Below are 115,343 nucleotides of genomic sequence, written 5' to 3' on the forward strand. Positions count from 1 at the left end.
TCGTAACAAGCTCAACTTTCATGGGCTCACCCTAAATCAGACTAATAGTGACACTATAGTATCACTTTTCAGGTGGGGCAATCACAGCTAACGCCGCGCTCACTGGCAAATTGAAGCGCAGCGTAAATTTGTCCAAGTGCAGCGCATTGTTATGCCTCGACTTCGATGCCATACGCGAGGCTGATTTTCTGCTTCATCCCCTCACTCAAAGTAAATCCTTGAGAGGTGACATGATTCAAAGCGATATAGGGCTTGCTACTACCTCCTTTTGGAAGCCCAAGCTCCTCCTCTATATCGTTAACCAAGACAAGAGATTTTCCTACGGCGGGATCGATGACATCTTCTATCTTTTGGGTAGATGTATTAGCCGAGGCAATAGCATCTGCGCCTTTTCCTTGCTGATGATCACGATCATATACAGCCACATAGGGTATCTTGAATTTGTTGAGCAATTTGACATAGAGCGGAATGTTGTCTTTAGAACCACAATCAATAAGCGTGTAATCATATCTAAACACCCCAATTTTTTTTGCCAGCAAAGGAAAAACAGTCTTTTCTGTAGCCCCTTCCAACAACACAACCTTGCTAGCAAAAAATAACTCGCCTCTGTCTGGATTTATCCAATAGGATAAATTGAAGTCCTTTTTTGCGTCACCTTCAAATAGATCATCCACACATTGCTTTACTGTAGTCTCATCCGAACCGGTTTCTTTGGTGGCAATGTAGATTGACTTGTATCGTTCAACATCAATTAAGCCGCTAGAGTGAGTGCACAGAATGACCTGACTTCCAGACTCCGAAAGATTAACGAACGAATCAAATAAGGATCGCTGTGCTTGAGGATGCAGATAAAGCTCAGGTTCCTCAAAAATAAAGTACCTGGAGTTTGATACTTTTCTTGCGCCTTCGCCCTCATCGCCATTATTCGCAGCGGCTGCAATAGCTCTTTTGGCGACAACTTGGATCAGTGCAACTGTTAATGCTCTCTGTAATCCATGACCTTTACGCTTTATATCGGTTCTTACCCCGTCATCAACCCACACTTGCGTGTTTGCTTTGAATACACTTTCAATATCTGGGGAGCTTATCTCAATATCAACTCTTGCCCCCCATGTAACCAATTCTGTCGCGAGTTCTTCTTCAAAATCCGAAAGCTGCTTAGGCCGCCCTTCATTTACATTGCCATCTTTGTCTTTCTTATTCAGTGTTTCGAAAAGCTTCCCTAAATTTTCTTTAGTTGTCTTCCATTCATCGTTGCTTTCTGACATTAATGCTACAACGTCGGAATACATTTTTCCGAAGACGCTAGAATCTTTTGAAGTAAAGTCGTCAGACGCTTCCTTGACTGCAGGAATGAAGTATACCTCCCCGAATATTCCACTAGCGACAGACTTTAGACCTAGAAAATTTGTAGCCTCAAGCTCATAGCTAAACTTTATTGCATCTCGATTTTGTTGAATGTAGGCAGCCTGAGCATTAACAATATCTTGCTTTGAAATTCTTCCTGTAGCAGGGATAAATGGATGAAATTGAAGACTGCTGGCCAACTCTCTTTTTGTGTATGCGCTAGCATTTGCCTCTTGGAGCCATTCTTCTGTAGGGTTTTCGATATAACCACGATACTCAAAGCTACCGCCTAAGTACGCTGTTTTTCTAACTACAATTTTGCCTTCGGAGGTTAAATATTTTTTGAAGGTTGTATTGTCAGATTCATCTAGGCATCCAAACTGCAATTCAACAAATAATTCCGTGGAGCCTTTATGAAAATCCAAATCATGATGCTTAATTTCACCGAAGAAAAACAATATTGAAGACAATAAGTTTGATTTTCCGTGATTGTTTTGACCAATTATCACCATCAAGTCCTGTGCATAGATGACTTGATCCTTTATTGATCTCCAATTTTTTATTGTTATTTTCTCGATCTTCACGATTCTTCCTTAAAAGGCATAACAGCGTATTAGTAAGCATGCTCATTTTGCAGCTTTTGTTTACTTACTAAAAACTAATATATAACCCTGAATGCTAAAGATTTTACCAGAAAAAACAAGCTAACCTTTAGTTACAATTCAAGCACGCCGCCTATCCCGCTCACTGCATGCACACTATCCTACTCTATAATTCTGTAAGCATCTGTTTCTTAAAGCTTTAAATAAATATCTAGCAGAAGATTGAGCAGGGTCAAGGTTTAAAACAGGCACATTTCAAAATATCAACCAAAATAGACTGTATAAATAAACAGCTATATTAAAAGGTGGTATTTATGTTGAAAAGCCCATTTTTAAACTCGATACGTATGGATTTGCGTCAAAAAGGTTATGCGCTTAAAACTGAAAAAACTTACTTGTATTGGATTAAATACTTTATTTTATTTCATAAAAAACAGCATCCTCAGAATTTAGGTAATTTAGAAATGCTTAAGCTTTTAACCCTAAAAACTCACCTTCACTGCTGCGGCACTTCTACTGGCTTTTTCTTTTGCTGCTTCTAGTGTATCAGCCAGTGCTAAAGCCACGCCCATTCTGCGGCTGCCGTTGATATCGGGTTTGCCGAATAAACGTAGTTGGGTGTCTGGTTCTGCTAGGGCTTGTTGCAGGTTGCCAAAAGTGGTGGTGTTAGATTTACCTTCAGGAAGTATCACTGCTGATGCGGCTGGGCCGTATTGGCGAATATTTGGAATGGGCAGATCTAAAATTGCGCGGGCATGTAACGCAAATTCAGATAAATTCTGTGAAATAAGCGTCACCAAACCAGTATCGTGCGGTCTGGGTGACACTTCACTAAACAACACTTCATCACCACGAATAAACAGTTCGACCCCAAATACGCCCTGCCCACCTAAAGCCGTGGTTACTTTTTCTGCTATTTGCTGTGAAGTTTTTAAGGCGGTTTCACTCATGGGTTGTGGCTGCCAAGAAGTACGGTAATCGCCGTCTTCCTGCAAATGGCCGATAGGTTCACAAAAGCTGACGCCACCCACATGGCGCACTGTCAGCAGGGTAATTTCATAATCAAAGCCTACAAAGCCTTCAACTATTACCTTGCCACCACCGGCACGGCCACCTTCTTGGGCATAATGCCAAGCCGCCTCTATTTGGTCTGCATTTTTTAGTGTGCTTTGGCCTTTGCCTGAAGAACTCATAATCGGCTTTACCACACAGGGCATACCAATTTGGGCAACTGCGGTTTTAAAATCGGCCAAGTTGTCGGCAAAACGGTAGGGCGAAGTTGCAATGTTTAATTCTTCTGCAACTAAGCGGCGTATGCCTTCACGGTTCATGGTCAGTTGCGTAGCACGAGCGCTAGGAATGACCTTAAAACCTTCTTGTTCTAATTCTGCCAAGGTGTCAGTGGCTAGGGCCTCAATTTCTGGAACTATCAGGTGTGGTTTTTCTAATTCAATAACCTTTCTTAATGCAGCACCATCTAGCATTGAAATTACGTGCGAACGGTGGGCTACCTGCATGGCGGGTGCGTTGGCGTAGCGGTCAACCACTATCACTTCAACACCTAGGCGTTGTAATTCAATGACTACTTCTTTGCCTAGTTCGCCACCACCACAAAGTAGAACGCGGGTAGCACTGCTAGAAAGTGGAGTTCCTAAGGTTGGCATGGGGTTATCCTTTATAGGTTTTGAACTTGTGTAGGGCTTTTTTGCGTTTTTCTTCGGCACGGCGGGTAAAAAACCACAACAGGAAGGTAATGACTGAAATAAACAGCAGTATTAAGCTAGCTATGGCATTAATTTCGGGTTTAACACCCATGCGTACCGCTGAGAAAATTTCCATCGGTAAGGTGGTGGAACCTGGGCCAGAAACAAAGCTTGCCAATACCAAGTCATCTAACGACAGGGCAAAAGACATCATCGCGCCAGCCGCTAAAGAAGGTGCAATCATTGGCAGGGTAATTAAAAAAAACACCTTCCAAGGTTTGGCACCTAAATCCATCGCTGCTTCTTCCATCGAACGATCAATTTCTCTTAACCGAGCCGATACCACCACTGAAACATAGGCTGTACAAAAGGTGGTGTGGGCTATCCAAATGGTCACTACACCCCTTTCCATTGGCCAGCCAATCAGTTGTGCCATGGCTACAAAAAGCAGTAATAAGGACAAACCGGTAATCACTTCGGGCATAACCAAAGGTGCTGTTACCATGCCGCCAAATAGCGTGCGGCCTTTAAACTGCCCAATACGTGTTAGCACCAAAGCGGCTAAAGTTCCCAAGGCTGTTGCAGCTATGGCTGTGTAGCTGGCAATTTCTAAAGAGCGCAATACCGCATTCATTAGCTGGGTATTGTCTAATAAACCGGCATACCATTTAGTTGACCAACCACCCCAAACGGTCACTAGGCGTGAAGCATTAAAAGAATAAATCACTAAAATTAGCATGGGCAGGTAAATAAAGGTTAAACCTGCAAAGAGCATAAAGCGTGAAAAACGAAAACTGGTCATTTATTTGCCCTCCAGTTCACGCGCTTGGTTACGGTTAAATAAAATAATGGGAATAATTAACAGCAACAGCATAATCACTGCCAAAGAAGAGGCTACGGGCCAATCACGGTTATTAAAGAATTCCTGCCACAGCACCTTGCCTATCATCAAGGTTTCAGGGCCACCCAATAGCTCTGGAATAACAAACTCCCCCACTACTGGAATAAATACCAACATACTGCCAGCTATCATGCCGCTTTTAGATAAGGGCAAAGTAATCTTCCAGAAAGCGGTTAGGCTTTTAGCACCTAAGTCTGAGGCTGCTTCTAGAAGTGATAAATCGTGCTTAACCAAGTTGGCATAGAGCGGCAATACCATAAATGGCAGGTAGGCATAAACAATGCCGATATACACAGCAATGTTGGTATTTAGAATTTGTACTGGCTCGTTAACAATGCCCAGCCACATAAGGGTGTTATTTAATAGGCCGTTATTGCTTAAAATACCCATCCAAGCATAAACACGAATTAGCAAAGCAGTCCAAGTTGGCATCATCACTAACAAAAGCCAAACGGGGCGCATTTGTTTGTCAGAACGGGCAATGGCATAGGCCATAGGGTAGCCCACTAGCAAACACAGCAGGGTGCTGAAAAATGCAATTTTTAGCGAGCCTAAATAAGCCGCTAAGTACAACCCATCTTCGCTTAGCAATACATAGTTACCAAAATTTAGCAGCACCGTTAATTGGTTATCTGCCCAAGCGGTTAGGCTGGTATAGGGCGGAATCGCGATATCGGCTTCGGCAAAACTAATTTTGATAATAATGGCAAAGGGTAAAAGGAAAAATAACAGCATCCAGAAAAAAGGCACGCCAATCACTGCATGGCGGCCTTTGGGCAGCAATCCGAGCAATTTATTGCCTAGTTTTTTCATGATTGAAATACCACGCCACTGTCGTCAACCCAATGCACATAAACCTGATCGTCCCAAGTGGGGCGTTTTACGTTACGTTCTGAATTAGCTATAAAGGCTTGCACTATACTGCCAGATTTAAGTTGTACGTGATAAACCGAATGACCACCCAAATAGGCAATATCATGCACTAGGCCTTGCGCCCAGTTATAATCTTGGTGTTCTAGTTCTGGTGGCTCGCTACTCAATAATAGCTTTTCAGGGCGCAGTGCAAAGGTGACCTGTTTATTTTCTGCCAAGCTGGTAATACCATGACCTATATAAATGGGGCGTTCTAGCTGGGCACAAGCAATCACTGCATGGTCAGAATCATCGGCAATAATTTCACCATCAAATAAATTCACATTACCAATAAACTCACAGACTAAACGGCTGGCCGGTGTTTCATAAATATCCATCGGGCTACCCACCTGGGCTATCCAGCCTTGGTGCATAATGGCAATGCGTTCGGCCATGGTCATGGCTTCTTCTTGGTCGTGGGTTACCATTACGCAGGTAACACCGACTCGCTCAATAATTTCGACTAGCTCTAGCTGCATTTGTGAGCGCAGTTTTTTATCCAGCGCACCCATCGGCTCATCTAAAAGTAATAGCTTAGGGCGTTTAGCCAAGGAGCGTGCCAAGGCCACCCGCTGACGCTGACCACCTGAAAGCTGATGGGGCTTGCGCTTGGCATACTGAGTCATGTGCACCAGTTTCAGCATTTCTGCGACGCGTTCAGTAATTTCATCTTTAGGTAGGCGATCTTGCTTAAGGCCAAAGGCAATGTTTTGCTCAACCGTCATGTGCGGAAATAAAGCATAAGACTGGAACATCATGTTTATCTGACGTTCGTAAGGCGGCAGCTTAGTAATATCCACGCCATCCAACCAAATGCGCCCTTCGCTAGGCATTTCAAAACCGGCCAGCATGCGTAGTAAGGTCGATTTTCCCGAACCAGAGCCACCCAAGAGTGCAAAAATTTCACCCTTATTAATTTCAAGCGTGACTTCATCAACGGCTAGGGTTTCATCAAAGTACTTAGTAACCCGCTCAATTTTAACTAACACGTCTTTTGGCTTTTGCATGTTAGCCAGTGCTTTTTTATAAGCGCCCGAAGCTAGTGCCATAGAGTTCTCCAAAAAAGAAAGCCCAGCTAAGAAGCTGAGCTTTTAATCTTAATAAATAAAACTAACGCCCAGATTTAAAACGTGTCCAACTACGTGTTTTTACGCGCTGCACTTTGCTTGGCAAAGACTTAGAGATAAACAAGTTATCTAATACCGCTTGAGCAGGATAAACCGCCGGATTATTACGAACGTCTTCATCCATTAGCGCATCGGCATAACGATTAGGGTTAGCGTAGCCAACATAATCGCTTACTTTAGCAATCACCGCAGGCTCTAGCAGGTAGTTAATAAAGGCATGGGCTTCTGCTTTATTACCGGCATCGGCTGGAATAGCCAACATATCAAACCAAAGGTTAGCGCCTTCTTTGGGAATAGCATAAGCAATATTCACACCCTGCCCGGCTTCATCGGCACGGTCGGCAGCCTGCATTACATCGCCAGAAAAACCCGCAGCAACACAAATATTGCCATTGGCTAGGTCGGCAACGTATTTTGAAGAATGGAAATAAGTAACGTAAGGACGCACTTCAGCCAGCTTTTTTTCAGCTGCTTTATAATCAGCAGTTTTGTGGCTGTTAGGGTCTAGGCCTAAATAGTTTAATGCGGCAGGTAACATTTCATCGGCAGAATCTAAAAAAGCCACGCCACAACTGCTGAGCTTCTTCATGTTTTCAGGTTCAAATAAAACCGCCCAAGAATCAATACTATCCACGCCTAGCACTTCTTTAACTTTATCGACGTTGTAACCTATGCCATTAGTACCCCATAAATAAGGCACAGCATATTGGTTACCCGGATCATTATTAGCTACCTGCGCCATAAGTTGTGGCTGAAGGTTTTTTAAATTTGGTAGTAGGCTTTTATCTAACTTATCAAAAGCACCTGCGCGTACTTGCCTTGCAAGAAAGTGATCGGAAGGAACAACCACATCATAGCCACTACGACCTGCTAGCAACTTACCTTCTAGGGCTTCGTTAGAATCAAACACATCATAAACAACTTGAATTTGTGTAGATGCGGTGAACTCTTCAAGCACATCTTTACTTATATAATCTGACCAGTTGTAAACATGCACTTTAGAATTGGCATGAGTCGCTGCACTCAGGGTTGCAACAAGAATAAAGCATGCAACTTTAAAAAAGCTCGCCTTTGGAGCTAAAACAAGACTGTGCATCAATCTAGGCAATAGTACACCCTCCTAATTTTGAAGTGGGCCGCCTTTTAGCAGCCCAAGGTTTTGAGTAGAACAAATTGAATTTTTGCTACTTGCCCGATTTGATTTTTGTCCAACTGCGGGTTAGCAAGCGCTGTGTTTTAGCTGAAAAGTCAGGAAAGGTATAGAGCTTACTCATTAATTCTGCAGGTGGATAAATACCTGGATCAGTGCGTATGCCTTCCTCAACTAAGGGGGTTGCTTGGTCGTTAGCGTTAGGAAACTGTAAGTAGTTAGTTAAGTTTGCCATCACCTGAGGTTCTAGCAAATAGTTAATAAACTCGTGCGCTTCTTTAACATTTTTGGCATCTTTAGGAATAGCGACCATATCAAAGAAAGTACCGGCACCTTCTTGTGGAATATTATAAGCAACACGCACCTTACCTTTACCTTCTTCAGCACGTGCTTTACTTTGATAAATATCACCCGAATAACCTACAGCAACACAAATATTGCCACTAGCTAAGTCTGAAATGTACTTAGATGAATGAAAATAAGTGACATAAGGGCGAATGCTTAACAACAGAGCTTCAGCCTGTTTAATATGCTCAGGGTTTTCACTGTCTGTCGGCAAACCTAAGTAATGCATAGCTGTTGGAATTATCTCTGTAGGAGAATCCAAAACAGCTACGCCACATTCCTGTAGTTTTTTGATATTTTCAGGCTTAAAAATCACATCCCAAGAGTCAACAGCTTGGTCGCCTAAAGCCGCTTTCACCTTATCAACATTATAACCAATACCAATCGAACCCCACATGTAGGGAATAGAATACTGATTACCGGCATCGCTGACTTCTAGCGTGCGTAATAAGTCTTTATTTAGGTTGCTCCAACCCGTTAGCTGGCTTTTATCTAGTTTTTGGTAAACCCCAGCTTTAATTTGCTTGGCTAAAAAAGGGTTAGAAGGCACAACTATATCGTAGCCAGAGCGCCCAGAAAGCAGCTTAGCTTCTAGCACTTCGTTGCTGTCGTACACATCAAAAACCACCTTGATGCCGGTTTGCTTTTCAAAGTTGCTAATTGTGTCAGGTGCTACATAGTCTGACCAATGGTAAACATTGAGTTGACGTTGCTCAGCTTGCACACCTAAAGCTACAGCCATGCTTAAAGCAGTGGCCAATAACATTTGCTTAGTTTTTTTCACTTGCACAGCTCCTTTAATACTTAGGTTAATAACAACAATAAAAAGCCATAGGGCTAAGGCAAAAGCCTTTTTCCAATTCAAAGCAGGTAAAACAGTTAGATGTAAGTGGTAACAAAGCTTGCTTAGCAAGGGTTAGCCGGTGTTAGTTTTCAGGACAATCAGGTTCAGAACATTCTTCTAGTGCTTGCACTACACTTTTAAACACTTCTTTATTGCGCTCATTCATCGACATTAAAGTTAGGTGTGCATCAAGTACCTGAGCTTTAATGTGCTCTTCTGAACCCGCTAGCTGAGGTACTTCGTGGAGTTCCTGGCTAGTTGTTAGTGGTTGTTTAAGCAAAATAAAGTACTGACGAAAACCCATGGACTCTAACAAAAGGGTAATGTCTTGGTTAGGCGAGATAATACTCGGTTGTGCCAGCCCATTGCTAGAGGCTTGCACCGCTATTTTTGCTAATAACCCTAAAGTGGTGCTATCTAGGTTTTCGGTTTGTGATAAATCAATAATAAAGCTATTGATTTCTTTGTCTGCAAAAATGCGTTCTAACAGCTTATCTAAGGTGCAACAAAGCGTTAGTCGTACATCACCCACTAGCTTCAGTATAAAGGTGTGCTGCGACTTAGCCGACAGCAACTTACCTGTATGCATATTTAACAACCACTTAAAGTCATCAAGGTTACATCATCTGGCCAACCAACCTGTGGGTTAGCCAAGCGTTGTAACAGGGTTTCTACGTCTCCGCCTGTAGCGGCCACCAATTGCTGCCATTCCTGTTGCCTGGCTTGTAAACCCTGCCCAGGCAATACTTCTAGCACGCCGTCACTGGCCATACATAATTTTCCCTGTTCAGGAAAGGTGCAAGTGTAATCCTTGTAGGCCGCTCCTGGGAAGAGGCCAACAGGTAAACCTTCACCTTCTAGCTCTTTTACTTCATTTTCACCCACAATTAAAGGTACTGGCAGATGAGCTGCCAAAGTGTAGTTTAGTTTTTTAGTAGGAATATCTAAACAGCCAAGTACAAGAGTGATGTGTTTTTCTAACCCTGAAGCTAACAATTCTTTATTTACTCTAGCACAAAGCTCGGCAGGACTTAATTCACCTTGACTGGTGTATTTTTTTAGCAAATACCTAAGCAAAATAGTGACTAGTGCCGAAGCAGAACCACTACCTGAGACATCGGCAATGTAAAAAACCAATTTGTTTGGTTGGGGTGACCAAAAATCTAGAAAGTCACCCGAGAGGTGGAGCGCTGGCTGCAACAGGTAATTTAACCTAAAACCTTCAACCAAGGTTAGGTTAGTTGGTAGCAGCCTGTGTTGCATTTGGTAAGCAGCTAGTTGATCTTGCTCTAACGCTTCTAGTGATCTTTTTAGTTCAGCATTTTCTTCTACTAGTTGCTGGTAATCCAAAGCGACATCTTGCTCTGGTTTGCTCATGCACACCTCTTTACGCTTTAACTAACAGCCAATTAATCGGCAAAGTCAGCTTCATCAAAGTAGAAGTCATCATCCTCTAAAAAAGGATCAGACTCAAGACGTCCATCCTTCACAAGAAAATCACGACGCTGTAAATACGCATCACGAATAAAAGAGTAGCGATCACCTTTTATAAGTTGTTCTGCATCTAAAACGCCTTCACGCAGTTGTACAACCTGCAAAGCACTTAAACTCCAACGCACTTCTTTGCTTTTAACAACATAAGGCACAGGGTTAAGGTAGTAATAATCAACAGGCAAAGAAACTGTGTGGCTTAAGGTTTGCCCACCTAAAAAAGGCCAAACTAGGTAGGGTCCTTCTGGTAAACCCCAAGTATTTAAAGTTTGCCCAAAATCTTCTTGGCTTCTTTGCAAGCTTAGTAAAGGGGTTGCCACTTCAAACAAACCTAGAACACCCACAGTGGAATTAAGCGTAAAGCGGGTTAAGTCTTTACCTGCATCTAGGGGTTTGAACTGCAAAAGGTTGTTGGCAACATTAGAGGTTTCGCCTAGGTTAGAAAAAAAGTTTTGTACTCCTTGGCGTACAAACTTAGGCGTAATAAACCTATAGCCCTTGGCTAGCGGTTTAAGTGCCCAAGCATCGACCTTTTCGTTAAAGCTAAAAACTTTACGATTCAAACTTTCATAAGGGTCATCATTGTATTTAGGCTGCTCTTTGGGTGCAGAAGTTGAGCAGCCCATTAAATTCACAACAACCAGCAAACCTAACCAACTAGCATACTTGGGGTGCTGCATCTACTTAAGCTACCTTACGGACTAACAAACAACCAGCCGAATAACCTGCACCAAAAGAGCAAATAACACCTAAATCACCAGCTTTTAAATCGTGGTTATGCAAATGGAAGGCAATAATTGAACCTGCCGAGCTGGTATTAGCATAGCGGTCTAAAATAACCGGTGCTTCTTCAGCCGTTGCTTCACGACCTAAAACACGGCGGGAAATTAATTGATTCATACTTAGGTTAGCCTGATGTAACCAAAGGCGAGACAAGTCTTCGGCAGCAATATTATTTAGCTGCAACGTTTCGCTAATCATGGCTGCGACCATAGGGCAAACTTCTTTAAATACTTTGCGCCCTTCTTGCACAAAAAGCTTATCTAGTTTACCAAGGCCTGCTTCATCACAACGGTTTAAAAAACCAGCATTGTTACGAATATTATTAGAAAACTGCGTTATTAGTTTGGAAGCAAACACTTCAAAGGTATGCTTTTTTCCTTCTGCTAATTCGGCTGCTTCTAAAATAACCGCTGTACAAGCATCACCAAAAATAAAGTGGCTATCACGATCACGAAAATTCAAGTGGGCGCTACAAATTTCAGGGTTAACCATTAGCACTCGCTTTGCTTGCCCTGCTTGAATGGCGCTATAACCTGCTTGAATGCCGAAGGTGGCACTAGAGCAAGCCACGTTCATATCATAAGCATAACCGCCTGCACCCAAGAGCTGCTGCACTTCTACCGCTACTGCAGGGTAAGCACGCTGTGGGTTAGAACAAGCTAGAATAACTAAATCAATATCAGCAGCCTGCAAACCTGCTTTTTCTAGAGCTTCTTTAGCAGCAGTAACGGCCATTTCTGCTTGAATTGAAGGTTCATCGTTGCTGCGTTCTGGTAGGTAGGGCTTCATACGGTCAGGATTAAGTACACCGTCTCTGTCCATAACAAAGCGGCTTTTAATACCGGATGCTTTTTCAATGAATTCTGCGCTAGAAGGTGTTTTAGCTTCTAGATCACCTGCTTCTATAGCAGCTGCGTGCTCTTGGTTATAATTAGTAACCCAAGTATTGAACGAAGCAACTAGCTCTTCATTACTAATGCTTTGCTTAGGGGTAAAAAGGCCAGTTCCAGTTATCAATACACGTTTCATAAGTATCTCATTTATATTTAGGGCAATTCTTTTAGCCAATTAAGGAGTAGAGGATAATAATCTTGTTCCGCTGTTTCATGTAAGCAGAGTTCAGAACGCTTGTAATTTTTTTGGTTTCCAACACGGCGACCTAGCTTAATTAAGCGAGCATTGTGATCACCCAAATCAAACATAAAAGCCCGAGCATCGGTTTCACTACCACGCCAAGACCTGTGCAGACTGGCAAAATAAAGGCTAGGCGGCCAATCAAGCTTTTTCACTTCACTTAGGTAGTCAAAGTTATCTTTGCTTTGCCAGGTGCCATTTAAACAGCACAAAGCCTCTTGATAAAAATTAAGGCTTTCATTAGAGCGCCCTAATTTGAGCTTTATAGCAGGAATATAACCCAAAAGCTTACCCAGTAGATTAACTCCCCGCCTATGCACCCAATTAACCCAAAAACTTTTAACAGCGCCGGTTGGTTGTGATTCACGAAAAGGGCTAAAGTGCACTAGTGTTTGAATGTTTGTTAGTTTTTCTGGGTTACGTGCTAAATACTTAGCCAGCAACAGGCTTCCAAAACCCTGCCCTATCCAAATTTGTTTTTCTAGCTGAGCCGTTTTATTCATGGTTGCAACCAGCTTGGGCAGGTCTTCTACTAGGGCTTCTTCTACACCAAATGCTAGGTTGCTTAATGATTTAGTATCTAGGTGACGGCCTCTTAGCTCAGCTAAATAAACATCATAACCCTCGCGTGCTAAAACGTAGGCCAAGCCTGTTTGTGTGTCTGCATCATGAAAACAGCTAGCGTCATCCATTAAGCCATGCAGCATAAACACAGCCTGTCCAGAAGCTTGTTCTGGGTGAATGCGTAGCAAGTGTGCAAACTGTTGATTTGCTACAGGTATATTTAACCGTTCTTTAACAATAGAAGCGGATAATGCACTCTTATAACTCATACCTACCTCCCTGCTGGTTACTAGGCATTATCTTACGCTCGTACAAAGCAATAAACTCATCAAATAATAACTCTAAAAAGATAAACGTTTAGGTTACTAGCCTAGTCCAAGCTTCTGCTAGTCTACGAGCAGAAACCACCTGTTGCGTTCCTAGTTGCTGAGCATAAAGAGAAACACGGTATTCCTCAATTAACCAGCGGTAATCAGCCAGAGCTTGACTGACTTCGCCTTGCTGCTGCATTGCAGTATAACGATTTTCCCAGTCTTGCCAGAGGATTTCTAGTTCTTCTGCGATACGCTGATCTCTTACTCTATCTCTGCTGGCTTTTTCTAGGCGTACTTCTAAAGCTTTTAAGTACCTAGGGTAGTGAGCTAGCCAGCTACCTGCTTGCCAAATGAAGCCAACAACGAACAGCCTGTTTAATTGTCGACGCGCATCTTGAAAAGTTAATGCACTGGCTAAATCTAACTTGCCTTTTAATTTAGCCGCTAGGGGCACTTGTGCTTCCAGCGCTGCTTTGGCTAACTTTACTTTCTCTGTCGCTGCTGGCACCCAGGCTGCTTGGTGTTTTTCTAATAAAGCCTGAAAAGCGGTTTCATCTCTAGGCCAGAGTTCGGCATTATCCGCTAAAAAAACTTCTCTTACACTGCTATTTAACAAATCATCAATTAAAGCCTGACGTGTGCCTATTTTTGTAAACATTAAGGCTAGCTTGTCTAAACCAGGTAACTGGGTTTGTAGGTATTTATCTTTTTGCGGCAGGCTTAAACGAATTAAACGCACTAGGCCTTTTTCTGTCGCAAATTGTGCTTTGGCTGGGCTATCAAACAGTGTAACGCCGACACTTGCGCCTTCATCCACTAAAGCAGGGAAGGCTTGAATTTTTACGCCTGCTTGTTGTTGCTCTAACACCTGCGGCAATTCACCAAAATTCCAATCTGTTGCGCCACTGGCTTTTAACTGCCCTGAATCTAAGGCTTGGGTAGCGGCCTGCATTTGCCCTGCAAACTTTTTGCGTAGTTGGGCTAAGTCTCGCCCCTGCCCTAATTTTTCACCTTTTTCTGACAGCACGTAAAAATTCATTAAAAGGTGATCGGGTAAAACTATACTTTCCCAAAGCTGTTCATCTATTTTTACGCCGGTGGTTTTATAAAAGAACAAGCCTAGTGCTTTACCTAAAGGCAAATCATCGGGTACTAGCGCCTGTAAAGCAGCATCTATGTAATCAGGTAAAGGAACAAAATTCTTACGCACCTGCTTAGGTAAACCGCGCATCATCGCCAAACATTTTTCACGTAATAACCCTGGCACTAGCCATTCTAGGCGGGTTTCTGGTAGCTGGCTAAGCATGGCAACGGGTACTTGCATACTCACGCCATCGTCAATTTCGCTGGGGGCGAAGTTGTATTGCAACTGCCAGCTAATGCCTTTCCAAGTTAAAATATCTGGAAAAAGATCATCGGTGATTTCATCGGTGGTACGGGCTAGCAGCTCTTCTTTTGTTAGTAATAATAATTGTGGGTTGGTTGCTTCTTCTTTTTTGCGCCAGCTTTCAAAACTTGCTCCACGGCAAATTTCTTCAGGTATGCGGCTGGCATAAAAATCGTAAAGCACTTCGTCATCGACCAGAATATCGCGCTTACGGGCTTTGTCTTCCAGTACCAGCACTTCATCTAACAAGGCTTGGTTGTGCGCCATAAAAGGGGCTTTAGTGGCGTAATTACCTTCCACTAAACCTGAGCGAATAAAAATCTCATGGCAGAGTTCTGGGTCATGCTTGGCATAGTCAATTTTACGGCCTGCCACTAAGGGCAAGCCAAACAGGGTTACTTTTTCATAAGCGGCAACACGCGCTGCACGCTTTTCCCAATGGGGTGATGAATAATCACGCTTAATTAAATGCTCGGCTAAAGGCTCCGCCCATTCTGGCTCTATTTTGGCAACTAGGCGGGCAAATAAACGGGTGGTTTCAACTAGTTCCGAGGCCATAATCCACTTGGGCGGCTTTTTAGCTAACTTAGAACCTGGGTGAACAAAAAACTTACGGTTACGTGCGCCTAAAAACTCTTTGTTTTCTTGCTGCATCCCCAAGTTCGAAAGCAAACCCGCTAGCAACGCTTGGTGCAGGGCAATTGCATCGGCTGGCTGGCTGTTTTCTTTTAAGCCAATTTCACGGCATAACAGTTTTAATTGGTGGTGGGTGTCTCGCCATTCACGCATCCGCAGCCAAGATAAAAAGTTCTTTTTGCAATAACTACGCAACTGACTGGCGGTTAAATCTTGGCGCTGGGTTTCATAAGCACGCCACAAGTTCACCAAAGCAGCAAAATCAGAAGTAGGGTCAGCCCACTGGGCATGGGCTTGGTCTGCCGCTTGTTGGTGTTCAACAGGGCGTTCTCTAGGGTCTTGCAGGGTAAGTGCCGAGGTAATAATCAACACTTCTTGCAAGCTGCCACGCTGTGAAGCTTCCAGCAGCATACGTGCAAGGCGAGGATCAACCGGCAAACGCGCCAGCTTTCGCCCTAGCTGGGTTAAGTCATTGCGAGCCGTTACTGCGCCTAATTCAAACAGCAAACGAAAACCGTCTTTAATGGTGCGGCTATCGGGTGGCTCTAAAAAAGAAAAATCTTCAATGTTGCCAAGCTTTAAAGACAACATTTGCAGAATAACCGCAGCTAGGTTGGTGCGGCGTATTTCGGGTTCTGTAAATGAAGGGCGGCCATTAAAATCCTCCTCGCTGTACAAACGAATGCACAAACCTTCTGCCACACGGCCACAACGCCCAGCACGCTGATTAGCACTGGCTTGAGAAATTGCCTCGATAGGAAGGCGCTGCACACCGGCTCGCACGCTATAACGGCTAATTCTGGCAATGCCTGGGTCAATTACATAACGAATGCCTGGCACAGTTAGCGAGGTTTCAGCGACGTTAGTGGCTAAAACCACCTTGCGCTGGTTAGAGGGTTGGAAGATTTTTTGCTGCTCGCCTGCGGGAAGACGAGCATAAAGGGGTAACACTTGGGTATGGCGAAACTGCCCAAAGTTTTGTGCTTTGCGTATTTCATGCGCCATTTCACGAATTTCACGCTCGCCCGGCAAGAAAATTAACACATCCCTTGGGCCATGCAGCCAGCCTTTACTGGCTTCGGCATTTTCTATGCTTTCTAATGCCTGCAAAACACCCTGCTGTAAGGTTAAATCGGCGGTGTCTGGGTCGTCGGTTAATAGCGGCTGGTATTCCAACTGCACCGGATAAGTGCGGCCAGAGACTTCAATAATTGGGCAATCATTAAAATGTTTTGAAAAGCGCTCTAGGTCGATGGTGGCCGAGGTAATAATGACTTTTAAATCAGGACGGCGTGGCAGAATGCGCTTTAAATAACCGAGTAAGAAATCAATATTTAAGCTGCGCTCATGCGCTTCATCAATAATGATGACTTCATAGCGGTTTAGAAAAGGGTCTTTTTGCGTTTCTGCCAGTAAAATACCATCGGTCATTAGCTTAATCAGCGTGTTATCGCTTTGCTGATCGTGAAAACGGACTTGGTAGCCCACCTGCTCACCTAAAGGCACTGCTAGCTCTTCAGCCAAACGCTGGGCAACCGAACGGGCGGCTAAACGTCTTGGTTGGGTATGACCAATTAAACCCCGCGCCCCTAAGCCAAGTTCTAGGCAAATTTTAGGTAACTGGGTGGTTTTACCTGAACCCGTTTCACCGGCTATTACTAAGACTTGGTTTTCTTTGAGTGCTGCAAGAATTTTTTCGCGGTGTTCACTAACGGGTAAGTCTGGATAATTTAGCTTAGGCCAAACCGTTCTATGCTGCTCAACTTTAGCAACCGAGGCTTCTAGCTTGGCTCTTAACTTAGCTTGCTGGCTAGCCGCACTAGGCTGACCAGCCAGTTTTCGCAGTTTATGTAGCTGCCTGCTAAAGGGGTGTACATCTTTTAGCAGGCATTGCTGCAATAACGCTTGTTCCGACTTAAACATGGTGGCTCTTTGGTAACTTAAAGCCGACTAGTATAACTGAAACTAGTTAGCTTCATCACGTAGTTGCCTACGCAACACCTTACCAACGTTTGTTTTAGGTAATTCATCTCTGAATTCAAAATGGCGTGGCACTTTGTAAGCAGTTAAGCGTTTTTTGCACCACTCACGCACTTCCTTGACTGTTAAATTACCAGAACGAGAAACAATAAAGACTTTAACGGCTTCACCACTTTTCTCATCAGGCACGCCTATAGCAGCCACTTCAAGCACATCAGGGTGAGAGGCAATAACATCTTCTATTTCATTAGGGTAAACATTAAAGCCAGACATATTAATCATGTCTTTTTTACGGTCTACAATGCGAACGTAACCATCGTCTTGAATAACCGCAACATCACCAGTACGAAACCAACCATCAGCCGTTAGAACTTTGGCTGTTTCCTCTGGCTGCTGCCAATAGCCTTTCATTACTTGAGGGCCGCGAATGCAGAGCTCACCGGCCTCACCTGTGGCTAGACTTCTGCCATTTTCATCAATAACTTTAATTTCGGTACTACCCACCGGCTTACCAATACTGCCAAGTTGAATGGCTCTTAGTGGGTTGAAGGTAGCGACGGGGGAGGTTTCTGTTAAGCCATAGCCTTCAGCAATATCGCTTCCTGTTACTGCTTTCCATTGCTCAGCGGCTGTTTTAGTGAGTGCCATACCACCTGAAATGGTTAGTTTTAAACTACTAAAGTCGAGCGCTTTAAAGTCGTCACGGTTACACAGGGCAACAAACAGGGTGTTTAAACCTACAAAGCCAGTAAAGTGGTTGTTTTTAAGTTCTTTTACAAAATTAGGTAAATCACGTGGGTTGGTAATTAACAAGGAATGATTACCCTGTTCCATCATCACCATGCAGTTAACCGTAAAAGTGTAAATATGGTACATAGGCAAGGGCGCAACGACAGTTTCACCACCTTCATTGAGTACGCTATCGATTACTCCCCTGGCCTGCAACATATTTGCTACTAGGTTTTTGTGGCTTAGCATCGCTCCCTTAGCTACACCTGTTGTACCGCCTGTGTATTGTAAAATAGCGATATCTTCTAGCTTTGCTCTGGTAGGAACCCAGTGGCCTTTACGACCCAAGTGTAAGGCTTTACGAAAAGGTATGGCATAGGGTAAACGGTAGGCTGGCACCATCTTCTTAACATACTTAACTACCTTATTAATGGCATGGCGCTTAATGAAGGGGTGCATATCACCCAATTCAGTTACAAATACATGCTTGAGGTTAGTTAAACGCAATACCTTTTGTACACTACGTGCCATATTAGCCAATACAACAATGGCTCTTGCACCTGAGTCATTAAACTGGTGCTCCATCTCTCTTTCTGAATAAAGAGGGTTGGTATTTACTACCACTAAACCCGCCCTTAAGGCACCGAACACTGCAACAGGGAACATTAAAGTATTAGGTAATTGAATCGCTATGCGATCACCTTCTTTAAGGTCCGTATTATTTTGTAAGTAGGCGGCAAAGTAGCGACTTTTTTCTTCTAACTGTCCATAAGTAATCGTTTTACCCATACAGGTAAAGGCTGGCCGGTCTGCAAAACGCGCACAGGACTCATCAAATACCTGTAATACCGACTCATAACGACTCATATCGATTTCTGTCATACCAAACCTCGCCAGCTTATTATTGTTGATTAGCAAGTGACGTGCTGACTTTAAGTCTAGTTAATTAACTAGCACACACATCAATTCAAACGCTTGTTTACTATAACCCGTAGTGATAAAAAAAAGCCAGCCCTAAGGCTGGCTTGAATTTGCTGTAAGGCAAAAAAGGCTTAAATTACAGCTCTTTAACCTGATCTCTTAAAACAAACTTCTGAATTTTACCGGTTGAAGTTTTAGGCAATTCGCAGAAAACAACCGTTTTGGGTGTTTTAAATCCGGCCATGTTTTCACGGCAGAAGTCCATAATGTCTTGTTCAGTTACTTTAGAACCTGGTTTTAGGGTAATAAAGGCACAGGGCGTTTCACCCCATTTTTCATCAGGACGTGCCACAACCGCAGCTTCAGAAACATCAGGGTGACGGTAAAGCACATCTTCAACCTCCACTGAAGAAATGTTCTCTCCACCAGAAATAATAATGTCTTTAGAACGGTCTTTAATTTCTACATAAGTATCGGCATGCCAAACAGCCAGGTCACCTGAGCGGAACCAGCCACCTTGGAAAGCTTCTTCCGTAGCACGTGGGTTTTTTAAATAGCCTTTCATTACTAGGTTGCCGCGCATAAAGATTTCACCAAGGGTTTTACCATCTTTAGGCACAGGAACCATGGTTTCAGGGTCGGCAACCATTAGGTCTTCTTGCATGGGTGATTTAACACCTTGGCGAGATTTTAAACGGGCTTTTTCAGTTGGTGTTTTGCTATCCCATTCGCTATGCCAGGCACAAACCACACAAGGACCATAGGTTTCTGTTAAACCATAAACGTGAGTAACCACAAAACCCATAGACTCCATGCCTTCAATTACAGAGGCAGGCGGTGGTGCACCAGCAGTCATTACTTTAACTTCATGGTCAATGCCCGCTTTAAGCGCTTCATCAGCATTGTTCAACATATTCAAAACAATGGGTGCGCCACAGAAGTAGCCCACTTTATTGTCACGAATCGAGTTATAAATGTCATCAGCACGTACATGACGAAGACTCACGCTCGTACCCGCTGTAGCGGCTATTGTCCAAGGGAAACACCAGCCATTGCAGTGGAACATGGGTAGCGTCCACAAATAAACAGGGTGATCGCCCATATCCCAAGAAACGGCATTAGAAACCGCATTCAGGTAAGCGCCACGGTGGTGGTAAACCACACCCTTAGGATTACCTGTGGTACCAGAAGTGTAGTTAAGCGTTATAGCATCCCACTCATCACTTGGTACTTTATAGGCAAAATCTTCATCACCTGTGGCTAAAAAGGCTTCATAGTCCATTTCACCAATTAACTGCCCACCTTCATAAAAAGGGTCATCTATATGAATAATACGTGGACGATTAGCACCCAGCATTTTAATTGCACGTGAAGCAACTTCAGAAAACTCACGGTCTACAAAAATAATTTTTGCTTCGGCATGCTGCAAAATAAAAGAAATGGCTTCAGCATCTAAGCGGGTATTAATAGCATTTAAAACCGCGCCACACATAGGCACACCGAAGTGGGCTTCAAATACAGGCACTATATTAGGCGCAATAAAAGCAACCGTATCACCTTCTGCTATACCAACCTTGTTTAAAGCAGATGCTAAGCGCACACAACGCTTGTAAGTTTCTGCCCAAGTAATTTTCATATCATGGTGAATTTGTGCAACATGATTAGGAAAAATACTGGCCGAACGCTGTAAAAATGAAATTGGCGTTAAAGCAGCAAAGTTTGCTGCATTTTGATTTAGCCCCAGGTTGTAAATGTTAGTGTGCTGCATGTGGTGGCCTCTATTAATAATTATCAGGGTAAAAACGTCATGCTTTTGTAAAAAAATTACATTAAGATATTTAGCCTTAGGCTGCTGCGTAAAAACATACGACTCTTGTCGAATTGCAACTAGCCAAGCAAACGCTCGACTAGTTTTCAATGATGCCAAGAGTTACCCTATTATGCCAACAAATTTAGCTTATAAATTATAAGGAATTATCCATGAGTACCCTAGAAAACCGCCCCTACGACACACTAAGCCTTGGTGATTCAGCAATCTTTGAAAAAACCTTAACCGAAAAAGAGCTGGTGCTTTTTGCAGCCGTATCGGGTGATGTTAACCCTGTTCATCTGGATGCAGACTTTGCCAAAACCACGATGTTTGGTGAACAAATTGCGCATGGCATGTGGTCTGGTTCACTTATTTCTGCTGCTTTAGCAACCACCCTACCAGGACCTGGCACTATTTATATGGGACAAGATTTAAGCTTTCGTCGCCCTGTAAAGCTAGGTGACACTTTAACCGTTCAACTAACTGTAAAAGAAAAAAAGGAAAAGAATGTTGTTATTCTTGACTGCCTAGTAACCAACCAAAAAGATGAGAAAGTAGTTTTAGGTACGGCAACTGTTATTGCCCCAACAGAAAAAGCTATATTAGAAGCACCCACCCTGCCTAAAATTACTATCGGTTAATTACAGCCGTAAAAAGTAAAAACCCCAGTAGAGGCTAGCTTCTACTGGGGTTAAATTTAAAGACGCTAAAGCTTATAGGTCTAGGTCTTTTTTACAGAAGTACCAATCAACACATTCATAGCCTTCGCCTTCACGCGCATCGGCAGCATCAGCATCGGCGGGTGGCGGTACAATCACCTTATCACCTGGCTCCCAACCTTCTGGGGTTGCAACACCGTGTTTGTCTGAGGTTTGTAGCGCTTTAATTAAGCGTAAAAACTCAGGAATTGAACGGCCATTGGTCATGGGGTAATAAACCATCGCACGCAAAATACCTTTATCATCAATGATATAAGTCGAACGTACTGCCGAAGTATCTGATGCACCTGGCTGAATCATGCCGTAAGCATTGGCTACTTTCATCGACAAGTCTTCAATGATTGGGAAAGGAATTTCCACCCCAAATTTTTCTTTAATGTTACGCACCCAAGCAACGTGGGAGTAGTAACTATCAATGGATAGACCCAACAGTTCACAGTTCAATTCTTGGAATTGAGGGTGGTACTTAGCAAAGGCCATAAATTCAGTAGTACAAACAGGCGTAAAGTCAGCAGGGTGAGAAAATAACACCAACCACTTGCCTTTATAGTCAGACAGCTTTTTAACGCCGTAAGTTGTTTTAGCTTCAAAGTCAGGTGCAGGTTGATTCAAACCAGGTAGCACAGGATTAGTTACTTCACTCATGTTGTTTCTCCAATTGATTTGAGGTACTGGTAGCTACCTTAGCACAACACCTAACTAATTTAGAAAACTCTTATTTAATAGGTTTGATAGTTTTTATTAATTAATAACTAAAACCTAGCTTATTCAAGCTAAAAGACTGGTTAGAAGAGTTCTACTTCACCTAAAAGGGTTTTAACTGGCTTGATTAACCCACGGCTAACTAGCTCTTGATAAAACGCAACTTGATTTTTGCCGTTATTTTTAACGTGATAAAGTGCTTGATCTGCCTGATCAAATAGTGGTGTTGCCAAAAGCCCAGTTTGCAGCTGTACTACACCAATACTGACTGTCACCTGCCCTATTTGCGGAAAATCATAGTTTTCTACAGTTTTACGCAGCCGCTCGAAAGCAAACTGGGCGCTTTCTAAGTTTTGACACTGGGCGATAACAACAAACTCTTCGCCACCAAAACGGTAGAGTAGATCGTTGGTGCGAAAACAAGCTTTCATTAGTCGCGCCAGCAAAATAAGCACTTCATCGCCATACACATGACCAAAGGTATCGTTTACTCGCTTAAAGTCATCTATATCAATCACTGCCATCCAATAGCCATTCAAACCAGCTGGAGCTGCGGCACGCCTATCGGCTGGATCAGGGTTTTGCTTTTCTTCTGGAAGTTCTTCACTAATACGCTGAAAGTTTTCTTCAAAGGTTTTTCGGTTTAGCAGACCTGTAAGCTGATCTGTCTGAACATCTTCAATTAATAAGCAGAAGTTACGATAGACATCTAGGAAGCTACGAATTAAGCGTATGTCATCTGCTGATAAAGCAGTAGAGCTATTTAAAACTAGGCAAAGATTCAGATCAAATAAGTCTAGCACTGGAAAAACAGATATTTTTTCACGCTGCCTGGGTGTTGCAGTATTTAAATTTTTTTGATTAAGCGCATTGATGATGAGTGACTCGGTGCTAGCACCTAAAAGTGCAGGGTCATCATCTTGCATTAGATTTTTTTTTGGATCATAACGCATCAAAACTAACGGCTGATTATTGGTATTTAGTTTCACCAAAGACAGAGTATCTGGCTTAAAAAGCTCGTGTAGTGTTTTAAGTAAACTTAACTCCAGCCGCCGTGTATCTTTGAAAGCTGTGATATGAGCAAGGCGCTCCATTAATCGGTAGCTACTGTTCATTAGACAGACTTCCTATGCATCTTTAAAAGGTAATTCAGTATAATTACTAAAACTTACAATAGACAGGGATCTAAAGTTTATTTAAGTTCAACTTAATCTAGCGCAAGATTTATCACTAATATTGGCTTAAAAGCTGTGAATTTAGCTAAACAAGGCCAGTAGCCTGCGCTAGATAAACGGTATTTTAATTTGTAGCTAAAAGTTGCTTGGCTTCTATCAGGGTTAAATAACCCTTCATTTGCGGCGCACAAATGCCTGTTTCTAGGTAGTTGACATTACCTAAACGGGTGGGCTTTTTAACTAGGGTGTGACCACAGGCTACAGCATCGATATTGGCAACTGGGTGATCTAGCTTTTTATGTAGGCGGTTACGCAATACCGTAGTTGTATCCAGCAACTCTCTGGTTATTTCGCCCTGCCATTGCCTTAAGCTATTCCAGTCATCTTTTGGTACTTCTGCATGCACTATACCTAAGCGTTCTTCTTCAAGGCTGACTTCTAGGGCTAGGGGCATTTTGTTTTGAATAAGTTCTACCAGGTCATGCAGTTCTTCTTCCTTGCACAAGGAGGCCCAGCCTCCACCATGTTTTTGCCAAGCTAGGTAGGCTGATTTATTGCCTGCTAGGCTGTATAACATTAGGCGTTCATGGTTGCCTTGCACTGAATAAAACCAAGGTTCGTTTACTAGTTGCAAGCAGTTGTAGGAATCGGGGCCTCGGTTAATTAAATCACCTACGGCCAACAGGCGGTCTTGGGTAAAGTCAAAACTCACCTGCTCTAACGCCTGCATTAATTCTGCATAATAACCATGCAGATCACCTACGACAAAGTCTCGTCCTAAGCTATTGTTAGCTAAGGTTTGTAACACTTGGATCACTTAACTAGCTCCTTCATGGCAGCATCCAAGCCTTCAATGGTAAGAGGGTACATACGTTTTTCCATTAGCTGATTAATCATGCTTATGGACTGGGTGTAACCCCAATATTTTTCAGGCACAGGGTTAAGCCAAACGGTTTTATTCCAGTTGTTTGTGACTCGTTTTAACCACACCTGCCCAGGTTCTTGGTTAAAATGTTCAACACTGCCACCGGCTACAGCAATTTCATAAGGTGACATAGAGGCATCACCCACAAAAATTACTTTGTAATCTGGGCCGTATTTATGAATTAAATCCATGGTTGGAATGCGTTCATTAAAACGGCGGTTGTTGTCTTTCCAAACTGATTCATACAGGCAGTTATGAAAATAGTAGTGCTCTAGGTGCTTAAATTCTGTTCGGCAGGCAGTGAATAGTTCCTCGACCATTTCTATGTGATCATCCATAGAACCACCAACATCAAGCAATAACAAAACCTTAACCGAGTTGTGTTTTTCTCGCACCATTTTTAAATCTAAATAACCGGCGTTACGCGCAGTTGCTTTAATGGTACTGTCTAAATCGAGTTCTTCTGCTGCACCAGTACGGGCAAATTGGCGTAGGCGCTTGAGTGCCACTTGAATATTACGATTACCAAGGCTAAGGGAGTCATCAAAATTTCTAAACTCGCGTTTTTCCCAAACCTTAGCAGCACTACGATTTTTAGATTCTCCCCCTACCCTTATGCCTTCTGGGTGATAGCCTCCATGACCAAAGGGTGAGGTTCCGCCCGTGCCTATCCATTTACTACCACCGGCATGGCGTTCTTTTTGTTCTTCTAGGCGTTTTTTAAACTCTTCCATTAGTTTTTCTAAGCTGCCTAGGCTTTTAATTTTTTTACGATCTTCTTCACTTAAAAACTTTTCAAAGGTTTGCCTTAGCCATTCATCTGGAATCACTTTTTCTAGCAGTTCATCTAGGCTGCCTATGCCTTTAAAATAGCTAGAAAAGGCTAGATCGAAGCGATCATAGTATTTTTCATCTTTAACTAGGCAGGTACGGGCTAAAAGGTAAAAATCATCAATTTCAGCAAAGGCTAAATCGGCTTGCAAACCACGAATTAAATCTAATAGCTCACGCGGTGTAGCGGGCACACCGGCGGCTCTCACTTCTTCAAAAAAATCAATTAGCATAATTAACTATTCTGGCGACGCATCATAAAGGCTAGGCGCTCTAGTAGTCCGGCATCTTGTTCATTTTTAACCAAAGCACCACTTAAAGGCGGCACACTGCTGCTTGCATCTTTGCTAAGGAGCTGATCACGGGCTAGTTCATCGGACATCAATAATTTTATCCAATCCACAAGCTCTGAAGTGCTGGGCTTTTTCTTTAAGCCAGCTATATCACGTAAGTCATAAAAAACGGCTAGTGCTTTTTCTACTAATTCCTGTTGCACATTAGGGAAATGCACATCAACAATTTGCTGCATGGTTTCCCTGTCTGGAAAACGTATGTAGTGGAAGAAGCAACGGCGCAAGAAGGCATCGGGCAGTTCTTTTTCATTATTAGAGGTAATAATAACTAGCGGACGTTGACTCGCTTTTATGGTTTCTTGGGTTTCGTAAACATAGAATTCCATGCGGTCTAGCTCTAATAGCAAGTCATTAGGAAATTCAATATCGGCTTTATCAACTTCATCTATTAGCAATACTGCCTGCTTTTCGCTAGTGAAGGCTTCCCACAGCTTGCCTGGCACTATGTAGTTACTAATGTCGTGTACTTTATCGGTGCCTAGTTGGGAATCACGTAAACGAGATACAGCATCGTATTCATACAAGCCTTGCTGGGCTTTGGTGGTCGACTTTACGTGCCAGGTAATTAACGGCATATCTAAAGCAGCGGCGACTTCTTCGGCTAGTAGTGTTTTACCTGTACCTGGCTCGCCTTTAATGAGTAAGGGGCGCTGTAGGGTGATAGCAGCATTCACAGCTAGCTGAAGTTCTTCAGTGGCAACGTAGTTTTTTGTTCCGGTAAATTTCATGACGCTCTCTTTTTCAAACGAGGGTGGCTTAAAGTCTAAATATGAATTCTTGATTTAAATTCTAGGTAGGGTGTGGCTGTGTCGACTTGTGACTAGCTCACCACTTTCAAAAACAACGAGTTCTCCTGGTTGCATTACATTCCAGGTTTCATCTAGGGTTAGTGGCTCGGTTGCTATTACGCTGACAACATCTTTAGGCGTAGTACAGGCAGCAAAGTCTATTTTTAGTTCCGTATCTTTTAGCTGGGCCGGCCCAAAGGGTGCACGGCGGGTGATGTGGGCAAGTTTGGTTGAGCAGTAGGCATAAAGGTGTTGGCTATCTGAAATAAGCAGATTAAAAACGCCTAACGCCCGTAACTTTTCACAGCAGCTATGAATTAAATGCTCTAGTGCTTCTTGGTTTTCTGGTGGTTGAGGAAAAGCTTTACGAATTTCACCCATCAGCCAACAAAAAGCCCACTCACTGTCTGTTTGACCAGTTGGCTTGTAATAAGTTAAGGGTAAATGATCTTTAAAGTTAGCTAACTGCCCATTATGAGCGTAGCACCAGTGCCGCCCCCACAGTTCTCTTGAAAAGGGATGCGTATTACCTAAGCTAACGCCACCCACATTGGCTTGGCGAATATGGCTAATGACTATGCGGCTTTTAATTGGGTAACTCATTAGCATTTTTGCTACAGGTGAATCTATGGATGGAAAAGGGTCTTTAAATTCCCGATAGCCTTCTTGCTCGTAAAAGGCAACGCCCCATCCATCACGGTGGGGGCCAGTTGCTCCCCCTCGTTGTAAGAATCCTGCCATGCTGAAAGTGATATCGGTAGGTACATTGGCACTCATGCCTAGCAGTTCACACATTCAGCCTAGCCCTTTTTAATAAACCCTTTCCTAAAAAATAATTAACGCTGATCATCTTCACCAAAACCATCTAGCTCATCATCAAAGGAGTCATCTAAGCTTAATAAAGGCTCTGGCTCGTCTTCTTGGGTAGAATTTTGACGTGCTTTACGCTTGTTTATAAAGCTGCGGTACATTAAAAACGCAACCAAGAACAAGAGTATATTAGCGATACCTAAGGAAATGTAAATCCAAGGCATACGTGGGTCATCCCAGCTTTCGATAGGGTCGAAAAGACTAGCTTCCGTTGCTTCACTGGTTGCCGGTACTGCTTCTGAGTCAACCTCTACTAGCGGTTCAGTTTCTACAACAGCTTGTGCTTCTTCTGCTACAGCAGGTGGACCTAAGGGCAAGACAGGTGTAGCAATTACCTGAGGTACAGGGTTAGGAATAACTGCTGGTGCTTCCGCTGTTGGGCTACCTTCTGCATTAAGTATTAAGTCGGGTAATTGAATATTTACGGGGGTTTTATTCTTTTTAGTTTGTACTAGCACTTTAATGGTTTGGGTGATGCTTCTATCTAAAGCTGACAGATCCACTTTCCATTCGCCGTCGCCACGGTATTCAGCGGTTAATGGTGTTCCATTAGCACTAATATCAAAGTTTACTTCAGCAGGCTTTAAGTCTGGGTGCTGGGCACGCAAAATAACCCTTGGGTTACTGCCGTCATCGGGTAGCTGCAAGCTGGCGGCAACTATATCTTGAACATTAAAACTGTGGGTTACTTGGCGTAAGAAAGTACGGCCATCCACCTCTATTTTTAGCATCTGCTCGCCTAGCTGAGGGAACTCACTAAAAGTAAATTGATAGTGGGGTTTATTTCCTGCCAAGGGCATGGCGAACTCACCAAGTAGCTGAGCACCTTTTTGGTTGGTGGCTTTTACATCTAGCAGGGATAAAAACTCACGTCTGTTTATTAACTTACCTTCTTCACTAAACCAAGCTTCTACATTTTGCGGATAACCACGATAAATTGTGGGTGGTAAGCTAGTTGAGTGGAAGCGTATATCTGAGATAACCGTCACTCGGTTATCTGGGTGTTCTGGTGTTTCTATATACCATTCACCAGCGGCTGGTTTTTTTACCGTAATCATGGTGTAGCGATCATTGCCATGCCAGCGCATTGCATCATTAGATGAGGAACGCGCAAAGGCTTCACCAGCAGGGTTATGCAGGGTAACGGAAGCACCTGACCCATGAAACACTAATAGAGTAAATTCATCTATTGTGGGGTCAATTAAGAAGCGATTATCTTGTAAAGGAACTTCTTCACTAGGTACTAGGCGGTTAATTATTTGCAGCAATAGGGGCATTAAGTCTTTAGCTTCATAAGCAATAGCGTGTAAACCACCCGTACGCTGTGCCATGGTTGCCATTAGGTCATGATCGGCTTCGTCTGATAAAGCCAAGGTATGAATGGTATAACCTGCTTTTGCTAACCTAGGAACAATGACTCTAAGCAGGTGGTCGCGGGACTTTTGATTTTCTGCTTCTCGTTGCTCTGCTGTACTCGCTTCTGAGTTATCAATTAAACCATCAGATAAAAGAATAATGTGTTTTTCAGTGGTAGCCTCGGGGCGGTTAGCATCCCAGCTTGAACGCTCGATTGCATTTTCTATATCGGTAAAAAGTGCTACGGAATTTATTTTTTTAGCTAGGTTACGTGCATTATTGCGCCAAGCATCATCAGCATCGCCATGCGGCACTAGCATGTTTACATAAGCACCAAAAGTCCAAATTCCCGCTTTACTTTCTGCTGGCAGTAGGTCGATTAATAAATTAGTGGCAGGAATGCGTAGGTTGTTAGGGTCGGTTCTTTTCATGCTGCCAGATATATCAACCACTAGGCGCACATCAGGCTGTGCTGCAAAAACCTTAGTGACGGGTAACAATCCGGTTATAAGCACTAACAGTAATAGTTTTTGTACAGTCTTGCGTCCAAACATGATTTTCTCCACAACCAATGATCCACCCCTACCCAAGCGAGTGCTTGAAAGTCTAATTACACACTGACTTCAGCAAGATGACGGCCACGCTCTGTTAAGTGCCAACGCAAACCCCAGCTAGAGTTAACTTTGCTTGTTAAACCTTTTGTCATAAGCACATTAAGCGACTTAATAATGTCGTTATCTTCTAGTTCTAACTCTTTTAACAAGCTCTCTTGAGTACGGAAAATATAACGGCCAGTGCCTAAAGCTTTAAGTACTTGTGTAGAAGCTACATCTAAACTGTCGAGCAGTTCTTGTTCTTCATCACGGGCTAATTCCATTTCTGTTTCTGTTTCAATAAGTGGCAAAATGGATTGTTGTAATTGTTTAACCTGTACACGTAAGTCTTCTACACCAGATTTAGCGCTATCGGCTGCTAAGAGTGTACGGTCTAGTTTGTTAGTTACCACTACGCGGGAGGCAATAGCTGCAATTAAACATAAACCGGTATAAATAAGCAGCTGGCCAGGATCGTTCTGACTTTGCGTTACGATACTGCTGCCTACTAGATCTAGCAGTACGGGTACTAAAAATGCAGCGCCCACGCCCACAACAACACTACGTAACATTGCTGTGGTGTCTCGGTTGTTTTGGTTAAGTAGGTAAAAGTTAACCAAGCCACCAAACACACCTGCGACCAGCATAACAAAGGTAAGTACTAAGACGAATCCGACCATAACGCAATTTTCCTATGAGTAACTTAAATAAGGGTTAGTTAGTTTCTGAATCTGCTGCTTCTTTTTGTGCTACTAAATTAAGATGACGTGCTCTTAACCATCCCCAAACCAAAGCAACAGGCCAGACTAAAACAAGGGCTGCAACCAGAGGTGCTGCTTTTGTAAGTGCTTCACTTAAAGGTAAACGTGAAAGCAAGTCAATAACCAGCACAATAAATGCCGGAGCTTTGGCGGTAGCGTCTACAGCTGTAGGCACCAGCAAAATAGCGAGTTGGCTTAAAAGCACACCTACTTTTAGGGTGAAGGGTAGCCAAAACAAAAGTTTCCAGCTTGCCAGCATCAAAAAAGCAGAACTTATAAAGTAGGCCAACCAGCTAAGAACAATGAGATTATCCATAGATGACTATTTCTGCCTTAGGTGATCTTATTTAATTCAATTATAAAGGGTTAATACTAGTGGTGTCGGCAGCAGAAGAAAAGCAGCAAGGTGTAACGTTTTTTTATATCTTTTCTAGTCTATCCACTGAATTATACGTTCTTCTATTGCATCATCTTCTATCGTTTCTTCAGATATCACCTGCCCTCTTATACTAATTCCCAAAGTATACATAGCATCGCTACTGCCTGTTAATAGAGGATGCCATAGGGGTAGTGGCTGATTTTCATTACGTAAACGGTAAGCACAGCTAGATGGTAAAAGTGCATAAACCGCCTGACCCTCTTCACGAATTGACATGCAATCGGGTACGTATTTAATTCTGTCAGCGTAATGTTTGCATCGGCAAGTTTCTAAATCTAATAGCTTACAAGCAACATCCGTATAATAAAGTTGGTCATCTTCCTCATCTTGAAGCTTATGCAAACAACAGCGCCCACACCCATCACACAAGGCTTCCCATTCTGAATTATTTAATTCAGTTAAGGGTAGTTGCCAAAACTTAGAACGCAGCTGAGGTTCAACATTAGCCGCCATTAATAACGTGCCTCGGTAGGTACACGGTAAAGGTCTAACAGGTATTCTTCACGCGGAGGCGGCATTTGCAAATAATAACCTTGGGTCATTAATTGCTTACAGATGGTACTGGCTTCTGCTCTTGCGAGCTTCTTTTCGGGTGTTAGCAAAAAAGTAAATACGGGTTTTGGTTTGCCAAAAAGGGTCATTAGTTCTTCTGGCACTGCTTTTAAACCACGCTTTTTATCTACATAAAGGTACATTTCATCTTTAAGACTACTGAGGTAGACCTCAGTGATAATTTTCACTATTTTTCACCTTCAACTAACAAGTGTTTCATCAGTTCTTCAATGGCTGTGCGTCGCCAGACTGGCCAGTTTTCTGGTACTTCTGGTAACTGTTTTTGAGTTAAGGCTTGTAGCCATTCATCCGTTTGCTTGCGCTTTGCTAGCATTTCTGTAGGTACTTGCAGCTGCTTTGCTAAATCGGTTAAAGCTTTTTTAAGCTGCTTACGAGCTGCCTTGTATTCTGGGGATCTAGGTGAAGACAGGGGCGTAGGTAGTAACGCTTCAGGAATACTTAATGCTTGTTTAATGGCATAAATAACATCTTGACCATGGCGCTTTACCCAACCCAGTGCAATTTCATTAATTTTAGAGAAGTCTTCTTGGCTGAGTGGCTGCTTTTCGGCTAACAGCTGCAACTGTGCTTCACTAGCTACCCGATTACGTGGTTTGTCTAGCTGGCGTGCTTTTTCATCGCGCCAGCTAGCTAGAGCTTGCAACACAGCGAGTTGACGTGCATCTAAACGCCAAGCTTGTTTGCACCGCTGCCAGGCATCTTGTGGGTGGTACTCCATCGCTTCTTCTAGCAGCCAACGGCTTTCTTCATTTAAAATTTCTAACTGACCCTGCTCCTGCAGTTTTTCTTTTAACTTGTGCCAGATAGGTAATAAATATTCTACATCTTGCGCAGCATAAAGCTGTTGTGATTCAGTCAAAGGGCGTTGTAACCAGTCGGAGCGGGTTTCGCCCTTATCTAATAAAATGCCTAGGTATTTTTCTACCATACGCTGGTAACCCATGGCAGAATCACCTTCAACTAGGCTAACCGCTAGTTGGGTATCAACCAAAGGGTTGGGTAAAACGCCTAGCCAATGCTGTAGCATTTCTAAATCTTCTGAACAGCTATGAAAAACTTTTAGCGGGCCAGTTACTAACAGGTTGCGTAGGCATTCTGGGCGACCCAAAGTTAGCACATCTAATAAATAGCTCGCCTTACCATCACCAATTTGCAAAAGTGCTGGGCGAGGAAAAAAGGTATCAGTACGAATAAATTCAGTATCCATGGCTAGCTCATCAAGTGTTTGCCAGCCAGTACATAATGCTTCTAAGTGTTGTAGATCATCAACCCAGATACGGTCAAAACTCATCCGTTGGTTTCCTTAACGGAAGCAAAACCCTGACGGCCCGAAAAAGCGCGTGACAGAGTACCGCCATCCAGATATTCAAGCTCACCACCCAAGGGGATACCCTGAGCAAGGTGAGTCACTTTAATTGGTAAGGAAGATAAAAGCTCAAGTAAATACTGAGCCGTTGTCTCCCCTTCTAAGGTTGGGTTAGTGGCTAAAATAACCTCTTCTACTGGTTGACTGCGTAGCTTTTCAACCAGTTCATCAAAACCCAAATCATCTGGGCCTATGCCTGCCAAGGGTGACAAGTGGCCTAGAAGAACAAAGTAGCGGCCATCATAAACACCGCTTTGCTCTAGTGCCAACATGTCTGCCGGTGTTTCTACCACACACAGCACCTTGTCATTACGCCGCCCACTGGTGCAAATTTTGCACAAGTTTTCTTCTGTGAGGGTGCGACAGCTAGTGCAATGACCCACTTCTTCCATGCTGCGTTGCAATACCTCGGCTAAACGCTTGCCCCCAGCACGGTCTCTTTCTAATAGCTGTAAAGCCATGCGCTGGGCGCTTTTAGGCCCAACACTGGGTAAGCAACGAAGTGCCTGTATAAGCTCTTCTATTAAAGGGCTAAATTGCATGGTGATTAAAAGGGCATCTTAAAGCCAGGGGGTAAATCCATACCACCCGTTAGGCCTGCCATTTTTTCTTTGCTGATTTGCTCGACCTTGCGAACAGCATCATTGACTGCTGCGGCTAGCAAGTCTTCTAAAATTTCTTTGTCTTCTTGCATTAGGCTGTCATCAATTTCGACTTTACGTACATCGTGGCGACCCGTCATGGTAACTTTTATTAAGCCTGCGCCTGACTCACCGACTGCCGTAGCATTAGCTGCTTCTTCTTGCAGCTGCTGCATTTTGCCTTGCATTTCTTGGGCTTGCTTCATTAGTTTGCCCATATCACCCATACCTTTAAACATTCTTAGCCTCTATTTTAAGTTAATGGAGTTTATTTTCTTCTAACCAAGCTGCTGGAACAACACTTTGTACATTTAACTCGACATCAAAAGCTTGTTGCAATACTTGTATATGAGGGTGCTGCTGAAAAGACTCAAGGGTGTTGTTGAGTAGCTGCCCCCGTAATTTCTCTCGACGTATAGAAATATTGTCGAAGGGTAAGGGGTCTCTTGCTTCAAACGTTAATTCTAAATCTGTGTTTAGTAGCTTTTGTAACTGATCTTTTATACTGGCTTTTAAATCTTCATTAATAAAAGCTAAAGCCTGTGCAGGTGCTGCAAAATGTAGGCTGTTTCCTTGCCTTTCTAGCAAACAAAGGTTGCGAACCTGTGTAGCCGCCCAACCTTGTAATTCTAACCGATCAAATAGTTGCAACCAGTCTTCATTATTGTACAGGCTTGTAGCTTGCTCTGGTGAAACAGCTGGAGCGGTTACTGGTGGTGCTACCGCTTGTACCGCAGCTTGCTGAACAGGCGGCGGCTCACTGACCTGCATAGTTGCCTGAGGTTCAGCTACACTTAATTCAGGTGTTATTTTGGGTGCTTCGGTTGTTTTTGGTGCTTTAATTTGTTGCCCCTGAGCAGCTGGTTCAGTACTAGCTAGAGGCTTAGCTTCTGTTAACTTAGCTTCAGGGGCTTGGTTCTTTGGGGTTAGCGGTTGCTCAGGTAGTTCTGGAATACCTTGCGGGCGGAAAGCCAACATACGAAGCAAAGTCATTTCTAACCCAGTGCGTGGGTCGGGCGCTAACGGTAAATCTCTGCGACCTTCTATGGCTAGTTGATAATAAAGCTGTACTTCTTCAGCTGGCAGACTGGCAGCTAACTGAAGGAGCTCTTCTCTATCAAGCTGGTCTTCTGGCAAAGCATCAGGCACTACCTGCGCTAGAGTTAAACGGTGTAAAAGACTAGCCAAATCTTGTAGTACGGCTGCAAAGTCAGGGGCTTGTTCAGCAAGTGTACCAACAACTGCCATTAACTCACTTGGGTTGTGATGCACCAGAGCACGTAATAAACCTAAGAGGTGCTGGTGGTCTAACACACCCAACATGCTAGCAACCTGATCAACCACCAAATTACCCTGCCCAAAAGCAATGGCTTGGTCTGTCAAACTTAGCGCATCTCGCATAGAGCCATCGGCAGCACGGCCTAATAGCCATAAAGAGGCTTCATCAAAGCCAACTTTTTCTTCTGCTAAAAGATAACGCAGGTGCTCAACTACCCGCTCTGCTGGCATGTTTTTTAATTGAAACTGCAAACAGCGCGATAAAACCGTGGCAGGTAATTTTTGTGGGTCGGTAGTAGCTAATAAAAACTTAACATGGGGTGGTGGTTCTTCCAGAGTTTTTAACAGAGCATTAAAACTATGAGTAGAGAGCATGTGCACTTCATCAATTAGGTAGACTTTGAATCGACCTTGAGTCGGTGCATATTGTACGTTATCGAGTAGTTCGCGTGTGTCTTCAACCTTGGTTCGGCTAGCAGCATCCACTTCAATTAAATCGACAAAACGCCCAGTATCTATCGCCTCACAGGTGGAACAAACCCCACAAGGCTCGCTAGTAACACCTGTTTCGCAATTAAGGCACTTGGCCAAAATACGTGCCAAGGTGGTTTTACCAACCCCACGTGTACCGGTAAATAAATAGGCATGGTGTAGACGGTCAGTATCGAGTGCATTAACTAACGCTCGACTAACGTGATCTTGCCCCACCAACTGATGAAAATTTTTCGGGCGCCATTTTCGCGCTAAAACCTGATAACCCATAAGCTTGCTACCGCAGCCGCTGAAAGAAAATTAATTTGCTAAGGATAACATGAAGCAGCAAAGGATAGATAATGCCTAGAGCAACCACTCAACAGGAAGCCAACCAATAACGGTTAGGCTAATACTTCGCCAAAAACTAATGCCAGGTTCTTTGGTCAAAGGTTGTACTGCATCATTGCTAGGATCTACCCAAACTAACTTACCTTTATCTTCTTGAACCTGCCAAGCCGCACCAGCCAAACCTGAATCAAAAGCAGTATGCAGCGCTCCTGCTAGGTATTCACTGTCAATCAGCAAGCCCATTTCTGTATTTAAACGGGCCGAACGTGGATCGAAGTTAAACGAACCCACAAAAATTCGTTTGCCATCTACAGCAAAGGTTTTGGCATGTAAGCTTGCACCAGAAGAACCAAAAGGGCCTAACTTGCTGCTTACTTCGTCGGCGCCTTCTACCTGACGGCGTAGCTCAAAAAGCTCAACACCACCGGCTAGTAGTTTTTTACGACGTTTAGCATAACCAGCATGAACAGCAACCACATCTGTGGCTTCTAAAGAGTTGGTTAACATGCGTAGATTAACGCCCCGCTGTTTAAGCGTGGTAAAGGCTTCAACCCCTTCTTTGCCCGGCACAAAATAGGGTGAAACACCATCAAAGCGCTCCTCTATGTTACCCACCGCTTTAAGTAGGTGACCGCCTAGTAGTTTTTCTCTAGGCAAAGCACCCTGCCCCTTAGCTGGACTGTCGCTTACTAAGGTGGCTTGTGTCCACTCCATGGCTAGGTCGCCAGCAGTAAGCCTAGCTACAACTTCTGTTTGCTCTAGTAGTTCTCGATACTCAGCCATTTGTTTAGTGTGGCTGTAGTAGTCAAGTTTTTTACTAATTAACTCTGGTTGATTGGCTTTTTTAATAACTAAATTTGCAGGGTAAGATGAAGGGCTATTCCAATAATTATCAAAGTCTTGTGAAATGACAGGCACTACCTTACCTGCAACTAGCACATCTAAATCAACAAACAGAGGTGTTTCGCCGGTACTAAAATATTCATCGCCCACATTGCGTCCACCCAAGACACTGACATGACCATCGACAGTGAAGCTTTTGTTGTGCATACGGCGATTTAAACGAAAAAAATCAAAAGTGAAGGAAAGCAGCTTAAAAGTTCGTAAATTAAAAGGGTTCCATAAACGCACTTCAATATTAGGGTGCGCATCTAAGGCAGCAATTTCTGGATCTAAACCTGAAGTACCATGATCATCAAGCAGCAGACGAACCCTAACACCTCGGTCGGCAGCTTGTTTTAATCTGTCTAATAATAAATAACCCGTTAAATCAGCACGCCAAATATAATACTGGGTATCAATAGAAGAGGTTGCAGCATCGGCTAACAACATGCGTGCGGCAAAGGCATCAGCTCCGTTCGACAAAGGCACTACGCCAGTTAAACTAGGGTTTTCTGTCATCATCTGCCTAGTAGCAGTTGCCAGTCGTCCTTCCTCAGCCGGCGGTAAGGCAGTTGAATAGTCGCCCGTATTTTTAGGTAAAGAAAATCCACAACCAGCAATAACTAGGCTTAGTGCAATAAGCAATAAAAAACTACTGGTTAGCACTAAAGGGCGCAAGCCCTTATAAATAAGTTTCATAAACCTTCCAAAAATAACCCCCTCCTTGGGGTTAATTGCTAATTACTTCTTAGCTGCATCCTTAGCAATAATATCTTTCCACTTGGCTGGGCCAAGGGTATGGATAGAATCACCTTTAACATCCACTGCAACCGTGACTGGCATGTCTTCCACATCGAACTCGTAGATAGCTTCCATCCCCAAGTCTTCAAAAGCCAGCACCTTGGCATGTTTAATTGCCTGAGCAACCAAATAAGCTGCACCACCGACTGCCATTAGGTAAACGGCTTGGTTATCACGAATGGCATCTATACCCATAGGGCCGCGTTCAGACTTACCTATCATGCCTAGCAAGCCAGTTTTTTCTAATACGGTACGGGTAAACTTATCCATACGTGTTGCGGTTGTGGGGCCGGCTGGTCCAACAACTTCATCACGCACTGGGTCTACTGGGCCAACGTAGTAGATAAACTTGCCTTTTAAATCAACCGGTAGCTCTTCGCCCTTGTTGATCATATCAACCATGCGCTTATGGGCAGCATCACGACCAGTCAGCATTTTGCCCGAGAGCAAAACCACATCACCGGGTTTTAGGTCTTTAACTTCTTCTCGTGTAACTGTATTTAAGTTAATACGCTTAACATCAGCGCCCGCTTCACGAGTCACTTCTGGCCAGTCTTCTAGCTTGGGTGCTTCTAAAACTGCTGGCCCAGAACCATCTAGGGTGAAGTGAGTGTGGCGAGTTGCTGCACAGTTAGGAATAATTGCAACTGGCTTGTTGGCCGCGTGGGTTGGGTAGTCTTTAACTTTTACATCTAAAACGGTTGTTAAACCACCTAAGCCCTGAGCGCCCACACCTAGCTGGTTAATCTTGTCGAATAATTCTAAACGCAACTCTTCTGGGCGATTGCTTGCGCCACGTTTTTGCAAGTCTTGAATATCAATAGGCTCAAGCAAGGCTTCTTTTGCTAGAAGCATAGCCTTTTCTGCCGTACCACCTATACCTATACCTAGCATACCGGGTGGACACCAGCCCGCACCCATTTTTGGAATTTGCTCTAATACCCAGTCAACCACGCTATCGGAAGGGTTCAACATAGCAAAATGTGACTTGGCTTCAGAACCGCCACCCTTAGCTGCTACGTGTACTTCAACCTTGCTACCAGGAACCAGTTTTACATGAATAATGGCTGGCGTATTGTCTTTGGTATTAGCCCGCTTACCGTCAGGGTCGGCCAATACTGAAGCACGCAAAACGTTGTCGGGTAGCAGGTAAGCTTTACGCACCCCTTCATTAACCATGTCTTCAACGCTCAGGGTAGCGCCATCCCAACGCACATCCATACCCACTTCTAAAAACACCGTAACTATGCCGGTATCTTGGCAGATAGGGCGGTGACCCATAGCGCACATGCGTGAATTAATTAGAATTTGCGCCATAGCATCTTTAGCCGCTGGCGACTCTTCACGCTCATAGGCAGTATTTAGTGATTCAATAAAATCTTTAGGGTGATAATAAGAAATAAATTGCAGAGCATCGGCAACACTCTGAATTAAGTCTTCCTGGCGGATGACGGTCATAAACGCGGTCCTCTTCTTCATCTGATTTTGTTGCGGGCAAGTATAACACCGCCTAGCCAGCAGACCAGCCGCCAAAGGTCGAAAAACTAATTAGGTTATCTTTATAACCCTTATTCCTGTAAGCTTGCGCTTCCCGCCTGTCAACACAGGCTGTTTACGTATTTTTTTCTGTAAGTTACCGAGATTTCTCCCTACATGAGTTTTTCTACTCTGGGTCTAAGCACCCCGATTCTTGATGCTCTTAAAGAGCAGGGTTATACCAACCCAACCCCGATTCAAGCCCAAGCCATCCCAGCCATTATGGCCGGTAAAGATGTCATGGCAGCCGCACAAACAGGCACAGGTAAAACGGCTGGTTTTACCCTGCCCATCTTAGAACGCCTAGCGGCTGGTAAGCCTGCTGGCGCGAATCAAGCGCGCGCATTAATTTTAACGCCAACCCGCGAACTTGCTGCTCAGGTAGCTGAAAGTGTTGCCACCTATAGTAAAGGCATGAAGTTAAGTTCGACGGTGGTGTTTGGTGGCGTAAAAATTAATCCACAAATGATGAAGCTGCGCCGTGGCGTTGATATTTTAGTTGCCACCCCAGGCCGTTTAATGGATTTATATAACCAAAACGCTGTTAAATTTTCTAATCTAGAAGTGCTGGTGCTGGATGAAGCCGACCGTATGCTAGATATGGGCTTTATTCATGACATTAAAAAGATTTTAAAAATTCTGCCGCCTAAACGCCAAAACCTACTCTTTTCAGCAACTTTTTCTAACGACATTCGTAAGCTTGCCCGAGGCTTAGTCAACAACCCTGTTGAAATTTCGGTTAGCCCGCCAAATGCTGCTGCGCCAAGCGTAGAACAAAAGGTTTATAAGGTTGAAAAAGCACAGAAACCTGCCTTATTAGTGCAGCTAATTAAAGACAACAACTGGTTTCAGGTATTAGTGTTTACTAAAACCAAGCACGGTGCCAATAAGCTAACCCAACAAATTGAAGCCTCTGGCTTTAAAGCAGCGGCCATTCATGGCAATAAAAGCCAAGGTGCTAGAACTAAAGCTTTAGCCGGTTTTAAAGATGGCAGCATACAAATTTTAGTGGCAACCGATATAGCTGCACGGGGTTTAGATATAGACCAACTGCCGCAAGTGGTGAACTATGAATTACCCAATGTGGCAGAGGACTATGTGCACCGCATAGGTCGTACTGGTCGTGCTGGTTCTACGGGTCATGCTATTTCTTTAGTGGCTGAAGAAGAAGTTAAACTATTGCGTGGTATTGAGCGTTTAATCAAAAAAACTTTGGAAGTCGCAAGCCTACCCGATTTCAAACCACTTGCTAAAATGCCTGCTCGAAGCAAGTCAAATGCACAGCCTAAGCCGCCTGCAGGACGTAAACCCCTTGCGAGAAAACCCAAACCCAAAAACCCAACAGCTAGAAAGCCTGCTACAAAAGCTGACAATTAAGTGCTAAACAGGGATACTTCTGCCATATAAGGATTTATTGGAGCGGCTATGCAAGAGAAAAGGCAACGACCCAGCCTTTTATTGACTGACGGTAACTACCTACTTTATGGCGATTGGACCACTGCTTATTTAAAACAGTGGCTCGATCTCCAGCCTTCGCTTGCTGCACGCCCAAAAGAACTTCAGCTAATAACAAAAGCCATGGATACCAACGGTGCTATGGCTTTTTTACATATTTTTGGTGACCAACCCAGTCACTGGCCTAAAGGGCTAACAGCAACACAGAAGCAACTCTTAGATTTAGTACTAAAAGAACGTGAAACCACCATTCCAGAACCCGCAAGACTTAACTGGTTAGCCGATATAGGTTTTCGCGTTAGTCAATTTAGCGGTCATGGGGCGCAGCTTTTAAGCTTTATAGGTCAACTTTTTACTGCCCTTTACACCCTGCTATGCAACCCCCGTCAATTCAAATTCAAACTATTCTTAGATGTTATTCAGCGTGACGGCTTGCATGCCGTACCCATTATTGCCTTACTTGCTTTTTTATTAGGGGCCGTTGTCGCTTGGCAGGGTGGTTTACAGTTAAAAACCTACGGTGCCAATGTCTTTATTGTTGAGTTAGTGGCACTCACACATTTACGAGAGCTAGGGCCTTTAATTACCGCAATTTTAGTGGCTGGCCGCTCAGGTTCAGCCTATGCAGCCCAACTAGCCACCATGAATATTAATCAAGAAATTTTAGCCTTACGCAGCTTGGGGCAAAATCCTTTTGATTGGCTCATTTTACCCAAACTTCTTGGCTTAGTAATTGCCCTCCCTTTATTAACACTACTGGCCGATTTAGCTGGCTTACTGGGTGGTAGCCTGGTTGCCCACCTGCAACTAGAAATTAGCCCAACTCTTTTCTGGCAAAGGCTTAGCAAAGAAGTCAGTATTAGCCACTTTTTTATTGGCATGATTAAAGCGCCTGTTTTTGCCATTATTATTGTTAGTGTTGGTTGTATGCAGGGCATGTTAGCCAGAGGCGGTGCAGATGCTGTTGGTGTAAGAACCACTCGAAGCGTTGTACAGGCAATTTTTTTAGTCATTATTATTGATGCTATTTTCTCCGTTATCTTCAGTGATGCAGGCTGGTAACATGCACACAGCTAAAACACCCCTTGTTGAGCTTAAAAATATAACCACCCAGTTTGGTAGTCAGTTAGTCCACCAGAACTTAAACCTAACCATTGAAAGGGGCGAGCGCTTGGCACTGGTGGGCGGTAGTGGTAGTGGTAAATCGGTATTGTTAAGCGAAGTGGCACTTCTAAAGACTCCACAAGCTGGTAGCGTAACTTTATTTGGTCAAGCCACTGCGCAGCTTTCAACCACCAAGCTAATTCAATTAAGAAAAAAAATGGGCATTATGTTTCAACAGGGTGCTATGTTTACCAGCTTAAACCTGCTTGAAAACATTATGTTGCCCCTACGTGAGCATCAGCGCCTACCCGAACAGTTCTTAAAAGAATTAGCCCTACTAAAAATAAAACTAGTAGGCTTACCTGCAAGCGCAGCTACCAAGCTACCACAAGAGCTGAGTGGTGGTATGCTTAAACGTGCGGCGGTTGCACGTGCCCTAGCCCTAGACCCTAACCTACTTTTGTTAGATGAACCCACCGCCGGTTTAGACCCAGCAAGTGCCAGTGCCTTTGATGACCTGCTCTTAGAATTACATGCCACCCTAGACCTAACACTTATTCTAGTAACTCACGACTTAGATTCTTTATGGCGCGTGAGTAATCAAGTCGCCTTTTTAGGTGAAAAGCAAGTACTCTGTAAAGCCCCTATGGAGGAATTAACCATGCATAGCCATCCAGCAATAAAGCATTATTTTGCTAACACTCGTGCTGCTGGAGCGCGTACTCGTGGCACAGGAGCTAACCAAGGATGAACCCCAAAATTAATTACACCCTAGTGGGTGGTTTTGTTGTTGTATTGCTATTAAGCGGACTGTTTTTTATTGGTTTTATGACTCGAGATAGCCGTAATCTAGACAGGGTTCCCTATATCACCTACTTCTATGATTCGGTTTCTGGCTTAAATGAACGGGCAGCCGTTAAGTACCGTGGTGTACCTATAGGTTATGTAGAAAAAATTAGCCTAGTGAATGATCCAGATGAAAGAGTGCGCTTATCGCTACGTTTAGATAACGACCTCCCCATACGCAGCAATACTTTTGCAACCCTACAATTCCAAGGTATAACCGGCCTATTATTTGTTGAGCTTCAAAGTAGTGACACCTTGGGCGAACGCTTGGTGACCAGTGAAAAAGAGCCAGCCGTTATTGTAAGTCAAAGCTCTCGCCTTGTTGAAATCACCGAAAAAGTTGATGACGCACTACAAAACTTTAATCAATTAACCAACTCACTTCAGCAGCTAAGTGATCAGCTAGGCGTATTAACCAATCAAACCATGCAGCAACAAATTAGCAGCCTACTCACTTCTATAGAGCAACTAAGCCTAACCGCTGAAGCGCGGATTAGCGCATTTGACCCAACCGTGTTTAATCAGCTCGCTAGTGATTTTTCATCCAATACAGAAAAACTCCAGCAGAGTTTAACTCGTGAGATGCAGCTAATGAGCGAGCAGCTACAAAACCTAAGTGAAGATACCCAAGCCAGTACCAGACTGCTAAGCCCTTTGCTTTTACAAGCTGAAAGCTTAGCAGAGCAGCTTCGATTAGAACGCAATACTTGGATACGTGGTAATCATACTCAACCCGCTGGCCCTGGCGAGTAAAGGAGACAAAATGCGTATTTTATTACCCCTAATATTAACTAGTCTTTTATTAATGGGTTGTGCTGACAGCTTATTAGTGCCCGACCCTAAAGCTGCACCACAGCAATGGCTACTCAAAGGGCTGCCTAGCCCACCAGCAGAATTAACTAGCAAACAAGCCAGCCTAGGTATTTTTTTAGCTGTTGAGCGCCCAACAGCACCAGCCCCCTTGCGAGGTAGAGAAATTTGGTACCGTAGCCAGCAACACCAGCTTTCACCCTTTGCAATGCAAATTTGGGCAGAGAGTTTAGACCAACAAATTCAGCAACGTATCAGTAACTTTTTAGGGCAACAACCTTGGCTGGAAACCAGCCTGCCCGACCAACCCGGCTACCGTTCCGCCTACCGCTTACGCATTACCCTACAAGAATGGTATTTAAATACAGCTAAACAGCAGCTAGATATAGCAATTCAAATTAATCTACTCGACTCAGCTGGAACCAGCCTTTTGCAACACCAGTGGATTGCTCAACCCCCAGTAGCGGAATTAACAACAGCAGCCATGCTAGAAACTAGCCAAGTGTGGTTAGAAGCCTGGGCAATAGAAGTCAGTGATTTATTATCTAAGCAGCTAAGAACTCCATGATACAAATCAAAGGCTTCCAAAGTTGCTGAGTATAATTATCATTTACCAAAATGGCTAACTGTGGTACTTTTGAGCAGCTAATTTTCTACTTCGGACTTGCTTACACCCTATGTCTGCACCTATTGGTACTTATATTTATCGAGCTTGGGGACAAAGGCCACCTTTTTATATTTTAATACCTTCCGTGGTTATAGCCTTTGCCATGGTGGTGCCTTTGTTTTACTTGGGCTTGAGGGCTTTTCAAGCAGATCCTGCCATGTTGCGGGAGCTGGTTTTTCGGCCGCGCAATTTAGAGCTTCTTAGCAACACCCTTAAGCTTACTTTTGGGGTGCTTTTTATTTCCACCCTTATGGCCTTACCCACAGCTTGGTTAGTAACCCGCACTAACATTCGCTACAAAAAAGCCATTACACTGCTATCGGTTGTGCCCTTAGCCGTACCCGGTTATGTAATGGCCTATGCGCTCCTGGGTTTGGGTGGACACTATGGTATTTTTGCCCAGCTCTTTGGTTGGCAGCTGCCGCGTATCAATGGCTACACTGGGGCCGTTTTAGCCTTAGCCTTTTACACCTTTCCTTACCTGTTTCTTAACCTCCGTTCAGCCTTGTTAGGCTTAGATAGAAGCCTAGAGGAAAGTGCCCAGTCTTTAGGTTACACCCCCCAACAAATATTTTTTAAAGTGCTTTTACCTCACCTAGCCCCGGCTCTTATGGCTGGCTGGCTGGTGATAGGTTTGTATGTTATGGGTGACTTTGGTGCTGTTGCACTCATGCGTTATGACGCTTTTAGCTATGCTATTTTTACGCAATACTCAGGTGCTTTTGATCGGGTTTATGCCGCTTGGCTATCACTCATGCTTTTAGCCTTGGCAGGCAGCTTTGTCATTATGGAAACCTTTGTACTTAAACGAAAACGCCTTGCCAGCGTTGGTAGCGGCATAGCGCGTTCTAAAGCTGCATCAAAATTAGGTTGGAAAGCCATTCCCGCTTGGGTTTATTTGGCCATAGTTTTTTTATGTTCCTCTGGTTTACCCTTAATGATTTTGGCCTACTGGTTAATCTTGGCACCGCCCGATTTAAGCTTTTTCTTAGCGGTACCTGCTACCTTCTTACGCTCTGCTATGGCGGCTTTTCCTGCTGCAATTTTAGCTGCTGGGTTTGCTTTGCCTGTAGCCTATTTGTTAGTGCGCTACCCTTCACGTATTTCTACCGCTATTGAGCGTTCCACCTACATAGGCTATGCACTACCACCTTTAACTTTGGCACTGGCTATGGTGTTCTTTTCTTTAAATACTGCTTTTTTCCTTTACCAAACCCTAGCTTTACTGATTATCACCTGGGCTTTAGCTAGCCTTGCCCTAGCCATGGGACCAATACGTAGCGCACTCTTACAAACACGCTCTAATTTAGAAGAAGCCTCTTTTTCTTTAGGTCATGGAGCAGTTAGCACCTTTTGGTATGTAGTTTTCCCTCGTTTAAATCGTGGAATTCTTGCTTCTATAACCCTTGTTTTTCTCTTCTGTATGAAAGAGCTACCTATTACCTTCCTGCTAGCACCAACGGGTTACACTACCCTTGCAGTGACAGTTTTTAGCCGAACATCAGAAGGCTTAATGGCAGAGGCAGCACCTTTTGCAGCTGCTATCGTGATCTTTTCCAGCCTATCGGTAGGCATGGTTCTCAATCGTGAGAGCAAAAAATGAATACAGCTAATTCGAACCAGACGACTGAACCCTTAATGCGCGTAGAGGGTTTAAGTAAACGCTATAACCAAGCCGATGCACTGGCTGTTAACCAAGTAAGTTTTGATCTTCTGCCGGGTGAAATTTTGGCACTACTTGGTCCCAGTGGTTGCGGAAAAACCACCACCCTTAGAATGCTTGCGGGTTTTGAACACCCAAATGCAGGGCATATTTATTTACACGGGCAGGAGGTTACTGAGTTACCACCACAAAAACGCAATATAGGCATAGTGTTTCAGGATTATGCGCTTTTTCCTCACATGACCTTACTGCGCAATGTTACCTTTGCCATGCGTCATGTACCCAAGGATGAACAAGTCGCTCGTGCAATGGAATGGTTAGATTTAGTAGGTTTAACTGACTATGCCAAACGTTATCCGCATGAGCTTTCTGGTGGGCAGCAGCAGCGGGTCGCCCTAGCTAGAACGCTGGCTGCCGAACCTAAGTTGGTGCTTTTAGATGAACCTTTTTCTAACCTAGATGCCGCATTACGAGAAACCACCCGCAAAGAAATGCGTGAGCTATTTAAAAAGGCAGGTACGTCCGTTATTTTGGTAACTCACGATCAAGCAGAAGCTATGACCTTTGCCGATAAGGTCGGCGTAATGCAACAAGGCAAGCTAATTCAATTAGATACTCCGCAGCAGGTGTACCAAAACCCAGCCACTGCCTTTGTGGCTAAGTTTTTAGGGCATACCAATATTCTTTTAGGCCAAGCCTGCGGCAACCTAGCCCATACACCCTTAGGGCCGATTAACCTAAGCAATAACTTTGAAGGTGAAGTACACCTTTCTTTGCGTCCAGAAAACCTAGTACTAACAGCTTGCAATAACCCCAAGGCAGCAAAAGTAATTGACCGCCAGTTCCGTGGCCATGATTACCTCTATGTATTAGAACAAGATGGCTTGCAATACTGTGCTATTACACCCAGTCATAACTATTTTGAATTAGACAGCCATGTGGCTATTCAAAGTGCTCGTTGTGCTTCCATTCTTCCAGACTAGTTTCTAACTCTGCTAGGCGGTTTTTTAACCGCTTATAAGCAGTAGACTGCCAAGCAGCAAAGGGATTTTGCCAAGCAACACACAAGGCATCAAAAAACTGTTTAGCTCGGCCTGTTAATTTATGGTCAAACAAAAGTGTTAGCGTTAAGCGGTGAACCTCTAGTTCAAAAGCATAGGTAGCACCTGGCTTGCCGTTTAAATTATCGGCACTTATATTAAAAGGTCGCCCAACAGCCAGGGCAAAACACTGTTCATAGGCTTGAGGGTGAACTTCAACTTTTTCAAAAGCTCGCTGCTGGGCTTCGTTGCGTCCATCGGGCACATACCAATAACCAAAGTCTTCTAACAAACGGCGTTCCTCACCGGCAACACACCAATGCGCTATTTCATGCAGCCCGCTAGAAAAGAAACCCCGCGCAAAAACAATCTGGTTAGTTGTTCCTGTTAAACTAGCTGGCAAATAAATGGGTTCGTCCCCACCACGCACCAAACGTGTTTGATAATCGGTATAAAAAACCTCTTCAAACACAGCAATGAGTTGTTCACAGGACTGGTACTCTGAATCAAACATAGTGTTCCTGAATAGAAAAAGTAAGTAACACCCCTAATTTTACTGTTATTTAAGCAATTAGGTAGTGAAATCCGTTAAAATAGTCTTTTATCATTTAAGGCATAAAAAAGCATGTCTCTGGCAATTTTCAAACAGCATAACAAACCCCTTCTTCTTCTTGCTTTACCCCTTTTAGGTGCGCATCTTGCACAAACGGGGATGAGTGTAGCAGACACGATTATGGCAGGGCGCTTAAGCGCTGTAGACCTAGCCGCCGTTGCTGTTGGCTCTAGTGTTTTTATGCCCTTATTATTACTTTTGTTTGGCACGCTTATGGCAACCACACCTTTGGTTGCTCAAGCAAATGGAGCAGGCAATACCAGCATTTTATCGAGAACCATTCAACAAGCAGGCTGGACTTCATTACTGGTAATTTTACCCATCGCTTTTATTTTATATAACAGCCGCGCTATTTTTGACTTTATGTCTGTTACACCAGAAGTAGCTTCTTTGGGTGCTAGCTACTTAAAAGCTATCGCTTGGGGCTTGCCCGCAGTGGCTGTCTTCCAAGTTTTGCGCTGTATGTGCGAAGGGCTTAACCATGCTCGCCCTGTACTGCTCATTAGTGTCGCAGGCCTACTACTAAACATTCCACTTAACTATGTATTAATTTATGGTGAGTTGGGTTTTCCAAAACTAGGAGCCGTAGGTTGTGGTTATGCAACAGCGCTGAGTTTTTGGTTTATGGCCGCCCTTCTTGGGCTTTATGTTCACCTTGAAAAACGCTACCGTAATTTTGCTATTTTTGGCATTTTTCATGGTCCAAGCCTAAAAGAGATGGGGGCAATTCTTTGGCTGGGTTTGCCTATTGGTTTATCTATTTTTGTAGAAGCTTCACTTTTTACTGTAATCACCCTATTTATTGGTGAAATGGGGCGCTTTACTGTGGCAGGGCATCAGGTGGCGCTGAATTTTACTGGCCTATTATTTATGGTTCCGCTTAGTCTAGGTTTAGCACTCACTGTTAAGGTAGGACACGCAGTAGGCGCTAAACGCCTAGTTGAAGCCAGACAAATTGCATTTTATGGTATTGCTTTAGCCTTTCTAGTGGCCTTGGTTTCCTCTCTTTTTATGTGGTTAGCAGCAGATTTAGTCGTCAAACTCTATTCACCTAATCTACAAGTACAACTCTTGGCAGCTAGCCTTATTCAGCTTGCTGTTTGGTATCAAATATCCGATGCCATTCAAATTAATGCAGCCGGTGCTTTGCGTGGTTATAAAGACACTCGCATTATTATGTTAATTACCTTATTTTCCTATTGGATGATTGGTCTAGCGGGCGGCTGGTGGTTAGCTATGACAGATAACTTCTGGGGTGCACAGGGCGTGTATGGTTTCTGGTATGGCCTAATAGCTGGCCTGAGTGTTGCTGCAGCTATTCTTATGTGGCGCTTACACGCCACTAGCCGTGTTCACCCTTAACTGGAGTTTTTATGAAACGAATTAAATTTTTTAGCCTAATATTGGGTCTTTTAGCTTTCAGTTTAAGCGCCAACTTGCTTGCAGAAGGTTGGGCACCCACACCCCACCTGCAAGTAGTAGGTGAAGCTAAACTTAGCCTAGATGCAGACTTGGTTGATATTCACGCCAACTTTAGTGCTGAGCACCAAGATTCCCAACTGGCTATTCAAACACTAGAACAAGACTTCAATCTTTTACTTCGCAATCTAAAGCGTCAAGTGCCACAAGGTGCACGCTTAGAAGCAGGTCAAATTTCTATTTACCCACGCCGAACCCAGCGTAACGAAACTTGGCAAATTACCGGCTATACCGCTAGCCGAGACTTAAAAATCATTGACTTACCTGTAACTCAAACAGGCGAATGGATAGAAAAAATTACCCAAGGTAAGCCTAGCCAGCTAGGGCCAATGCACTATCACAGCAGCCAAGCAGCTAAAAGCCGTAACCCTGCATTAAAAGGGGCATTAAAAGATGCTCAAGAAAAAGCAGAGTTAATGGCAAAAAGTTTAGGGCAAAACCTAGGACGTGCGCTGCAAATACAAGAAATTACTAGCCCAGGTGTTGAATCTCAGAAAATGTTTATGGCTGCCGACTCTGTTAGTCGTTCATCCACACCTGTAGTTGCACCCGGAAAAGTAGAAGCAACAGCCCGTGTTAGGGTTATTTTTGAGTTGTTATAAACCTTCTAATAACTAGGCAGGTAGTTACCCTTTACCTTCTAGTAGGTAACCGCTAAAATACTGTATAGAAACCTAGTGCTGGTTAACTGGCCAGCTGTTTATTTATTCAAGTAGAGGTTGCCATGTTAAAACTCACTAAACGCCAACAACAGGTGTTAGATATTGTAAAACGTGCCATGCGCGATAAAGGCATGCCGCCAACCCGTGCAGAAATTGCTGATATTCTAGGTTTTAAATCAGCCAATGCTGCTGAAGAACACCTAAAAGCCCTAGCCAAAAAAGGTGCCATAGAAATTTTAGCTGGCACCTCTCGTGGTATTCGCATCCTTAATGATGACACCAGCATTAAGGGCACAGAACCTAACTCAGAAGAAAATGACGAAGGCTTACCAGTTTTAGGTCAGGTTGCGGCAGGTAGCCCAGTATTGGCTTCAGAAAATATTGCTTTCCATCTAAAAGTTGACCCTAACTCTTTTCGCAAAAAAGCCGATTACCTATTAAGAGTTAAAGGCTTGAGCATGAAGAATATAGGCATAATGGAAGGCGACCTGCTAGCAGTACACCGCACTACCGATGCCCCACGTAATGGTCAGCTAGTGGTGGCCAGAATTCAAGATGAAGTCACGGTAAAGCGCTTTAAAAAAGAAGGCCACTGGGTTTGGTTATTACCAGAAAATGAAGACTTTGAACCCATTAAGGTGGACCTAAGAGAAGAAACACTAGTAATTGAAGGTTTAGCAGTTGGTTTGATTCGTGATGATTTAAATACAACTTTTCACTAATTAGTGCATTTTAGATTCAATGTATTAGGCAACCAGCCTAGAACTTAACTTTTAATTCTTTACTAACAAATAACCCCGCTTTAAGCGGGGTTATTGTTTATTTGTTAGCAGCTGCTTTTTTGGGTGCCGCCTTAGGCTTAGGTTTTGCCTTGGGTTTGGCTTTAGGTTTATCTTCTACCACCCATTTGGAACCATCATAAAAAGCGCGGAAGCCTGTTGCTTTACCGTCTTTTTCTGCCTGAACATACTGTTCTTTATTTTTTCGAGAATAACGAATAACCGTAGGATTACCTTCAGTATCCTGTTCAGGTGCTTCAAGTAGATAGTGATGCTTAGGGTCTATCTCTGCTTTATGCGGTTTAATTTCGCTCACTAGTGGCGGACGGGTTTCACGCATTTTAGGAAACTGGCTAGCAGCCAAGAAAATGCCACTGGCACCATCACGCAATACATAATGATCTTCTACCTTTAAGCATTTCAGCTCTGGCATAGGTACTGGGTCCATCTTAGGTGGCGCGGCTTCACCACTGCGTAATAACTTACGGGTGTTTTTACACTCGCTATTAGTACAGCCAAAATATTTACCAAAACGGCCTGTTTTCAGCTGCATTTCACTGCCGCATTTATCACAGTCTAGCGTTGGACCTTCATAGCCTTTTAAGCGGAAAGTGCCTTCTTCTATTTGATAACCTGTACAGTCTGGGCTGTTACCACAAACGTGCAGTTTACGCTTTTCATCAATAATAAAGCTTTCCATCGCCGTCCCACACACTTGGCAACGACGCTTAGCCCTTAGCGCATTAGTTTCTGCTTGTTCGTCATCATCATCACCGACAAACTCATCAGCAGATACTAGATTAATAGTGGTTTTGCAGCGTTCTTTAGGAGGCAAAGCATAGCCAGAGCAACCTAAGAAAGTACCTGTTGAAGCAATGCGTATTTGCATGTGTCGACCACAGGTAGGGCAAGGAATATCAGTATCAACCGGCTGGTTAGGGCGCATTCCCTCGGTTGTATCCTGTGCCTTTTCTAGCTGCTTTTTAAAACCTGTATAAAACTTGTCTAAAAGCGTTACCCATTTTTCTTCACCCTGAGCAACAGCATCAAGTGAGTTTTCCATACGGGCAGTAAAGCTAAAATCTAATAAGTCTTGAAAAGATTCAACCAAGCGATCAGTAACAATATCGCCCATTTTTTCAGCATAAAAGCGGCGGTTTTCAACCTTGGCATAACCTCGGTCTTGAATGGTTGAAATAATAGCTGCATAGGTAGAAGGACGACCTATGCCTTGCTTTTCTAGCTCTTTAACCAAAGCCGCTTCAGTAAAGCGTGCTGGTGGTTTAGTAAAGTGCTGGCGTGGATCTAGGCTTTGTAAGTCTAAGGTTTCACCTACTTTTAAATCTGGCAGTACCTGATCTTCACCTTGCTTACCGCTAACGGGTTGAATACGAGTAAAGCCATCAAACTGCAATACACGGCCTTTAGCTTTTAGTTCATAATCTTCAGCCGTTACCTTTAAGGTGGTCGATAAATAACGCGCTGGTGGCATTTGACAGGCAACAAACTGACGCCAGATTAATTCATACAAACGCTGGGCATCTCGCTCTACAGCAGAACCTAAATCTTTGCCTTGCATCTTCACACTAGAAGGACGTATCGCTTCGTGCGCTTCTTGTGCTCCGTCTTTACTAGAATAAACTTGGGGTGTATCGGGTAAATATTCTTTGCCTAACTCTTGGGCTATCCAGTCACGGCAAGCTGCAACGGCATCTTGTGAAAGGTTGGTTGAGTCGGTACGCATATAGGTAATATGACCGGCTTCATATAAGCGCTGTGCTAGGGTCATGGTTTTCTTAACAGAAAAACCTAAGCGTGTACTGGCTGCCTGTTGCAAGGTAGAAGTAATAAAAGGTGCAGAAGGTCGGCTGCTAGTCGGTTTGTCTTCTCTATCTGCAACGGTATAAACTGCTGGCTGCAACTCAGCCAAAGCAGCATCGGTTTCTGCTTTGCTATTAGGGCGAAAAGCCTTGCCTGCTTTTTTAGCAACAGCACAGGCTAACTCTATGGCTTTTTTATTTTGTAGATGGGCAGTAACATCCCAATATTCTTCAGGAATAAACGCACGTATTTCACGTTCGCGCTCTACAATTAAGCGCACAGCGACTGACTGTACACGACCCGCCGACAAACCCCGCGCTACCTTTGACCAAAGCAAAGGCGAAACCATATAGCCTACAACTCTATCTAAGAAGCGTCGTGCCTGCTGAGCATGCACACGGTTCATATCTAGCCTACTAGGTGATTCAAAGGCCTGAGTTATTGCTTTTTTAGTTATCTCGTTAAAAACCACACGGCGGTAGCGAGAATCATCACCACCCAAAGTTTCCCGCAGGTGCCAAGCAATGGCTTCCCCTTCGCGGTCCAAATCCGTTGCCAGATAAATCATGTCAGCATTTTTAGCCAACTTCTTTAATTCATCGACTACCTTTTCTTTGCCTGGCAGAATTTCATAGTGGGCTGTCCAGCCATCTTCAGGATTCACACCCATGCGTGCAAAAAGCTGCTGCTGTGCCTTGTGCTTTTTTTCTTCAGGCGTCAAGCCTTTAGTACTAGTGCGTGCGGCTGTTGTTTTGCCGCTACCACTAACAGGCAAATCACGAATATGACCAACGCTAGACTTAACAATGTATTCACTGCCTAAGTATTTATTAATTGTTTTAGCTTTGGCCGGTGACTCGACGATGACCAGTGATTTACCCATTCCGCTTTATATCCCATTGACTTATATAGAGAAGCTTAAAATAACCTAGTAAAGGCTGACTACAGTAACCTAGAGCGTGCTAGGTTTCCAGCCTGCTTAAGTAAAAGGCTAAAAGCAACCTTTAGTAAAAGCTAGCAGTTTTTCAATTTGCCTTGCTGGAAATAAATTTCAACCGGTGGTAAAACTAGTTAAAACATTAAACCTAACCGAGTCACCCACTTATGAAAAAAAACCTCTACCCACTAATGCTGGCCTTGTTATTACTTACACAGCCAGCCCTTGCCAAAGACAAGAATACTGCCAAAATACTGGTTGGCGAATGGCGCTGCACACAAAATCTAACACCAGAAGAAGGAATTAACCTAAGCGTTGAGTATATCCAGCTATTTACTGCACAACGCAACTTTACGCTAGATGGCACTATGGAAATTAGCTTTACTATGGAAGAAATGCGCCAGATGCTAGGTGGTGGCTCACTTAACTACCTGTTTGAAGGCAGTGGCAGCTGGTCAACCCAACCTAAGCGCCTCACTATAAAAACAGAAAATGCCAATATGACACCCAACAGCCCCCTTGCTCAACAAATGCATGATGCTGGCATTATGGATGTTAACGACCTGAGAGATATGCAAAGCGAAGATGCATTTATTATTAACAGCCTAACTAGAAATTCTTTAACGTTAACCCATGAGGAAGAAGGTTTTACTACTCAGTGTTCTCGTACTAAGTAAGGTTAGAAAAGGCTCGACTGATTTATTTCTTTATCGGTTGAGCTAGTTGCCTTTAAAGCCTCAGCTTTAGCACGCGCTACTCGTAAACGACGCTGCTGACATAAACGCACCACCTTACGCTTATCAGCCGTACTAAGTTTGAGCCAGTACAAACGCTCATCTCGTGAGCGATAACAGCCTTTGCAATAGCCTCGGTTGTTTACCTCACAAACACCTATGCAGGGGCTAGGTATTTCAAAAAACTCCAGTTGCTGCATTATCTTTGCCCTCCAAGCTTGAAGTAGATAACAGATAAAAAATCAACTTAAAATTTACTTTTTTTTATCTTTTTTAACTTGAAATTTTGCAAGAGCACACCCTATCAAGCTTACAGAATAGTAGAGGCCAACTGCCGCTTCTTGTAGACAGCCATTTTCACCATCACACACTATATCGCGCTTCACTTTAAAAAATAACACTATATAATGTGTCATCCAGCAGATACCGCCATTACAACACTGCTTACAAAATTTCAAGCCCAGCTACAAAAAACACCCAATAGGATTTAATTATGACAGACTTTAAGACCATAAAAGTAACCAAGCGCGATGGTCGCCAAGAATCGATCGATCTAGACAAGATTCATCGTGTTCTTGACTGGGCTGCTATGGGATTAGAGAAAGTTTCAGTATCACAAGTTGAACTAAAATCTCACATCCAGTTTTACAATGGCATACGCACACGTGATATCCATGAAACCATTATTAAAGCAGCCGCAGACTTAATTTCTGAAGACACACCTGACTACCAGTACCTAGCTGCACGCTTAACCGTTTTTCATCTACGTAAAATTGCCTATGGCGAATTTGAGCCACCCCACCTTTTTGACCAGGTCACCAAGCTAACCAACGACAAGCGTTATGACAGCCATATTCTACGTGACTATGACAAGGCAGATTTTGACACCTTAAACGACTACCTAGACCACAACCGTGATTTAAACTTTTCTTATGCTGCCATTAAACAATTAGAAGGCAAATACCTAGTACAAAACCGCGTTACTAAAGAAGTTTATGAAAGCCCACAGATGCTCTACATGCTTATTGGTATGTGTCTATTTGCTGACTACCCTAAAGCCACACGTTTAAGTTATGTGAAGCGTTTTTATGATGCCATTTCACTGTTTAAAATCTCACTGCCTACACCCATAATGGCGGGTGTTCGTACCCCATCACGCCAATTTAGCTCTTGCGTGCTTATTGAGTGCGATGACAGCCTAGATTCCATTAGCGCCACTACCTCAGCCATAGTTAAATACGTTTCTTTACGTGCCGGTATTGGCATCAATGCAGGCCGTATTCGTGCTATCGGCAGCCCCATACGTGGCGGTGAAGCCCAGCATACAGGCTGTATTCCTTTCTTTAAGCTTTTCCAAGCTGCGGTTAAGTCTTGCTCACAAGGCGGTGTACGTGGTGGTGCAGCCACTCTGTTTTACCCCCTATGGCACTTAGAGGTTGAATCTTTATTAGTACTTAAAAATAACCGAGGTGTAGAAGAAAACCGTGTTCGCCACATGGATTACGGTGTTCAGCTAAACAAACTGATGTATCAGCGCCTAATTAAAAATGGCAACATCACCCTTTTCTCACCCCATGAAGTGCCTGGCCTTTACGATGCCTTCTTTGAAGACCAAGACGAGTTTGAACGCCTTTATGTTCAATACGAACAAGATGAAAGCATTACCAAGCGCAGCCTGCCAGCTAGTGAACTCTTTTCATTAATGATGCAAGAGCGTGCTAGCACCGGCCGTATTTATATACAGAACGTAGACCACTGTAATACACACAGTCCGTTTGACCCACGCGTTGCACCTATACGCCAGTCCAACCTCTGCCTAGAAATAGCGCTGCCCACTAGTCCGCTAAACAATATTAATGATGCAGATAAAGAAATAGCCCTTTGCACGCTCTCAGCCTTTAACCTAGGCGCACTAGAAAGCCTAGATGAGTTAGAAGCGCTAGCTGATTTAACGGTAAGAGCCTTAGATTCACTGCTTACCTACCAAGACTACCCGCTAGCAGCAGCACGTAATGCCACCATGAAGCGTCGTACTCTAGGCATTGGGGTTATTAACTATGCCTACTACCTAGCAAAAAATGGCTTAAAGTATTCCGATGGTTCAGCCAATGCCTTAACCCATAGAACTTTTGAAGCCATTCAGTATTACTTACTCAAAGCTTCTAACAACCTATCTAAAGAGTTTGGTCCTTGTACTGCGTTTAATGAGACCACCTACTCGCAGGGTATTTTACCTATAGATACCTACAAAAAAGACCTAGATGCTATTTGCCAAGAACCGCTGCATTTAGATTGGGAAACGCTACGTGCCGATATAGTTAAACATGGCTTGCGTAACTCTACCCTGTCATCATTAATGCCTTCAGAAACCTCCAGTCAGATTTCTAACGCAACCAACGGTATAGAACCACCGCGTGGTTTAGTCACTATTAAGCAGTCTAAAGACGGTATTCTTAAGCAGGTTGTACCAGGCTACGAAGAGTTAAAAAACCAGTATGAACTGCTATGGAACATGCCTAACAACGAAGGTTATTTACACCTAGTTGGCATTATGCAGAAGTTTGTAGACCAAGCCATTTCTGCCAACACCAACTACGACCCACAGCGTTTTGAAGGTGGCAGAGTACCTATGAGACAACTACTAACCGATTTGTTAACTGCCTATAAGTTTGGTCTAAAAACACTCTACTACCAAAACACTCGCGATGGTGCAGACGACAGCCAAAGCGATATGGAAGACGATTGCGCTGGTGGCGCTTGCAAGATTTAAGGGTAAACAACTATGAAATACAGTACTTTTTCACTACTTGATAACGACCAGCTTAAAGAACCCATGTTCTTTGGTCAGTCGGTGAATGTTGCACGTTACGATCAGCAAAAATACCCGATTTTTGAACAGCTTATTGAAAAACAACTGTCATTTTTTTGGCGACCAGAAGAAGTGGATGTATCGCAGGATAGAAGCGATTACCGCAACCTGCCCGACCACGAAAAACATATATTCATTAGTAATTTAAAATATCAAATACTGCTCGACTCAATTCAAGGCCGTAGCCCTAATGTGGCTTTTTTGCCTTTGGTTTCCCTACCCGAGCTAGAAACTTGGATAGAAACTTGGTCTTTTTCAGAAACCATTCATTCGCGCTCTTATACGCATATTATTCGTAATATAGTGAATGACCCTGCTGTGGTTTTTGATGACATTATGCGTAATCAGCACATCATTGAGCGTGCGACCGATATTTCTAAATATTACGATGATTTAATTCAATACACCCTGCTGTACACCAAGCTAGGCGCTGGCACCCACACAGTTAATGGTAAAACACACCAGGTCAATTTATTTGAGCTTAAGCGTAAACTTTACCTTTGTATGATGAGCGTGAATGTACTAGAAGCCATACGCTTCTACGTTAGCTTTGCTTGCTCTTTTGCCTTTGCAGAACGCCGCTTAATGGAAGGTAACGCTAAAATTATTCGTTTAATTGCCCGTGATGAAGCGCTCCACCTAGTAGCAACTCAGCACATCATAAACATTATGCAAGAAGGCAAGGATGATCCAGAAATGGCTGAAGTTGCCCGTTCTTGCCATGCAGAAAGTATTAAAATGTTTAAACATGCTGCCCAGCAAGAAAAAGAGTGGGCTAAGTATTTGTTTAAAGATGGCTCCATGATTGGCTTAAACAATGTCATTCTAGATCAGTACATTGAATACATAACCAACCACCGTATGCGTGCTGTTGGTCTTGAGCCAGCATTTGAAAAAGCCACCCATAATCCTATTCCTTGGATTAACGCCTGGACCTCTTCAGACAACGTACAGGTTGCCCCCCAAGAAGTGGAAGTTAGTTCTTACTTGGTGGGTCAAATCAATTCAGAAATTTCTGCTGACGACCTAGGCGATTTTGAGCTGTAATATGAAAAAAGCGATTCAAATCAGCACCGAAGACCTAGTATTTCAACTAGACCCTTCAGAAACCCTGCTTGAAGGCCTAGAGCGTACTGGCCACCAAGTAGAATACCAGTGCCGCAGTGGTTACTGCGGTTCTTGCCGCGTAACCCTTCACTCAGGCAGGGTAGAATACCAAGAGCAACCCTTGGCCTACTTGCAAGAGAATGAAATTCTACCCTGCTGCTGCCGACCACTAGAACCGCTAGAAGTTAGTGTTGGCTTAATCACTAAAGCTAAAAAAAGTGCTTAATCAAGCTGTTTCAAAACAAACATCAACTTAAAAAAATAACTTGCCCAATAAACACCCAACTAAAATTAAAAAAACAAATTTACCAAGTAAAATGTGCCCTGTTTGCTTACGGCCTTTCACTTGGAGAAAAAAGTGGGAAAAAAATTGGGCAAATGTTAAATACTGCTCTAAACGTTGTGCAAAGCAAAAAGCCGCTAGTTAACCACTAACTTCACCTCTACCAACGCCATTCCCTGCATAGCTTGTTGCCTTAACGCTTTAAGCCCTTGCAGGGTTTGGCAGTAGTTTTGAAATTCTTCTGTTAAGTCAGTTTGTTTAGCTAAATTAGGTAAAAACTTAAGCTGCTCATTGGGTAGCATGGCTGCTTTTGCTGTTTTTTGAAGCAGATCAAGTTTAGGTAACAAGATGCTTTGGTAGGTTTTACCTGCTAAGGCAATTCTTACACCTGCTGGGTCGAAGTCACCGAAGTAGCAAGCCGGTTTATTAGCCGCTAACCAAGCCTTGCGTAATTCTTTAGTGCCTTGGCTGGAGGTTTTATCGCCACGGTAAACCACTAGCTGTTCTGGCGTTTCTGTAATAGCAAACTTTTCTAATTCATAAAAACAATCTAGGTTTTCTACCACTAGCAGGTGGGTGAATTGGTTTAAATCTAGCTGCTCTAAACGTACATCTATAAATTGGGCTGAAAAGTTTAAGCCTGAAGCAATTGGTTGAGGTAAGCGCATTAAAAAGCGGTTATACCTAGGGGCGCGGCCTTTACGCTTTTGTTCTTGATTGCTTAAGCTTGCCTGCTCTAAACGGTTTTTATTAGTTAAATCTTCTCTAAAGCAGGTTTGGTCCAACTGCCGCTGAGTGTCAGCAATAAGGTTTAGCAGCTCACCTGTTAAAATAAATTCAGGTTTATGCAGGCTGCTTTCAGCAATCAAATCTAAATTAATGCACCAGTCTAAAATCTCTTGAAATGTCTTCAAGTTAGTTTTTATACGCTTGTTGCCTAAAGCTTTTACAGAAGGCTCTTGGTCTGTTAACCAGCTATTAGCTTGGGCTGATAAAGTATCATTATTAATCACTTTAATGCCCTACCTTAGCTGCAGATGTAAATCGCTAATTAACATTAAATGATTCATGGCTGAAACAGGGGTTTCTTGGTTTTTTAGGCGTAGCATTTGTTGTTGTTCTTGCGGTAGAGATTGGTAGTCGGCTAGCACTTGGTAGAGCCAAATTTCACTATCCCACGTCAGTTGCTGTTCTTCTAAATACTGGTAAGCACTAACTGGTTGGTTTTGTTCTGCCACATACAAATAAAAACTTTCCACATCCTGCTTTAAGGCTTGCTGGCGAGCGGCTATTTCTTTATCTAAAGGGGATAACTCAGTAAAGCTGGCTGCTTGCTGGTTTTCTTGCTGCTGATGGTTAATTTTAGGTAACTGATGAACCAAGTGGCTCAGTTGTTGCCTATCACTGGCTTTATCTAGGGCAATACCTGCTGCAGGAATAATACTGGCGGCTAGGTTAAAAAGTGTTGGGACTTGTGTTCGCTCTGGGTAGTTGGCTGGGCGATAAGCTGGGTGTTGGCGCAGGTAGGCAACCATATTGTTAATAAGCAAGGAACGTGCTTGCTGCTGCCTAAATTTCGCCAGCAGCTCTATTAAGCGCTTTTGTACTTCTAACAGACTACTATGGTGGGCGCTGGCTTGAAGCTGTAATTGGCTAACCAGTAGCTTTCTTAGTTGGCTATTACCTTCTGCTAGTTCAATAAGCTGGCTAAAGTCGATCAGCTCTAAGCCATCTAACAAACGCCTAAGTTGTTGCTGAGCGCGTTGGTTTTCACGAATTTTATCTTTTAGGCTGCTAACAAAACCAAAATCACTGTTTAACCTATTCCATAAGCTGTCGATTGCTTCTTCAAACTGGCCGCTTAGATCATGTACTTGCTCGGTTAAACGCTGTAACTGGGTTTCTGCTATTAGGTAGTCACCCTGGTGCTGGGCTTCTTTATAGGCTTGTACGCGGTTATGAATTTGTTCTAGTTTTTCTGCTACATCGGCATTCACTTGGCGGCGGTTTTCATCGGCCACCATACTGGCAATCAGCTCACTGACCAAAGGCCGTAAAGTAAGCGATTGCTGTTCATCCGGCCGCCATAAAATACGCGCCGCCATTAGGCTTTTAAGGGCTTTGTCAGTTAGAGCAGTCTCATCTATAAAACCTTCTAAATAAGCCTGCATCAGCACTTTATGGTGCTTGCCTAAAAGGGCTAGGCGCTCTGCCCCTATCGCAAAGAGGTTAGAGGCTAGGCCTGCCTTTACCTCAGCCATTAGATAAGTTCCTCTTGGGTTGGCTCATCGGCAACAGGCAGTTGCTCTTCATCACGAATGAAGCGAATAATATCCATCAAGTAATCTATCTTGCCGGTTATTTTGAAATATTGCCGATCACTGTGCGGCTGAATAAGGTAGCCGTGTTCTTTTAACCGGTTAAATACCAATTTTACCTGCAGATCTAGCGCTTCACTTTTACTATTAAAAAAGCGATCAGTTGCTAACTGGTTAAAGCGCTGCCTTAGTCCGTGATTGTCTTCTGTTTTTAGAATAAATTCTTGAACTTGCAAGGTATCCCCTGCGGTTAAAGCCGTATCTCGCCCCAGGGTTTCTTGAATAAGCTGCATCCACTCTAAAATGGGTAATAACGACTGAACCGTTAAAACAAACTGACTAGAAAGGTGCTCTCTAGCGGCTTGGGTGAGTTCTTGATAAGCAAGAAAATAGACACTTTTTTCATCGTTATAAGCTAAACGGCGGTTTAAAGGGCGCAAATAGTGATTTAGCTTTTCTTGGAGCTGATCATCACTTAAACGGCGGTGTGCATCGCTATCGTTAATTTCACAAATAAAATCGCCAGCCAATAAGCGTTCGATTAGTGGGCCATGTTCTATCATTGGCTTGCCTCTTTTCGTTTTGCTGCTAGCAGTTCTGCTAAGCGATTAACTGGCGGTTGAATGCGTTTTAACTGGCTGTTTTCTATTAAATAACGGTGTTTGAAAAGCATTAAAACATCGGATTCAGCATTAGGAAAAGCGCCCATTATCACTATTTGATTCTTGCTACAGGCATGAAAAAGCTTTTCTACATTGTGATAAGCCAGCGTACCAATTTCATCAATAGGCCAATGCAAGGTGACTTGTGCATCACCCCTTAGCAGGCGGGTAAATGCCAGCAAATACTTACATAAAATTAAATAGGCCATGCCATGACTAGAGGATTCGAGCAGTTGGCGATCATTTTTAATGATTAAATCTGAAGCCCCTTCGCTTAAATGCAGTTCTAACCTTAATAGTGATTCTATTGAATAGTGTTCATCAGAGCGAATCAGCTCAACCACATCGGCTAGGGCATTAAGGTAGTCATCGGTGGGTAAATCTTTGCCTGAACGCTGCCAATCATCGTAGCGTTTAGCAAAACGTTTTAATGGCTGCCAAAAACCTAGTTCATCAATGGTAGAAAGAATTTTCACTTCCGATTTGCTAATGCCTTCTAGCTCTAAATCATCGGTCACGGCTTCGCTTAAACGGCGGCTTTGTTGGGCTATGCGGCGGTTAATATCATTAAATACAGTAAAGAATTTTTTAAGATCACCACCTATGTTTTCGCCCATGTCTAAAAGCTGTTGTTGCTGATCTTTTAAAATGTGCAGCAAATTAACCATAATCGGCAGTTGTTGGCGTTTAGTGGCACTACTGGGTAGGTTATTTTTTTCTTGCTCGAAACGGTTTAAAAAGTCTGCGCCAGCATCTTGACTCAATAGCCGTTCAAAATTATCAAAGCGTTTGTTTAGGTCTTGGTCTTGTTGGTTTAGGTCTTTTAGTGCCTCGGCAGTGCGTGCAAGGCGTTCTTCTAAACCTGAGGTTGCCGTTAGTTGGGCAGGAACTACTTCAAAGAGGTTGAGTTCAGCTAGGCTACTTAATAACGGTTTTAATTGGTTAATCAAGTTATCGGCCTGTTGAATTTGTTGCTTTAAGCTTTGCTGGGCTTCCACTAACGCTCTACGCTGGCTGGTATAGGTGTTTTTTAGCTGCTCTAGTTGTTGTTTTAAATCCCTAAGTTGCTGCTTAAGTTGCATTTCCTGTTCAAGCAATTCTGGGCGTAGTTTTTGCCAGTCCACCTGCATAAACTCTAGCCAGTTATTAAGTTCACCCTGGCGCTCTTCTACCTGTTTAATGGCATTGTGTAGTTGCTGTTGGCGTTCTTTTAGCTGATTAAGCCGATGAGTATCTATACCCTTGGCGCTTAGTTCTTCTGCAAAGGCTTGCTCTAGCTCTTTTAGTTGCGCTTGGTTTTCTTGGCGCTTGGCTGCTAGCTGTTCTTCCAGCTGTGCTAGCTGTTCATCTAGGTTGTTAATTTCCGTTTGCCAGTCTGCTTTTAACTCAAGACGTTGTGCTTGGTGGTCCTTGTTCATGGCTTTTAAGTCTTGCTGCTGTTGCTCGCTTAAAGCAGCTAGCTGGGCTTCTTGCGTTTGAATTTGCTGGCGAATTTTGGCTTGGCGTTGGCTAGCAAGCGTTGCTTGTTGGGCTTTGAGTCTATCTCTAGCATCGCGCGCGTAATCAATATTCTGGTCGCTTTCACGGCTTTTCCATTCAGCTTGATCCACCAAGGCGCTTACTTTTTCAAAAGCTTCATGGCTGGCTTGCAGGGTATTTTCTGCGAGTGTTTTTTGCTGCTTGGCTTCTTCTAATCTTTCTTCTGCTGTTTTAATACGCAACTTAATGGCTGTTTCATCTTGTGCGTAATCCGGCACTTCCAGCGCATTTAAATCAATAGTTAGCCCATAAAGACTAGCCGTCAGTTCGGTTAAATTGGGCTGTAAATCTTGCCTTTCTAATAAATTTTCATCTATTACTTTACCTAGGCTAGTTTCCCAACCTGAATAATGCAGACGCAAGAAATGACGCAAGCTGCCTTGCTCTGGTGTTAACTGCCTATGTAAATCTTGTAGCTGTTGCTCGGCGGCTTGCTGGTGTTTCTTCTGGCTAATGAGCTTTAGGTCTGCCGTATTTCGTGCTTCTTGGGCTAGGCGCTTTTGCTCTTGCAGGTTTTGTAATTCACGACTTTGAACTTGGGCTTGGGTTTGTGCTTGCTCTAAGCGCATTTCAGCCTGACGCAGTTCATCCATTTCTGCTTCCGTTAAGGCAGAAAGCTTGAGTTCGCTTTGCATTACAGCCAAGTCACTTTTGCTTTGGACTAACTGCTCGGCAAAAAGATTTTGCTGGGCTTGGTAACGGCTTTGGAAGTTTTGATCTAAGCTGGCTAGCTTAGTGTCTTGCGTTTCTCTAACTTGATCTTTTTTGGCCTGTAGCTGCTTGGCTTTAGCCCCCTGCTGCTGACTTAAACGTTCTAGGCTTTCGGCTAGTTTCAATTTACGTTGTTCTAACTGGCGTTCTAAATCATCATGCTGTTCAGCAATTAGTTGGTATTGTTCTTGGAGTTCTACAAGGTTTTCTCGCCACAAAGGTAGGGCATCGGTATCCCTTTGCAGCTGAGCCATGTCCTGCGCTTCGTAGTCTTCATAGCGGCTGTGAATACGGTTTAGGCGCAGCGATGTTTCGTTTAAATCTTGGTTACTCTTACTAGATAGGCTGTTAAGTTCCGTTTCCTGCTCTTCAAACGCAATTTTTAGTTGGTTTAGCTGACCTGCCAAGGCATTGAATTTTTCTTCGTAATCGGCACGCGCTAATTTTTGGGTTTCTTGATCTTCACGCAAGAGAGGTTCGAGTGCAGCAAGTTGCGCTTCGATATTAGCCAGTTGTTGAGCCAGTTTTGTAAGCTGGTCAAAATCTTTTTCTAGTTGGGCAAGTTTCATGGACTGGCGCATTTCTTGTATCCATTCTCGTGCCTTGGTGTTTCTTACCCGTGTGGTGGGCAGGGTTACGCCATCTTCTTCAAAAATAGCCGCTAGCATGGATTTCAAAGTATCCATTTTGCCTTCTTTGGCATGCACCGCACTAACCAGCTTTTCTATATGACGCAGCTTATGATTGCCGCTAACCAAGCTAAAGCTGGCAGCTAAACGCCTTAGCTTCAAACTCTCGCTATTATTACCTCTTAGGGCTGCGGCATCGTTTTGAATAATACTGCGGTATTCGCTGGTGGCACTAATTTTATGGGAAATTTTACCCGGTGCGACTTGGCGCATTCTGCTTGCCCAGTCAGCATAGCTAAGGGCTTTTACACCTTCTTGGGTTTCTTCTAGGTAGTCTTCACTTAAATAAGGCGTGCCTACAAAGCGGTAATCTAAGCCACCTTCATTTTTACGGGTGAGCACCACTTGGCAGATATCACCGCCTTCTCTTTGGTATTCATAAATTAGGTAGCTGTTGCTAAAAGGCAGGTAAAACTCATCAAACTTTTTGCGCGTTTTGGGTACCACACGGTTAGGCAGTTCACCAAAAAAAACCGGCACTAGCCTTTGTAGGGTAGTTTTACCCGAAGCGTTAGTACCACAAATGTTGGTGTGTTGATCCATTTGAATTTCTACCACGCCGGGTAGATGAGTATGAATCAAGATAATGCGTAAAAGTTGTGACATAAGGCTTCCTATTAACAGAGTTTCCTAGCTATCAACGCCCTTCCACCTTAAAAAAGAGTCGATTAAATAACGTGAAATGGAGGCTTTTGCAGGGAGTTCGGGTAGCTGGTCGAAGGGATACCACTGGGCATCTTCTATCTCTATACCATCAAAGGCAATATCGCCGCCTTGATACTCGGCCCAGTAACCCAACATTAGGGAGTTAGGAAAAGGCCAGGATTGGCTGCCTAGGTATTTAAAATTGCCAATTTTTACGCTGACTTCTTCTTCAACTTCACGGTGTAGGGCTTGTTCTGCCGATTCACCTGCTTCAATAAAACCTGCCAAGGTGCTGTAAACACCGGGTGCAAAGCGTGGGCTACGTGCCAGTAATAAAGCATCTTCTCGCCACACAAGGGTAATAATGCAGGGTGAAACACGTGGGTATTGGCGCAAGTGGCAACGTGGGCATTGGTGGGCGTATTCATCATTTCTGGGCTGGGTTTTACAACCACAGCGCCCACAATAGCGGTGTTGTTCCTGCCAGTTAGCTAGGCTTGCCGCCGTGGCTAGCAGGTCAAAGCTTTCGGCATCGCTTTCAAGCAACCAGCTACGCAAATTAGGCCAGTCTTCTGCTTTAGCTTCACCGCGTTTGGCTAGGCGTAACAAGAGCGGCATACCATTTTTGCGCCCCATAACTACTAATTTAGCGTGTTTTCTAGGGTCATAAAAGGCCGTTTCTAACCAGCCGCTGGCAGACTCTTTAACTGGGCGAATACAACCTGAACCGCAGGTTACTATACCTATGGCTTCACCTGTTTTTATTTCGCTAGGACCACGTAAAAAGCCGGTGAGTGGTTGCTGCTGAGGAAATTCAGCTTGTAGGGGATGCCACATCCTGTTGCTCCATCTGCTGCCAAAGGCTGGTTTGTCCGGCTTTTTTACTAACAAATTCTAATTTAGCTTGGTGGGCAGCTAGCTCTGCTTCAGTTGCTAGCTGCACTCTTAAATGCTGTTGGTCTTCATAGGCAACACGGCGAATGGTCGAGTTTAAATCCCTAACCACACCGCTCATTTCATCGTCTTCATCTCCACCTAAAAGTAGTCGAGTTTGTCCACCCGTCATGGTTAGGTAAAGGTCGGCAAGAATTTCTGAATCAAGCAAAGCGCCATGCAGGGTTCTTGCGGTGTTATCTATGTTATAGCGTTTACACAAGGCATCTAGGCTGTTGCGCTGGCCTGGGTGACGACGACGTGCAAAAGCTAGGGTATCAAATACTTTGCAGTAGTCTTCAATACGACCGTAGCGTTGTTCACCTAGCTGCTGGTTAAGTGTGGCAAGTTCACTATCTAAAAAGCCAACGTCAAAGGGCGCGTTATGAATAATCAGCTCGGCACCATCTATATAGCTAATAAATTTATCAGCTAGGGCTGCAAATAAAGGTTTGTCTTTTAAGTCATCCCAAGTGAAGCCGTGTACTTGCGCTGCTTCTTCATCCACTTCTCTTTCGGGGTTAAGGTATTCATGAAAATTATTACCCGTTAGGTTGCGGCTTACCATTTCCACACAACCTATTTCGATTAGCCTATGGCCTTCTTTGGGGTCTATACCTGTTGTTTCGGTATCTAGTACTACTTGCCTCATGCTGCTTTCCTTTTACTGCTGGTCTTACAGATTAGGGTTGGGGTCGGTTACACCACGATTAGCTAGGTCATCTGCGGCTTCGTTACCGGGATCGCCCGCATGGCCTTTTACCCAATGCCATTCTACTTCATGGCGTTGCGCTTGTTCATCTAGCCTTTTCCATAAATCTTGGTTTTTAACGGCTGAACCTGAAGCGGTTCGCCAGTTTTTCTTTTTCCAGTTGGGCATCCATAAGGTAATGCCCTGGCGCACGTATTGAGAATCGGTGTGCAAATCTACATGACAACTACGCTTTAAGGTTTCTAAAGCTTTAATGGCTGCCATTAATTCCATGCGGTTATTAGTGGTGTCGCTTTCGCCACCCCAAAGCGCTCGTTCGACTTCGCCGTAGCGCAATAAAGCACCCCAGCCACCTCGCCCTGGGTTACCTTTACAGGCACCATCGGTATAAATAATGACTCTTTTTTTATCGGACAAATCACTTCTCTGTTTTTAAACTGGTTCGGGTTGGAGAGGCTACCGGTTGATTAGATAACCAATTCGTACTTTTTGGTGCGACTTTTGGCCTTAAGGGGCTGCCGACACGTTTTTTTATTCTTAATAAATAAATGCCTGCTAAAGGCCAGTTTTTTTTATCTAAGCGTTGGTCTAGCTCTGCCAAACGCGTTAAGATTTTTTTATTATTGCAAGCAGGGCGATGAAATATTTGCTGACACGCTTCTTGTTTTAAGTCTAAAAACTCAAACCAATCTTGCAGTTTTTTTTGACTCAGCAATTCAGCAGATTTTAGCACTTGCAGCGGCTCAGCCTGCAAACTTTTGGGTAATAATCGTGCTAATCCCCAAAGGCTAAGTGGATTAAAACCAATAATTAATAGCTCACCTTTAGGTAAGGTTACTCTAGCGGCTTCTTTTAAAAGCGCATGGGGTCGATCAAAAATCTCTAGCGAATGATGCAACAAAACCACATCCATTGAATCGTTAGGTAAGGGCAAGTGTGAAGGGTCAGCAATTAAGCAGCTCGTATGCTCAGCCAATTCAAAATTGGGGCGCCATTCTATCTGATGCTTAATGGTGCAACTTGCTAGCAGAGGTTTGGAAGGACAAGAACCAACACTTAGCACGTGGTAACCACACAGGCTTTCCATTATAGGCGCTAAAAGTTCAGCTTCCACTCGCAAAACTTCTTTACCTAGATGAGAAGCCCAAAAAGTCTGCCAAGCTTGCCAAGTTAAGGTGTTAGTCTGAGCTTCTAAAGCTTGGTCGTCTGAATTTTGCAGATGCATAGCCGATGCCGTAGAGTTAAGTTAGGTTTATATAAGATTAACACAGCAACCCTTTGATAACAGGAAAACACCATGCTTGAAGTTCAGCCCATTCACGCTTTTAACGATAACTACATTTGGCTAATTAAAGCACCTAATCAACAAACTTGTTGGGTGGTCGATCCTGGCGATGCTGCGCCTGTACAGAATTATTTAAAAACAGCAAACCTAACCCTAGAAGGCATTTTGCTGACCCACCACCATTACGACCATATTGATGGTGTTGCTGAACTGGCTAAACAAGGCGTTGAGGTGGTCGGCTTTGCAAAAGATGCTAAGCGCTTACCTACTTTAACCCAAGCAGTGCAGCAGGGTGCTACTTTTGATTTATTAGGGCAAAGCGTAGAGGTTATGGAAGTACCAGGGCACACCCTAGGGCATATCGTTTATTTTATAAAAAATGAACACCAGCCTTTGTTATTTAGTGGCGACACTTTATTTGCTGCGGGTTGCGGGCGCATGTTTGAAGGCACACCAGAACAAATGCAGGCTTCTTTACAAAGCTTGGCTGAGTTACCTGAGAACACCCTTGTTTTTGCCGCTCATGAATACACGCTAAGTAACTTGAAGTTTGCCTTGCAGGTAGAACCAAACAATACTGCCTTACAAGCACGCATGCTTGAGTCAACAAAACTAAGAGAAGCAAACCAGCCTACCTTGCCCTCTAATATAGGGATTGAGTTAGCCACCAATCCTTTCTTGCGTTTGAATCAACCAGAAGTATTGGCTTCCTTACAAGCACGTCAGCCAAATGCTAACTTAAGCGCTCCTGCTGAAGCATTCAAAATCCTAAGAAGCTGGAAGGATACTGCCTAGTTACCTTTAGATAACTAGTGTTTACTTGTATAGGTAGCACCTAATGCTTAAAATGCGTCAAATTAGCTTATTCACTAAGATACCTAAATACCCTATGCGCCTTACAATTCGTCGTTTTTTTCGTCCTTTGTCGCCTTTACTCTTGTCACTGGCGACCGGTAGCCTGCTTGTTTTGCAAGGCTGCCAAAGCCTACCACAAGCCACTTTAACCCCTAGCACAAATAAACAAGCAGAAGCTAGCCAGGTTTGGAATCAGCTTGCCTCGGCTAAAAGCCTAGCTAATTACCGTCATTATGATGAAACCTTAGGCTTTGCTGGGCTGTTAAAAGAGCCTACTGCTGCTGACTGGCGTTCTTGGCAAGAACCTAACCTGCCAGAATACGATTTATGGGACAGGTTGCGAGAAAACTTTGCTATGGACATTTCCAGCAATGACCCACGTGTTATTGCTCAAATGAACTGGTATCGCCGCCACCCTCAATACATGGACAGAGTAGCCAAACGCGCTAGCCGTTATATGTTCCATGTTGTTGAAGAAATTGAGCGACGCGGTTTACCCGGTGAACTCGCCCTACTTCCTATTGTTGAAAGTGCCTACGACCCCTTTGCTTATTCGCATGGTCGTGCTTCTGGCATGTGGCAATTTATTCCAGGAACTGCACGCCACTTTGGTTTAGAAAACAACTGGTGGTACGACGGACGCCGTGACTTAATTGCATCTACCGATGCCGCACTTACTTATTTAACTCAGTTAAACCGCCGTTTTGATGATTGGCACCTAGCTTTAGCTTCTTATAACACCGGTGGTGGTAATGTAAACCGTGCTTTGCGCCATAACCGCAATGCTGGTGGTAAGGGTACTTTTTGGGAATTAAAACTCCATTCAGAAACTCGTGCTTATGTTCCTAAAATGATTGCTTTAGCACGTTTGATTGCTGATCCTGAAGAATATGGCATGAATCTAACCTCCATACCTAACCGCCCTTATTTTGCGGCTGTAGATACTCAAGGGCAGGTTGATTTAGCCATGGCAGCAGAATTAGCTGACATCAGCATGAATGAGCTTTACCTGCTTAACCCAGGCTTTAGCCAATGGGCAACTAGCCCCGATGGCCCCCACCGTTTATTAGTGCCCGTTGAAAATGCTGGAATTTTAGCTGAAAACCTTAAAAACTTGCCTCCACAACAGCGCATGAGCTGGCAGCGTTATCGGGTTAATTCTGGTGATAGCTTATTAACTATTTCACGCCGCTTTAATACTACGCCCAGCATGATTCGTGATGCCAACCAACTGCGTGGCGATATTATTCGTGCCGGTCATGAATTATTAATTCCCATTCCTAGCCAAGATGCACGTCAATATGCTTTAAGCGAAGATCAACGCCAACTTCGCCGTCAAAATGTAACGCGTAAAGGGCAAAAGATAGATCATATTGTTCGTTCAGGTGATAGTTTCTGGATTTTAGCAAGGCGCCACGGCGTATCCGTGCGTGAGCTAGCAAGCTGGAATAGCATGGCACCGGGCGACCCTTTAATGGCTGGTCAACGTTTAGTAATTTGGTCCCGTGCCAGCAATGCTAAAACCCTTGCCAAAGCCAATAATCGCAGTGTAATGCGTAAGGTGAATTACACGGTTCGCAATGGCGATAACCTAGCTAATATTGCTAATCGTTTCAGAGTTAGCGTCGGTGACATCGCTCGCTGGAATAGCTTAAACACCAGCCGTTATTTACAGCCTGGGCAAAGCCTAACTTTGCACGTGGATGTTACACGCAATTAAAAGTACCTAATCAATAACCAAAAAAGTTTATTTATGCTTTAGCTAAGGAGCAGCAGATGTCGGGAAAAGTCGCCTTGTTCAAACCTTTTAGCAAGTTGATCTGCTTAACCTTATTACCCGGTCTGCTGTTTACTGCTAGCCCTTTAATAGCTGCTAGTTCAAACAGTCAGCCAGCTTGCAGCCATGCTTTAACCCTGCATGGTGAAGCCAAATATCCGGCTGACTTTGCTCACCTAGATTATGTAAATCCTAAAGCACCCAAAGGTGGCAGTCTTAGCCAAGCGGCGCAAGGTACTTTTGATAGCTTTAACCCCTTTATAGTACAAGGCACAGCGGCGGCTGGTTTGGGCAATATTTATGATTCCCTAACCTACCACACGGCTGATGAACCCTTTACTGAATACGGTTTATTAGCCAGCTGTATGCAGCTAGACCCAGCGGGAAGGTGGATAGAATTTGAACTTCGCCCTGAAGCACGCTTCCACGATGGCAAACCTGTTACTGCTGAAGACGTAGCTTTCACCTTTAAGCTATTGCGTGAAGAAGGCCGCCCTTTTTACCGTGCCTACTATGCCGATATTACGGCAATAAAAGTACTCAACTCGCAGCGCATTCGTTTTGAACTCGCCAGCCATGAAAACCGTGAACTACCGCTAATCATTGGGCAAATTCCCATTCTGCCTAAGCACTACTGGCAAGACCGTGATTTTAAACAGCCTTCTTTAGACAAACCCCTCGGCAGCGGTCCGTATAAAATTGCTGAAGTCGATTCTGGTCGCCGCCTTGTTTACCAAAAAGTAGCCAACTACTGGGGTGAAAACCTACCGGTTAATTTAGGTCGCAATAATATAGAGCAACTCGTTTACGACTATTACCGTGATGCTACGGTTGCGCTGGAAGCTTTTAAAGCCGGACGGTTAGATTTTCGACTTGAAAATATTGCTCGTAACTGGGCTACCGGTTACAGCGGTTCCGCTTTAAGCAGCGGTGATTTAGTCTTAGAAAGCATTCCTCATAAAAATTCAGCCGGCATGCAAGGCTTCTTCTTTAATACCCGCCGTGACGTTTTTAAAGACCCCAAAGTACGCCTTGCTCTGACTCAAATGTTTGATTTTGAATGGTCTAACCAGCAACTATTTCACGGTGCTTATACCCGCACCCAAAGCTATTTTAGTAATTCCGAACTAGCCAGCAGCGGTTTACCTGAAGGTAACGAACTAGCGCTTTTAACACCTTTTGCTAAACAGCTACCTGATGAGGTGTTTAATCAAGAATACAGCCTACCAGTGACTGACGGCAGCGGTAATATTCGTAACCAAACCCGTAAAGCCTTGGGTTTATTGCGTGAAGCTGGCTGGACAATGGATGGCCGCCGTTTAGTGAATGCAGCCGGTGAACAGCTACGCTTTGAAATACTGCTGCACGATACCTCCTTTGAGCGGGTGGTTTTACCTTGGCGGCAAAACCTAGAGAGAATCGGTATTCGTATGGATGTGCGTGTGGTTGATGTCACCCAATACCTCAACCGCCTCCGCAGTTTTGATTACGATATGGTGGTTTCTTCCATCGGTCAAAGCTTGTCACCGGGTAACGAGCAGCGAGAGTTTTTTCATTCAGAGTTTGCCCATTCTGCGAATGGTAGAAATACTTCTGGCGTAGAAGACCCAGTCGTGGATGCTCTTATTGAACAGCTGATTAATGCCCAAGATAGAGACAGCTTAATAACTGCCACCCGTGCTTTAGACCGAGTGCTCTTGTGGGGGCATTATGTGATTCCGCATTGGCATTTAAACGAATACCGCATTGCTCGCCACAAACAAATTAAAATTCCAGAAGTGCGCCCAGATTATGGCTTGCCTATTGATACTTGGTGGGTTGAGTAACCTATGGCGCCTTACCTGCTAAGACGTTTGTTATTAATTCCACCGACTTTGCTGGGCATTTTGCTGCTGAACTTTTTGATTATCCAAGCCGCCCCCGGTGGCCCCATAGAGCAGGTGATGGCGCAAATGGGTGGTATGGATGGCTTAAGCAGCACTCGCATTGATTCTGCTGGTGGCGAAGCGGTTACAAGCCGCTCAAGTGATGATAGCGGTTCTTCCTACCGTGGCTCGCGTGGGGTTGATGCCCGCTTTATTGCCGAGTTAGAAGCCCAATTTGGTTTTGATAAACCTGCCCATGAACGCTTTATGCAAATGGTTGGGCAGTATTTACGCTTTGATTTAGGCGAAAGTTTTTTTCGTGGGCGCAGTGTCACTGATTTAATTATCGAAAAAATGCCGGTCTCTATTTCTTTGGGGCTTTGGTCTACCCTGCTGATTTATTTAATTTCTATTCCTTTAGGAATTCGCAAAGCCCTTAAACACGGCAGCCGTTTTGATGTTTTGACTTCTTCCATTGTTATTGTTGGCTATGCTATTCCGGGCTTCTTATTTGCCATTCTTTTAATTGTGCTTTTTGCCGGTGGTAGTTATTTAGACTGGTTCCCGTTACGGGGTTTAACGTCTGATAATTTTAGTGAATTAAGCACCCTAGGCAAAATTGCCGATTACTTTTGGCACCTAGCCTTGCCGGTTTTAGCCATGACTATTTCTGGTTTTGCGACTTTAACCCTGTTAACCAAAAACTCTTTTTTAGATGAAATTCATAAACAGTATGTGCTAACGGCGCGTGCTAAGGGCGTTAGTGAACAGCAGGTGCTTTATGGTCATGTGTTTCGTAATGCAATGCTAATTATCATTGCTGGTATGCCGGCTGCCTTGGTGAGTATTTTCTTTACCGGTTCGTTATTAATTGAAGTGATTTTCTCTTTAGATGGTTTAGGTTTGTTGGGTTTTGAAGCCATAGTACAAAGGGATTACCCAGTGGTGTTTGGTACCTTGTATTTATTCACTTTAATTGGTTTGCTGTTAAAAATTATTAGCGATATCACCTATATGTTGATAGACCCACGCATTGATTTTTCGTCGAGGGAAAATTAATGTCGCTACCTTCTTTAAATCTATCCCCACTTAACCAACGCCGCTGGCAATTATTTAAAGCCAATCGCCGTGCTTGGTGGGCGCTTTGGGCTTTTTTGTTAATGTTTGGCATTAGCCTAGTCGCCGAGCTAGTGGCTAACGATAAACCCTTGTTGGTGAGCTATGCTGGCGAGCTGTATTTTCCTTTAGTCACTGATTACCCAGAAACCACCTTTGGCGGTGATTTACCCTTAGCGGCAGATTTTCGTGACAGCTATTTGTTAGATTTAATTCAGCAAGATGGCTGGGTAGTCTGGCCGCTGATTCCTTTTAGCCATGAAACCATTAACTACAATTTAACTCAGCCAGCACCAGCACCACCTTCAGGCGAAAACTGGTTAGGTACCGATGACCAAGGTCGAGATGTACTGGCTAGAGTAATTTATAGCCTTAGATTATCCATTGTCTTTGCCTTACTGCTGACTTTGGGTAGCAGTTTGGTGGGCGTTTTTGTGGGTGCGATTCAGGGTTATTACGGTGGTAAATTGGATTTATGGGGACAGCGCTTTATCGAGATTTGGTCTGGGCTACCCACGCTTTTTGTTTTAATAATTCTGGCCAGTATTATTGCCCCTAGCTTTTGGTGGCTCTTGCTCATTATGCTGCTTTTTAGCTGGACAGCTTTGGTCGATTTAGTCAGAGCCGAATGCCTAAGAGCACGTAATTTAGAATATGTGCGAGCGGCTCGGGCGTTAGGTTTACCGAATCATTTAATTTTATTTAGGCATGTACTTCCTAATGCTATGGTTGCCACCCTCACCTTTTTGCCGTTTTTGTTTACTGGTGCAGTGACTACCCTAACCGCTTTAGACTTTTTAGGTTTTGGTATGCCGCCCGGAACCCCCTCCTTAGGTGAACTGGTTGCCCAAGGTAAAGCTAATCTACAATCGCCTTGGTTGGGCTTAACCGCTTTTGCAACCTTGGCTTTGCTGCTAACCCTTTTGGTATTTATTGGTGAAGGTGTGCGAGATGCCTTTGACCCACGTAAGGCCCTGCTGAATGACTAATCAATCTTTAAATAACCATCAGCTTAAACAGCCCTTACTGACTATTCAAAACCTAAGGGTTAGCTTTGGTGATAATGCACCCGCATTAAAAGACGTTTCTTTAACGCTTAATGCCGGTGAAACTCTGGCATTAGTCGGTGAAAGTGGTTCGGGGAAATCGGTAACGGCTTTAGCCACACTGGGCTTATTACCTGCCAATGCCAAGGTAACTGGCGGTGTGCTATTAAAAGACCAGCAGTTAGTGGGTATGGATGATAAAAAGCTTCGTTATTTACGTGGTAAGCGTATAGCGATGATTTTTCAAGAACCCATGACCTCACTAAACCCCTTGCACCGAGTTGCTAAGCAGATTAATGAAACCCTGCGCTTGCACCAAGGCTTAACCGGACAAGCAGCTCAGCAACGCTGTTTAGAGCTATTGGCAGCGGTGCAACTACCCAACCCTACTGCAATAGCCCAAGCTTGGCCGCATCAGCTATCAGGTGGTCAGCGTCAGCGGGTGATGATAGCGATAGCACTGGCCAATAATCCGGATATTTTATTAGCCGATGAGCCAACTACAGCGCTCGACGTAACCGTACAGCAAGAAGTTTTACACTTGCTAAAAGATTTACAACAGCAGTTTGGCATGGCAATTCTACTGATTACCCATGACCTAAACCTAGTACGCAAATACAGTGACCGAGTGGCAGTTATGCACCAAGGCTTAGTGGTAGAAACCCAAGCTACTGCCGAATTATTTGCCAATCCTCAAGCTGATTATACTAAGCAGCTACTAGGCAGCGAACCCAGCGGCCAAGCGCCAGCCATAGACCCTAACAGCCCTACTTTATTAGAAGTAAACAACCTTAGAGTAGAATTTGCTCGCCCAGCCACCAGTATTTTGCCTTGGAAAAAACCCACACCTTTTGTAGCGGTAGAAAACCAATCGCTGATTTTAAAACAAGGCGAAACCCTGGGTATCGTTGGTGAAAGTGGTTCAGGTAAAACCACCCTAGCTTTGGCTTTATTAAGGCTGTTACCTAATGCTGGCGGCGTTATTAAGATGGAGGGTACAGAATTACAAAGCTTGCCGCAAAAACAGCTATTACCTTGGCGGCGTAAAATGCAGCTGGTATTTCAAGACCCCTACGGCAGCCTTAGCCCACGTATGAGTGTGGCAGAAATTATTGCTGAAGGGCTTAAACTTCATCAGCCCAAGCTAAGTAAACAAGCAGTAGAAGACAAGGTATGCGAAGTATTAACCGAAGTGGGTTTAGAAACCTCAACCCGCCACCGCTACCCGCATGAGTTTTCTGGTGGGCAACGCCAACGCATTGCCATAGCCAGAGCCTTAATTCTTAAACCGCGCTTATTAGTGCTCGATGAGCCCACTTCAGCCCTAGACCGCAGTGTGCAAGCGCAAGTAATTGAGCTATTAAGGGAACTGCAATTAAAGCACCAGCTAACCTACCTGTTTATTAGCCACGATTTACAAGTGATTAAAGCCTTAAGCCATCGCATTCTAGTGCTAAAAGATGGCCAGCAAATTGAAACCGCCACCACAGAACAACTGTTCAAACATCCAGTTAGTGAGTATACTCAGCTGCTTTTAAAAGCCGCTGAATAACTTTCTAAGGAATTTTTAATCCATGATGGGAAATGCCCACCTTGCTTTTGGCACGGGTAGCTTTTTAATTGCCACCAGTTTGGCAGGTCATACACCAGGAATAATTGAACTAGCCGCTGTTGCACTGGGTTCTTTAATACCTGATGCCGATCACCCCCGCTCTAAAATTGGCCGCTGGCTACCTGGCATTAGTCATTTTTTCTATTATATTGCCGGTGGGCATAGGGGTATTACTCACTCGGTTTTATTAGTGATACCCATGCTTATTTTTGCAGGCTGGTTAATGCAAGAACACAATAGCCAGTTAGGTTGGTTTTCATCCGGTGCTTTACAAGATTCTATTTACGGTGTTGGTTACCTAGCCATGCTGGCCTTTAGCTTTGGTTTTTTAAGCCATCTTTTAGGTGACCTAATGACCACCGAAGGGTTAAGGCTGTTTTGGCCACTACCTCTAAGGCTTCAGCCTTCGCCGCTTAGGTCAGAGTCAGCACTTTTAAACCTTTTTGCTTGGTCAATACTTTTAACCGGAGCTACCCTGCAGCTGCATAATTTCACACAGAGTTTTGGTTAGTAATAATTTTACCGATAAGGCAACTGAATTTTAGCAATAAACCCTTGTTCTGGATGGTTAGCTAAAATTAGTTTTCCACCCAATTGTTCTATGGCTCGCTCTGTAATGGTTAACCCTAAACCATAGCCCTCTCCCTCTTGGTTAGGTGCGCGGGTAAAGGGCTGGGTTATTTTAGTAAGCAAGTCTTCACTTACCCCTGTGCCATAATCACGAATACTAATAACGAGTTGTTGGTTCTGCTGACTAACATTAACCTCTATTGGATAACCCATCGGATTAAAGCGCAGGGCGTTGCCTAATAAATTATTTAACGCCCGCTGCAATAGGTTTTTAGCTAGGTATAAATCAATAGGCTTAGGGCAATTTATTTTTATTTTCTGATCGGGCGATAATAACTCACAGCTATTTTCTAATTCTTGCAATAGCTCACACAACTCAATTTTTTCTTGGTTGGGTGCTTCCTGCTCAAGCCGTGCTAATACCAGAATCTCATCAATCAACGCATCTAAACGCTGGCACTCTAAGGTTAGTTTTGGCCAAAGCGCTTCTTGCTTCTCTTTTGAAGCACGCTCGGCCAAGGCTATACCTACTTGTAAACGCGCCAAAGGTGAACGTAATTCGTGTGACACGTCACGCAATAATTGTCGCTGGCTGGTCAACAAATTTTGTAATCGCTGCCCCATTTTATTGAAGTCAGCCGCTAGCATTCCTAGTTCATCTTTACGTTTTGCCAACTTAGCTAAATGTGTTTGTTGGTAGGCTGTTTCACCTAGTTCATGAACCGCATGGCGTAAACGCATTAAGGGACGAGTAATAGAAAAGGTGAGTAGCAAACTTATTAATGTAAGAACAATAAAAGCAACAAACATCATCACTAAAGGACCAAAGCGATGACCCAATTGCCATTTAGCCAGTTCATTTTGAGGAATGCGATAGACAAATAAGAAGGTATCACCTTCTTTTGTGCTAATTTCTTGGGTTAGTCTGCGTAATTTTTCAGAAGGTGGGTGGTGTGAGTCGCCACGCCCCCTAAAAGAATCTTGCCTTCTACTGGTTGCAGCAATTAGCTGGCCAGTTTCATCAAAAACTTGGATAGAGATTCGGTATTTCTGGCGTACATTTTGTAAGCTTTGTTGAGCTTCTAACCATTTATTTTGTTCATAAAGTACCAGCCATTGCTCGGCTAGCTTTGCAAAGCCTGGGTGCTGCTGTTGAATCCATGCTTCTTGGTTTAATAAACGAGTCAATAAAAAGGTAAGCAGGCCAGTTAAAATAAGCGCTAGCCAGAAAGCACCCAGCACTCGCCAAAATAAAGATCGCATAATTAACCCTAACCCATAAAAAAATACTGCCACCTAGGTTAGGTGGCAGTCTGCTTGTAATAAAGCCTAATTCATTTTATTAGAATCACATTCACCCTGATTTCTTCTAAACTGTTTGTCGCCACGTCTTTCGTGGTGTTTGCCTTTCCAGCCTTTATCATCTTTCCAACCCTTACCCTGTTCTTGTCGTTCAAGCTGTTGTGCGGACATTTTATCAAAAGTCACTTGCTGCTCTGGCGTTAATAGTGCGCGCATTTGTGCTCTATTTTTTTCACGCATTTGCTCACGCAACACTTGCATCTGCTCACGTTGCTCTTGGGTTAGGTTTAAACGCTGCTCCGGCTCATTCATACCTTCTGCTGCTTGCACTGCACCTAGCGGTAATAAAATGGCTAAAACTAAGGCGGTTAATTGAATACGCATTGACTTTCTCCTGAGTGAACGCCGGTAAATCCGGTATAGAGCTAGTATGCCGATTCCTAAGTAAAGTGCGGTCAGCTGAGTGTAAAGTTTATGTAAAGAGTAGCTAGGCTGGGTAAGGTGCATAATAATAACCACGGCCGCGTATTGATAAAATACGCGCATCACCGTTAGAAAACGGACCTAACTTACGTCTAAGGTTGCTAATATGCATATCAAGGCTGCGATTATAAAGACTCAATTTACGACCCAGTGCCAGCTCAGTAAGCTTTTGTTTGGCTATTGGCTCACCAGGGGTTTGCAATAACACTTCCAAAACTTTCCCTTCAGTAAGCGTTAAACTCACTTGGTTAGTATTCAGCAGCAAAATACCCGTTGCTGGGTTGTATTCTAAATCGCCATAAACAAGGGGTGAACCAGCGTTACTAATTTGCTCTTCTGCTGCTTGGGTACGACGCAGCACTGCTTTAAGTCTTGCGGTTAGTTCTCTTGGGTCACAAGGTTTAGCTAGGTAATCATCAGCACCCAATTCTAAGCCAATAATACGGTCGGTTGGCTCACCGCGTGCAGACAGCATTAATACAGGTAGGCTTGGGTAGTCTGTTCTTAGAAGACGTAAAAACTCCAAGCCATTACCATCGGGCAGCATCACATCAAGAATAACGGCATCGGGTAATTCTTTTTGTTGCAAGTGAGTTTGTGCCGCTGCCGTTGTATGAGCTAGCTCTACTTGAAAGCCATCTTGGGTTAACCATTCGTTAAGTAGCGCACATAACTCTTGGTCATCATCAACTAAAAGTATTTTCTGATTCAAGCTGTTAGATCTCTCTTGAATGGTTGTAGATTCTGCATACTAACAAAATTATCTAGGTAAAAGGCCAGCTTCTTCTATAAGCTTCGTTATCTTGGCGTGTAAGTTAAATGGAGACTTGTTTGTGGTTAGCTGGGTCAGTTATTTGGGATTAGCCTTATCTGCTTTAATTGCAGCGACTTTGCTGCCTATGCAATCTGAAGCGGCACTGGTCACTTTAATTACGCTAAGTCCTAGTGCTGTTTATTCATTAGTGGCTGTTGCAGCTTTGGGGAATATACTCGGTTCACAAGTAAACTGGTGGCTAGGTGGGCAGGTACATCGCTGGCAAAACAGGCGTTGGTTTCCTTTTACAGCAACGCAGCTTGAAAGTGCAGAGCGTTGGTATCAGCGTTATGGTCGCTGGAGCTTGCTATTAAGCTGGATGCCGATTATTGGTGACCCTTTAACCTTGGTGGCAGGTATTCTGGGTGAACCCCTTTGGCGCTTTACACTTTTGGTTAGTCTTGCTAAAACAGGACGCTATGCCGTTTTAGCTTATATCACCCTCTATGTTTTAGAATAGCTTGAACGCTGAATTGAACTATAAACCCAAACTGGTACGCAGCCCATCTATCTTATCGCTAACATTAGCGTGGAGTTGCTTAACTTTTGTACCAGCCTCATTCGCACCCCTTTCCATTTCATGCATTTAAAAATTAAACTCACCCACACTTTCATATTGCTGTTTTGTAAGATCTGAACCTTCTTGCGCTGTTGCTGCTGCATAAAAAGAACGTTCACGTACTTCTTGAGACGTTGTTTGTAGTTTTTTAGCTAAACTGCATTGAAAAGCGGTTGACTCAGCAACTTCTTGAATATGCTGCTTAAGCCGGTCAGTTACACTATTTAATGCGCCTAGCAAAGTCGTTGATTGACCAACAGCACCCTGAGTTTTTTGTGATAATTGCCTTACTTCATCTGCTACTACAGCAAAAGCTCGCCCATGTTCGCCAGCATGAGCAGCTTCAATGGTGGCATTTAAGGCTAAGAGGTTAGTTTGATCAGATATATGGTTAACCTGATCTAAAATGCCCATCACTTCTTCCACGGCATGGATTAAATCCACTAGTGCTAGCTGGCCAAGGTCTATTTTTTGAATGGCCTTTTCTCCTGCTTTAACAACTTCGCCTGCACTCTGTTCACTGCTATCCATTAAATTAGCTGTTTCTTCAGCAAAACTTTTAACCTTGGCAGAACTTAGGCTAACCTGTTCAGCTAAATAATTAAGTTGTTCGCTAGATTTACCTGCTTTTTTAAGCTGTTTGCGTGTTTTAATGGCATTGTTCGCAATACTCTCAAAGCTCTCTAATAGCTCTTCTAGGGTTATACCCACTTCTTGTAGCTGTAAATTTTTCTGTTCTTGTTGCTTTTTCATGCCTGAAATAAGCTGATTAAAACGCTTAGCTAATTGGCCTAGCTCCGTTTTATCTGCTTCCATATCCACAAAATTCAAACTGCCTTTTTTAACCAACACGGTCAGTGCTTTTTCTAATTTGGCTAGGTTATCTACCACAAAACGCTTCTGAAAAAAGTAAAGCATGCCAGCCATTAACAGTAAGCCTAGTACAAATGCAAAAAACAGTGTTTTAACCCAAGACTCAACCTTGGTTTTACTTAGGTTAATTGCTGCTTGGCCTTGTATAATTGCCTTCTCAAAATCATCAACTTGCTTGTTTACTAGGGCAAAACTAGCTAGGCGATTTTGTTGCCACTGTACAGATCTTTCTATTTCAGCAGGGTAACGCTTATGCAAGCTGGCTAAGTTGCGTAGAATTTCATCGCCCTGCTCTTCTTCCTTAACTGCTAAGGATTTATTATCCCAGCCCATTAAGCTTGCCATAGGGTTTGGCTTTTTTTCTGAGTAAATACCTAGGCGTGGCAGTTTATTTAAAGTAACTAGCTGCGCTTCAAAATTATCTAGGGTAAGGTTTAACGCTTGCAAATGGGCTTGTCTACCACTGGCCCAAAACTGTTCACGGTAGGTTTTAATTGCTGACAAAAACCCAGTTAACTGCATTGCGCCTTGTAGGTAACTAATGCCAAGCTTAGGCTGTTCTTCTACTACTTGAAGGGCATACTTCTCTAGGCGCTTTAACTCATTGGTGATTTCTCGTTCACTTTGATAAAGCAAGCCTTGTGCATCACCCGCTAGTTTGCCAGCACCCAACAGCTCATGTGTTAGTCCTGAATAAAGTGCGCTAGCTACTGGCTCTAACTCTGCTACTAAAGAATTGGGTAAGCTAGGCATTACCTTTTGCTGTAAATATTCTAAGTCGCTCACAGCTGCAGCCTGCTGAGTCGCATCGCCTGTTTTTAGGTAATTACTAATTTTCCCTCTCACATCAACAGCAAGTTGTTTGTGTAGCTCTGAGTAATTTAGTGTGCTTACGAAAGACTGATCTAGCTTACCTAAGCCCCAATATAAAATAACCGCCAGCGAGATAGCTAAAAAAGTAAGCAGACTAGTCGCTAGCCTAGCAAGGGTAACAATACGCATAGACAACCCTCCGATTATAAAAAATAACTTTATAAATTAAGCAACTGTTGATTTTTTATTACTTAAATTAGGAGGATTTTCTAGATCAGTAATTAAACTAATTAATGAGCCAGATAACTCAGCTACTAAACTATTGCCTTTAACCTGCTTGGCTTCTTGTTTTATAAGACTAAGGCGACTTGCTATGTCTTTAGATGAGCCTAGGCTAGCTGAACTTGAATCTATGGCTGCAACTGAAATACTCATTAAACTAAAAAAACGCTTTTCACCAAAGCGGTCTTCAGCCCAAATACCTAAGTTATCTAAATCATCTGGATTATAAAAGGTTTCTCTAAACTGAATAAATTCTTGCAATATATTAGCAATGCTTTCTTGCCAATTGGTGCTTCTAAAAATAACAACATAATCATCACCACCTACATGCCCAACAAAATCTACTTCTGGATGACTGTGTTTTTTAAGCAACTTGGCAAGGTAAATTAATATCTCATCGCCTTTGGCATAACCGTATTGGTCGTTGTAAGGCTTGAAGTTGTCTAAATCAAAATAGCAGGCAACAAAGTCTTTTTTGTTTCTAATAAGCTGATCTATCTGTTCTTGAATTAACAGGTTTCCTGGCAAACCTGTTAAGGGGTTAGAGTTTTGAGCACTTTTAAGCTGTAGCTCGGTTATCATTTTTAATAAATCAATGACTTGCCCTATACCAAAATAGTAGCCATTTTCAGTAATAACAAAGTCTTCTTCTAAATGACTTCGATTCCTTTGCGTTATCATTTGGCTTACTTTTTCCAGCCGAATATGGCGTTCAACTTGAATAAAATTTTCATCTAAAATTTGACTGACAGGTTTTTTAACGTATAAATCACGACCAAATGGCTTGCTTAATTTTTGCAATAACCGTGAACGCTTAACAATACCTATAGGTACGCCTTCAGAAACAACCGCAACTGAAAACCAGTGTTCATTTTCATCAAAAATGGTTGCAACTTCTTCTACTAGCATTTCTGGTGTTACTGCTGGTATATCAAGCTTTAACTGACCAATTTGACCTTGCTCTTTATAAACTTCTCGCCCTTCCTTTATTTGCTTCCAAACATTTTTTGCTGTTTTGCTAAGTTCATGCCTAGGTTCTGGATTAGGTCGTGCAAAATAATAGCCTTGCAAATAGTCCACACCAATTTCTGACAGGGTTTCAAACTCTTGGCGTGTTTCTATTCCTTCAGCAATGACCTGACTTTTTACAGCCCTAGCAATTTCTACAATTGAACGAACAAAGTCCCTTTTGACCTTATCTTTCTCTATTCCTGAAATAAAATGCCGGTCAATTTTTACGTATTCTGGCTGCACTTCTGACCAAAGCCTTAGACTAGAATAACCTGCACCTAAATCATCTAGGGCAATAGAAAAGCCTTCACCCTGATAGTGCTTTACTGCATGGCACATTAAGGCGTAATCATCGGTTGGGGAGTGTTCGGTTATTTCAATAACCACCTGCTCGGGTCTTAAACCAAAGTTATTAATTAAATCCAGGGTTAACCCTTTGTAATGGTCTGGCTGTAGAAGTGTTTCAGGTGTGATATTGATAAAAAGCTTGCCTGGTAGCTGCTGCTGGGTAAATTGCTCAATTGCTTTTCTACGGCAGATGCTTTCTAAAGCAAATAGCTGTTGTTGTCGCTTGGCTTCACTAAAAAGCTGAATAGGACTGCATAAGGTGCTGTCTGCTGGTCCTCTGCTTAAAGCTTCGTAAGCAAAGATAGCTTGCCCATTAGCGGTAATAATGGGCTGGAAGTGGATGTTAATTTTTTGTGCTGCAAGGATGCTTAACAACTCATCTGTTTTTGCCATTCAGTATAATCTCCAAGAAATCTGCCTAGTGGTTAACTAGGCTTTGGAAGTATTACACCAGCCAAAAATGACAAAATGACGACAAACTAAAAATTAGGTTGCTAGCTTGTATTTGCAATTTATTTTTGCTCAGTCCACTCTGTAGTTATAGGGAAATATGTTAGTCGTTAGACAAAATCTAAGGATTGTCTTGTTTATTCTCAGGAGGCTGCCATGACTATATTTGAACGCTATGAATCCAATGTGCGCGGTTATAGCCGTACCTGGCCAGTGGTGTTTGATAAAGCACTTAATGCCAAGCAGTGGGATGTAGACGGTAACGAATATATTGATTTTTTTAGTGGTGCTGGGGTGCTTAACTTTGGCCATAACAACCCTAAAATACGCCAAGCAATCATAGGTTACCTAGAAGCAGAAGGCGTAACCCATAGCTTAGATATGCATAGTCGCTCAAAAGAACAATTTATAGAGCGCTTTGTAGAAACCATTCTTAAACCTCGAAAAATGGACTATAAACTTCAGTTCACCGGCCCTACTGGCACTAACGTAGTAGAAGCTGCTTTAAAGCTAGCTCGCAAAGTCACAGGCAGACGCGATGTAGTCGCTTTTACTGATGGTTTTCATGGTATGACTTTAGGTGCTTTAGCCTGTACGGGAAACCAAAAATTTCATCAAGCCGCAGGGGTAGATTTAAACAATGTTATCCGCGTACCCTTTGATGGTTACCTAGGTGAAGGTGTCGATACGCTTGAAGCTCTGCGCCGTTCATTAGCAGATACTTCAAGTGGTGTTAACCCGCCAGCTGCTTTTATTTTAGAAACCATTCAAGCCGAAGGTGGCATAAATGTAGCCAGTAAAGAATGGCTAGAAGCAGTTCAAAAATTGGCTAAAGACTACGGCAGTCTGCTTATTGTGGACGATATTCAAGCAGCCGTTGGGCGTACTGGTAGCTACTTTAGCTTTGAAAACTTAGGCATAGAGCCCGACTTAATATGCCTTGCTAAAGGTATTGGTGGCTATGGCATTCCTATGGGTGTACTACTTATCAAGCCCGAGCTAGACCAATGGCAACCAGGTGAGCATACAGGTACTTTCCGTGGGCAAAACCTTTCTTTTGTTGCGGGAACAGCCGCCCTAGACTATTTTGAAAACGATGCGTTTTTATCTGAAGTGCGACGCAAAGGTGAATTTACCGAAGACCGTTTAGCGAAAATGATTCAAAGTGCTAAGGTAGATATTGAACTACGTGGCTGCGGTATGATTCATGGCTTAGATATGAGTACAGGTGAACAGGCAGCAACGGTGGTTGCTAAAGCTTTTGAGCAGAATTTAATTATTCCTACTTGTGGGCCTAATGGTCGAGTCGTCAAAGTCATGCCGCCTTTAACCATAGAAGATGAAAACCTTATTGAAGGTTTAGCCAGATTAGAAAAGGTAATCACTGCCTTATGATATTTTCTCCAAGCTAAAAAGCGAGCGCAAGCTCGCTTCCTTTTCAAGGAGCTTTGTCATGCGCGATAACCCTAACCTTTGCTTTCCCTTAGCTGAATACAAACGCCGATTAACCGAGTTACGGTGTCGTATGCAAGAACGCCTACTCGATGCTGTGGTAATTTCTGACCCAGAAAATCTTTTTTACCTTACCGGCCACCAAACCTCGGGCTATTCTTATTTTCAAGCGTTAGTTGTACCGCTTGAAGGTGAACCAATTTCCATAACGCGTGAACTAGAAGCATCTAATATGGTGCATAGAACCTGGGTAGAAGAAGCTCGCTGCTACTCTGATACGGGCGATGCAATACAAGAATTATTCAATATTATTAAAGACTTAGGTCTAGAGCATAAATACATTGGCTATGAGCGTAATAGCTACTTCTTTCCTGCTTATCAGCAAGACCGTTTTCATTATCACATGCAAACGGGTACAGGTAACCTGCTTGATTGTTATGGCATTGTTGAAGAAGGGCGTATTTGCAAATCGGAAGCTGAAATAGAGTTAATGCGCACCGCTGCCCAAGTAACTGAAGCAGGTATGCAGGCTGGCATAGCGGCTATTAAAGAAGGTACCACAGAAAATGATATAGCAGCAGCGGCTTGTGCTGCCATGTTTAGTGCAGGCGGTGAATACCCTGCCGTTTTGCCTTATATCACCTCAGGGCCAAGAACCATGATAGGCCACGCCACTTGGGAAGGGCGTACTATTCAAGCCGGTGAGCATGTATTTTTAGAAATGGCTGGTTGTGTTAAGCGTTACCATACCGCCATGATGCGTACCGTATTACTAGATGAGAAAAGTGCTGCCATGCAGGCTGCTGAAGCAACTATGCAAGAAGCTTTAGATGCCGCCCATCAGCTTATTCGGCCAGGGGTGATGGTTACGGATATAGACAAGTGCGTGCGTGACATTATTTGTCGAAATGAAGTCGGTGCTAGCCTAGTGACTCGAGCTGGTTACTCTATCGGTATAGCCTTTGCACCTAGCTGGGATGAGGGCTATATCATGAGCTTAAAACAAGGTGATGAAACCGTGCTTAGACCCGGTATGACCTTTCACTTATTACCTTGGATGTGGGGTGTAGAAGGGGATAAAACCTGTGGTATTTCCGACACTATTTTAGTCAATGAAACAGGGTGTGAGTCCTTTTTCACCCTGCCTAGAGAAATGACTGTAGTTTAAAGTATTAACAGCAAGGGGTTATTCCCCTTGCCAAACTTGTTGCGAGTTCACAAATTCACGAATTCCTTGCGGTCCTAACTCTTTGCCATAGCCAGAGCGTTTAATACCCCCTGATGGCAAACGTGCATCACTTTTTACTATGCCATTTATGGCTACCTGTCCTGCTTCAAAACGCGCTGCAAGTTTTGCTCCTCTTGCTGATGCAGTCCAAATACTAGCACCTAAGCCATAGTCCGTGGCATTAGCAACTTTAAAGGCTTCATCAACATCTTTAACGGCTCTAACCGCTGCCACTGGCCCAAAGGTTTCTTCAGTAAAAGCGGCCGCATCCAAAGGGACATCCGTTAGCAAAGTAACTGGATAAAAAGAACCTGGACCTTCAGGAATTTCACCTCCTATTACACACTGAGCACCCTTGTTAATGGAATCTTGCACTTGCCTATGTAATTCATCACGTAGCCCTGACCTGGCAAGCGGGCCAATGTCTGTACTGGTTTGGGTTGGGTCGCCTACTTTTAATTTAGCTAGGCGCTGGGTTAGTTTTTCAACAAATTCGGCATAAACACTTTGCTCAACCAAGAGTCTTTTTGCTGCAATGCAAGATTGTCCTGCACAAATAAAGCGTGAAGTCGCTAGCACATCCACTGCCTTATCTAAGTCTGCATCAGCTAAAACTATGGCTGGGTCAGAACCACCTAACTCTAAAACAGCAGGTTTTATTTCTGAGGCAGCAATAGCAGCAACTTTTTTACCACCGCCAGTAGAACCAGTAAAAGACACTGCGTTAATACGTGGGTCACGAATCATCTTTTCAGCTTGTTCATGATCGGTAATAACTGTTTGTAATACACCCTCGGGTACTCCTGCCTCTATAAAAGCTTGCTCTATTGCTTCTGCACAACCGGGAACATGAGAATCATGCTTTAAAATAACGGTATTACCTGCCATTAAAGCAGGGGCAAAAACACGCGTTGCCAACCAGTAGGGTGAATTCCAAGGTAAAATACCTAGCACCGTGCCTAGCGGTAAGTATTGCAGCCAGCTGCGTTTGGCATCAGAAGGAATTTCTTGAGGCGCCAAATAGGTTTCGGCATAGTCTGCATAATGTTCACAACCACTGGCTGATTTTTCCACTTCACCATCAGCTTCAACAACTGGCTTACCCATTTCTTCAGTCATTAAAGCACTGTGTTTGTTACTTGCCTTGCGTAATACAGCAGCCACTTTTCGTAAGTAGTTGCCTCGCTCCGCAAAACTTAAAGCTCGCCAATATTGGTAAGCTTGAGCTGCATTTTCTAGTTTTTGCTCTAAACGGTCTTTATCACACAAAGGAACTTGGCGAACCACTTCACCCGTGGCTGGATTAATAACATCAAGCATAATGACCTCCACAACTGCAAAATAAAAAACTGCAACAAATGAAGCCTAGCTAGGCTGTTTAAGCAAAGTACCTGTTTTCCACACATGAGTAATATTGCTGGTTTTTAATAAGACTTTAATATCGGTAATAGGATTTTTTGAAACAGCACATAAGTCAGCATCCCAACCTACTTTAATTTGCCCTGCTTTGGGTGCTTGTGGCCCTAAGGTTAAAGGTGCCGTGGCAGTGGCTGACTCAATTGCTTGTAAGGGTGTCATGCCATCATCAACCAACAGCTTTAGCTCTAAGGCATGTTCACCCCAACGTAAGGGCGTATCATCACCTGAGGTTAGAGTGTCCGTTCCCGCAGCAATGGTTACACCTTTTTGAATGGCTAAAGAAACGGCTTCTTGGTGTCTATCAGCGGTCATTAAAAGCTTTTTCCAAGCGTAATCGGGTAAACCATGTTGTTTGGCATAATCCATATTGCGGATTTTAACTGAACGAGTTGTCACCAAAATAGCGCCTGCTTCTAACATCGCATCAGCGGCTTCTTCATCTAAAAAAGTACCGTGTTCAATGGTTTTAACCCCGTTTCTTAGGGCTGCCATAATGCCAGCTTTACCATGGCAGTGAGCAGCTACAATACGCTCAGCCCTGGCTGCTTCTTCCACCATAGTGCAAATTTCTATATCGCTAAATTGCTGATGCATGGGGTCATCATATTCAGTTAAGGTACCGCCAGAAGCACAGATTTTAATCAGCTTAGCGTTTTTACGTAGCTGTAAACGTACAGCCCTTAATGCGCCGGTTACTCCATCGCAGGTATGTAGCCAGCCATCACGTTGGGCTAAATCTGCTACACAACCTAAGGAATAGTTATGTAAATCGGCATGGCCACCCGTAGGAGAGATTAAATCGCCAGCGGCATAAACGTGTGGCCCTATTGCATTACCTTCGTTAATAACCCGGGCAAGGTAAACCCCAAAACCGCCGACTTCTCTAATACTGGTAAAGCCAGCATTAATCGCACGCTGAGCATCAGCCACAGAACGCGCCGCAGCAACAGGCACAGGCACATCTATAGCGGCAGCAAGCGCTGGGGTTTGCATACCTGTAAAGTGAGTGTGGCAATCCCACATGCCGGGCATAAGCACAGGCACGTGTAAATCTTCACCCGTTATAGTAGGTGCGTCAGCTTGAGGGCCAACCCATTCAATTAAGCCATCGGTAATTATCACCGCCCAATCAGCCAAGGGTTCGCCAGCACCAGGAATCAGTAAATCTGCAAAAATGCGTTGTTTGTTTTTAGTCATAAACTCACCCTAGCTAGAACAAACTGAAGAAGCAAGTTTACTTAGCAAAGCAAAAAATCTATTTAATCTGCTTATTTAATTCTTACAATTTTTATTATTAGCAAATGCTTATTAAATCTAACTAATCAATACTTTTTATACTAGAACACAGATGTATTGACGGCTTTAGATTTTATTGGTTTAGTAAGCTACTAAAAATTACAATCTGCACTATAAAGGAATATTTCTAATGCTTAGCAAGCTTTCAATGGTTCAACGTCTGCTTTTAGTTATCCTAACGCCTATCTTTTTAGGTTTCTTAATTCTGGGTTGGCTTATTACTCAGCAACTGAATTCTAGTTTACCACCGCTAATTGAAAATGCTGCCAGTGAGCAGGTACAAGCTAGGGGTGCTGAAATTACACGTTGGTTAGAAGGTTACCAAAAATGGTTAAGGTCTTTAGCCACGGCTCAAGAATTAAAAAATGTAACCAACCTTGAAGACCTAGTGCCTTGGCTGGCTTTACAAAGAGGTAAAGATGAAGCGGTTGAAAACCTTTATTTTGCTAACTTAAATGGTGATGCTGTTATTCATAATGGTGTTCTTGCCAATGTAGGTAGCCGTTCTTACTTTAATGAGCTGGTGCGTAAAGGCAGTAAGCAAAGCCTGCTAACCAATCCACTTATCTCTATTTCTAGTGGCAACCCTATAGCCGTACTAGGCGAAGTTGTTAAAGACGCTCAGGGTAAACGTATTGGTATGTTGGGTATTGCATTAACCATGAATGAGCTTTCTAGTATTGCTAATAATTTAGAAATGGGTAAAGGCAGTTATGGTTGGGTGGTTGATGGTGAAGGTATTTTAGTGGCACACCCCTCCCCAAACGCTCGCATGAAAATTAATGTAACCGAAGGTGATAAAAGCGGTTATACCGGTCTTAGTGAACTAGGAAAACTATTTATTCAAGGTAAATCAGGGATAGGTGATATTCTTAATTTACAACAAGAACCAGTCACCATGGTTTGGCATCCTATTCCTAATACACCTAACTGGACAGTGGGTGTTAGCGTTCCTAAAAAAGTTTTTACTGCCACCACCACTAGCTTATTACAAAAAATCACCCTAGTAATTCTGTTTGTAGTTATAGCTCTAGCGCTAATTATTTTTATTGTGGCTCGTCAACAAGTTTTGCCTATTCGCAGCATGGCCAAGCGTATGCATGAAATAGCTAAAGGTGAGGCCGATTTAACTCAAACTTTGAAAATTAACAGGCAAGATGAGCTAGGTGAACTTGCTAAAGGGTTTAACCAGTTTGTTGAGCGCATACGCGAATTAATACAAAACATAGGCAATACCGCACAACAACTTTCAGCCAGCGCTAATCAGGTTGAAAGCAGCAGCCACTCTATGGGTAAAGCCATGAACAACCAACAAGCTGAGGTTGATCAAATAGCTGTGGCCATGAATGAGCTAGTAGCAACCGTTGAAGAAGTTGCTCGCCATGCTCAAGATGCTTCAGATGCAGCACAAACAGGTGGCACAGAAGCTGCTTCAGGTACCGAGCAGGTACAAGCTGTAATAGCCTCCATTAAAGAACAAGCAGAGGTAATTAACGAAACGGCCATTGAAATTGAAAACTTGCAAGAGTCAGGTAAGCAAATTGGCGAAGTAATGACTGTTATTCGTGGTGTTGCAGAGCAAACTAACCTACTTGCTTTAAACGCAGCCATTGAAGCAGCGCGTGCCGGTGAAGCTGGCCGAGGCTTTGCTGTAGTGGCAGACGAAGTAAGGACACTTGCTGCACGTACGCATGAATCAACAGAACAAATTCAAACCACAATAGACGAGTTGTTAAAACACATCACTCGAGCTGTCACAGCTATGCATACCAGCAGTGAAGGCAGCCAACGAACCGTTGCTAATGCTGAAAATGCTGGTCAGGCTTTAGTAAGTATTAACCAAGCCATCGACAATATTGAAGGCATGAATATTCAAATAGCTTCTGCTACTCAACAACAAAGCAGTACCGTTGATGAGTTGAACCGCAACCTTGAACGAATTGTAGAGTTAAGCAGTTCAACTAGCCACAGCTCACACGAAGTAGCTAACAGTGGCACCCAACTCAGCCAGCTAGCAGCTGAATTACAAAAACTGGTTGGACGCTTTAAAGTGTAAATTTAAAAAGCCCAGTTCATAAACTGGGCTTTTTTCTAGCTAAGGTTCAAAAATAAATCAACTAAATTAACATCCTTTTATTCTGTAGTTCTTGCAGCCTATCCCTTAAGCTAGCTGCTTTTTCAAACTCTAGGCCTTTTGCTGCCTCAAACATTTCATCTTCTAACTTAGCAATAAGCTTATCGAACTCTGCCGGGCTACTGGGCAGTTCACTCACGTAATCACCCGCTGCTTCAGCGACTTTACGACGCTCATTTTTACGGTCTTTTTTACCAGCACCGGGCGCATGAGCGCCTTCCAAAATATCTTCAACTGATTTGAAAATGGTTTCAGGTGTAATACCCAGCTTTAGGTTATGAGCAATTTGTGCTGTGCGGCGACGTTCGGTTTCATCCATAGCTTTTTGCATAGAGCCAGTAACCCTGTCGGCATAAAAAATTGCTCGCCCTTTAGCATTACGCGCAGCTCGGCCTAGGGTTTGAATTAATGCCCTTTCGGAACGCAAAAAGCCTTCTTTATCGGCATCTAAAATTGCCACTAGAGAAACCTCGGGCATATCTAAGCCTTCTCGTAAAAGGTTAATACCCACTAATACATCATAAATACCCAAACGCAGGTCACGAATGATTTCAACCCTTTCCACCGTGTCTATATCTGAGTGTAAATAGCGTACTTTCACGCCGTGTTCAGCTAGGTATTCACTTAAATCTTCCGACATACGCTTGGTTAGGGTAGTGACTAATACACGATCACCTTTAGCAACCACCTTGTGAATTTCTTCTAATAAATCATCGACTTGGTTAGTGGCAGGGCGCAGCTCAATGGTTGGGTCTAACAAACCAGTGGGACGAACCACCTGCTCAACTACCTGGCCTGCATGTTCTGTTTCATAGGTGGAAGGCGTGGCAGATACAAAAATCATTTGTGGCGCTAGCGCTTCCCACTCTTCAAAACGTAATGGGCGGTTATCTAAGGCTGAGGGTAAACGAAAACCGTATTCAACCAGCGTTTCTTTGCGTGAACGGTCGCCTTTATACATGGCACCTATTTGCGGCACAGTGACGTGGGATTCATCCAGCATTAACAGTGCATTGGCTGGCAAGTAATCAAAAAAAGTCGGCGGCGCTAAGCCTGGCTCACGACCTGATAAATAACGGGAATAGTTTTCAATACCGTTGCAGTAGCCTAATTCCACCATCATTTCTATATCGTACAAACAGCGCTGTTCTATGCGTTGCGCTTCTACTAGGCGATCATTGTTGCGTAAGAACTCTAGACGTTGGCGCAGTTCTTCTTTGATATGGTCTACCGCTTGCAGAATAGTTTCTCTAGGCGTTACATAGTGGCTTTTTGGGTAGATGGTATAGCGTGGTACTTTTTTTAGCACTTCACCCGTTAGTGGGTCAAAAATACTGATGCGTTCGATTTCATCATCAAATAGCTCTACCCTAACCGCTTCAAACTCCGATTCAGCAGGGTAAATATCTATCACATCACCGCGCACTCTAAAGGTAGCACGGCGTAATTCCATATCATTGCGGGTATATTGCAGCTCTGCCATGCGTCTAAGTAGCTGCCTTTGGTTCATGGGTTCACCTTGGTCTAGGTGAACCACCATTTTTAAATAAGCCGAAGGATCACCCAAACCATAAATAGCCGAAACCGTTGCAACTATAATGGTGTCATCCCGCTCTAGCAGTGCTTTAGTAGCAGAAAGCCGCATCTGCTCTATGTGTTCGTTAATGGCGGCATCTTTTTCAATAAACGTATCGCTAGAGGGCACATAGGCTTCTGGCTGGTAATAGTCGTAGTAAGAGACAAAATATTCTACTGCGTTGTTAGGAAAGAATTGCTTAAACTCGCCATACAGCTGCGCTGCCAAGGTTTTGTTGTGCACCATGACTAAGGTTGGGCGCTGCACACTTTCAATCACCTTAGCCATGGTGAAGGTTTTACCTGAACCCGTTACACCTAAGAGGGTTTGGTGGGCTAAACCTTGCTCTAAGCCATCGACTAGCTGAGCAATGGCTTTAGGCTGATCGCCTGCAGGTTCATAATTAGAATTTACTTCAAAACGCCTACGCATTGTTTAGCCTTTAATTGCTTGATTAGCCTAGATAAAAAATATGCTTTTAGTAGCCTAGCTAGTTATTCACGGCTTCTTTAACGCCCAACGCCAAAATAAGTAAAACCTAAAGAGCGTACATAAGCTGGATCATAAATATTACGTCCATCTAGAATAACTGGCTGCTTCAGTGAGTTTTTAATTTCTTCAAAATCTGGCGTCCAGTAGGCTTTCCACTCGGTTACTAACAATAGAGCATCGGCTTCTTTTAACGCGTCGTAAGGTGTATCACAAAACTCTAAATCATCACGCTTGCCTGCCCAATCACTTAAAGCTGGCATGGCTTTGGGGTCGTGAATTTTTACTTTAGCACCCTGCGCCCATAAAGCTTGTAATAATCGCAGAACGGGGGCGTTATCAATTCTATCGCTACCCGGTTTAAAAGCTGCGCCCCAAATTGCAAAGGTACGGCCTTTTAAATCGGTTTTAAAGTAATCCCATAGCTTGCGGAAGAGTAATTCTTTTTGGCGTTCATTAATGCTTAGCACTTCTTCTAATAGGTCTGAACCTACACCACTGGATTCAAGTGAATGAGCAAGGCTCATTACATCACGCGAAAAACTTAAGCCTCCAAAACCACAGCCGGGGTAGAGGTAATGCTCACCTATGCGTTGATCAGAACCAACGCCTTGGCGCACTTTTTCAATATCTACCTGTAAAGAATCAGCTAAGTTAGCCATATCATTCATAAAGCTTAGGCGGGTCGCCAACATGCCGGTTATAGCAAGTTTAGTGAATTCTGCTTCACGCGGTGTCATCACCATGAGGTTGTCGCGGCGGCGATTAAATGGACGCAGGATTTCTCTAACTTCGGCTTCAGCCCAATCGCTAGAAGAACCTAAGAGGAGATGATTAGGTCTTGTGAAACCAGCAATCGCAGACCCTTCTTGCATTAAATCAGGTAGGCTAACGGCAAAACGTTTGGCTGATGAACTGCCGCTGGTTTGTAAAAGCGCTTCTAGGTATTCCGTAGTTCCCACTGGAAAAGTGCTTTGGTTAATTAACAGTACATCGGCCTCTGGCACCTTGGCTAACTTCTTAATCAGCAGGGCGGCCTCATCCTGCTGATTAGGTGCCATAGCCAAGAAAATACGTTGAGGGTTATTTGAAGGCTTATAGTTTAAAGAAACGGTTAATCGACCTGAGTTTAACTGTTCAGACAAGAAGGCATCTAACCCTGGCTCCCGCCATAAAGAGTTTCCCTGCTCAAGGGAATGCAAGTGACGCGCTTCATCAACATAAAGTAAAACTTCATGACCTGTTGAAGCTAAAGCAGCAGCCGTTACCTGCGCACAAAGGCTAGAACCTGCAACAACCAAATGCATGATTAAGCCTCCGGCAGTTGGTTAATCAGTTTGCGGAAATCACCGCTTACTTCAGGATGGCGTAAAGCATGTACTAAAATGGCATGTAAATAACCTAGCTTGCTACCACAGTCATAGGTTTCGCCCTGCATACGGTAAGCTTCGGCACCACTTTCTTGTAATAAGGCATCGAGTGCATCGGTTAGCTGAATTTCATTGCCTGCACCAGGCTGGGTGGCTGCTAAAAGTTCAAAGATTCTAGGCGGTAAAACATAACGCCCAACTATAGCTAGGTTAGACGGTGCTTTATCTACGGCTGGCTTTTCAATCATGGCTTGCATGGGTTTGCTTTCCCCAGCAGCTAAAGCTGCACCTTCTTTTAAAGCCACTATGCCGTATTGATCAACTCTTTCTTGCGGCACAGCATCCACTAAAATTTGCGCTAAACCCGTTTCTGTAAAACGCTGATTCATGTAGGCTAAATCTGTTTTTAATTGATTAAAGTTATCAACTAACACATCAGGCAGAAGCACAGCAAAAGGCTCATCACCCACTACTTCACGTGCACACAAAATAGCATGACCTAAACCCAAGGCACGCCCTTGGCGCACGCTAACCACACGAATACCTGGGGGTAAAATACTCCGCAGTTCTTTTAGTAGCTTTGTTTTACCTCGTTGTTCTAATTCATTTTCTAATTCATAGTGAACATCAAAGTGGTCCTCAATGGCTTTTTTAGCACCATGAGTCACTAATATTATTTCAGTAATACCTGCTGCAATAGCTTCCTCTACTACCTGCTGAATAACGGGCTTATCTACTAGGGTAAGCATTTCTTTAGGTATGGCTTTACTAGCCGGTAAAAAACGCGTGCCTAAGCCAGCTACAGGTAAAACTGCTTTGCGAATCATACTTAACTCCAAGTATAAGGTTTGAGCTAATGAATTTTGCTGTCAATATAATACCAGAGAGTATGCCAGAAGCAGCTTTGCTATACCTTGCTAACCTGTCAATTTGTAGCAATATGTTAAGATATATGTAAAATTGACCTATGAAATTAATGCTTGCCTGAAACTTGAGTACTTAAAATCAGATGGAACAGAAACCTAACTACCAAAAAGTAGCCATTAATGATTTAACCAGTGGCATGTGGGTTTGTCGGCTTGATAGTGATGTAGAAGACCAGCCCTTTGAAACACGTGGCTTTTATTTTTCTAACCTTAAGCAGTTACGCGCTATCGCTGCTGATTGTCGCTATGTTTATATTGATAACAACCGCAAAGATACTCGCAAACTTTATCTAAATATTCGTACCCAAATGGACCGTGTTTTTGCTGACTTACGCATGGGTAAAGCATTAAAACATAAACGTATGCGGCAGGTGCTTAAAGATTTAATGGAAGCGGTATTGCATGACAGCAAAAGTATGCTTTATCTAGCCATGATGCGTGAACACCAAGATGACCTGGTTGCTAAAGCAGTGACTGTTGCTGTTTTAAGCTTAGCCTTTGCTAAGCATCTGTCTTTAAAGCAAAGCGATTTAATTCCCCTAGGTATGGGGGCGCTCTTGCACCCAGTTGGCCTACTTAAAGTGCCTAATAAAATTCTTAGCAAGTCACAGCCCTTAACAACAGAGGAGCTGGCTTTAGTAAGGCAATACCCGCAACAGGGTTATAGCTATTTACAGGAACAGGCGAGTTTTGATGCAGCAACCCTGGATATAGTATTACACCACCAAGAGCGCATTAATGGTGAAGGTTACCCTAACCAATTAAAAGGTAAGGAAATTAGTTTTTTAGCTCGTATTGTAGCCATTACTTCTGTTTACGAAGCACTCACACGTAAGCGGAGTGATAGAGAAGCGCTATCTCCCTCTAAAGCACTCAGTCAACTTTATCGTTAGCGCTTTAAAGATTTTGATAACCGGCTAGTTGAAAAGTTTATTCAAAGCCTAGGTGTCTACCCACCTGGCTGCTTGGTTGAGCTAAACACAGGGGCTTTAGCTGTTGTTTATGCAACTCACCCAGACCAACGACTTAACCCCAAGGTTAAACTCTTAACTTCTAAAGACTTAGAACCCTTGGCTAAGCAAGAAGAAATAGATTTAGCCATAACAAAAGACATGAATATTATTAAAGCGCTGGATCCCAAAGAACCTCGTTTTGAAAAGCTGTTAAAAGAGATACTTAACGAAACAGAGGCTTAGCTTTTTATCTATCTGGTTGAGCATTAAACTGTTGTCCTGTAATTCCCTTGCTAGCTGGTCCCATAAGGTAGAGGTAGGTTCCCATAATTTCTTCTGGTTTACGCAGGGTATCAGGATGCTCGGCAGGAAAGGCATCGGCGCGCATTTGGGTACGAGTAGCACCTGGGTTAAGACTGTTAACACGTATATTGCTAATATTTTCTAGTTCTTGCGAAAGTACTTGTACAAAGCCTTCCGTAGCAAACTTTGAACAAGCATAAGGTCCCCAAAAAGCTCTACCAACTCGGCCTACAGAAGATGAGGTAAAGATAATTGATGCGTCTTCTGCTTGCTCTAACAAAGATAGCGTTGCTTGCTGCAACATAACTTGAGCATTAAAGTTAATGTGCATTACGCGCTGCCATAGCTCTGGGTTGTAGGACTGTACTGGGCTGATAGTCCCTAGAATGCTGGCATTATGTAGAATGCCATCGAGACGACCAAAGGTTTCATAAAGACGGTCTGCCATGGCTTGGTAATCTGGCCAAATAGCACCTTCTAAATCTAAAGGGTAGATAGCTGGCTCTGGCCCACCTAGCGCTAGTATTTCATCGTAGACAGCTTCTAATTTACTAATGGTTCTGCCTAATAAAATTACACTAGCACCTTGGTTAGCATAGGCTTTAGCTGCAGCACGGCCAATACCTGAGCCTGCACCTGTAACTAAAATAACTTTATCTTTTAATAACCCTGCTGCTGGCTGGTAATCAAATTCACACAACATTATTTAAATCCAAAATTATTTTTTAAGGTAGTTACGAGCTAGGTCTGCGGCTGGCTCACGCGGATGTTCAGCTATAACACTTTCCATGGTTTCTTTTGCTTTGTTGTTATTACCATAGCGAGCATAAATTAAACCTAGCTTGTACTTAGAGTCTGCAATTTTAAAACTATTAGGATGATTGCTAACCACCGCATTAAACATTTTTTCTGCATCGGCTGTGCGGTTTTGTGCCATATAAATTTCGCCTAACCAATAGTAGGCGTTACCTACAAGACGAGAACTGGGGTATTCACGAATAAAAGCTTGAAAACTTGCAATCGCTTCTTCAAAACGCTGTTCTGGCACATGCGCATAAGCTTTATTGTAAGCTTGCTGATCATTAACACCTGATACTTCTGGTGGAGTAGCTTTTATAGGGGCGGTAGGTTGGCTCGGTGGTTTGCTAAGGGGTGTTTCTTCTAGAACAAGAATTCGTTTGGCATACTCTTGCGCTCGCTGATCTAAATCTAAATAGCGGTTACGCTGCTCAGTTTGCATTTTTGAAAGGGTGTTTTCTTGTTGTTCAACCATGTTGCGCAAAGCTTTGATCTCTTGTTGCATTTGTTCTATTTGCATTAAGAGTTCTGCATTAGCAACTGCGGCAGCTCGTGATTCAGCATGAGAGGGGGTTGAGAAAAGTGCAAGACTAAGGGAAGTTAATAAGGCTAAAGTAAAAAGAAAACGGGGGGCTAAATTAGCCCCCGCATTCTCTCTGACTTTGGCAATAAATTGATTTGCTTTCACGTCAGAGGACTCCGCTTAATACTAGTAGTTAAACTCTACACGGCGGTTTTTGCTATAAGCTTGGCTAGATTGACCTCTAACTGCTGGTCGCTCTTCACCGTAGCTAACTACTTCTAGCTGGCTTGCATCTACGCCCTGTAGTGATAAGTAACGCTGTACAGAGTTACCACGACGCTCACCTAGTGCTAGGTTGTACTCAGGTGTACCACGCTCATCTGTGTGACCTTCTAGCTTAACTTTTGCAGAAGGGTTTGCCATTAAGTAAGCGGCATGGCCATTCAACACATCGTAAAATTCACTACGAATGTTCGACTTGTCAAAGTCAAAGTAAATAGTATTAATAGCAGGTAAAATAGCATCGCTTGCTGCGTTAGCTTCTGCTTCTGCAGCAGCAGCGCTGTCAGCAGCTTCTGCAACGGCACCATCACTTGAGAGCACTTCTTCTGCTACAACTTCTTCCGTTACTTCGTCTGCTACTTCTTCTGTGTTGCCTGTACTACCACAACCAGCAACAAGCGCTAAAACTGCTGCTAATGCAAACACCTTGCTATGTTTCATAAGTTCCATAATTTTCTCCAGTTACTTTTTTTTATTGCACTTTGACCCTTGACAGTTATTGCTTCAGGCCATCACTTTAACTTAATAGTTAAAATTTGTTTAATTCAAATAGGGTGACCAAGCAGGCTCTCGCACATTGCCATTTGCTGCTGGTAATTCATACTGAATTCTACCATCAGTTGACACAACACCCAGCACACCTTTTTCACCGATCATTAAAGCATAAATAACCATCGCACCGTTAGGAGCCACACTAGGTGATTCATCTAGCGGAGAGGTTGAAAGAATACGCATACGACCCGTGTCCATATTAAGCGCAGCTATACTAAATAGTCCACCTCCAGATCCCCTATGTACCATAAATATTTCTCTTCCATCTGGGGAGTAACGTGGACGAGCATTATAGTTACCTTCAAAACTTAATCTGCTTTCTTCGCCACTCAATAAATTAATCCGATAAACCTGTGGTCCTCCGCTACGTCCCGAGGTAAAGATAAGGCTTTTTCCATCAGGCGACCATGAAGGTTCGGTATCTATCGCGTAATGATGCGTGACTCTTGTTAACCTTCGGTCATCTAAATGATAAATATATATTTCTGCATTGCCATCACGCGACAAGGTCATGGCAATTTTTTTCCCATCGGGTGACCAGGCGGGTGACCCATTTAAGCCTTTAAAATTAGTCAGTTGATAACGCTTACCTGTTGCTAACTCTTGTACAAAAATAGCTTGTCGACCTGTTTCAAAAGATACATAAGCTAACTTCTTTGCATCAGGCGACCAGCTTGGTGACAACAGGGGCTGTTTAGAGGTCAAAATAGTACGTGATTTTTGACCATCGGCATCGGCAACATGCAGTCGGTAGGTGTAATCCATAGTATTGCCTTTTTGAACTGAGGTTATATAAGCAATACGGGTAGAAAAAATACCTTTTTGTCCTGTCAGCCTTTCGTAAATTCGATCACTAATAAAGTGCGCTCTGTTGCGTAGGTTATCTAGGTTGCCTGCTACGCTTTCTGATAACAAAGATTCTTGTCGGTTAATATCAAATAACTCGTATCTTATACGGATATTCTTACCCTCTAAGGCTTCAATGCTTCCTACAACCAAGTAGTTAACCTTAAGTAAGCGCCAGTCTCGATAAACTACTTCTTCTGCTTTAGTTGGCAGACTTATTAAATCTTCACGGGGCAATGCACGAAACAAGCCTGTTCTGGCAAGGTTTGCTGAAATTACTCCAGCGACATCTTCATTTAAGCTACCCTTTCCCTTCCACATAAAAGGTACTAAAGCTACAGGTATTGCTTGATCATTGCCCTTAGTAATTCTAATGATTAAGTCAGCTTGTGCTAAAGAGCTTAACAGTAAGACTAAAGCAAGTAAGCTTGTCGTAATTAAGTGACGTGCATTGATCACGGTGCTAAGTCCTCTGGTGTAAATACAAAGATTAGTTGCCTAAATTTATCGCGTTGGCGTGGTTCTAAACGTAATAAGGGAAAGGGGGCGGCCTTTTCTACTGCTTGAACGGCAGAACGGTCAAATGCACTGTTACCACTTGTCTTAATTATTTTTATTCCCCCATTAGCCAATTCACCTGTACCTAACAAAGCTACCTCTAAAGTGGTTTCTAGCTCACTGTCGACCCCTGGCGGTCTAATCCATTGACTAGAAATCATATCGAACATAACGCTTTCCATACTGGCAATGGCTTCGGCATCTATTGCTGCTTGTTCAGCCACTCTTTGCGCACGTATGCGCTCTGACTCTTCCCACAGGCGTTGTTCTTCAGCCCGTTGCTTTGCTGCTTCCTGCTCACGCCTTGCTTCTACACGCCGTTTGATGGCTTCTTCTTCTGCACGTTGTTTTTCTGCTGCTGTTTTCTTTTTTTGTTCTTCTTCTTTTTTGCGTTTTAGCTGCAGTTGTTTTTGCTGTTCTGCTTGCTGCTTCTCTGCTGCTTTCTTTTTGGCTGCGGCTTCACGCTCTGCTTGTGCCTTTTTTTGTGCTTCTACTAAGCGTTTTTGCTCTGCAGCTTCGCGTTCAGCAGCTAGACGCTTTTGTTCTGCCGCTTTTTGTTGTGCTTCACGCTTTTTAGCTTCTTCTTGTTGTTGACGTTTTTTTATTTCTTGCTGGGCTTTTTCACGTCTAGCTAGGGCTGGGTCTTTTGCCATCATGGTTGCTTGTATGATGGGCTGTTGCGTAGGTTGCTTAAGGGTGCGGGTATTGGCTCCTTGCCAAACTAACAACACCAGTACTAGCGCATGCATTAGCAAGGCTAGAGTAACTGAAATAGGCAAACTACTTGCTTTCACCTATATTTCCTTATTGGTCTTCAGCTGGTGTAGAAATTAAGCCTACTTGGGTCACACCAGCGCCTTGTAGCTCACTCATTAAAATTACCACTTCACCATAGGATACACGGCGATCACCTCTAACTAAGACTGGAAGCTCTGGATTTTGGCGCTTTAAAGCAGCTACTTGATTAATAATGGCTGATAAAGCTAAAGGTTCATCAGAGTCGGCACCCATCTCTAAATAATACTTACCTGAAGCATCTAGAGAAACCACTAGTGGCTCTTGGTCTACATCATTATTGATTGGTTCAGAGGTTACTTGAGGTAGCTCAACATCAACCCCTTGCGTAAGGATGGGTGCAGTAATCATAAAGATCACCAGTAATACCAGCATCACATCTATGTAAGGCAGAACGTTAACTTCTGAAATAGGTAGCTTAGGGGCGCTACGGCGAAATCTTGGCTTAGGCATGACTTTCTCCTAGTCGGCTTTTCTGGCAACTAGACTACGATGCAAAATACCAGAGAATTCATCAGCAAAGTTTTCATAGTGGTTTAATAATAATTCACTAGAAGATAAGTAGCGGTTGTAGGCGACTACAGCTGGTATGGCAACAAACAAGCCTAAGGCTGTAGTAATTAAGGCTTCAGCCATACCCGGTGCGACTACCGCAAAGGTGGCCTGTTTTACTACTGCAAGACTACGGAAAGCTTCTATTATTCCCCACACAGTACCAAACAAACCTATGTGTGGACTAACTGAACCAATGGTTGCCAGGAGTGGCAAGCCTGCATGTAAGCGGTCTTGCTCTTCAGCAATAGAGATACGCATAGAGCGTTCAACTGCTTCTAAAATGGTTGCAGGGTCGGTTGTTTTTTGACGAATCCGATTAAAGGTTTTAAACCCTGAAAAAACGATACGTTCAGCGCCTTCTGCTTCATTAGGGTCGGTATTACGAAAGAGTTCACTTAGCTCAATGCCTGACCAGAAACGCTCTCGAAATTCCTGATGCGCTGATCGTGCTTGCTTGAATAGCTGCCAGCGTTGAAAAATGCTGACCCAAGAAAAAACCGAACCAAGTAGTAGGCAAAGCATTAAAAATTGTATAAATAGGCTGGACCCTAACATCATGTCCACAAAAGTTAGCTCTTGCACTTGAACTCCTTGCGTCTTTATTAATAAAAAAGGGTTTCGATTTACCTAGTATCCAGTGGTGGCAAGCACTGTAACAGCGTTGCTGGCAAGCGACAGGGTCGCAAACTTTGACGATCTACACAAGCAACTTCAATGCTGCCCGAACACAAAACATTAGTGTTACGTGTTATTTGTTGGTGAAAAGTAATTCTAGCGCCACGATAGCTTGCAACCGCTACCCTAACCTCTAGCGCATCATCTAATACAGCGGGTAACTGATAGCTAAGTTTTACATCTCTAACCACAAATAAAACAGGTAAATTAGCTTGGTTAAAACCTAAAGCTCTTAGCCATTCAGTGCGTGCCCTTTCCATAAACTTTAGGTAGTTCACATAATAAACTATACCGCCAGCATCGGTATCTTCGTAATAAACCCGCACGGGTAAACTAAAATTATTCATGGCTGTTTTAACCCAAAGTGCTGCCAAGCTAAGTCTGTTACCTGCCTGCCTCGTGCGGTACGCATCATAAACCCTTGTTGAATTAAATAGGGTTCTAACACTTCTTCTATGGTGTCTCTAGCTTCAGAAATTGCTGCAGAAAGGCTATCAACCCCCACTGGCCCACCCGAGAATTTTTCCATCATTGCTAAAAGCATACGTCTATCCATGGAATCTAGGCCATGAGTATCCACGTTTAGTAGGTTAAGTGCTAGGTCTGCAATTTGTTTACTAATACAACCATCGGACTTCACTTCGGCAAAATCCCTAACACGGCGCAATAAACGGTTGGCAATGCGCGGTGTGCCACGTGAACGGCGGGCAATTTCTTCTGCGCCCCCTTCTTCAACCGTTAAGCCGAGCAAATTGGCTGAGCGAGTGACTATGTAGGTTAAATCGGGCACAGAATAAAACTCTAGGCGTTGCACTATGCCAAAACGATCCCTTAAAGGTGCTGTTAGCATACCGGCGCGAGTGGTTGCGCCCACTAGGGTAAAGGGTGGTAAATCTAGCTTAATGGAACGTGCCGCTGGGCCTTCACCAATCATAATGTCTAATTGGTAATCTTCCATCGCTGGGTAAAGAATTTCTTCAATCACTGGGCTAAGGCGGTGAATTTCATCAATAAATAAAACATCGCCTTCGCTAAGGTTAGTTAACATTGCCGCTAAATCACCCGGCTTTTCCATTACTGGACCAGAGGTGCTTTTAATTGAAACGCCCATTTCACTGGCAATGATATTGGCTAGGGTAGTTTTACCTAAACCGGGTGGACCAAAAATAAGCGTGTGATCAAGCGCTTCTTTACGAGCTCTGGCTGCCTCAATAAATATTTCCATCTGCTCGCAGACTTGGGGCTGACCACGGTAGTCTGCCAAAGTCTTAGGGCGTATGGCATGATCTTGACTGTAATCTTGGGGCTGTTCAGTGGCAGCTATCAGTCGGTCATCTTCAATCACGGGTGATGTCCTTTTTATTTAGCCATGCTTTTAAGTGCCGCACGAATTAAATCTTGGGTATCCATCGCTTCTGCTGCAATTGCAGCTATAGCACGGCTTGCCTCTGGTAGTTTGTAACCCAAAGCAACCAAAGCTGCTTCTGCTTCAGCCCGAGGATCAATAGCAGGTAATTCTGCACCTAAGGGTAATTCAAGCTTGGCCATTTGCTGCGGCTGCCAAGCTTTTAGGCGATCTTTTAAATCTAGCAGTAGGCGTTCAGCCGTTTTCTTGCCGATACCTGGAATGCGGGTAAGTGCTTGTAGGTCTTCCTGCTGTATTGCTTGCAGCAAGGCGCTGCTTTCCATAGCCGACATAATTGCCATGCCTACCTTGGGGCCAATACCGCTAACTTTTATTAGCTCACGAAATAACTGGCGGTCTTCTAAACGGGCAAAACCGTATAAAAGGTTAGCATCTTCACGTATAACCTGATGTATCCAAAGAATGAGTTTTTCTTCTAAGGCTGGCAAGCCAGCAAACACTGAAAGTGGCAGGCTAATTTCATAACCTACCCCTTGAATATCTAAAATAACCCAAGAAGGTTGTTTTTCAACCAGCTTGCCTTCTAATCGCCCAATCATCATGAATTTTCTTTTTCCTCTGAATGACGAGTGTCTTCAATCGACAAAAATACTGGCAGGTGTAAATGCCAATGAATAGCCGCTAGGCGCATACTTAAAACCACAGACATAGCCATTAGGGTATTAAAAGTTTCCCAGCTGTCGGGTAAAAACCAGTTAAGGTTTACATAAACAATGGCGCCAGCCATCACCGCGGTAGCATAGATTTCTTTTTCAAAAATCATTGGTTTAACCGCTGTTAGCACATCACGCAAAATACCACCAAACACGCCTGTCATAACGCCAGTTACTACTGATATAAGCGGCGAATGCCCCAATGAAATAGCAACTTTAGCGCCTATAACAGTAAATACAGCCAAACCTATAGCATCGGCTACCTGCACAGCATAATGAGGAAAACGAATTTTTCTAGCTAGGGCAAAGACGATAACCGAGGTAATAACCGTTAGCCAAATGTACATATTGTGCTGTACCCAAAATACTGGCAAACGACCTAAAATTAAATCACGCAAGGTTCCGCCACCTATGGCAGTAACCGTGCCGACAATAATAACGCCAAATAAATCGAGACGGCGTTCAGCAGCGGCAAGCACGCCAGCCAAAGCAAACACCACCGTACCAAAAAGGTCTAAAGAAAAAATAAATAGAGGGAGGTCAAAATCTATCATCAGCTGCGTCGTGCCAAAGTTTTAGGGTCAAAATTACGCCAGCTACTGCCACGTTTAGCAGCTAACTGACCTGATAATGCCAACAAGCCACTAGAAGTATAAGCATGGCACATAGCTATAGCCAAGGCATCGGCAGCGTCTTCTTGGGGTGTAGCAGAAAGCTTTAGAAGGGATTTAACCATATGCTGAACTTGGGTTTTATCTGCCCCGCCTGTACCTGTTACTGCCAGCTTTACTTCTTTTGCTGAGTATTCACTCAGTGCTAGGCCATGATTCGCTACACAAACTAAAGCTGTACCTCTGGCTTGCCCAAGCTTAAGGGCTGAGTCAGCATTTTTAGCCATAAACACACGCTCTATAGCGACTTGTTCAGGTTGGTAACGGGCAATAATTTCAGAGAGGCTGGCATAAATTTGTGCCAACTTTTGAGGAAGCTCCTCGGCCTTGACCCTAATGCAACCACTGGCTAGGTAGCTAAAATTACTGCCTGTTGCCTGTATTAGCCCGTAGCCAGTAATGCGTGAACCTGGATCAATGCCAAGGATAAGGGCCATATCAGCCCAGTTTCTCCATAACTTCTGCAGAAAAATCGACGTTAGAATAGACTTCTTGCACATCGTCTAAATCTTCTAGCATATCGACCATTTTAATGATTTTTTCTGCTAGCTCTAAATCAGTTACATCAGCGTTCACATCCGGTAGCATGGCGACTGATGCTTGTTCTGCTTCTAACCCAGCCGCTGCTAAGGCTTCTTTTACTTCTAGGAAGTTTTGTTGTTCAGTAAAGACTTCAAAACTACCATCATCTTGAGTAACAACATCTTCGGCACCCGCTTCTAAGGCTGCTTCCATTAGTTGATCTTCATTGGTTTCTGCTGAAAAAACCAAGTAGCCCCGCTTTTGGAATAAATAAGCAACCGAACCTGACGTGCCTAAATTGCCATCGTTTTTAGTAAAAGCATGACGCACTTCACCCACCGTACGGTTACGGTTATCGGTTAAGCATTCAACCAACACAGCAACACCACCTGGACCATAGCCTTCATAAACAATCTCTTCCATATTGTCGGCTTCATTAGTCCCTGCACCCCGCGCAATTGCACGATCAATAGTGTCGCGTGTCATGTTATTTGATAAGGCTTTATCGACAGCCGTACGCAATCTAGGGTTATCAGCAACATCTGGGCCACCTTCCTTGGCTGCCACAGTAAGCTCACGGATAAGCTTAGTAAAAATTTTACCGCGCTTGGCATCCTGTGCTGCTTTGCGGTGCTTAATGTTGGCCCATTTACTGTGACCTGCCATTTTAACTCCTTACATTACTCACTGGTGTCTTTAGATACCTAATCTTAAACTTGGTTACGCTTCTATTTGTGCTTTTAAACGCAAACGTAGGTTTAGTTCTCTTAACTGCTCTTGGCTTACATCACCAGGTGCATCGGTCATTACACAAGCAGCTGACTGGGTTTTAGGGAAGGCAATGACTTCACGAATGGATTTAGCACCCGTCATTAGCATCATTAAACGATCCAAACCAAAAGCTAGACCACCATGCGGTGGTGCACCAAATTTTAGTGCATCTAAGAGGAAACCAAACTTTTCTTGCTGCTCTTCGGCACTAATACCTAGCACACGGAAAACAGCTTGCTGCATGGTTTGGTTATGAATACGAATTGAACCACCACCTAATTCTGTACCGTTTAAAACCATATCATAAGCACGTGACAGCTTATCAGCTGGGTTAGCTTCTAGCTCTTCTGCAGTGCACTTAGGCGCAGTAAAGGGGTGGTGCAATGCACTTAAGCTGCCATCGCTGTTTTCTTCAAACATGGGGAAATCAACAACCCAAAGCGGTGCCCAATCGGTTGTATAAAGGTTCAAGTCTTCGCCTAGTTTGCAACGCAATGCACCCAAGGCTTCGTTAACAATTTTGGTTTTGTCTGCACCAAAGAACACTATATCGCCATCTTCAGCACCTACACGGTCTAATAGTTGCTCAACCACACCTTCCATAAACTTAACGATAGGCGATTGCAAACCTTCTAAGCCATCAGCACGCTTGTTGACTTTTATCCAAGCCAAACCCCGTGCACCATAAATGCTTACAAACTTGGTGTAGTCATCAATTTGTTTGCGTGATAGTTCTGCACCACCTTTAACTTTAAGGGCAGCAACACGGCCTTTAGGATCAGTCGCAGGACCTGAGAAAACTTTAAAATCAACGCCTGCCATTAAATCACTGACATCAACCAACTCTAAGGGAATTCGTAAGTCAGGCTTATCAGAACCATAACGCTCCATGGCTTCGGCATAAGGCATGTGTGGGAAGTCGCCTAGCTCAACATCCAGTGAGCCTTTAAAAATTTTGCGAATCATGCCTTCAGCTGTACCCATAATGTCTGCCTCTTCAATGAAGGAAGCTTCAATATCTATCTGGGTAAATTCTGGCTGACGATCAGCACGTAAATCTTCATCACGGAAACATTTAGCAATTTGGTAGTAACGATCAAAACCCGCCACCATTAATAGCTGCTTAAATAGCTGTGGCGATTGAGGCAAAGCAAAGAACTGGCCTTCGTGGGTACGGCTAGGTACTAGGTAATCACGCGCACCTTCTGGTGTGGCACGGGTAAGAATGGGGGTTTCTATATCTAAAAAGCCCTGCTCTTCGAGGAAGTTACGAATTTGGTGGGTTACCCTTGAACGGAAACGTAGCTTTTCTGCCATCTCCGTACGGCGTAAATCTACATAACGGTATTTAAGGCGAACTTCTTCACCTACTTTACCGTGTTCATCTAACATAAAAGGGGGTGTTTCAGAGGTATTTAATACCTCAACCTCACTAGCAACCACTTCAATTTCACCGGTGGGCATATTAGGGTTGACTGTACCTTCAGGGCGAGGGTTAACCTTACCGGTAATTTTTAAAACGTATTCATTACGTGAACGATCTGCATTAGCAAAAGCCGCTTGGGTATCAGGATTGACTACCACCTGAGCAATACCATTACGGTCTCTTAAATCAAGAAAAATAACACCACCGTGGTCACGGCGACGATGAACCCAGCCGCATAAAACGACTTCTTGATTTAGGTGACTTGTGTTTAAGTCCCCACAGTAATGGCTGCGCATAAAGTAGTTCCCGTTAATAGATGTGTTAAAAAATGAAAAAATAAAATTTACGAGGCCGCATTATAGCCTAGACTGATGACCTTACGCCAAGTTATGAATAAACCACCTACAGAGCGCCGAGTATGACTTTTGAATTACACCCTCAGTTAGCAAAAGACAGCTTTCATTTAGCAGACCTTAAACTTTGTCAGCTGCGTTTAATTAATGACCAGCGTTTTTACTGGCTGCTTTTAGTACCTAAGGTGGCTAAAGCTAAGGAATTAACAGACCTTGCTCCAACGGATTACCAGCAACTGTGGCAAGAAGTTTATTCTTTAAGCCAGGTAATAAAGCCTTTAAAACAAGCAGACAAGCTGAATGTTGCTACTTTAGGCAATCAAGTGCCACAACTGCATTTACATCTAATTGCTCGTTTTACTCAAGATGCTGCTTGGCCCAAACCCGTTTGGGGATTAGGCACTGCTAAGCCTTATAACCTAGCGACCGTAAAAGCTATTACTGAAGAATTGCAGTCGGCTTGTTCCGCTAACAGCTTTCAGCCACCCATTTACTGGCAAACCTTCGAAGATTAATTCATTTCCCTGCTAAACCTTCACTTCTACCTGAGCGGCATCACTCACTAGCCTTTGCCAAAGCCGCTCGACTGAAGGCTTATGAACCAAGGTGCAGCGGTAAAGACGAATTTCTAAAGGAATAACCCAACGCTCACCACCACAAACAACCAATTTCTTTTCTGCTAGTTCACGCTCAATGCTTAGTTTAGGTATCCAAGCTACGCCCTGCCCTTCTAATGCCATACCTTTTAACCCTTCAGCCATGGCAGTTTCATAGGTGGTACGCAACTGCAAACCTACAGGTTTTTGGCGAAGCAAAATTTGTAATGATCTTTCTAAAAAAGCACCCTGAGTATAAGCAAGTAAGGGTACCTCTTGCTCTGCCGACTTATCTAAAAAGTAAAGCGGTTGCCCTTGCTCATCGGTTGCACAAACAGGCAGCATTTCTGTCGCGCCCATACGTAAAGAGGGAAAGTGCTGATTATCTAGCTGCAAACTACCCAAAGGGTCATGGTAAGCGAGCATTAAATCACAACGCCCTTCACGTAAAGCATGAGTTGCCTCACCCACATTCATCGCTGTCATACGGCTATTAATTTCACCAATCACGGTTTGTAAACGCTTTAACCATTGAGGAAAAAAGTTAAAGGCTAATGAATGGGCGACCGCAAATTCTAATAGCTGGATTGCGGCAGAATCTAAACCACGCAAGTTTTGTAATGCACCACTTAGTTGCTCAACCACATTTCGAGCAGTAATTAGAAATAACTGTCCATCGGGTGTTAGCTCTAAAGGCGACTTGCCTCGCTCAACCAAAGTAACACCTACCGCCCGCTCTAAGGATTGAATGCGTCGGCTAAAGGCGGGCTGAGTGACAAATCGTCGCGCAGCAGCATGAGAAAAGTTACGTGTAGCAGCAAGGGCTAAAAAGTCCTCTAGCCATTTAACTTCAAGATTCACTCGTGTTTTTCCTCTGGTATTTTATTTAGTGGTTAAGCATAACTAGTGCAGTCTTTTAGTTATTACCTTACAATTAGTTTTGCATGTAAAAAGCACTTTGTTATAGCATCACTTTTTTTAGTGCTTATCTTATTCCATTTAGCGCAACAACAACTAAGCATTTGCTGGCCGGATTTTTTACTTGTTACCGGCTCGATACTTGAGATTACAATGCTAGACCGCATCACTGCTCGCCCGAGCCACTGGGCACTATTATTTTTTGGCAGCCTTATTTTAGTTACCTGTTTAGCCATTTATTTAAGTAGCAATAAAGAACAAACTGAAGAACCACCGCCTAACATGAGTGAAGTGTTGGAAGCCCTAGAAGCGACCGACTTTCACAATGCGCTTATACCCCCTTTATCACCTCCCCCCGACTGGGAGCAATACACTTTACAACCAGGCGATCGCTTATCGCTGCTTTGGGCTGACAAGTGGCACCTGCCCCTAGCGACACTTTATACACTACTCGATAACAAAGAAGGTAAACGTCACCTTAACCGCATTCAACCGGGTCAACATATTGAATGGTTAGCCAGTAGGGATGGGCAACTTTTAGCCTTACGCCTTTGGCAAAGCCGTGCTGAAGGCAGCGAATGGTTAAGAGAAAGCCAAGGCTTTAGTTTTCGTAACCTAACCTCACAGCGTGAAGTTAAGTTAATACGTTTAGAAGGCACTTTAAACGGTTATCTAGTTAACAGTTTGCAAAACATGCCTGAAATTGCAGGGCAAGAAGGCACTATAGCTACCGCCTTAGATCGTCACCTTCCTCTTCGCCGTGATGCACGTGATGGTGATACTTTCAGCCTTTTAATCGAACAAGAATGGTTAAGCAACGATCCCACCCCCTATTCCACACGCCTTATTGCTTTTGACTACACAGGTAGCCGTATGCAAATACGTGCAGCTCGTCATCAAGATGGGCGTTTTTATACCCCTGAAGGTGTTAGTTTAATTCCTCCGTTTGACCGTATTCCTCTAGCCCAGCGCTTTCGGATAAGCTCACGCTTTAATTTAAACCGTCGTCACCCAATTACTGGACGTGTACAGCCCCATTATGGAACTGACTTTGCTACGCCCACTGGCACACACGTTAGAGCACCAGCCGACGGTCGAGTGGTTCGTAGTCAATGGCACCCCTTTGGTGGCAACTACCTAGTCATTGATCATGGGCAAGGTTTTGAAACCCGTTACCTGCATTTATTACGTGCGCAGGTAAAGCGTGGGCAGGATGTTAAGCGTGGGCAACTTATTGGCCAAACAGGTAACACTGGCCGCAGTACTGGCCCTCACCTTCACTATGAACTACACATTAACGGCCGCCCTGTTGATTCCATGCGGGCTGAATTACCTAACGTTGAAAAGCTAAAAGGCTCTAATTTAAAAGAATTTCTATCTCAGAGCCAACAGCTTTTTTCAGGCTTAGATGGCCACATTAGACTAGAAGACCTTGCATTATTACTACCTGAATCAGACTAGAGCAGGCTAACTACCTAACTGCTAGAGTATAGGTAGTTAGAGGCAAGTGACACCCTGCCTAAAATGCGGTAAATTCTCTGTCTTCGCCTTTCTATTATTTATTTCTATTTTACTTCAAGGTCAGCTGATTCCATGCGCGCTTCACAATTACTTATTGCCACTTTAAAAGAAACCCCTAACGATGCCCAGGTTATTAGCCACCAGTTAATGCTGCGTGCAGGTTTAGTTCGTAGCCTAGGTTCTGGTCTTTACACTTGGCTACCTTTAGGTTTACGCACGCTACGCAAGGTTGAGCGAATAGTGCGTGAAGAAATGGACAAAGCAGGCGCACAAGAAGTATTGATGCCCGCCATTCAACCGGCTGAATTGTGGCAGGAATCAGGCCGTTGGGAAAAGTATGGCAAAGAATTGTTGCGTTTAAGTGACCGCCACAATCGTGAGTTTTGTGTTGGCCCAACGCATGAAGAAGTCATTACTGACATGGTGCGTAAAGAACTGCGTTCTTATAAACAGCTACCGGTTAATTTTTACCAAATTCAAACCAAATTCCGTGATGAAATTCGCCCTCGTTTTGGCGTAATGCGCTCGCGTGAATTTATTATGAAAGATGCCTACTCCTTTCATTTAACGCAAGAATCGTTACAGCAAACTTACGATATTATGCACCAAGCCTATACCAATATATTTAACCGTATTGGTCTTAAGTTTCGCTCGGTAATCGCAGATAACGGCTCAATTGGTGGTAGTGGCTCGCATGAGTTCCACGTTTTAGCTGACTCAGGCGAAGATGACATTGTTTTCTCTGATACCTCAGATTATGCCGCCAATATTGAAAAGGCTATGGCTTTGCCGCGTGAAACAGAACGTCTAGCCGCCACTGAAGAACTGCGTTTAGTTGACACGCCTGACGTTAAAACCATTGCCCAGCTGGTTGAACAGTTTGACCTAGCCATAGAAAAAACCGTTAAAACCTTGGTCGTAAAAGCGGCTGAAGGTGGTTTAATAGCACTAGTAGTGCGTGGCGACCATGAGCTAAACGAGATTAAAGCCGCTAATTTACCGCAAGTTGCCAGCCCTTTAGAAATGGCTAGCGATGATGAAATCATTGCTGCCGTGGGTGCAGCGCCCGGTTCTTTAGGGCCGATTAATCTAACCCTTCCTTGCATTATTGACAGCTCCGTTGCCCTAATGAGCGACTTTGCAGCCGGTGCTAACCAAGAGGGCAAACATTATTTTGGTATTAACTGGGAGCGTGATTTACCTCTAGTTGAAGTGGCCGACCTGCGTAATGTTGTGGAAGGCGACCCTAGCCCAGACGGTAAAGGTAGTTTACAAATTAAACGTGGCATAGAAGTGGGGCATATTTTCCAGCTAGGTACACAGTATTCAGAAGCCATGAATGCCACGGTGCTCGATGAAAATGGCAAAGCGGCAACTTTAATTATGGGCTGTTACGGCATAGGCGTAACGCGCATTGTTGCCTCGGCGATTGAACAAAACCACGATGCTGCCGGTATTATTTGGCCTGCTGCCATTGCACCTTTTGAAGTAGCCCTAGTGCCGATGAATGCGCATAAATCGGAACTAGTAAAAGAAACCAGTGAGCAGCTTTATAAAGACCTGCAAGCCGCTGGCATAGATGTATTACTAGATGACCGCGAAGGTCGCCCTGGCTTTAAGTTTGCAGACCTAGAACTTATGGGCATTCCGCACCGCATTGTTATAGGTGAGCGCAGCCTTAAAGAAGGCGAGCTTGAATACAAGGGCCGCCGTGACACTGAAGCGACTAACATTAAACTGGAAGAACTGCTTAGCTTTATAAAAGAAAAAATTGCGGCTAGTTAAAGCATTTTAGCAGCCTAAAGCTTAACTACTGCTTTAAAACAAAACACTGGGGAAGTGTTACCCTAGTGTTTTGTACAAAGACAAGTAGTGAACACTGCCCACTAAAGCCATTATAAAAACTAGAATTAAATTCACGCGCCATGAATCTGTTTTACGTCGTCTCCTTACCGAGTTGAAAACTAATCCCAAAAAAGCTAGCAACATGACTGAGAGCATTAATAAAAAAGCAGAGTGATACAAGTCTAAATTCCAACCTTGTTGCGTTGATAAATCCATCCAACGGTCAAAAAAAGTTTCTGGCTCAGGTTTAGCCTTTTCAACAAGCAAAATAACCACTAGCATCAACAACCAAGCAACAAAACTAAGCACCTTAATTGCTTTAAGTAGTAAGTCTGGACCCTTACGTTTCTCTGGTATTTTTTCGTGACGCTGTTCGGCTTCAGCAGCCAACTTTCGCCAGTCTTTCATTCTTGCCACCTCGCTAATTTATTTAAAATTAAGCATAATCTACTTAACAGCTAAATAACATGCGCAGTAACTATTTACTAAAACCTTGCCTCAGGACAACACCTTATTCACTAATACTGTTACAAAATAATCACTTAAAGTTGTATAGCTCGACCCAAAAATAAAAATAGCTCTCTAAGGAAAGCGACTTATGATGCTAAAGCTTCAAACTAAAACCCTACTTGCTCTGGCCTCGGTTATGTTGGTACTTATCTTTGTGATAACCCTAGCAAGCCTTGCCTCCTTTCGTGACTTCTCTATACGTGCCGCTACAGAACAAACGCGTACTGCTGCAGAAATGATTCGTGTTGCATTAACAGAATCCATGCTAAACGGCACCATTCATGAACGTGATTCACTGTTAAATAGAATTGCTCAAATTGATGGCTTAGATGAAGCAAGAGTTATTCGTGGTCCATTAGTACAAAAACAGTTTGGTGATGGGTTAACCATTGAAGCTACAACAGACACAACAGACTACCAAGTTCTTAATACAGGCGAGTCTGTTTATACCTTGGTTGGCGGTTACCTTAGCTCTGAATTTCGTGCCACCGTTCCTTATATTGCTAGCAGCAAGGGTGATGTTAACTGCTTAAATTGTCATGCCGTACCTGAAGGCTCTGTTTTGGGTGCTGTCACCCTTACTGCTTCCATTAAACACATGCGTACCGCTGCTTTATTAACCATAGTAGTGCTCGTTGGTGCAACTGCACTTTTCTCTGTTATTTCTCTATTATTTTTACGTCGCCTACTACAACCACTAGTAACAACAGCTAATGAAATTGAACAAGCTGTACGCCAAGCAAAAGCAGGTGATTTTAGTGTTCGTGTACAACAACGGAGTAATGATGAAATAGGTGCTATAGCACGCCATTTTAATAGTTTGTCTGAAGGAATCACCACTAAACTAAGTGAAATTCGCCATAATGTGGCCCACTTAATTCAATCCCAACCTATGGTTAATGGCGATCTTTTAGCTGATACCGCCAATACAGTTTCTGGCTTGGTCAAGGTTTCACAATTCAAGCAAGCCATAGAAGAAGACGAAACCAGCGAAGAAGTTTATCAGCGTATTTGTGAAGTCATTCAACATGAATTCAACTTCACCAGTAATTCTATTTATGAGGTAGATGAAACCAAAAAACAGCTGAATGTAATCAGTGTTAATAATATAGCCCAAGCGCCTATAGAGTGGTGCAATAGCGATATTACTGACAAGTGTATGGCTTGCCGAGCAGTACGCACAGGCCACTGCATTGATGGTACTGAAAACACACTTATCTGCCGTTCTTTTTCTAACGAAGCACGCCAAGATGGAAAATATTACCTCTGTTTGCCCGTTATTCAGTCGGGTGGTGTGGGCAGTGTAATTCAATTAGTTTTAGAGGCTAAAGATTTAAAGCGTGCAATGGATGCCAAGCCTTTAATTGAATCTTACCTACGTGAAGCTGCACCTGTTCTACAAGCAAAAAGCTTAATGGCAAGCTTAAGAGAATCTACTTTAAATGATGCCATGACAGGCTTGCGTAATCGCCGCTTCCTTGAAGAATACTCAGAAACACTTGTTAGCCAATGTAAGCGCCGTGGCACTTCCATGACCCTCATTATGATGGACTTAGATTACTTCAAAAAAGTAAACGACACCTATGGCCATGATGTAGGTGATAGCATCTTGATTGATCTATCTAATATTTTTAAAGCGCATGTGCGTGAGTCAGATTTAGTTATCCGCTATGGTGGCGAAGAGTTTTTAATCATTCTTCCAGATACTAACAGTGAAGATGGCTTGCTGGTTGCTGAAAAAATACGTGTAGCTGTAGAAAACTTCCAGTTTAAAGCTGGTAGCGTACTCATTAATAAAACTATTTCAGCAGGCGTTGCAGACTATCCTAGTGATGGGCAAGCCTTCTGGCAGGTACTAAAATATGCCGATGTCTCACTTTATGCGGCTAAAGATGCCGGACGTAATCAGGTAGTGCGCTTCACTCCTGAGTTATGGCTTTCTGAAGAAAAGTATTAAAACCGCCCAAAAGTACGGGTATTTTTATAAGGCAGCTTCATATAGCCAGCTACACCCAAGTTGTCTATTTGTGGAATGGCTGCCTTTATTGCTTCTAAACAGGCCACAAACTCCACTTCTTGACTAGGGTCTAGCAGCACATAGTAGCTATGAACTTTTAGGTGGGTTGGTAAGGCTTCAAAAATAATTAGTCCAGTATGGCGCAGGTGGTTCATTCTGGCGATAGCTTCAATTATAGCCTCAGGTAAACGCAACAACTCATCAGGGTCTTTTCCATCTTCAAAGTAAGAGTGGCTATAACTTTGGTCACCTGTTAGTGGTGTAGGTAAAATCTCATAGGGTAAACACCAGTCTTCCGGTGGTAAAAAAGGTAAGTTTTCCTTGGTTCTTTCTAGGTGGCGTGTTGCTCTAGCATCGAACATACAAGCTTTAAAAACACCTTCTTGACGGTTAATGCTTCTAGCTAAGGTAATCAGATTATTGACTGAGTCGATAAACGATTTTCTTAAGGCTGGATCATGGAGTTTAAGGCTAGAATCAACTAAAAGCTGCTGGTCTTTCCATTGGAGAGATAAGCCTCCCAACAGAGGGTAACGCCCTAAACGACTGACTGCCGCTAAAAAAGCTTTTTCGGTTGGCCCCATACCCTGCAAAAAGTTTTTATAATACTTTTCTAGTTCAATGTCTTTAATACCTGCCAAGAAACTAGGGTCTGGCTGTTCGGCCCTTAAAAAAGTTCGCCTAGAACTATAAACCACTGTTTCTAAGGCTTCTTTTTCTTCAGTGACCCAAACAGGCAATTTAGCAGTTATTTTAGGTGGGGGTATATCTTCCATAACCCAGCGCTTTAAATGGTGGGCTTGGGATAGCATTTTATCACCCGCGGCAGCACAGGTGGCTTCATCACCCGTTAACATTTCTTGCAAGTTAGCGGCAATAACAGGCGGTAAATCTAAACTGGTGGCGGGAATGGCTTGAATACCGTGGCGGCAAGATTGCGCTGAAGCTAAGGCATAAAGGGTTCCTGCTAAACCCTGCTCATCAAAACGTGGTGAACTTAAACCACCATTTAGCTGCTCGTCACCAATAAAAAACACATCACCTAAACGCGCATTGGTTAGTGTACTGGCTGAAAAACCCAGCATACTGGCATCCACTGGCTGTCCTTGTGCATCGAGTTGAGCAAATACACTAGAACCCCAATCGACGAGTTG

104 protein-coding genes (1 of these 104 running past the window's edge) are annotated in these 115,343 nt (G+C 43.5%); 34 read left to right on the plus strand and 70 right to left on the minus strand.

The genetic code is table 11. The features are described 5' to 3' along the window. Positions 1-149: 149 nt before the first annotated feature. On the minus strand, positions 150-1,931 hold the full coding sequence (locus tag H571_RS15345) for an ATP-dependent nuclease (RefSeq protein WP_051168017.1): 1,782 nt from the start codon (positions 1,929-1,931) through the stop codon (positions 150-152). Positions 1,932-2,263: 332 nt separating this feature from the next. Between H571_RS15345 and H571_RS15680 the strand changes: the two genes are divergently transcribed. After that, the gene (locus tag H571_RS15680; RefSeq protein WP_084482564.1) at positions 2,264-2,491 is read left to right on the plus strand and encodes a phage integrase N-terminal SAM-like domain-containing protein; all 228 of its coding nucleotides are present in this window, start codon (positions 2,264-2,266) and stop codon (positions 2,489-2,491) included. Here H571_RS15680 and purT read toward each other — a convergent pair. The 14 genes from purT to H571_RS0100150 form a co-directional block, all read right to left on the minus strand. Continuing rightward, positions 2,432-3,613, minus strand: a complete 1,182-nt coding sequence (purT, locus tag H571_RS0100085) for a formate-dependent phosphoribosylglycinamide formyltransferase (RefSeq protein ID WP_027847523.1) — start codon at positions 3,611-3,613, stop codon at positions 2,432-2,434. The two genes, H571_RS15680 and purT, sit on opposite strands and share 60 nt — an antisense overlap. A gap of 4 nt (positions 3,614-3,617) precedes the next feature. After that, positions 3,618-4,454, minus strand: a complete 837-nt coding sequence (locus H571_RS13620) for an ABC transporter permease subunit (RefSeq protein ID WP_051168018.1) — start codon at positions 4,452-4,454, stop codon at positions 3,618-3,620. Beyond that, a complete protein-coding gene (locus H571_RS0100095; RefSeq protein ID WP_027847524.1) occupies positions 4,455-5,366 on the minus strand; it encodes an ABC transporter permease subunit in 912 nt (303 codons plus the stop codon). Beyond that, complete coding sequence (gene potA / locus H571_RS0100100; protein ID WP_027847525.1) at positions 5,363-6,514, minus strand: polyamine ABC transporter ATP-binding protein; 1,152 nt, start codon at positions 6,512-6,514, stop codon at positions 5,363-5,365. Before potA ends, H571_RS0100095 begins: the two co-directional genes overlap by 4 nt. A 61-nt stretch (positions 6,515-6,575) precedes the next feature. Continuing rightward, positions 6,576-7,688, minus strand: a complete 1,113-nt coding sequence (locus H571_RS0100105; protein ID WP_084482566.1) for a polyamine ABC transporter substrate-binding protein — start codon at positions 7,686-7,688, stop codon at positions 6,576-6,578. 88 nt (positions 7,689-7,776) lie between these two features. After that, the gene (locus tag H571_RS0100110) at positions 7,777-8,871 is read right to left on the minus strand and encodes a polyamine ABC transporter substrate-binding protein (RefSeq protein ID WP_027847527.1); all 1,095 of its coding nucleotides are present in this window, start codon (positions 8,869-8,871) and stop codon (positions 7,777-7,779) included. 142 nt (positions 8,872-9,013) lie between these two features. After that, on the minus strand, positions 9,014-9,520 hold the full coding sequence (locus H571_RS0100115; protein WP_027847528.1) for an STAS domain-containing protein: 507 nt from the start codon (positions 9,518-9,520) through the stop codon (positions 9,014-9,016). A gap of 2 nt (positions 9,521-9,522) precedes the next feature. After that, positions 9,523-10,308, minus strand: coding sequence for a PP2C family protein-serine/threonine phosphatase (locus H571_RS13625; RefSeq protein ID WP_051168019.1), 786 nt, complete (start codon positions 10,306-10,308; stop codon positions 9,523-9,525). A gap of 32 nt (positions 10,309-10,340) precedes the next feature. Then, entirely contained in the window at positions 10,341-11,102 is a 762-nt protein-coding gene (locus H571_RS0100125) for an MlaA family lipoprotein (protein ID WP_027847529.1), read from the minus strand. Positions 11,103-11,106: 4 nt separating this feature from the next. After that, positions 11,107-12,234: a beta-ketoacyl-ACP synthase III gene (locus H571_RS0100130; RefSeq protein ID WP_027847530.1), complete on the minus strand. Its 1,128-nt coding sequence runs from the start codon at positions 12,232-12,234 to the stop codon at positions 11,107-11,109. A gap of 17 nt (positions 12,235-12,251) precedes the next feature. Next, on the minus strand, positions 12,252-13,172 hold the full coding sequence (locus H571_RS0100135; RefSeq protein WP_027847531.1) for an alpha/beta hydrolase: 921 nt from the start codon (positions 13,170-13,172) through the stop codon (positions 12,252-12,254). A gap of 88 nt (positions 13,173-13,260) precedes the next feature. Next, complete coding sequence (gene hrpA / locus H571_RS13630; RefSeq protein WP_036216994.1) at positions 13,261-17,163, minus strand: ATP-dependent RNA helicase HrpA; 3,903 nt, start codon at positions 17,161-17,163, stop codon at positions 13,261-13,263. A 42-nt stretch (positions 17,164-17,205) separates the two neighbouring features. Next, positions 17,206-18,831, minus strand: coding sequence for an AMP-binding protein (locus H571_RS0100145; RefSeq protein ID WP_051168020.1), 1,626 nt, complete (start codon positions 18,829-18,831; stop codon positions 17,206-17,208). A gap of 175 nt (positions 18,832-19,006) precedes the next feature. Then, a complete protein-coding gene (locus tag H571_RS0100150) occupies positions 19,007-20,638 on the minus strand; it encodes an acyl-CoA synthetase (RefSeq protein WP_027847533.1) in 1,632 nt (543 codons plus the stop codon). Positions 20,639-20,850: 212 nt separating this feature from the next. Here H571_RS0100150 and H571_RS0100155 point away from each other — a divergent pair, with 212 nt between their 5' ends. Further along, complete coding sequence (locus H571_RS0100155) at positions 20,851-21,321, plus strand: MaoC/PaaZ C-terminal domain-containing protein (protein WP_027847534.1); 471 nt, start codon at positions 20,851-20,853, stop codon at positions 21,319-21,321. 72 nt (positions 21,322-21,393) lie between these two features. Here H571_RS0100155 and H571_RS0100160 read toward each other — a convergent pair whose 3' ends face one another. The 17 genes from H571_RS0100160 to H571_RS0100240 form a co-directional block, all read right to left on the minus strand. Further along, a complete protein-coding gene (locus tag H571_RS0100160) occupies positions 21,394-22,044 on the minus strand; it encodes a peroxiredoxin (RefSeq protein WP_027847535.1) in 651 nt (216 codons plus the stop codon). A 140-nt stretch (positions 22,045-22,184) separates the two neighbouring features. Continuing rightward, complete coding sequence (locus tag H571_RS0100165; protein WP_027847536.1) at positions 22,185-23,216, minus strand: GGDEF domain-containing protein; 1,032 nt, start codon at positions 23,214-23,216, stop codon at positions 22,185-22,187. Positions 23,217-23,400: 184 nt separating this feature from the next. Continuing rightward, the gene (locus tag H571_RS0100170; RefSeq protein ID WP_051168021.1) at positions 23,401-24,093 is read right to left on the minus strand and encodes a metallophosphoesterase; all 693 of its coding nucleotides are present in this window, start codon (positions 24,091-24,093) and stop codon (positions 23,401-23,403) included. Next, positions 24,090-25,265, minus strand: coding sequence for a vWA domain-containing protein (locus H571_RS0100175; RefSeq protein ID WP_027847538.1), 1,176 nt, complete (start codon positions 25,263-25,265; stop codon positions 24,090-24,092). Before H571_RS0100175 ends, H571_RS0100170 begins: the two co-directional genes overlap by 4 nt. A gap of 2 nt (positions 25,266-25,267) precedes the next feature. Continuing rightward, complete coding sequence (locus tag H571_RS0100180) at positions 25,268-26,113, minus strand: AAA family ATPase (protein ID WP_027847539.1); 846 nt, start codon at positions 26,111-26,113, stop codon at positions 25,268-25,270. Positions 26,114-26,167: 54 nt separating this feature from the next. Further along, positions 26,168-26,968 carry a class II glutamine amidotransferase gene (locus H571_RS0100185; protein ID WP_027847540.1) on the minus strand — a complete coding sequence of 267 codons (801 nt, stop codon included), beginning with the start codon at positions 26,966-26,968 and terminating at the stop codon, positions 26,168-26,170. Positions 26,969-27,009: 41 nt separating this feature from the next. Further along, positions 27,010-28,953 carry a VWA domain-containing protein gene (locus tag H571_RS0100190; RefSeq protein WP_027847541.1) on the minus strand — a complete coding sequence of 648 codons (1,944 nt, stop codon included), beginning with the start codon at positions 28,951-28,953 and terminating at the stop codon, positions 27,010-27,012. Positions 28,954-29,009: 56 nt separating this feature from the next. Continuing rightward, positions 29,010-29,672 (minus strand): YEATS-associated helix-containing protein, encoded by a 663-nt coding sequence (locus H571_RS0100195; protein WP_027847542.1) that lies wholly within the window; start codon positions 29,670-29,672, stop codon positions 29,010-29,012. Positions 29,673-29,706: 34 nt separating this feature from the next. Then, the gene (locus H571_RS0100200) at positions 29,707-30,069 is read right to left on the minus strand and encodes a hypothetical protein (RefSeq protein ID WP_027847543.1); all 363 of its coding nucleotides are present in this window, start codon (positions 30,067-30,069) and stop codon (positions 29,707-29,709) included. Positions 30,070-30,183: 114 nt separating this feature from the next. After that, complete coding sequence (locus tag H571_RS0100205) at positions 30,184-30,645, minus strand: YcgN family cysteine cluster protein (protein ID WP_036216998.1); 462 nt, start codon at positions 30,643-30,645, stop codon at positions 30,184-30,186. Then, positions 30,645-30,932 (minus strand): YcgL domain-containing protein, encoded by a 288-nt coding sequence (locus tag H571_RS0100210; protein ID WP_342664321.1) that lies wholly within the window; start codon positions 30,930-30,932, stop codon positions 30,645-30,647. Before H571_RS0100210 ends, H571_RS0100205 begins: the two co-directional genes overlap by 1 nt. Next, positions 30,932-32,056 (minus strand): ribonuclease D, encoded by a 1,125-nt coding sequence (gene rnd / locus H571_RS13635; RefSeq protein WP_051168022.1) that lies wholly within the window; start codon positions 32,054-32,056, stop codon positions 30,932-30,934. Before rnd ends, H571_RS0100210 begins: the two co-directional genes overlap by 1 nt. Further along, positions 32,053-32,673 (minus strand): recombination mediator RecR, encoded by a 621-nt coding sequence (recR, locus tag H571_RS0100220; RefSeq protein ID WP_027847546.1) that lies wholly within the window; start codon positions 32,671-32,673, stop codon positions 32,053-32,055. The genes rnd and recR overlap by 4 nt, the downstream gene beginning before the upstream one ends. A gap of 5 nt (positions 32,674-32,678) precedes the next feature. Continuing rightward, positions 32,679-33,011 (minus strand): YbaB/EbfC family nucleoid-associated protein, encoded by a 333-nt coding sequence (locus H571_RS0100225; RefSeq protein WP_027847547.1) that lies wholly within the window; start codon positions 33,009-33,011, stop codon positions 32,679-32,681. Between the two features lie 19 nt (positions 33,012-33,030). Then, a complete protein-coding gene (gene dnaX / locus H571_RS0100230) occupies positions 33,031-34,812 on the minus strand; it encodes a DNA polymerase III subunit gamma/tau (protein ID WP_027847548.1) in 1,782 nt (593 codons plus the stop codon). A gap of 75 nt (positions 34,813-34,887) precedes the next feature. Beyond that, entirely contained in the window at positions 34,888-36,453 is a 1,566-nt protein-coding gene (locus H571_RS0100235; protein ID WP_051168023.1) for a phospholipase D family protein, read from the minus strand. Positions 36,454-36,495: 42 nt separating this feature from the next. Then, positions 36,496-38,013: a fumarate hydratase gene (locus H571_RS0100240; RefSeq protein ID WP_027847550.1), complete on the minus strand. Its 1,518-nt coding sequence runs from the start codon at positions 38,011-38,013 to the stop codon at positions 36,496-36,498. A 195-nt stretch (positions 38,014-38,208) separates the two neighbouring features. Between H571_RS0100240 and H571_RS13640 the strand changes: the two genes are divergently transcribed. From H571_RS13640 to H571_RS13655, 7 genes are all read left to right on the plus strand, one after another. Then, positions 38,209-39,468 (plus strand): DEAD/DEAH box helicase, encoded by a 1,260-nt coding sequence (locus H571_RS13640; protein ID WP_051168024.1) that lies wholly within the window; start codon positions 38,209-38,211, stop codon positions 39,466-39,468. Between the two features lie 48 nt (positions 39,469-39,516). Beyond that, positions 39,517-40,608, plus strand: coding sequence for an MlaE family ABC transporter permease (locus H571_RS0100250; protein ID WP_027847551.1), 1,092 nt, complete (start codon positions 39,517-39,519; stop codon positions 40,606-40,608). 1 nt (position 40,609) lies between these two features. Then, positions 40,610-41,401, plus strand: a complete 792-nt coding sequence (locus H571_RS13645) for an ABC transporter ATP-binding protein (protein ID WP_036217001.1) — start codon at positions 40,610-40,612, stop codon at positions 41,399-41,401. Further along, a complete protein-coding gene (locus H571_RS15350) occupies positions 41,398-42,249 on the plus strand; it encodes an MlaD family protein (RefSeq protein WP_027847552.1) in 852 nt (283 codons plus the stop codon). The genes H571_RS13645 and H571_RS15350 overlap by 4 nt, the downstream gene beginning before the upstream one ends. Positions 42,250-42,259: 10 nt before the next feature. Then, on the plus strand, positions 42,260-42,874 hold the full coding sequence (locus H571_RS0100265) for an ABC-type transport auxiliary lipoprotein family protein (RefSeq protein WP_027847553.1): 615 nt from the start codon (positions 42,260-42,262) through the stop codon (positions 42,872-42,874). A 109-nt stretch (positions 42,875-42,983) separates the two neighbouring features. Further along, the gene (locus tag H571_RS0100270) at positions 42,984-44,576 is read left to right on the plus strand and encodes an ABC transporter permease (protein WP_051168025.1); all 1,593 of its coding nucleotides are present in this window, start codon (positions 42,984-42,986) and stop codon (positions 44,574-44,576) included. Beyond that, entirely contained in the window at positions 44,573-45,619 is a 1,047-nt protein-coding gene (locus H571_RS13655; protein ID WP_036217004.1) for an ABC transporter ATP-binding protein, read from the plus strand. The genes H571_RS0100270 and H571_RS13655 overlap by 4 nt, the downstream gene beginning before the upstream one ends. Here the strand turns inward: H571_RS13655 and H571_RS13660 are convergent. Then, the gene (locus H571_RS13660; protein ID WP_084482568.1) at positions 45,579-46,190 is read right to left on the minus strand and encodes an elongation factor P hydroxylase; all 612 of its coding nucleotides are present in this window, start codon (positions 46,188-46,190) and stop codon (positions 45,579-45,581) included. The two genes, H571_RS13655 and H571_RS13660, sit on opposite strands and share 41 nt — an antisense overlap. A 111-nt stretch (positions 46,191-46,301) precedes the next feature. On the opposite strand from H571_RS13660, the gene H571_RS0100285 reads away from it, so the two are divergent. The 3 genes from H571_RS0100285 to lexA all read left to right on the plus strand — a co-directional run bounded on the left by H571_RS0100285 (position 46,302) and on the right by lexA (position 49,152). Next, complete coding sequence (locus H571_RS0100285) at positions 46,302-47,651, plus strand: MATE family efflux transporter (RefSeq protein ID WP_036217007.1); 1,350 nt, start codon at positions 46,302-46,304, stop codon at positions 47,649-47,651. Between the two features lie 11 nt (positions 47,652-47,662). Beyond that, positions 47,663-48,370, plus strand: coding sequence for an SIMPL domain-containing protein (locus H571_RS0100290; protein WP_027847556.1), 708 nt, complete (start codon positions 47,663-47,665; stop codon positions 48,368-48,370). Positions 48,371-48,492: 122 nt separating this feature from the next. Further along, positions 48,493-49,152, plus strand: a complete 660-nt coding sequence (gene lexA, locus H571_RS0100295; protein ID WP_027847557.1) for a transcriptional repressor LexA — start codon at positions 48,493-48,495, stop codon at positions 49,150-49,152. Positions 49,153-49,249: 97 nt separating this feature from the next. Here lexA and topA read toward each other — a convergent pair whose 3' ends face one another. After that, positions 49,250-51,913, minus strand: coding sequence for a type I DNA topoisomerase (gene topA / locus H571_RS13665; RefSeq protein ID WP_036217009.1), 2,664 nt, complete (start codon positions 51,911-51,913; stop codon positions 49,250-49,252). Between the two features lie 221 nt (positions 51,914-52,134). On the opposite strand from topA, the gene H571_RS0100305 reads away from it, so the two are divergent. Further along, positions 52,135-52,644 (plus strand): hypothetical protein, encoded by a 510-nt coding sequence (locus H571_RS0100305; RefSeq protein WP_027847558.1) that lies wholly within the window; start codon positions 52,135-52,137, stop codon positions 52,642-52,644. Positions 52,645-52,646: 2 nt separating this feature from the next. Here the strand turns inward: H571_RS0100305 and H571_RS0100310 are convergent, their stop codons facing one another. Further along, on the minus strand, positions 52,647-52,901 hold the full coding sequence (locus tag H571_RS0100310) for a DUF1289 domain-containing protein (protein ID WP_027847559.1): 255 nt from the start codon (positions 52,899-52,901) through the stop codon (positions 52,647-52,649). A 293-nt stretch (positions 52,902-53,194) separates the two neighbouring features. Here H571_RS0100310 and nrdA point away from each other — a divergent pair, with 293 nt between their 5' ends. Genes nrdA through H571_RS15685 form a run of 4 tightly spaced genes read left to right on the plus strand, consistent with a single transcriptional unit; the run spans position 53,195 to position 57,105 of the window. Then, positions 53,195-55,471, plus strand: a complete 2,277-nt coding sequence (gene nrdA / locus H571_RS0100320) for a class 1a ribonucleoside-diphosphate reductase subunit alpha (protein WP_027847560.1) — start codon at positions 53,195-53,197, stop codon at positions 55,469-55,471. A gap of 12 nt (positions 55,472-55,483) precedes the next feature. Further along, entirely contained in the window at positions 55,484-56,617 is a 1,134-nt protein-coding gene (nrdB, locus tag H571_RS0100325) for a class Ia ribonucleoside-diphosphate reductase subunit beta (protein WP_027847561.1), read from the plus strand. Between the two features lies 1 nt (position 56,618). Beyond that, a complete protein-coding gene (yfaE, locus tag H571_RS0100330) occupies positions 56,619-56,903 on the plus strand; it encodes a class I ribonucleotide reductase maintenance protein YfaE (protein ID WP_036217010.1) in 285 nt (94 codons plus the stop codon). A gap of 40 nt (positions 56,904-56,943) precedes the next feature. Next, positions 56,944-57,105 carry a DUF2256 domain-containing protein gene (locus H571_RS15685; protein WP_281167258.1) on the plus strand — a complete coding sequence of 54 codons (162 nt, stop codon included), beginning with the start codon at positions 56,944-56,946 and terminating at the stop codon, positions 57,103-57,105. On the opposite strand, the gene H571_RS0100335 is transcribed toward H571_RS15685, so the two are convergent. From H571_RS0100335 to H571_RS15355, 8 genes are read right to left on the minus strand one after another with little or no spacing between them, the layout of a single operon-like run. Continuing rightward, entirely contained in the window at positions 57,098-57,973 is an 876-nt protein-coding gene (locus H571_RS0100335) for a DUF7281 domain-containing protein (protein ID WP_027847563.1), read from the minus strand. The genes H571_RS15685 and H571_RS0100335 overlap by 8 nt on opposite strands. Positions 57,974-57,982: 9 nt before the next feature. Beyond that, positions 57,983-59,221, minus strand: a complete 1,239-nt coding sequence (locus H571_RS0100340) for a hypothetical protein (protein WP_027847564.1) — start codon at positions 59,219-59,221, stop codon at positions 57,983-57,985. After that, positions 59,221-59,841: a hypothetical protein gene (locus H571_RS0100345; protein WP_027847565.1), complete on the minus strand. Its 621-nt coding sequence runs from the start codon at positions 59,839-59,841 to the stop codon at positions 59,221-59,223. Before H571_RS0100345 ends, H571_RS0100340 begins: the two co-directional genes overlap by 1 nt. Next, complete coding sequence (locus H571_RS0100350) at positions 59,838-63,485, minus strand: ATP-binding protein (protein ID WP_027847566.1); 3,648 nt, start codon at positions 63,483-63,485, stop codon at positions 59,838-59,840. Before H571_RS0100350 ends, H571_RS0100345 begins: the two co-directional genes overlap by 4 nt. Before the next feature lie 24 nt (positions 63,486-63,509). Next, entirely contained in the window at positions 63,510-64,361 is an 852-nt protein-coding gene (nudC, locus tag H571_RS13670; RefSeq protein ID WP_051168026.1) for an NAD(+) diphosphatase, read from the minus strand. After that, on the minus strand, positions 64,339-65,109 hold the full coding sequence (gene dnaQ, locus H571_RS0100360) for a DNA polymerase III subunit epsilon (RefSeq protein ID WP_027847567.1): 771 nt from the start codon (positions 65,107-65,109) through the stop codon (positions 64,339-64,341). Before dnaQ ends, nudC begins: the two co-directional genes overlap by 23 nt. A 24-nt stretch (positions 65,110-65,133) precedes the next feature. Next, positions 65,134-65,586 carry a ribonuclease HI gene (gene rnhA / locus H571_RS0100365; protein ID WP_027847568.1) on the minus strand — a complete coding sequence of 151 codons (453 nt, stop codon included), beginning with the start codon at positions 65,584-65,586 and terminating at the stop codon, positions 65,134-65,136. Position 65,587: 1 nt separating this feature from the next. After that, positions 65,588-66,394 carry a class I SAM-dependent methyltransferase gene (locus H571_RS15355; protein ID WP_051168027.1) on the minus strand — a complete coding sequence of 269 codons (807 nt, stop codon included), beginning with the start codon at positions 66,392-66,394 and terminating at the stop codon, positions 65,588-65,590. A gap of 72 nt (positions 66,395-66,466) precedes the next feature. Between H571_RS15355 and gloB the strand changes: the two genes are divergently transcribed. Genes gloB through H571_RS15360 form a run of 7 tightly spaced genes read left to right on the plus strand, consistent with a single transcriptional unit; the run spans position 66,467 to position 75,236 of the window. Next, positions 66,467-67,249 (plus strand): hydroxyacylglutathione hydrolase, encoded by a 783-nt coding sequence (gene gloB, locus H571_RS0100375; protein WP_027847569.1) that lies wholly within the window; start codon positions 66,467-66,469, stop codon positions 67,247-67,249. 43 nt (positions 67,250-67,292) lie between these two features. Beyond that, the gene (locus H571_RS0100380; protein ID WP_051168028.1) at positions 67,293-69,029 is read left to right on the plus strand and encodes a LysM peptidoglycan-binding domain-containing protein; all 1,737 of its coding nucleotides are present in this window, start codon (positions 67,293-67,295) and stop codon (positions 69,027-69,029) included. A 56-nt stretch (positions 69,030-69,085) separates the two neighbouring features. Continuing rightward, positions 69,086-70,912 (plus strand): extracellular solute-binding protein, encoded by a 1,827-nt coding sequence (locus tag H571_RS0100385; protein WP_051168029.1) that lies wholly within the window; start codon positions 69,086-69,088, stop codon positions 70,910-70,912. Positions 70,913-70,915: 3 nt separating this feature from the next. Next, positions 70,916-72,010: a microcin C ABC transporter permease YejB gene (locus H571_RS0100390; RefSeq protein ID WP_027847572.1), complete on the plus strand. Its 1,095-nt coding sequence runs from the start codon at positions 70,916-70,918 to the stop codon at positions 72,008-72,010. Further along, positions 72,010-73,056: an ABC transporter permease gene (locus H571_RS0100395; protein WP_027847573.1), complete on the plus strand. Its 1,047-nt coding sequence runs from the start codon at positions 72,010-72,012 to the stop codon at positions 73,054-73,056. The genes H571_RS0100390 and H571_RS0100395 overlap by 1 nt, the downstream gene beginning before the upstream one ends. Next, complete coding sequence (locus H571_RS0100400; RefSeq protein ID WP_051168030.1) at positions 73,049-74,665, plus strand: ABC transporter ATP-binding protein; 1,617 nt, start codon at positions 73,049-73,051, stop codon at positions 74,663-74,665. Before H571_RS0100395 ends, H571_RS0100400 begins: the two co-directional genes overlap by 8 nt. 22 nt (positions 74,666-74,687) lie before the next feature. Continuing rightward, positions 74,688-75,236: a metal-dependent hydrolase gene (locus H571_RS15360; protein ID WP_051168031.1), complete on the plus strand. Its 549-nt coding sequence runs from the start codon at positions 74,688-74,690 to the stop codon at positions 75,234-75,236. 8 nt (positions 75,237-75,244) lie between these two features. Here H571_RS15360 and H571_RS0100410 read toward each other — a convergent pair whose 3' ends face one another. The 3 genes from H571_RS0100410 to H571_RS0100420 form a co-directional block, all read right to left on the minus strand. Continuing rightward, complete coding sequence (locus H571_RS0100410; protein WP_027847575.1) at positions 75,245-76,558, minus strand: sensor histidine kinase; 1,314 nt, start codon at positions 76,556-76,558, stop codon at positions 75,245-75,247. 66 nt (positions 76,559-76,624) lie between these two features. Then, on the minus strand, positions 76,625-76,981 hold the full coding sequence (locus H571_RS0100415; protein ID WP_027847576.1) for a hypothetical protein: 357 nt from the start codon (positions 76,979-76,981) through the stop codon (positions 76,625-76,627). Between the two features lie 103 nt (positions 76,982-77,084). Next, a complete protein-coding gene (locus H571_RS0100420; RefSeq protein ID WP_036217012.1) occupies positions 77,085-77,792 on the minus strand; it encodes a response regulator transcription factor in 708 nt (235 codons plus the stop codon). Positions 77,793-77,913: 121 nt separating this feature from the next. Between H571_RS0100420 and H571_RS0100425 the strand changes: the two genes are divergently transcribed. Further along, positions 77,914-78,354 carry a YqaA family protein gene (locus H571_RS0100425; RefSeq protein ID WP_027847578.1) on the plus strand — a complete coding sequence of 147 codons (441 nt, stop codon included), beginning with the start codon at positions 77,914-77,916 and terminating at the stop codon, positions 78,352-78,354. Between the two features lie 126 nt (positions 78,355-78,480). On the opposite strand, the gene H571_RS0100435 is transcribed toward H571_RS0100425, so the two are convergent. Then, positions 78,481-80,328: a methyl-accepting chemotaxis protein gene (locus tag H571_RS0100435; protein WP_027847579.1), complete on the minus strand. Its 1,848-nt coding sequence runs from the start codon at positions 80,326-80,328 to the stop codon at positions 78,481-78,483. 36 nt (positions 80,329-80,364) lie between these two features. After that, on the minus strand, positions 80,365-82,173 hold the full coding sequence (locus tag H571_RS13685; RefSeq protein WP_051168032.1) for a GGDEF domain-containing protein: 1,809 nt from the start codon (positions 82,171-82,173) through the stop codon (positions 80,365-80,367). A gap of 213 nt (positions 82,174-82,386) precedes the next feature. Between H571_RS13685 and ectB the strand changes: the two genes are divergently transcribed. Continuing rightward, positions 82,387-83,625: a diaminobutyrate--2-oxoglutarate transaminase gene (gene ectB, locus H571_RS0100445; protein WP_027847580.1), complete on the plus strand. Its 1,239-nt coding sequence runs from the start codon at positions 82,387-82,389 to the stop codon at positions 83,623-83,625. 58 nt (positions 83,626-83,683) lie between these two features. Further along, positions 83,684-84,850, plus strand: a complete 1,167-nt coding sequence (gene doeA / locus H571_RS13690) for an ectoine hydrolase (RefSeq protein WP_084482570.1) — start codon at positions 83,684-83,686, stop codon at positions 84,848-84,850. A gap of 18 nt (positions 84,851-84,868) precedes the next feature. Here doeA and H571_RS0100455 read toward each other — a convergent pair whose 3' ends face one another. After that, positions 84,869-86,230 (minus strand): NAD-dependent succinate-semialdehyde dehydrogenase, encoded by a 1,362-nt coding sequence (locus H571_RS0100455; RefSeq protein ID WP_027847581.1) that lies wholly within the window; start codon positions 86,228-86,230, stop codon positions 84,869-84,871. Between the two features lie 45 nt (positions 86,231-86,275). After that, positions 86,276-87,526 carry a metal-dependent hydrolase family protein gene (locus H571_RS0100460; RefSeq protein ID WP_211219738.1) on the minus strand — a complete coding sequence of 417 codons (1,251 nt, stop codon included), beginning with the start codon at positions 87,524-87,526 and terminating at the stop codon, positions 86,276-86,278. A 229-nt stretch (positions 87,527-87,755) separates the two neighbouring features. On the opposite strand from H571_RS0100460, the gene H571_RS0100465 reads away from it, so the two are divergent. Continuing rightward, a complete protein-coding gene (locus H571_RS0100465; protein WP_027847583.1) occupies positions 87,756-89,681 on the plus strand; it encodes a methyl-accepting chemotaxis protein in 1,926 nt (641 codons plus the stop codon). Between the two features lie 61 nt (positions 89,682-89,742). Here the strand turns inward: H571_RS0100465 and uvrB are convergent, their stop codons facing one another. The 3 genes from uvrB to galU form a co-directional block, all read right to left on the minus strand. Beyond that, positions 89,743-91,767, minus strand: a complete 2,025-nt coding sequence (gene uvrB, locus H571_RS0100470) for an excinuclease ABC subunit UvrB (RefSeq protein WP_027847584.1) — start codon at positions 91,765-91,767, stop codon at positions 89,743-89,745. A gap of 77 nt (positions 91,768-91,844) precedes the next feature. Further along, on the minus strand, positions 91,845-93,131 hold the full coding sequence (locus H571_RS0100475; RefSeq protein WP_027847585.1) for a UDP-glucose dehydrogenase family protein: 1,287 nt from the start codon (positions 93,129-93,131) through the stop codon (positions 91,845-91,847). 2 nt (positions 93,132-93,133) lie between these two features. Further along, a complete protein-coding gene (gene galU / locus H571_RS0100480) occupies positions 93,134-94,021 on the minus strand; it encodes a UTP--glucose-1-phosphate uridylyltransferase GalU (RefSeq protein WP_027847586.1) in 888 nt (295 codons plus the stop codon). Between the two features lie 182 nt (positions 94,022-94,203). Between galU and H571_RS0100485 the strand changes: the two genes are divergently transcribed. Then, positions 94,204-95,013 (plus strand): HD-GYP domain-containing protein, encoded by an 810-nt coding sequence (locus tag H571_RS0100485; RefSeq protein ID WP_027847587.1) that lies wholly within the window; start codon positions 94,204-94,206, stop codon positions 95,011-95,013. Positions 95,014-95,085: 72 nt separating this feature from the next. Next, the gene (locus tag H571_RS0100490; protein ID WP_027847588.1) at positions 95,086-95,316 is read left to right on the plus strand and encodes a hypothetical protein; all 231 of its coding nucleotides are present in this window, start codon (positions 95,086-95,088) and stop codon (positions 95,314-95,316) included. Positions 95,317-95,320: 4 nt separating this feature from the next. Here H571_RS0100490 and H571_RS0100495 read toward each other — a convergent pair whose 3' ends face one another. The 14 genes from H571_RS0100495 to aspS all read right to left on the minus strand — a co-directional run bounded on the left by H571_RS0100495 (position 95,321) and on the right by aspS (position 106,725). Beyond that, complete coding sequence (locus H571_RS0100495) at positions 95,321-96,079, minus strand: YciK family oxidoreductase (protein WP_027847589.1); 759 nt, start codon at positions 96,077-96,079, stop codon at positions 95,321-95,323. A 15-nt stretch (positions 96,080-96,094) separates the two neighbouring features. Next, complete coding sequence (gene ybgF / locus H571_RS0100500; RefSeq protein WP_027847590.1) at positions 96,095-96,862, minus strand: tol-pal system protein YbgF; 768 nt, start codon at positions 96,860-96,862, stop codon at positions 96,095-96,097. Positions 96,863-96,883: 21 nt separating this feature from the next. Then, positions 96,884-97,432 carry a peptidoglycan-associated lipoprotein Pal gene (gene pal, locus H571_RS0100505; RefSeq protein ID WP_425411335.1) on the minus strand — a complete coding sequence of 183 codons (549 nt, stop codon included), beginning with the start codon at positions 97,430-97,432 and terminating at the stop codon, positions 96,884-96,886. An 87-nt stretch (positions 97,433-97,519) separates the two neighbouring features. Next, complete coding sequence (gene tolB, locus H571_RS0100510; RefSeq protein ID WP_245562296.1) at positions 97,520-98,836, minus strand: Tol-Pal system beta propeller repeat protein TolB; 1,317 nt, start codon at positions 98,834-98,836, stop codon at positions 97,520-97,522. Then, the gene (locus H571_RS0100515; RefSeq protein ID WP_027847593.1) at positions 98,833-99,729 is read right to left on the minus strand and encodes an energy transducer TonB; all 897 of its coding nucleotides are present in this window, start codon (positions 99,727-99,729) and stop codon (positions 98,833-98,835) included. Before H571_RS0100515 ends, tolB begins: the two co-directional genes overlap by 4 nt. Positions 99,730-99,739: 10 nt before the next feature. Further along, on the minus strand, positions 99,740-100,183 hold the full coding sequence (gene tolR, locus H571_RS0100520) for a protein TolR (RefSeq protein ID WP_027847594.1): 444 nt from the start codon (positions 100,181-100,183) through the stop codon (positions 99,740-99,742). Between the two features lie 9 nt (positions 100,184-100,192). Next, positions 100,193-100,867 (minus strand): protein TolQ, encoded by a 675-nt coding sequence (tolQ, locus tag H571_RS0100525; RefSeq protein WP_245562297.1) that lies wholly within the window; start codon positions 100,865-100,867, stop codon positions 100,193-100,195. 41 nt (positions 100,868-100,908) lie between these two features. Then, complete coding sequence (gene ybgC / locus H571_RS0100530) at positions 100,909-101,307, minus strand: tol-pal system-associated acyl-CoA thioesterase (RefSeq protein WP_027847596.1); 399 nt, start codon at positions 101,305-101,307, stop codon at positions 100,909-100,911. Then, the gene (ruvB, locus tag H571_RS0100535) at positions 101,304-102,305 is read right to left on the minus strand and encodes a Holliday junction branch migration DNA helicase RuvB (RefSeq protein ID WP_027847597.1); all 1,002 of its coding nucleotides are present in this window, start codon (positions 102,303-102,305) and stop codon (positions 101,304-101,306) included. The genes ybgC and ruvB overlap by 4 nt, the downstream gene beginning before the upstream one ends. A gap of 14 nt (positions 102,306-102,319) precedes the next feature. Beyond that, positions 102,320-102,928, minus strand: coding sequence for a Holliday junction branch migration protein RuvA (gene ruvA, locus H571_RS0100540; protein ID WP_245562298.1), 609 nt, complete (start codon positions 102,926-102,928; stop codon positions 102,320-102,322). Next, complete coding sequence (locus H571_RS0100545; protein WP_027847599.1) at positions 102,925-103,593, minus strand: trimeric intracellular cation channel family protein; 669 nt, start codon at positions 103,591-103,593, stop codon at positions 102,925-102,927. The genes ruvA and H571_RS0100545 overlap by 4 nt, the downstream gene beginning before the upstream one ends. Then, positions 103,593-104,147 carry a crossover junction endodeoxyribonuclease RuvC gene (gene ruvC / locus H571_RS0100550; protein WP_027847600.1) on the minus strand — a complete coding sequence of 185 codons (555 nt, stop codon included), beginning with the start codon at positions 104,145-104,147 and terminating at the stop codon, positions 103,593-103,595. The genes H571_RS0100545 and ruvC overlap by 1 nt, the downstream gene beginning before the upstream one ends. Position 104,148: 1 nt before the next feature. After that, entirely contained in the window at positions 104,149-104,898 is a 750-nt protein-coding gene (locus H571_RS0100555; protein WP_027847601.1) for a YebC/PmpR family DNA-binding transcriptional regulator, read from the minus strand. Between the two features lie 54 nt (positions 104,899-104,952). After that, the gene (aspS, locus tag H571_RS0100560; RefSeq protein ID WP_027847602.1) at positions 104,953-106,725 is read right to left on the minus strand and encodes an aspartate--tRNA ligase; all 1,773 of its coding nucleotides are present in this window, start codon (positions 106,723-106,725) and stop codon (positions 104,953-104,955) included. 122 nt (positions 106,726-106,847) lie between these two features. Here aspS and H571_RS13695 point away from each other — a divergent pair, with 122 nt between their 5' ends. After that, the gene (locus H571_RS13695; protein ID WP_051168033.1) at positions 106,848-107,297 is read left to right on the plus strand and encodes an HIT family protein; all 450 of its coding nucleotides are present in this window, start codon (positions 106,848-106,850) and stop codon (positions 107,295-107,297) included. Positions 107,298-107,309: 12 nt separating this feature from the next. On the opposite strand, the gene H571_RS0100570 is transcribed toward H571_RS13695, so the two are convergent. Beyond that, positions 107,310-108,239, minus strand: a complete 930-nt coding sequence (locus H571_RS0100570) for a LysR substrate-binding domain-containing protein (RefSeq protein WP_027847603.1) — start codon at positions 108,237-108,239, stop codon at positions 107,310-107,312. Between the two features lie 210 nt (positions 108,240-108,449). Between H571_RS0100570 and H571_RS13700 the strand changes: the two genes are divergently transcribed. Together H571_RS13700 and H571_RS0100580 are read left to right on the plus strand one after the other, a co-directional pair. Then, positions 108,450-109,757: a peptidoglycan DD-metalloendopeptidase family protein gene (locus H571_RS13700; protein ID WP_156887820.1), complete on the plus strand. Its 1,308-nt coding sequence runs from the start codon at positions 108,450-108,452 to the stop codon at positions 109,755-109,757. Positions 109,758-109,889: 132 nt separating this feature from the next. Continuing rightward, positions 109,890-111,602: a proline--tRNA ligase gene (locus H571_RS0100580; protein ID WP_027847604.1), complete on the plus strand. Its 1,713-nt coding sequence runs from the start codon at positions 109,890-109,892 to the stop codon at positions 111,600-111,602. A gap of 57 nt (positions 111,603-111,659) precedes the next feature. Here the strand turns inward: H571_RS0100580 and H571_RS0100585 are convergent, their stop codons facing one another. After that, the gene (locus H571_RS0100585) at positions 111,660-112,070 is read right to left on the minus strand and encodes a hypothetical protein (RefSeq protein ID WP_027847605.1); all 411 of its coding nucleotides are present in this window, start codon (positions 112,068-112,070) and stop codon (positions 111,660-111,662) included. 190 nt (positions 112,071-112,260) lie between these two features. On the opposite strand from H571_RS0100585, the gene H571_RS0100590 reads away from it, so the two are divergent. Continuing rightward, the gene (locus H571_RS0100590) at positions 112,261-114,129 is read left to right on the plus strand and encodes a diguanylate cyclase (RefSeq protein WP_051168035.1); all 1,869 of its coding nucleotides are present in this window, start codon (positions 112,261-112,263) and stop codon (positions 114,127-114,129) included. Here the strand turns inward: H571_RS0100590 and H571_RS13705 are convergent. Then, a protein-coding gene (locus H571_RS13705; protein ID WP_051168036.1) for a protein kinase domain-containing protein crosses the window boundary here: on the minus strand, positions 114,126-115,343 show its 3' portion. It continues 567 nt past the right edge of the window; 1,218 of the gene's 1,785 nt are visible here — the last part of the coding sequence; its start codon lies off the right edge, out of view — the gene reads right to left on this strand; the stop codon is at positions 114,126-114,128. The genes H571_RS0100590 and H571_RS13705 overlap by 4 nt on opposite strands.

Origin of the sequence: Marinospirillum minutulum DSM 6287, from assembly GCF_000422325.1 — a bacterium.
Lineage (GTDB): Bacteria > Pseudomonadota > Gammaproteobacteria > Pseudomonadales > Halomonadaceae > Marinospirillum > Marinospirillum minutulum.

Excerpts from the sequence above, each read along its gene's own strand:
- H571_RS15680 (WP_084482564.1), top strand. The coding sequence starts at position 2,264 with ATGTTGAAAAGCCCATTTTTAAACTCGATACGTATGGATTTGCGTCAA.
- purT (WP_027847523.1), bottom strand. The coding sequence starts at position 3,613 with ATGCCAACCTTAGGAACTCCACTTTCTAGCAGTGCTACCCGCGTTCTA.
- H571_RS13620 (WP_051168018.1), bottom strand. The coding sequence starts at position 4,454 with ATGACCAGTTTTCGTTTTTCACGCTTTATGCTCTTTGCAGGTTTAACC.
- H571_RS0100095 (WP_027847524.1), bottom strand. The coding sequence starts at position 5,366 with ATGAAAAAACTAGGCAATAAATTGCTCGGATTGCTGCCCAAAGGCCGC.
- potA (WP_027847525.1), bottom strand. The coding sequence starts at position 6,514 with ATGGCACTAGCTTCGGGCGCTTATAAAAAAGCACTGGCTAACATGCAA.
- H571_RS0100105 (WP_084482566.1), bottom strand. The coding sequence starts at position 7,688 with ATGCACAGTCTTGTTTTAGCTCCAAAGGCGAGCTTTTTTAAAGTTGCA.
- H571_RS0100115 (WP_027847528.1), bottom strand. The coding sequence starts at position 9,520 with ATGCATACAGGTAAGTTGCTGTCGGCTAAGTCGCAGCACACCTTTATA.
- H571_RS13625 (WP_051168019.1), bottom strand. The coding sequence starts at position 10,308 with ATGAGCAAACCAGAGCAAGATGTCGCTTTGGATTACCAGCAACTAGTA.
- H571_RS0100125 (WP_027847529.1), bottom strand. The coding sequence starts at position 11,102 with ATGCAGCACCCCAAGTATGCTAGTTGGTTAGGTTTGCTGGTTGTTGTG.
- H571_RS0100130 (WP_027847530.1), bottom strand. The coding sequence starts at position 12,234 with ATGAAACGTGTATTGATAACTGGAACTGGCCTTTTTACCCCTAAGCAA.
- H571_RS0100135 (WP_027847531.1), bottom strand. The coding sequence starts at position 13,172 with ATGAGTTATAAGAGTGCATTATCCGCTTCTATTGTTAAAGAACGGTTA.
- hrpA (WP_036216994.1), bottom strand. The coding sequence starts at position 17,163 with ATGTTTAAGTCGGAACAAGCGTTATTGCAGCAATGCCTGCTAAAAGAT.
- H571_RS0100145 (WP_051168020.1), bottom strand. The coding sequence starts at position 18,831 with ATGACAGAAATCGATATGAGTCGTTATGAGTCGGTATTACAGGTATTT.
- H571_RS0100150 (WP_027847533.1), bottom strand. The coding sequence starts at position 20,638 with ATGCAGCACACTAACATTTACAACCTGGGGCTAAATCAAAATGCAGCA.
- H571_RS0100155 (WP_027847534.1), top strand. The coding sequence starts at position 20,851 with ATGAGTACCCTAGAAAACCGCCCCTACGACACACTAAGCCTTGGTGAT.
- H571_RS0100160 (WP_027847535.1), bottom strand. The coding sequence starts at position 22,044 with ATGAGTGAAGTAACTAATCCTGTGCTACCTGGTTTGAATCAACCTGCA.
- H571_RS0100165 (WP_027847536.1), bottom strand. The coding sequence starts at position 23,216 with ATGAACAGTAGCTACCGATTAATGGAGCGCCTTGCTCATATCACAGCT.
- H571_RS0100175 (WP_027847538.1), bottom strand. The coding sequence starts at position 25,265 with ATGCTAATTGATTTTTTTGAAGAAGTGAGAGCCGCCGGTGTGCCCGCT.
- H571_RS0100180 (WP_027847539.1), bottom strand. The coding sequence starts at position 26,113 with ATGAAATTTACCGGAACAAAAAACTACGTTGCCACTGAAGAACTTCAG.
- H571_RS0100185 (WP_027847540.1), bottom strand. The coding sequence starts at position 26,968 with ATGTGTGAACTGCTAGGCATGAGTGCCAATGTACCTACCGATATCACT.
- H571_RS0100190 (WP_027847541.1), bottom strand. The coding sequence starts at position 28,953 with ATGTTTGGACGCAAGACTGTACAAAAACTATTACTGTTAGTGCTTATA.
- H571_RS0100195 (WP_027847542.1), bottom strand. The coding sequence starts at position 29,672 with ATGGTCGGATTCGTCTTAGTACTTACCTTTGTTATGCTGGTCGCAGGT.
- H571_RS0100200 (WP_027847543.1), bottom strand. The coding sequence starts at position 30,069 with ATGGATAATCTCATTGTTCTTAGCTGGTTGGCCTACTTTATAAGTTCT.
- H571_RS0100205 (WP_036216998.1), bottom strand. The coding sequence starts at position 30,645 with ATGGCGGCTAATGTTGAACCTCAGCTGCGTTCTAAGTTTTGGCAACTA.
- rnd (WP_051168022.1), bottom strand. The coding sequence starts at position 32,056 with ATGAGTTTTGACCGTATCTGGGTTGATGATCTACAACACTTAGAAGCA.
- recR (WP_027847546.1), bottom strand. The coding sequence starts at position 32,673 with ATGCAATTTAGCCCTTTAATAGAAGAGCTTATACAGGCACTTCGTTGC.
- H571_RS0100225 (WP_027847547.1), bottom strand. The coding sequence starts at position 33,011 with ATGTTTAAAGGTATGGGTGATATGGGCAAACTAATGAAGCAAGCCCAA.
- dnaX (WP_027847548.1), bottom strand. The coding sequence starts at position 34,812 with ATGGGTTATCAGGTTTTAGCGCGAAAATGGCGCCCGAAAAATTTTCAT.
- H571_RS0100235 (WP_051168023.1), bottom strand. The coding sequence starts at position 36,453 with ATGAAACTTATTTATAAGGGCTTGCGCCCTTTAGTGCTAACCAGTAGT.
- H571_RS0100240 (WP_027847550.1), bottom strand. The coding sequence starts at position 38,013 with ATGACCGTCATCCGCCAGGAAGACTTAATTCAGAGTGTTGCCGATGCT.
- H571_RS13640 (WP_051168024.1), top strand. The coding sequence starts at position 38,209 with ATGAGTTTTTCTACTCTGGGTCTAAGCACCCCGATTCTTGATGCTCTT.
- H571_RS0100250 (WP_027847551.1), top strand. The coding sequence starts at position 39,517 with ATGCAAGAGAAAAGGCAACGACCCAGCCTTTTATTGACTGACGGTAAC.
- H571_RS13645 (WP_036217001.1), top strand. The coding sequence starts at position 40,610 with ATGCACACAGCTAAAACACCCCTTGTTGAGCTTAAAAATATAACCACC.
- H571_RS15350 (WP_027847552.1), top strand. The coding sequence starts at position 41,398 with ATGAACCCCAAAATTAATTACACCCTAGTGGGTGGTTTTGTTGTTGTA.
- H571_RS0100265 (WP_027847553.1), top strand. The coding sequence starts at position 42,260 with ATGCGTATTTTATTACCCCTAATATTAACTAGTCTTTTATTAATGGGT.
- H571_RS0100270 (WP_051168025.1), top strand. The coding sequence starts at position 42,984 with ATGTCTGCACCTATTGGTACTTATATTTATCGAGCTTGGGGACAAAGG.
- H571_RS13655 (WP_036217004.1), top strand. The coding sequence starts at position 44,573 with ATGAATACAGCTAATTCGAACCAGACGACTGAACCCTTAATGCGCGTA.
- H571_RS13660 (WP_084482568.1), bottom strand. The coding sequence starts at position 46,190 with ATGTTTGATTCAGAGTACCAGTCCTGTGAACAACTCATTGCTGTGTTT.
- H571_RS0100285 (WP_036217007.1), top strand. The coding sequence starts at position 46,302 with ATGTCTCTGGCAATTTTCAAACAGCATAACAAACCCCTTCTTCTTCTT.
- H571_RS0100290 (WP_027847556.1), top strand. The coding sequence starts at position 47,663 with ATGAAACGAATTAAATTTTTTAGCCTAATATTGGGTCTTTTAGCTTTC.
- lexA (WP_027847557.1), top strand. The coding sequence starts at position 48,493 with ATGTTAAAACTCACTAAACGCCAACAACAGGTGTTAGATATTGTAAAA.
- topA (WP_036217009.1), bottom strand. The coding sequence starts at position 51,913 with ATGGGTAAATCACTGGTCATCGTCGAGTCACCGGCCAAAGCTAAAACA.
- H571_RS0100305 (WP_027847558.1), top strand. The coding sequence starts at position 52,135 with ATGAAAAAAAACCTCTACCCACTAATGCTGGCCTTGTTATTACTTACA.
- H571_RS0100310 (WP_027847559.1), bottom strand. The coding sequence starts at position 52,901 with ATGCAGCAACTGGAGTTTTTTGAAATACCTAGCCCCTGCATAGGTGTT.
- nrdA (WP_027847560.1), top strand. The coding sequence starts at position 53,195 with ATGACAGACTTTAAGACCATAAAAGTAACCAAGCGCGATGGTCGCCAA.
- nrdB (WP_027847561.1), top strand. The coding sequence starts at position 55,484 with ATGAAATACAGTACTTTTTCACTACTTGATAACGACCAGCTTAAAGAA.
- yfaE (WP_036217010.1), top strand. The coding sequence starts at position 56,619 with ATGAAAAAAGCGATTCAAATCAGCACCGAAGACCTAGTATTTCAACTA.
- H571_RS0100340 (WP_027847564.1), bottom strand. The coding sequence starts at position 59,221 with ATGGCTGAGGTAAAGGCAGGCCTAGCCTCTAACCTCTTTGCGATAGGG.
- H571_RS0100345 (WP_027847565.1), bottom strand. The coding sequence starts at position 59,841 with ATGATAGAACATGGCCCACTAATCGAACGCTTATTGGCTGGCGATTTT.
- H571_RS0100350 (WP_027847566.1), bottom strand. The coding sequence starts at position 63,485 with ATGTCACAACTTTTACGCATTATCTTGATTCATACTCATCTACCCGGC.
- nudC (WP_051168026.1), bottom strand. The coding sequence starts at position 64,361 with ATGTGGCATCCCCTACAAGCTGAATTTCCTCAGCAGCAACCACTCACC.
- dnaQ (WP_027847567.1), bottom strand. The coding sequence starts at position 65,109 with ATGAGGCAAGTAGTACTAGATACCGAAACAACAGGTATAGACCCCAAA.
- H571_RS15355 (WP_051168027.1), bottom strand. The coding sequence starts at position 66,394 with ATGCATCTGCAAAATTCAGACGACCAAGCTTTAGAAGCTCAGACTAAC.
- gloB (WP_027847569.1), top strand. The coding sequence starts at position 66,467 with ATGCTTGAAGTTCAGCCCATTCACGCTTTTAACGATAACTACATTTGG.
- H571_RS0100380 (WP_051168028.1), top strand. The coding sequence starts at position 67,293 with ATGCTTAAAATGCGTCAAATTAGCTTATTCACTAAGATACCTAAATAC.
- H571_RS0100385 (WP_051168029.1), top strand. The coding sequence starts at position 69,086 with ATGTCGGGAAAAGTCGCCTTGTTCAAACCTTTTAGCAAGTTGATCTGC.
- H571_RS0100390 (WP_027847572.1), top strand. The coding sequence starts at position 70,916 with ATGGCGCCTTACCTGCTAAGACGTTTGTTATTAATTCCACCGACTTTG.
- H571_RS0100395 (WP_027847573.1), top strand. The coding sequence starts at position 72,010 with ATGTCGCTACCTTCTTTAAATCTATCCCCACTTAACCAACGCCGCTGG.
- H571_RS0100400 (WP_051168030.1), top strand. The coding sequence starts at position 73,049 with ATGACTAATCAATCTTTAAATAACCATCAGCTTAAACAGCCCTTACTG.
- H571_RS15360 (WP_051168031.1), top strand. The coding sequence starts at position 74,688 with ATGATGGGAAATGCCCACCTTGCTTTTGGCACGGGTAGCTTTTTAATT.
- H571_RS0100410 (WP_027847575.1), bottom strand. The coding sequence starts at position 76,558 with ATGCGATCTTTATTTTGGCGAGTGCTGGGTGCTTTCTGGCTAGCGCTT.
- H571_RS0100415 (WP_027847576.1), bottom strand. The coding sequence starts at position 76,981 with ATGCGTATTCAATTAACCGCCTTAGTTTTAGCCATTTTATTACCGCTA.
- H571_RS0100435 (WP_027847579.1), bottom strand. The coding sequence starts at position 80,328 with ATGCGTATTGTTACCCTTGCTAGGCTAGCGACTAGTCTGCTTACTTTT.
- H571_RS13685 (WP_051168032.1), bottom strand. The coding sequence starts at position 82,173 with ATGGCAAAAACAGATGAGTTGTTAAGCATCCTTGCAGCACAAAAAATT.
- ectB (WP_027847580.1), top strand. The coding sequence starts at position 82,387 with ATGACTATATTTGAACGCTATGAATCCAATGTGCGCGGTTATAGCCGT.
- doeA (WP_084482570.1), top strand. The coding sequence starts at position 83,684 with ATGCGCGATAACCCTAACCTTTGCTTTCCCTTAGCTGAATACAAACGC.
- H571_RS0100455 (WP_027847581.1), bottom strand. The coding sequence starts at position 86,230 with ATGCTTGATGTTATTAATCCAGCCACGGGTGAAGTGGTTCGCCAAGTT.
- H571_RS0100460 (WP_211219738.1), bottom strand. The coding sequence starts at position 87,526 with ATGACTAAAAACAAACAACGCATTTTTGCAGATTTACTGATTCCTGGT.
- H571_RS0100465 (WP_027847583.1), top strand. The coding sequence starts at position 87,756 with ATGCTTAGCAAGCTTTCAATGGTTCAACGTCTGCTTTTAGTTATCCTA.
- uvrB (WP_027847584.1), bottom strand. The coding sequence starts at position 91,767 with ATGCGTAGGCGTTTTGAAGTAAATTCTAATTATGAACCTGCAGGCGAT.
- H571_RS0100475 (WP_027847585.1), bottom strand. The coding sequence starts at position 93,131 with ATGCATTTGGTTGTTGCAGGTTCTAGCCTTTGTGCGCAGGTAACGGCT.
- galU (WP_027847586.1), bottom strand. The coding sequence starts at position 94,021 with ATGATTCGCAAAGCAGTTTTACCTGTAGCTGGCTTAGGCACGCGTTTT.
- H571_RS0100485 (WP_027847587.1), top strand. The coding sequence starts at position 94,204 with ATGGAACAGAAACCTAACTACCAAAAAGTAGCCATTAATGATTTAACC.
- H571_RS0100495 (WP_027847589.1), bottom strand. The coding sequence starts at position 96,079 with ATGTTGTGTGAATTTGATTACCAGCCAGCAGCAGGGTTATTAAAAGAT.
- tolR (WP_027847594.1), bottom strand. The coding sequence starts at position 100,183 with ATGCCTAAGCCAAGATTTCGCCGTAGCGCCCCTAAGCTACCTATTTCA.
- ybgC (WP_027847596.1), bottom strand. The coding sequence starts at position 101,307 with ATGAATAATTTTAGTTTACCCGTGCGGGTTTATTACGAAGATACCGAT.
- ruvA (WP_245562298.1), bottom strand. The coding sequence starts at position 102,928 with ATGATGATTGGGCGATTAGAAGGCAAGCTGGTTGAAAAACAACCTTCT.
- H571_RS0100545 (WP_027847599.1), bottom strand. The coding sequence starts at position 103,593 with ATGATAGATTTTGACCTCCCTCTATTTATTTTTTCTTTAGACCTTTTT.
- ruvC (WP_027847600.1), bottom strand. The coding sequence starts at position 104,147 with ATGGCCCTTATCCTTGGCATTGATCCAGGTTCACGCATTACTGGCTAC.
- H571_RS0100555 (WP_027847601.1), bottom strand. The coding sequence starts at position 104,898 with ATGGCAGGTCACAGTAAATGGGCCAACATTAAGCACCGCAAAGCAGCA.
- aspS (WP_027847602.1), bottom strand. The coding sequence starts at position 106,725 with ATGCGCAGCCATTACTGTGGGGACTTAAACACAAGTCACCTAAATCAA.
- H571_RS13695 (WP_051168033.1), top strand. The coding sequence starts at position 106,848 with ATGACTTTTGAATTACACCCTCAGTTAGCAAAAGACAGCTTTCATTTA.
- H571_RS13700 (WP_156887820.1), top strand. The coding sequence starts at position 108,450 with ATGCTAGACCGCATCACTGCTCGCCCGAGCCACTGGGCACTATTATTT.
- H571_RS0100580 (WP_027847604.1), top strand. The coding sequence starts at position 109,890 with ATGCGCGCTTCACAATTACTTATTGCCACTTTAAAAGAAACCCCTAAC.
- H571_RS0100585 (WP_027847605.1), bottom strand. The coding sequence starts at position 112,070 with ATGAAAGACTGGCGAAAGTTGGCTGCTGAAGCCGAACAGCGTCACGAA.
- H571_RS0100590 (WP_051168035.1), top strand. The coding sequence starts at position 112,261 with ATGATGCTAAAGCTTCAAACTAAAACCCTACTTGCTCTGGCCTCGGTT.